At 39.5% G+C, this 86,941-nt stretch carries 81 protein-coding genes, 5 tRNA genes, 1 other RNA gene, 15 pseudogenes and 1 other annotated feature (1 of these 103 only partly in view); of the genes and pseudogenes, 88 read left to right on the top strand and 14 right to left on the bottom strand.

Features of this window, described 5'->3' with window-relative positions; genetic code table 11:
* The 3 genes from NDM98_RS22320 to NDM98_RS22310 form a co-directional block, all read left to right on the top strand.
* Positions 1–463 (top strand): deaminase (locus tag NDM98_RS22320; protein ID WP_251611664.1); only part of this gene is annotated, 463 nt, incomplete at its 5' end.
* A gap of 15 nt (positions 464–478) precedes the next feature.
* The gene (locus NDM98_RS22315) at positions 479–2,524 is read left to right on the top strand and encodes a DNA internalization-related competence protein ComEC/Rec2 (RefSeq protein WP_308807799.1); all 2,046 of its coding nucleotides are present in this window, start codon (positions 479–481) and stop codon (positions 2,522–2,524) included.
* A complete protein-coding gene (locus tag NDM98_RS22310) occupies positions 2,521–2,820 on the top strand; it encodes a ComEC/Rec2 family competence protein (protein ID WP_251611663.1) in 300 nt (99 codons plus the stop codon). The genes NDM98_RS22315 and NDM98_RS22310 overlap by 4 nt, the downstream gene beginning before the upstream one ends.
* 32 nt (positions 2,821–2,852) lie before the next feature.
* Here the strand turns inward: NDM98_RS22310 and NDM98_RS22305 are convergent, their stop codons facing one another.
* A complete protein-coding gene (locus NDM98_RS22305; RefSeq protein ID WP_251611674.1) occupies positions 2,853–2,990 on the bottom strand; it encodes a YqzM family protein in 138 nt (45 codons plus the stop codon).
* Positions 2,991–3,314: 324 nt separating this feature from the next.
* Between NDM98_RS22305 and holA the strand changes: the two genes are divergently transcribed.
* On the top strand, positions 3,315–4,355 hold the full coding sequence (gene holA / locus NDM98_RS22300) for a DNA polymerase III subunit delta (protein ID WP_251611662.1): 1,041 nt from the start codon (positions 3,315–3,317) through the stop codon (positions 4,353–4,355).
* A 581-nt stretch (positions 4,356–4,936) separates the two neighbouring features.
* Here holA and rpsT read toward each other — a convergent pair.
* Positions 4,937–5,203, bottom strand: a complete 267-nt coding sequence (gene rpsT / locus NDM98_RS22295; protein WP_251611661.1) for a 30S ribosomal protein S20 — start codon at positions 5,201–5,203, stop codon at positions 4,937–4,939.
* A 239-nt stretch (positions 5,204–5,442) separates the two neighbouring features.
* Between rpsT and gpr the strand changes: the two are divergent.
* The 14 genes and pseudogenes from gpr (at position 5,443) to deoC (ending at position 20,086) form a co-directional block, all read left to right on the top strand.
* Positions 5,443–6,547, top strand: a pseudogene (gene gpr / locus NDM98_RS22290) (GPR endopeptidase).
* A gap of 109 nt (positions 6,548–6,656) precedes the next feature.
* Positions 6,657–7,016 carry a hypothetical protein gene (locus tag NDM98_RS22285; RefSeq protein ID WP_251611660.1) on the top strand — a complete coding sequence of 120 codons (360 nt, stop codon included), beginning with the start codon at positions 6,657–6,659 and terminating at the stop codon, positions 7,014–7,016.
* A pseudogene (gene spoIIP, locus NDM98_RS22280) lies at positions 6,955–7,841 on the top strand (stage II sporulation protein P). Before NDM98_RS22285 ends, spoIIP begins: the two are co-directional and overlap by 62 nt.
* Complete coding sequence (locus NDM98_RS22270; protein WP_251611657.1) at positions 7,841–8,191, top strand: hypothetical protein; 351 nt, start codon at positions 7,841–7,843, stop codon at positions 8,189–8,191. The pseudogene spoIIP and the gene NDM98_RS22270 overlap by 1 nt, the downstream one beginning before the upstream one ends.
* Positions 8,192–8,298: 107 nt before the next feature.
* A complete protein-coding gene (gene lepA / locus NDM98_RS22265) occupies positions 8,299–10,119 on the top strand; it encodes a translation elongation factor 4 (RefSeq protein ID WP_251611656.1) in 1,821 nt (606 codons plus the stop codon).
* 65 nt (positions 10,120–10,184) lie between these two features.
* Positions 10,185–11,351 (top strand): radical SAM family heme chaperone HemW, encoded by a 1,167-nt coding sequence (hemW, locus tag NDM98_RS22260; RefSeq protein WP_251611655.1) that lies wholly within the window; start codon positions 10,185–10,187, stop codon positions 11,349–11,351.
* Between the two features lie 105 nt (positions 11,352–11,456).
* Positions 11,457–12,482: a heat-inducible transcriptional repressor HrcA gene (gene hrcA / locus NDM98_RS22255; RefSeq protein WP_251611654.1), complete on the top strand. Its 1,026-nt coding sequence runs from the start codon at positions 11,457–11,459 to the stop codon at positions 12,480–12,482.
* Between the two features lie 89 nt (positions 12,483–12,571).
* Complete coding sequence (grpE, locus tag NDM98_RS22250; RefSeq protein ID WP_251611653.1) at positions 12,572–13,138, top strand: nucleotide exchange factor GrpE; 567 nt, start codon at positions 12,572–12,574, stop codon at positions 13,136–13,138.
* A gap of 36 nt (positions 13,139–13,174) precedes the next feature.
* Positions 13,175–15,023, top strand: a pseudogene (gene dnaK, locus NDM98_RS22245) (molecular chaperone DnaK).
* Between the two features lie 157 nt (positions 15,024–15,180).
* A pseudogene (gene dnaJ, locus NDM98_RS22240) lies at positions 15,181–16,298 on the top strand (molecular chaperone DnaJ).
* A 36-nt stretch (positions 16,299–16,334) separates the two neighbouring features.
* Positions 16,335–17,285 carry a 50S ribosomal protein L11 methyltransferase gene (gene prmA, locus NDM98_RS22235; protein WP_251611652.1) on the top strand — a complete coding sequence of 317 codons (951 nt, stop codon included), beginning with the start codon at positions 16,335–16,337 and terminating at the stop codon, positions 17,283–17,285.
* A pseudogene (locus NDM98_RS22230) lies at positions 17,285–18,038 on the top strand (16S rRNA (uracil(1498)-N(3))-methyltransferase). The gene prmA and the pseudogene NDM98_RS22230 overlap by 1 nt, the downstream one beginning before the upstream one ends.
* 5 nt (positions 18,039–18,043) lie before the next feature.
* Positions 18,044–19,390 (top strand): tRNA (N(6)-L-threonylcarbamoyladenosine(37)-C(2))-methylthiotransferase MtaB, encoded by a 1,347-nt coding sequence (gene mtaB, locus NDM98_RS22225; protein ID WP_251611651.1) that lies wholly within the window; start codon positions 18,044–18,046, stop codon positions 19,388–19,390.
* 18 nt (positions 19,391–19,408) lie between these two features.
* The gene (gene deoC, locus NDM98_RS22220) at positions 19,409–20,086 is read left to right on the top strand and encodes a deoxyribose-phosphate aldolase (protein WP_251611650.1); all 678 of its coding nucleotides are present in this window, start codon (positions 19,409–19,411) and stop codon (positions 20,084–20,086) included.
* Between the two features lie 84 nt (positions 20,087–20,170).
* Here deoC and NDM98_RS22215 read toward each other — a convergent pair whose 3' ends face one another.
* Complete coding sequence (locus NDM98_RS22215; protein WP_251611649.1) at positions 20,171–21,103, bottom strand: Na/Pi symporter; 933 nt, start codon at positions 21,101–21,103, stop codon at positions 20,171–20,173.
* A 216-nt stretch (positions 21,104–21,319) separates the two neighbouring features.
* Here NDM98_RS22215 and rpsU point away from each other — a divergent pair, with 216 nt between their 5' ends.
* The 29 genes and pseudogenes from rpsU to NDM98_RS22075 all read left to right on the top strand — a co-directional run bounded on the left by rpsU (position 21,320) and on the right by NDM98_RS22075 (position 45,611).
* Positions 21,320–21,493, top strand: a complete 174-nt coding sequence (gene rpsU / locus NDM98_RS22210; protein WP_059102666.1) for a 30S ribosomal protein S21 — start codon at positions 21,320–21,322, stop codon at positions 21,491–21,493.
* 28 nt (positions 21,494–21,521) lie between these two features.
* Positions 21,522–21,965: a GatB/YqeY domain-containing protein gene (locus NDM98_RS22205; protein ID WP_251611673.1), complete on the top strand. Its 444-nt coding sequence runs from the start codon at positions 21,522–21,524 to the stop codon at positions 21,963–21,965.
* A 62-nt stretch (positions 21,966–22,027) separates the two neighbouring features.
* Positions 22,028–23,235 (top strand): annotated as a pseudogene (locus NDM98_RS24405) (NfeD family protein); the annotation flags it as partial.
* Positions 23,236–23,586, top strand: coding sequence for an NfeD family protein (locus NDM98_RS24400; protein WP_444546316.1), 351 nt, complete (start codon positions 23,236–23,238; stop codon positions 23,584–23,586).
* 3 nt (positions 23,587–23,589) lie between these two features.
* Positions 23,590–24,591, top strand: a complete 1,002-nt coding sequence (floA, locus tag NDM98_RS22195) for a flotillin-like protein FloA (RefSeq protein WP_251611648.1) — start codon at positions 23,590–23,592, stop codon at positions 24,589–24,591.
* 32 nt (positions 24,592–24,623) lie between these two features.
* Positions 24,624–25,157: a YqfB family membrane protein gene (locus tag NDM98_RS22190; protein ID WP_251611647.1), complete on the top strand. Its 534-nt coding sequence runs from the start codon at positions 24,624–24,626 to the stop codon at positions 25,155–25,157.
* Between the two features lie 687 nt (positions 25,158–25,844).
* Positions 25,845–26,141, top strand: coding sequence for a sporulation protein YqfC (gene yqfC, locus NDM98_RS22185; RefSeq protein ID WP_251611646.1), 297 nt, complete (start codon positions 25,845–25,847; stop codon positions 26,139–26,141).
* Positions 26,142–26,171: 30 nt separating this feature from the next.
* A pseudogene (gene yqfD / locus NDM98_RS22180) lies at positions 26,172–27,361 on the top strand (sporulation protein YqfD).
* Between the two features lie 6 nt (positions 27,362–27,367).
* Positions 27,368–28,333: a PhoH family protein gene (locus NDM98_RS22170; RefSeq protein WP_251611644.1), complete on the top strand. Its 966-nt coding sequence runs from the start codon at positions 27,368–27,370 to the stop codon at positions 28,331–28,333.
* Between the two features lie 125 nt (positions 28,334–28,458).
* The gene (locus tag NDM98_RS22165; RefSeq protein WP_251611643.1) at positions 28,459–30,654 is read left to right on the top strand and encodes an HD family phosphohydrolase; all 2,196 of its coding nucleotides are present in this window, start codon (positions 28,459–28,461) and stop codon (positions 30,652–30,654) included.
* A complete protein-coding gene (gene ybeY / locus NDM98_RS22160) occupies positions 30,620–31,087 on the top strand; it encodes an rRNA maturation RNase YbeY (RefSeq protein WP_251611642.1) in 468 nt (155 codons plus the stop codon). The genes NDM98_RS22165 and ybeY overlap by 35 nt, the downstream gene beginning before the upstream one ends.
* Positions 31,071–31,463 (top strand): diacylglycerol kinase family protein, encoded by a 393-nt coding sequence (locus NDM98_RS22155; protein ID WP_251611641.1) that lies wholly within the window; start codon positions 31,071–31,073, stop codon positions 31,461–31,463. Before ybeY ends, NDM98_RS22155 begins: the two co-directional genes overlap by 17 nt.
* A 15-nt stretch (positions 31,464–31,478) precedes the next feature.
* Positions 31,479–31,874: a cytidine deaminase gene (locus tag NDM98_RS22150; RefSeq protein ID WP_251611640.1), complete on the top strand. Its 396-nt coding sequence runs from the start codon at positions 31,479–31,481 to the stop codon at positions 31,872–31,874.
* A pseudogene (gene era / locus NDM98_RS22145) lies at positions 31,867–32,783 on the top strand (GTPase Era). The gene NDM98_RS22150 and the pseudogene era overlap by 8 nt, the downstream one beginning before the upstream one ends.
* Positions 32,784–33,007: 224 nt before the next feature.
* Positions 33,008–33,151: a YqzL family protein gene (locus tag NDM98_RS22140; protein ID WP_251611671.1), complete on the top strand. Its 144-nt coding sequence runs from the start codon at positions 33,008–33,010 to the stop codon at positions 33,149–33,151.
* Positions 33,152–33,171: 20 nt separating this feature from the next.
* On the top strand, positions 33,172–33,936 hold the full coding sequence (recO, locus tag NDM98_RS22135) for a DNA repair protein RecO (protein WP_251611639.1): 765 nt from the start codon (positions 33,172–33,174) through the stop codon (positions 33,934–33,936).
* 31 nt (positions 33,937–33,967) lie between these two features.
* Positions 33,968–34,147, top strand: a binding site (T-box leader).
* Between the two features lie 80 nt (positions 34,148–34,227).
* Entirely contained in the window at positions 34,228–35,118 is an 891-nt protein-coding gene (glyQ, locus tag NDM98_RS22130; protein WP_251611638.1) for a glycine--tRNA ligase subunit alpha, read from the top strand.
* Entirely contained in the window at positions 35,111–35,341 is a 231-nt protein-coding gene (locus tag NDM98_RS24800; RefSeq protein WP_373370437.1) for a glycine--tRNA ligase subunit beta, read from the top strand. Before glyQ ends, NDM98_RS24800 begins: the two co-directional genes overlap by 8 nt.
* Entirely contained in the window at positions 35,328–37,190 is a 1,863-nt protein-coding gene (glyS, locus tag NDM98_RS22125; RefSeq protein WP_373370436.1) for a glycine--tRNA ligase subunit beta, read from the top strand. The genes NDM98_RS24800 and glyS overlap by 14 nt, the downstream gene beginning before the upstream one ends.
* Positions 37,191–37,230: 40 nt before the next feature.
* Positions 37,231–37,866 carry a transcriptional regulator CcpN gene (gene ccpN, locus NDM98_RS22120; protein ID WP_251611670.1) on the top strand — a complete coding sequence of 212 codons (636 nt, stop codon included), beginning with the start codon at positions 37,231–37,233 and terminating at the stop codon, positions 37,864–37,866.
* A gap of 54 nt (positions 37,867–37,920) precedes the next feature.
* Positions 37,921–38,724, top strand: coding sequence for a pyruvate, water dikinase regulatory protein (locus tag NDM98_RS22115; protein WP_251611669.1), 804 nt, complete (start codon positions 37,921–37,923; stop codon positions 38,722–38,724).
* Between the two features lie 322 nt (positions 38,725–39,046).
* On the top strand, positions 39,047–39,523 hold the full coding sequence (locus tag NDM98_RS22110; protein ID WP_251611637.1) for a YaiI/YqxD family protein: 477 nt from the start codon (positions 39,047–39,049) through the stop codon (positions 39,521–39,523).
* Positions 39,524–39,586: 63 nt separating this feature from the next.
* Positions 39,587–40,597, top strand: a pseudogene (locus NDM98_RS24795) (toprim domain-containing protein); the annotation flags it as partial.
* An 8-nt stretch (positions 40,598–40,605) separates the two neighbouring features.
* The gene (locus tag NDM98_RS24790; protein ID WP_373370440.1) at positions 40,606–41,394 is read left to right on the top strand and encodes a DnaB-like helicase N-terminal domain-containing protein; all 789 of its coding nucleotides are present in this window, start codon (positions 40,606–40,608) and stop codon (positions 41,392–41,394) included.
* Between the two features lie 49 nt (positions 41,395–41,443).
* The gene (gene rpoD / locus NDM98_RS22095) at positions 41,444–42,559 is read left to right on the top strand and encodes an RNA polymerase sigma factor RpoD (protein ID WP_251611635.1); all 1,116 of its coding nucleotides are present in this window, start codon (positions 41,444–41,446) and stop codon (positions 42,557–42,559) included.
* A 65-nt stretch (positions 42,560–42,624) separates the two neighbouring features.
* Positions 42,625–43,152 (top strand): hypothetical protein, encoded by a 528-nt coding sequence (locus NDM98_RS22090; RefSeq protein WP_251611634.1) that lies wholly within the window; start codon positions 42,625–42,627, stop codon positions 43,150–43,152.
* Between the two features lie 132 nt (positions 43,153–43,284).
* The gene (locus NDM98_RS22085; RefSeq protein ID WP_251611633.1) at positions 43,285–43,662 is read left to right on the top strand and encodes a c-type cytochrome; all 378 of its coding nucleotides are present in this window, start codon (positions 43,285–43,287) and stop codon (positions 43,660–43,662) included.
* A 127-nt stretch (positions 43,663–43,789) separates the two neighbouring features.
* Positions 43,790–44,515 carry a tRNA (adenine(22)-N(1))-methyltransferase gene (locus NDM98_RS22080; RefSeq protein ID WP_251611632.1) on the top strand — a complete coding sequence of 242 codons (726 nt, stop codon included), beginning with the start codon at positions 43,790–43,792 and terminating at the stop codon, positions 44,513–44,515.
* Positions 44,496–45,611 (top strand): Nif3-like dinuclear metal center hexameric protein, encoded by a 1,116-nt coding sequence (locus tag NDM98_RS22075; RefSeq protein ID WP_251611631.1) that lies wholly within the window; start codon positions 44,496–44,498, stop codon positions 45,609–45,611. The genes NDM98_RS22080 and NDM98_RS22075 overlap by 20 nt, the downstream gene beginning before the upstream one ends.
* A 42-nt stretch (positions 45,612–45,653) precedes the next feature.
* Here NDM98_RS22075 and NDM98_RS22070 read toward each other — a convergent pair whose 3' ends face one another.
* The 3 genes from NDM98_RS22070 to vrrA all read right to left on the bottom strand — a co-directional run bounded on the left by NDM98_RS22070 (position 45,654) and on the right by vrrA (position 47,927).
* Positions 45,654–46,595, bottom strand: coding sequence for a 4-hydroxy-3-methylbut-2-enyl diphosphate reductase (locus tag NDM98_RS22070; RefSeq protein ID WP_251611630.1), 942 nt, complete (start codon positions 46,593–46,595; stop codon positions 45,654–45,656).
* A 108-nt stretch (positions 46,596–46,703) separates the two neighbouring features.
* Entirely contained in the window at positions 46,704–47,147 is a 444-nt protein-coding gene (locus tag NDM98_RS22065) for a CarD family transcriptional regulator (protein ID WP_251611629.1), read from the bottom strand.
* A 285-nt stretch (positions 47,148–47,432) separates the two neighbouring features.
* Positions 47,433–47,927 (bottom strand): VrrA/YqfQ family protein, encoded by a 495-nt coding sequence (gene vrrA / locus NDM98_RS22060; protein ID WP_251611628.1) that lies wholly within the window; start codon positions 47,925–47,927, stop codon positions 47,433–47,435.
* A gap of 165 nt (positions 47,928–48,092) precedes the next feature.
* Here vrrA and NDM98_RS22055 point away from each other — a divergent pair, with 165 nt between their 5' ends.
* Positions 48,093–49,412 carry a DEAD/DEAH box helicase gene (locus tag NDM98_RS22055; protein ID WP_251611627.1) on the top strand — a complete coding sequence of 440 codons (1,320 nt, stop codon included), beginning with the start codon at positions 48,093–48,095 and terminating at the stop codon, positions 49,410–49,412.
* A 23-nt stretch (positions 49,413–49,435) separates the two neighbouring features.
* Entirely contained in the window at positions 49,436–50,329 is an 894-nt protein-coding gene (locus NDM98_RS22050; protein ID WP_251611626.1) for a deoxyribonuclease IV, read from the top strand.
* A gap of 5 nt (positions 50,330–50,334) precedes the next feature.
* Here NDM98_RS22050 and NDM98_RS22045 read toward each other — a convergent pair whose 3' ends face one another.
* Entirely contained in the window at positions 50,335–50,601 is a 267-nt protein-coding gene (locus NDM98_RS22045; RefSeq protein ID WP_251611625.1) for a DUF2624 family protein, read from the bottom strand.
* Positions 50,602–50,782: 181 nt separating this feature from the next.
* On the opposite strand from NDM98_RS22045, the gene NDM98_RS22040 reads away from it, so the two are divergent.
* The 5 genes and pseudogenes from NDM98_RS22040 to NDM98_RS22020 all read left to right on the top strand — a co-directional run bounded on the left by NDM98_RS22040 (position 50,783) and on the right by NDM98_RS22020 (position 55,097).
* On the top strand, positions 50,783–51,916 hold the full coding sequence (locus tag NDM98_RS22040) for a two-component system sensor histidine kinase NtrB (RefSeq protein ID WP_251611624.1): 1,134 nt from the start codon (positions 50,783–50,785) through the stop codon (positions 51,914–51,916).
* Between the two features lie 164 nt (positions 51,917–52,080).
* Positions 52,081–52,773, top strand: coding sequence for a lytic transglycosylase domain-containing protein (locus tag NDM98_RS22035; protein WP_251611623.1), 693 nt, complete (start codon positions 52,081–52,083; stop codon positions 52,771–52,773).
* A gap of 166 nt (positions 52,774–52,939) precedes the next feature.
* On the top strand, positions 52,940–53,713 hold the full coding sequence (locus NDM98_RS22030; RefSeq protein ID WP_251611622.1) for a metal ABC transporter ATP-binding protein: 774 nt from the start codon (positions 52,940–52,942) through the stop codon (positions 53,711–53,713).
* Positions 53,710–54,589 (top strand): annotated as a pseudogene (locus tag NDM98_RS22025) (metal ABC transporter permease). Before NDM98_RS22030 ends, NDM98_RS22025 begins: the two are co-directional and overlap by 4 nt.
* A gap of 67 nt (positions 54,590–54,656) precedes the next feature.
* Entirely contained in the window at positions 54,657–55,097 is a 441-nt protein-coding gene (locus tag NDM98_RS22020; protein WP_251611621.1) for a Fur family transcriptional regulator, read from the top strand.
* Between the two features lie 159 nt (positions 55,098–55,256).
* On the opposite strand, the gene NDM98_RS22015 is transcribed toward NDM98_RS22020, so the two are convergent.
* Positions 55,257–55,682: a hypothetical protein gene (locus tag NDM98_RS22015; protein WP_307728936.1), complete on the bottom strand. Its 426-nt coding sequence runs from the start codon at positions 55,680–55,682 to the stop codon at positions 55,257–55,259.
* A 293-nt stretch (positions 55,683–55,975) separates the two neighbouring features.
* Here NDM98_RS22015 and NDM98_RS22010 point away from each other — a divergent pair, with 293 nt between their 5' ends.
* A complete protein-coding gene (locus tag NDM98_RS22010) occupies positions 55,976–56,137 on the top strand; it encodes a hypothetical protein (protein ID WP_251611620.1) in 162 nt (53 codons plus the stop codon).
* 314 nt (positions 56,138–56,451) lie between these two features.
* Here the strand turns inward: NDM98_RS22010 and ispG are convergent, their stop codons facing one another.
* Together ispG and yqfZ are read right to left on the bottom strand one after the other, a co-directional pair.
* A complete protein-coding gene (gene ispG / locus NDM98_RS22005; RefSeq protein WP_251611619.1) occupies positions 56,452–57,561 on the bottom strand; it encodes a flavodoxin-dependent (E)-4-hydroxy-3-methylbut-2-enyl-diphosphate synthase in 1,110 nt (369 codons plus the stop codon).
* A gap of 107 nt (positions 57,562–57,668) precedes the next feature.
* Complete coding sequence (gene yqfZ, locus NDM98_RS22000; protein WP_251611618.1) at positions 57,669–58,034, bottom strand: protein YqfZ; 366 nt, start codon at positions 58,032–58,034, stop codon at positions 57,669–57,671.
* 102 nt (positions 58,035–58,136) lie between these two features.
* Between yqfZ and NDM98_RS21995 the strand changes: the two genes are divergently transcribed.
* From NDM98_RS21995 to NDM98_RS21975, 5 genes are all read left to right on the top strand, one after another.
* Positions 58,137–58,349: a hypothetical protein gene (locus NDM98_RS21995; protein WP_251611617.1), complete on the top strand. Its 213-nt coding sequence runs from the start codon at positions 58,137–58,139 to the stop codon at positions 58,347–58,349.
* Positions 58,321–58,524 carry a hypothetical protein gene (locus NDM98_RS21990; protein WP_251611616.1) on the top strand — a complete coding sequence of 68 codons (204 nt, stop codon included), beginning with the start codon at positions 58,321–58,323 and terminating at the stop codon, positions 58,522–58,524. Before NDM98_RS21995 ends, NDM98_RS21990 begins: the two co-directional genes overlap by 29 nt.
* Complete coding sequence (locus NDM98_RS21985) at positions 58,514–59,317, top strand: MFS transporter (protein ID WP_251611615.1); 804 nt, start codon at positions 58,514–58,516, stop codon at positions 59,315–59,317. Before NDM98_RS21990 ends, NDM98_RS21985 begins: the two co-directional genes overlap by 11 nt.
* Positions 59,318–59,453: 136 nt before the next feature.
* Positions 59,454–60,329 (top strand): DUF1002 domain-containing protein, encoded by an 876-nt coding sequence (locus NDM98_RS21980; RefSeq protein WP_251611614.1) that lies wholly within the window; start codon positions 59,454–59,456, stop codon positions 60,327–60,329.
* Between the two features lie 129 nt (positions 60,330–60,458).
* Complete coding sequence (locus tag NDM98_RS21975; protein WP_251611613.1) at positions 60,459–61,103, top strand: NfeD family protein; 645 nt, start codon at positions 60,459–60,461, stop codon at positions 61,101–61,103.
* Positions 61,104–61,124: 21 nt separating this feature from the next.
* Here NDM98_RS21975 and NDM98_RS21970 read toward each other — a convergent pair whose 3' ends face one another.
* The gene (locus NDM98_RS21970; protein WP_251611612.1) at positions 61,125–61,883 is read right to left on the bottom strand and encodes a DUF1189 family protein; all 759 of its coding nucleotides are present in this window, start codon (positions 61,881–61,883) and stop codon (positions 61,125–61,127) included.
* 223 nt (positions 61,884–62,106) lie between these two features.
* Between NDM98_RS21970 and NDM98_RS21965 the strand changes: the two are divergent.
* From NDM98_RS21965 to NDM98_RS21905, 13 genes and pseudogenes are all read left to right on the top strand, one after another.
* Positions 62,107–63,728, top strand: a pseudogene (locus NDM98_RS21965) (Na/Pi cotransporter family protein).
* Between the two features lie 191 nt (positions 63,729–63,919).
* Positions 63,920–63,994: transfer RNA gene (locus tag NDM98_RS21960), tRNA-Asn, on the top strand.
* A 5-nt stretch (positions 63,995–63,999) separates the two neighbouring features.
* Positions 64,000–64,076 (top strand) — tRNA-Met (locus NDM98_RS21955).
* Between the two features lie 28 nt (positions 64,077–64,104).
* Positions 64,105–64,180 (top strand) — tRNA-His (locus tag NDM98_RS21950).
* Positions 64,181–64,184: 4 nt separating this feature from the next.
* A tRNA-Ile gene (locus NDM98_RS21945) sits at positions 64,185–64,258 on the top strand.
* 30 nt (positions 64,259–64,288) lie between these two features.
* A tRNA-Ser gene (locus tag NDM98_RS21940) sits at positions 64,289–64,378 on the top strand.
* A gap of 591 nt (positions 64,379–64,969) precedes the next feature.
* Positions 64,970–65,281, top strand: a complete 312-nt coding sequence (locus tag NDM98_RS21935; protein ID WP_251611611.1) for a nuclease-related domain-containing protein — start codon at positions 64,970–64,972, stop codon at positions 65,279–65,281.
* A gap of 85 nt (positions 65,282–65,366) precedes the next feature.
* Positions 65,367–65,576 (top strand): hypothetical protein, encoded by a 210-nt coding sequence (locus NDM98_RS21930; RefSeq protein WP_251611610.1) that lies wholly within the window; start codon positions 65,367–65,369, stop codon positions 65,574–65,576.
* A 552-nt stretch (positions 65,577–66,128) separates the two neighbouring features.
* Positions 66,129–66,738, top strand: a pseudogene (locus NDM98_RS21925) (superoxide dismutase).
* Positions 66,739–66,853: 115 nt separating this feature from the next.
* Positions 66,854–68,147 (top strand): annotated as a pseudogene (locus tag NDM98_RS21920) (MFS transporter).
* A 50-nt stretch (positions 68,148–68,197) separates the two neighbouring features.
* Positions 68,198–68,377, top strand: a non-coding RNA gene (ssrS, locus tag NDM98_RS21915) — 6S RNA.
* A gap of 107 nt (positions 68,378–68,484) precedes the next feature.
* Complete coding sequence (locus NDM98_RS21910; RefSeq protein WP_251611609.1) at positions 68,485–70,599, top strand: peptidoglycan D,D-transpeptidase FtsI family protein; 2,115 nt, start codon at positions 68,485–68,487, stop codon at positions 70,597–70,599.
* Positions 70,600–70,802: 203 nt separating this feature from the next.
* Positions 70,803–72,137, top strand: a complete 1,335-nt coding sequence (locus NDM98_RS21905; protein ID WP_251611608.1) for a CitMHS family transporter — start codon at positions 70,803–70,805, stop codon at positions 72,135–72,137.
* Positions 72,138–72,233: 96 nt separating this feature from the next.
* Here the strand turns inward: NDM98_RS21905 and NDM98_RS21900 are convergent, their stop codons facing one another.
* Positions 72,234–72,776: an endolytic transglycosylase MltG gene (locus NDM98_RS21900; protein WP_251611607.1), complete on the bottom strand. Its 543-nt coding sequence runs from the start codon at positions 72,774–72,776 to the stop codon at positions 72,234–72,236.
* Entirely contained in the window at positions 72,769–73,155 is a 387-nt protein-coding gene (locus NDM98_RS21895; protein WP_251611606.1) for a hypothetical protein, read from the bottom strand. Before NDM98_RS21895 ends, NDM98_RS21900 begins: the two co-directional genes overlap by 8 nt.
* A 302-nt stretch (positions 73,156–73,457) precedes the next feature.
* On the opposite strand from NDM98_RS21895, the gene NDM98_RS21890 reads away from it, so the two are divergent.
* From NDM98_RS21890 to NDM98_RS21840, 11 genes and pseudogenes are all read left to right on the top strand, one after another.
* Complete coding sequence (locus NDM98_RS21890) at positions 73,458–74,039, top strand: DUF4912 domain-containing protein (RefSeq protein ID WP_251611605.1); 582 nt, start codon at positions 73,458–73,460, stop codon at positions 74,037–74,039.
* Positions 74,040–74,059: 20 nt separating this feature from the next.
* Positions 74,060–75,742 (top strand): glycoside hydrolase family 57 protein, encoded by a 1,683-nt coding sequence (locus NDM98_RS21885; protein WP_251611604.1) that lies wholly within the window; start codon positions 74,060–74,062, stop codon positions 75,740–75,742.
* Positions 75,688–76,830, top strand: a complete 1,143-nt coding sequence (locus NDM98_RS21880) for a glycosyltransferase family 4 protein (RefSeq protein WP_251611603.1) — start codon at positions 75,688–75,690, stop codon at positions 76,828–76,830. The genes NDM98_RS21885 and NDM98_RS21880 overlap by 55 nt, the downstream gene beginning before the upstream one ends.
* A 26-nt stretch (positions 76,831–76,856) precedes the next feature.
* Entirely contained in the window at positions 76,857–77,615 is a 759-nt protein-coding gene (locus NDM98_RS21875; protein WP_251611602.1) for a hypothetical protein, read from the top strand.
* Positions 77,616–77,712: 97 nt separating this feature from the next.
* Positions 77,713–77,862, top strand: a complete 150-nt coding sequence (gene rpmG, locus NDM98_RS21870; protein ID WP_054712094.1) for a 50S ribosomal protein L33 — start codon at positions 77,713–77,715, stop codon at positions 77,860–77,862.
* 62 nt (positions 77,863–77,924) lie between these two features.
* Positions 77,925–78,614, top strand: a complete 690-nt coding sequence (locus NDM98_RS21865; RefSeq protein ID WP_251611601.1) for a 5-formyltetrahydrofolate cyclo-ligase — start codon at positions 77,925–77,927, stop codon at positions 78,612–78,614.
* The gene (locus NDM98_RS21860) at positions 78,538–79,272 is read left to right on the top strand and encodes a DUF92 domain-containing protein (RefSeq protein ID WP_251611667.1); all 735 of its coding nucleotides are present in this window, start codon (positions 78,538–78,540) and stop codon (positions 79,270–79,272) included. The genes NDM98_RS21865 and NDM98_RS21860 overlap by 77 nt, the downstream gene beginning before the upstream one ends.
* 15 nt (positions 79,273–79,287) lie before the next feature.
* Positions 79,288–80,307, top strand: coding sequence for a ThiF family adenylyltransferase (locus NDM98_RS21855; RefSeq protein ID WP_251611600.1), 1,020 nt, complete (start codon positions 79,288–79,290; stop codon positions 80,305–80,307).
* Between the two features lie 61 nt (positions 80,308–80,368).
* The gene (gene yqgO / locus NDM98_RS21850) at positions 80,369–80,575 is read left to right on the top strand and encodes a protein YqgO (protein WP_506324409.1); all 207 of its coding nucleotides are present in this window, start codon (positions 80,369–80,371) and stop codon (positions 80,573–80,575) included.
* A gap of 382 nt (positions 80,576–80,957) precedes the next feature.
* Entirely contained in the window at positions 80,958–82,253 is a 1,296-nt protein-coding gene (locus NDM98_RS21845) for a rhomboid family intramembrane serine protease (protein ID WP_251611598.1), read from the top strand.
* Between the two features lie 68 nt (positions 82,254–82,321).
* Positions 82,322–83,783: pseudogene (locus tag NDM98_RS21840) on the top strand (spore germination protein).
* Here NDM98_RS21840 and NDM98_RS21835 read toward each other — a convergent pair.
* On the bottom strand, positions 83,780–84,187 hold the full coding sequence (locus NDM98_RS21835) for a YueI family protein (protein WP_251611597.1): 408 nt from the start codon (positions 84,185–84,187) through the stop codon (positions 83,780–83,782). The pseudogene NDM98_RS21840 and the gene NDM98_RS21835 sit on opposite strands and share 4 nt — an antisense overlap.
* A 98-nt stretch (positions 84,188–84,285) precedes the next feature.
* Here NDM98_RS21835 and NDM98_RS21830 point away from each other — a divergent pair, with 98 nt between their 5' ends.
* The 4 genes and pseudogenes from NDM98_RS21830 to aspA all read left to right on the top strand — a co-directional run.
* Positions 84,286–84,798 carry a hypothetical protein gene (locus tag NDM98_RS21830; protein ID WP_251611596.1) on the top strand — a complete coding sequence of 171 codons (513 nt, stop codon included), beginning with the start codon at positions 84,286–84,288 and terminating at the stop codon, positions 84,796–84,798.
* Positions 84,799–84,815: 17 nt separating this feature from the next.
* Positions 84,816–85,007 carry a YqgQ family protein gene (locus tag NDM98_RS21825; RefSeq protein WP_251611595.1) on the top strand — a complete coding sequence of 64 codons (192 nt, stop codon included), beginning with the start codon at positions 84,816–84,818 and terminating at the stop codon, positions 85,005–85,007.
* A 4-nt stretch (positions 85,008–85,011) separates the two neighbouring features.
* Positions 85,012–85,990, top strand: a pseudogene (locus NDM98_RS21820) (ROK family glucokinase).
* Positions 85,991–86,054: 64 nt separating this feature from the next.
* Positions 86,055–86,941 carry the 5' portion of an aspartate ammonia-lyase gene (gene aspA, locus NDM98_RS21815; RefSeq protein WP_251611594.1) on the top strand. 526 nt of this gene lie beyond the right edge of the window, so 887 of the gene's 1,413 nt are visible here — the first part of the coding sequence; the start codon lies at positions 86,055–86,057; its stop codon lies beyond the right edge, outside the window.

Here is an 86,941-nt window from a genome sequence, read left to right as displayed (position 1 = left end):
TAAACGAATTATTGCTTGGGGTTATAATGGCTCTGTTAGTGGGGAGGCTCATTGCTTAGATGATGGATGTATGGTTGTTGATAATCATTGCATCCGGACAATTCATGCTGAAATCAATGCATTGTTGCAATGTTCGAAATTTGGAGTACCTACTGAAGGGGCAGAGCTTTACGTGACACATTTTCCGTGTGTACATTGCTCCAAATCGATTATACAAGCAGGCATTCAGCGGGTTTTTTATGCTAAGGAATATAAGAATGATCCATATGCTGAGCAAATTTTTAAGGCAGCAGGTGTTGAATTGATTGCTGTAGAGCTGGATGAAGCGGTTTTGGATCGACGTTATCAAGATAAGTTAAATCTAACAGTCTCCTTATTAAAAGAACTTGAAAAAGCCGAGGTATCAGAAGAAGTGCTTCAAGAAATGCTCCAACAAACTCGTTCGATTTATACAAAATCATAGTAGAGAGCAGGGGTTATAATAAGACTTTTAACCATTTGTCTTGTTTCATCCATCCTTGGGCTATGGGGTGCTATTCGTGGCTATGATTTAGCACTCTATCTACTAGTAGCCTTTTTACTGTTATATTGTTTACTGCAAAAAGAGCAATGGAAAAAGGCTCTTTTGCTCGCGATTCTCTTTTTTGTGATTTTTACAATACGGGGAGTCAGCGCTGAAAGAATAAATGTCACTACTTTACAGGAAGGTCATCTGGAAACAACGGGATCGGTCACGGGAATTCCGCGTATTAATGGTGATTCGATCCAGTTCCAGGTACACCTTGAGAATGGTGAACGATTGCAAACATCCGGTTTATTAAAAGACGAAGATCAACAACAAAAGTGGAGTGAGTTACGTCCTGGCGAGCGTTGTTTATTTTATGGAAAGTTATCTAAACCAAATGAGCCAACTAATTTCTTTCAATACAATTACGCCTCATATCTTTATGATCAAACGATTCACTGGGTATATCAAATAGAACCACAAAAAGTGGTTTGCAACGATGCAAATGGAACATGGACGGATCAATTTAATCGTTGGCGTATGGATCGAATGGCTCAAATCCGTGAAAGGTATCACGAAGAGACAGCGGGATTAATTATCGCCTTAACCTATGGAGATCGGTATTTTATAGATCAAGATATTCTTCAAGCCTATCAAAGGCTAGGAGTTATTCATTTGTTAGCTGTATCTGGATTGCATGTTGGCATGTTAACAGCTTGTGCCATGTACGTTTTAATAAGGTTTGGGATGACAAGAGAGCGCTCTATGGAGTTGTTAATGGTCGGTCTACCTTTTTATGCGATCATTGCTGGAGCAGCACCTCCCGTAATCAGGGCAGCAGCTATGAGCTTTGTTGTGCTTTTATGTCTAAGATTAAAGAAACGAATACACCCTATGATAGGTATATCTCTGACCTGTCTCATTTTTCTCCTGCTTAAACCCTATTCATTGTTTCAGTTGGGGTTTCAACTTTCCTTCCTTGTTTCCTTTGCATTAATTTTATCCGCACAAACGATTCAAACTCTCTACACTTCTTATTTACAAAAAACAATGGCTGTAACATTTATCGCTCAACTGGTTACCCTTCCTCTTATTTTGTTTCATTTCTTTGAATGGAATTTAATCAGCCTACCATTAAACCTCATTTATATTCCCTTTGTTACGATCGTTGTCCTACCTGCATCTTTTCTATCAAGTTTGTTTGATTTGATTCTTCCTGGTGTATTTAATTTGCCTTATTATTTCTTACAGTTGGTTGTTCCTCCTGTTCACAACGTGCTCCTTTTTATCAATCAGTACCCAGTAGGTGCTTATACGCCAGGCAAATTGTCAGGATGGCAGCTTGTTAGCTTGTATGCTGTGATCTTGATTGTGCTTCTCCTTTGGGAGTCTCAAATCAAAATTTGGTGGATACCTGCTATGATAAGTTTAGCGATCGTGCTTGGTGGAATCAAACTCTTGCCATACTTTCAAAAAGAAGCCGTGGTTACCATGCTTGACGTGGGACAGGGAGATAGTTTTGTCATTGAATTGCCAAGACGCGAGGCCGTTCTTGTCATTGATACTGGAGGGGTTATTCGTTTTTCTGACGAGCCCTGGCAAAAGCGGAGAAATCAATTTGATACGGGCAAGGATATTTTGGTTCCTTACTTAAAGGCAAAAGGAATTACCACAATTGATACGTTAATTCTGACTCACGGAGATCATGATCATATTGGAGGTGCCCAAGGTTTGCTTGGAAAAGTAGCCGTTCGTGAGCTTTTGTATGGAAAGGGACCAGTAGAAAAGAAAAATGAGAAACAAGTACTAGAGGCATATTTGCAGGCAGGAACAACAATTCATATGGTTGAAGCGGGGCAGAAACGGTCATACGGAAATAATGAACTTACCATCATTGCGCCAGTTGCATCAGACTTTGAACAAGATATTAACGAGCGATCTATTGTACTTGCTGCTTCTCTTGAAGGGATACACTGGTTGTTTACGGGGGATTTGGGGAGAAGGGTGAGCACAGGTTGATGGAGCGTTATCCTCATTTGTCTGTAGACATATTAAAAGCTGGGCATCATGGCAGTCTAACATCTTCATCTGAGCTGTTTCTAGATCATATTAAACCAAAAGCTGTTTTGATATCTGCTGGTAGGAACAATCGCTATGGTCATCCCCATCCAGACATCCTTAATCGCTTTGAAGAGAGACAAGTAGTCGTCATGCGAACAGACCTTAATGGGGCCGTTCAGTTTAAGCTAAAGGATAAGAAAATCCGTGTAGAGAGTGCAATTGAACAAAAAGAAACAGGACCTCAAAATGAATAAAGTCCTGTTAACTGTGTTGAACCCTATTCAGCTTAAAATTGACTGAAGACATCAACAAGGGAAGCAATAATAAAGAGGGTGGCAAAGAAACCAAAGGATGCGACAAACCCAATACCAGAGTCAATGGCATCATTTCGTTTGCTTTGAACTTCTTCTTCAAACTTATTCATCATAATCCTCCTCTCTCTCATTTTTTAGTATAAGCGAAAGCGCTCTATTTTACTATGCTTGTTTCATGATTTGTGCATAACTGTACGTTCACATAAAGCATTGGTTAAGCTGTTAAGAGTTGTCACCCATAATGCTTAGGTGCATAGGATATCTTATAAAGAGACCGGTCGTATATTACGTAAAGAAGCAATTTCCCGGGATTTGTTTCTTTGCGTTTATTATAAATGGAGGCGGCCATATTGGCTTGTCTCCTCTTTATCTTTCTTGTGTTCTTTAGTAAGATGTTTGGTACAGACGTTATTTAAAGGACGGGGTATTAAAGGATGGATTACATAAAGCAAATAAAAAAAATTCAAAAACAACAAATTGATCCTGTCTATTTTTTGCATGGAACACAGGCGTTTATCATCGAGGAGATGATAAACGAAGTCCTAGCAAACACGCTTAGTAAAGACGAGCAAGATATGAATGTTCAGCGTTTTCGTTTAGCGGATACACCGTTACAACTAATCATAGAGGAAGCGGAGACTTTACCGTTTTTTTCATCAAAGAAAGTCGTCATTATTCAGGATTTTTATTTGGCAACGAGTCAAAAAAATGATACAAGCATTGATCACCAAATAGAAAGCCTAGAACCTTACCTCAAGCAACCTCTTCCTGAAACAGTGCTAATTATCATTGCACCATATGAGAAGCTAGACGAGCGTAAAAAGGTGACAAAACAATTAAAAACAAATACGACAGTGGTTCATGCGGCCGAGTTATCTGAACACGAGACCATAAAATGGATCGGAGAGCAGGCGAATCAGTTAGGAATTGATGTCGCTGATCCTGTCAAGAAGCGACTTGTTGAATTAGCGGGAACTAATTTGTTGCAATTACGCTCAGAATTAACAAAATGCCAACTCTATTCTGGAGTAGGTGGAGAAGTGACGATGGAGGCTGTAAATCAACTGGTTGCTAAAACCCTTGAGCAGTCTATCTTTGACTTGATTGAATGGTCAATGAAGGGAGAGATTTCAGCTGCGGTAGCAAATTTTAAGGAAATGGTTAGAAGAAAAGAAGAACCCTTAATGATTCTCGCTATGCTTGTAAGGCAATTGCGTATCTATCTACATGTGAAAGAATTAAAACAGCGTTCGTATTCTGAAAAACAAATGGTTGGTATGCTTAAATTACATCCCTATGTTGTGAAACTTGCAGCGAAACAAGTTGTAAGCTTTGATGAAAAGAAATTAAAATCAAGCATAATGGCTGCCGCAGATACCGATTATGCCATCAAAACAGGCAAACAAGAAAAAGAATTTGCCGTAGAACTTTTTATCATAAAATTAGGTGCACTATCCACCCGAGAATATGCTTAATAAAAACAAAATGACTTGACCTGAAGTTTATGGTTTCAAGATATATCTGAGAGCAAGAGGGGATTTGCAAACATGCCGCTTGGAGCATGTGTGTGATTTCTTTTGGACTTTCTGGACATGTTTATACAAAAAAACCTCTGTTAAGATGGTATTGCAACACACACATCAAGGAAACTTACGATAATTCATACTCGGAATGATCGACTAGATCAAGTTCAATAAGACACATTGGTAATTGGTATTAATATCGCCAACGCCAAGCACAATGCGTGTGCCGTGGGGAAGAAAGCTAAATTATACGTCGTTTTAGGTACTCTACTTTTTATAAATCATTCATTAATTTTCGGCTCTTTTATAATTTATAGAAGTGTGCATTTTATTATAAATCCATAAAAAAATCTGACCCTCCTACATAGCGGGATCGACGAGACTGCTGATTACCCTTTTCTCACATCAGTCTCAAGGTGAAGTGTATGTCCGGAGCGGTGACACTACTCACTTAATTTTTGATAAACAAAAAACCGGACCATTATGTGAGTTAAACAACATAATGGTCCGGTTTTTGTAATTCTTCTGTGTTGTTAAGCTGAAAGTCCATTAAGCTGTTTAGCTAGACGAGACTTTGTGCGAGCAGCATTGTTTTTATGGATAAGACCTTTGCTTGAAGCTTTATCAATTTTCTTTGTTGCTTCAGCAAATGCAGTTTGAGCTCCCTCTGTTTCTCCAGCTTCAACTTTCTTCTCGAAGTTTTTGATGGCAGTACGTAGAGCTGACTTATAAGCAACGTTTTGAGCACGACGCTTGTCATTTGTTTTCACACGTTTGATTGCGGATTTAATATTTGCCATTTGTTTCACCTCCTGAGCAAACAGCCAATTCTCAATTTGTAACTAGTTTGTTCAAAGAAGAGCGTCCTTTTACATACCGTTATCAGCTATTGAAATGCTGTTTATAATCACTTGTATAACAACAAGCATTTTATCAAAATCACTATATAAAAGCAATAGCTCTATTTGGATTAAGTAGATGCATGAAAAAACTTGCCTAGAGGAAAGATAAAGAAATCAACGTTTACTGGAGGCAAATGATGGACAATCACTTGAACATGGAAGCTTTTGAGGTGCGGACAGACTTAGCTGTGGAGGCTCACGAAATATACCAAGAAAAGCAACCGGAAGCTAAACCCGCTACTGGCATTGATATCAAATCAGATGATATAGACGGGATAAAAGTAACAAGGGTCATCATTGATGAAGAAGCGGCACCGAAGATTGGTAAAAAACCAGGCAATTATTTAACATTTGAATCTCAAGGCATTCGTGCCAAAGACACAGATCTTCAAGCTAAACTCGAAAAAGTATTTGCCTCATCCTTTCATCAATTTTTAAAAGAGTCGGGTGTAAACGAGACAGATAGCTGCTTGGTTATTGGACTCGGCAACTGGAATGTCACTCCAGACGCTTTAGGCCCAATCGCTGTCGAGGAAATTTTAGTGACAAGGCATTTGTTTGAATTGGCTCCTGAGGAAGTTCAAGATGGATTCCGTTCAGTGAGTGCATTAACACCCGGTGTTATGGGCTTAACTGGAATTGAAACGAGTGATATTTTGTTTGGGGTGATTGATAAGGTAAAACCAGACTTTTTAGTTGTCATTGACGCATTGGCATCTAGGTCAGTGGAACGTGTTAATACAACCATTCAAATTACAGATACCGGAATCCACCCAGGCAGTGGAGTTGGAAACAAACGCAAAGAAATCAGCAAAGAAACACTTGGTATTCCGGTTATTGCAATAGGTATTCCGACCGTAGTTGATGCTGTGACGATAACAAGTGATACGATTGATTTTGTTTTAAAACACTTCGGAAGAGAGATGAAAACAGGAAACGCTCCGTCAAGGTCGCTTGCACCAGCCGGCATGACTTTTGGTGAAAAAAGAACGTTAACAGACGAGGATATGCCTGATGAGAAAAAACGAGAGACAGTACTTGGTATTGTAGGGAATTTACCCGATCAAGAAAAACGTCAGTTAATTTCAGAAGTACTTTCGCCAATTGGACATAATTTAATGGTTACTCCAAAAGAGATTGATGTATTTATTGAGGATATGGCTCATGTTTTGGCTTGGTGGTCTAAATGCGGCTCTTCACAATCAAGTTGATCAAATGAATACTGGTGCTTATACACGCTGATGAAAAAAACTGTTCCTTTTGTGACTTAGGGGCAGTTTTTTTGTGTTCTAGCCTGTCCTCATCTTGAATAGGATGGCAGTAGGTTGGTATTGGATGTAGGAGTGGTCAAATGAAACCAGCAGGATTTCGAGGCATGACAATAAAAGTGAACCGGACAAGCATCAAACAGATCATCATTACATCCGTGGTTGGTGTAATCAGTCTGTTTATTCTTATAAGTGTCTTAACATCTTTTGGCCAAGGACGAGGACTATCCTCAGAAAATATCCATGCATGGTCAGTTGGTTTAGCTGGAGAGCACCTTTTGCAAGTTATGGGCATGGAGAATAGCCATTTTACAGAACCACTGCCTGAAGGACGGAAAAACATCCAAGCTGGCTCCTTTTGCTTTTCAGCTGATTACAAGTTTGAATCCAGAAGATCCGCGAAGCTTTTTAGGAAGAGAACTTCCTGGATTCACATTCTTTGATTCGAAAATTTATATTGCAGGTGAGGGGACGGATTATACAACGTTATCTCATGAATCTAGTCCTCCTATTGATGTGCAGCTTGCTGAGCGCGATGCGAAAGAAGAAAGTCTCGAAAAAGTGATTCAGCTTGAAAAAGAAGCAGAGGAAGCCAAGCGAAAGCAAGCAGAATCCGAGCAAAACACAGGAGATAAAAATGTCGTTTACTTAATTAACACACATGACACAGAATCCTTTTTGCCGGAATTAACCTCAAAAGAAGCGTTTAATAGTAAAGTGAACATTACTCAGACAAGTGAAAAGCTAAAACAAGAACTCGAAAAACGTGGAATAGGTACAGTGAAAGAAGAACGCAGTGTACAAGAAAGCCTGCATCAAAAAGGATGGAATTATAATCGTTCGTATGAGGCCGCACGAATCTTTTTAGAAGAAGCGGTAGCAGGCCCGGAAGAATTTGAATTGTTTTTTGACTTACATCGTGACTCTGCAGGGAGAGATAACACAGCCGCTACGATTAATGGTGTAGAGTATGCAAGATTGTGGTTTGTAGTTGGGGGAAAAATCCAAACTCCGACATGAATGCAAAGATGGCCGAGGATATGCATGAATTACTTGAGAAAAAGTATCCAGGGTTAAGTCGTGGAGTAAAGATTGCCGAAGGACCAAGAACTAACGGAGTATTTAATCAGGATTTATCTCCTGAAATGATGTTAGTTGAGGTTGGAGGAGTTGAAAATACAATCGAGGAAACATATCGTGCGGCAGAAGCGTTGGCTGATGTGATTTCTGACTATTATTGGAGTTTACAAGAGGGAGAGGGTTCGTGATGAAAATGAGATGGTATATACAAACTGGACTACTTATCATTGCTTTGTTACTTGGGGCAATGGGAGGCATTCAATATATGAATGAACAGCTTGGAATCTCTGCTCCTGCACCCTTATCGAAGGAAGAGTTCGTGAAAAAAGAATCAATTACACAGCTACAACCAAATGTATTGGAGCTTACTGAAAAGCAACATACGAGCGAAAACGGGCGGCATGAAAACTTTTTCTCGGAGGCCGCGATTGCCAGTGCATCAGGTTTAGAAGAACTAACCAGGAATGTTCTTTCAGCTCTGGTGAATGCAATTGAAGGGCTAAATGGGAGAGAGAAAGAATCAGAAACCCAACTTTAAACCATATTGTGCAAAAACATTTCACTTCTCTGTATTGAACGTCTACCGGCAGCTTGCTATAATAGAGGATAGTGTATTTGTACGTAAGCTGTAGGAGTGATTGTAGAATGAACAATGAACAACGGATCGAAAGGCGATCGAGAATACGCAACTTCTCGATTATTGCCCATATTGACCACGGGAAGTCTACGCTTGCCGATCGAATCTTAGAATTAACTGGAGCTCTAACTCACCGTGAGATGAAAGAGCAGACACTTGATGCGATGGATTTGGAACGGGAACGTGGGATTACTATTAAGTTAAATGCTGTTCAATTGAAATATAAGGCCAAAGATGGAGTAGAGTATATCTTTCATTTAATTGATACGCCGGGACACGTCGATTTTACATACGAAGTATCTCGGAGCCTTGCAGCCTGTGAGGGAGCCCTTCTTATTGTTGATGCGGCTCAGGGTATTGAAGCGCAAACTTTAGCCAATGTGTATCTTGCGTTGGATAATGATCTTGAGATTCTACCTGTTATTAATAAAATTGATTTACCAAGTGCTGAGCCGGACCGCGTGAAACAAGAGGTAGAAGATGTCATTGGCCTTGATACGTCTGAGGCTGTACATGCTTCTGCAAAAAACGGAATCGGTATTGAAGAAATTCTAGAACAGGTAGTCGAAAAAGTTCCTGCACCAACTGGCGATCCTAATGCCCCATTTAAAGCGCTGATCTTTGATTCGTTGTATGATGCCTATCGGGGAGTTATTGCGTATATTCGAGTTGTTGAAGGAACAATCAAACCAGGCGATCGTATCCTTATGATGGCAACGGGGAAAGAATTTGAAGTAAGTGAAATTGGGGTGTTCACACCTAAAGCAACTAAACAGGATGAACTAACTGTTGGTGACGTGGGCTTTTTGACAGCTGCCATCAAAAATGTTGGTGACACTCGAGTAGGGGATACGATTACAAGCGCGGATAACCCTACAGGAGAGCCATTACCTGGTTATCGTAAAATGAACCCGATGGTATATTGCGGGTTGTATCCTGTTGATACAAATGAATACAATGATTTACGTGAAGCGTTAGAGCGTCTTGAGCTTAATGATGCGTCCCTTCAATACGAGCCAGAAACATCTCAAGCGCTTGGTTTTGGTTTCCGTTGTGGGTTCTTAGGACTTCTGCACATGGAAATTATTCAGGAACGCATTGAGCGTGAATTTGGCATTACATTAATTACAACGGCGCCAAGTGTTATTTATACCGTTTCTTTAACGAATGGTGATTCCCTGCAGATTGATAATCCATCCAACATGCCTGATGCTCAGAAAGTTGATCAGGTAGAAGAGCCATACGTTCGTGCTAGTGTTATGGTTCCTAATGATTACGTTGGTTCTGTGATGGAGCTGTGTCAAAAGAAACGTGGAAACTTTATTGATATGCAGTACCTAGATGCAAACCGTGTTCAAATTGTCTACGAGATTCCACTATCTGAAATTGTGTATGATTTCTTTGACCAATTAAAATCAAATACAAAAGGATATGCCTCATTTGATTATGAATTAATTGGTTACAAAGCGTCTAAGCTTGTGAAGATGGATATTCTGTTAAATGGTGAAACGGTAGATGCCTTATCTGTTATTGTGCATCGTGATTCAGCCTATGAACGTGGGAAAATCATCGTTGAAAAATTAAAAGAATTAATACCAAGACAACAGTTTGAAGTGCCGATCCAAGCTAGTATTGGGCAAAAGATTATCGCTCGTTCTACAATCAAAGCGATGCGTAAAAACGTTTTGGCAAAATGTTATGGTGGAGATATTTCACGTAAACGTAAGCTTTTAGAGAAACAAAAAGAAGGTAAAAAACGAATGAAATCTGTCGGGAATGTAGAAGTGCCTCAAGAGGCCTTTATGGCAGTCTTGCGTATGGATGAATAAACGGGAAAAGGCTTGGCTTCTGCCGGCTTTTTACCATGTTAAAAGGGATAAGGAGGTAGGGCTTTATGAATCATCAAGCAATATATGTCCACATTCCTTTTTGCGAACATATTTGTCATTACTGTGATTTTAATAAAGTATTTTTGAAGAACCAGCCCGTCCAGAGCTATTTGGATGCACTGCTTTTAGAAATGAAAAAAGATCAAGCTGAATATCCATCAAAAGATATTCAAACGATCTACATTGGTGGAGGAACACCAACGGCATTAACGGCAGATCAGCTTTCTTATTTACTTAAAGGAATGAAAGAAATCTTTTCGCTTGATCACGTCAAGGAATGGACGGTAGAGGTAAACCCTGATAGTGCGGAGGAGGACAAGCTTCAAGCGCTAATTGATGCAGGTGTAAACCGGTTGAGTATTGGTGTACAGACATTTGATACTCAGTTATTAGAAATGATTGGACGCACCCATCGTGCCGATAGTGTCATTGAAGCCGTAAAAACCGCCCGTAAAGTAGGCTTTCGAAATCTCTCCATTGATCTTATGTTTGGTCTACCTAAACAAACACCGGAGTCATTTCGCGATACATTAAAGCAGGCATTTGAATTAGATGTTGAACATATTTCTGCCTACTCGCTAAAAATTGAAGAGAAAACGGTCTTCTTTAACCGACAACGTAAAGGGACATTGCAGCTTCCTCCAGAGGAGCATGAGGTCCAAATGTATCAAGATCTCAGAGCCATGAGTAGTGAGGCTGGATATACACAATATGAGATCAGTAATTTTGCTAAAGACGGACTTGAGAGCAAACATAATATTGTTTATTGGGACAATGCTTCATATTTTGGTTTTGGAGCAGGAGCTTCCGGTTATATAAACGGAGTACGTTATCAGAATATCGGACCTGTTAATCAATATATTGCCGCTGTAGAATCGGGTAAGCCTCCTAGGTTGAACACTCATCAGGTTACGAAAGTTGAGCAGTTAGAGGAAGCCATGTTTCTTGGATTACGTAAACGGGAAGGATTAGATCCAGACACCTTCCACACTCAATATGGGGTTCGTTTTGAGGAAGTGTATCAAAAGCAGCTTGATGAACACCTCAAAAATGGACTGCTTGAATACCACCACGGATCACTTCGATTAACGAGTGAGGGACTTCTACTTGGCAATGAAGTATTTGAATCATTTTTAGCCGTTTTGGATGAAGTTGAAGTAGGGAATAATTAAGTTCTTTTTCTAGATGCATTCATATTGACAAACTCTGACCTATTTGATAACTTATCAATAGAATTAGCACTCGTAATTAGAGAGTGCTAACAGGGGTGATTCGGGATGCTGACAGAGAGACAGTTGTCCATTTTGAGTGCGATAGTTGATGAATATATTCGTTCTGCAGAGCCAGTTGGTTCACGCAGCATCTCAAAGCGCCATGACATTTCTTTTAGTCCTGCAACAATTCGAAATGACATGTCCGATCTTGAAGAGCTCGGTTTCTTAGAGAAGCCACATAGTTCTGCTGGTCGAATTCCGTCACAAAAAGGTTATCGATTTTATGTAGATCATTTGTTGATGCCACATCGTTTGACAGTGAAGGAAAAGGAAAGTATTCACACGGTCTTTTCATCTCAAGCGCAAGAGCTTGAAGAAATGTTTAGACAGTCAGCAAGAATTCTTTCAGAGATGACCAGTTACATTTCAATTGTTCTTGGGCCAGAAATGGAAGATGCTAGATTGAGAAGTGTGCAGATTGTTCCACTGTCGTCTGAAAAAGCTATTTTGATCCTAGTAAGCACTACAGGACATGTAGAGAATCAGATGCTTCATTTATCAGAAAGTGTTGGGCCAGCTGATTTGGAACGTGTCGTGAACATCATGAACAAGCGATTAATGGGCATTCCGCTTTATCAGCTCCAGTCTGCCATTCAAACTGAGATGGCTCATGTGATGCGAGAGCATGTAACAGCGTACGATTCCTTGTTAGAAAGTTTGCAGCTATCTTTTGCGATTGAGCGTCCGCACAAAGTGTTTTATAGCGGTAAAACCAACATCTTAAATCAACCTGAGTTTAGGGATTTGGATAAGGTGCGCTTACTATTTAATGTGTTAGAAGAAGATCAAAGCATGCATCAGCTTTTGCGAACACAGGAAACGGGTTTGCAAGTAAAAATTGGTCATGAGAACAACCTTGAAGCGTTTGATGACTGCAGTATGATTACCGCAGATTATTCAATCGGTAATCAGCATGTTGGGACAATTGGTATTATTGGCCCGACCCGTATGGAGTATCATCGGGCAATTAAAGTTGTTGACTATCTATCAAAGGATTTAACAAGGTTATTGACGAAGTTGTATCAATAACACTCTAATTGGTAATAGTGACTAGGGCGTACCTTTGTCCGTCCTAGTCATCAATACATAGTTAAGGTTTTATGGAGGTGAATGTAACAATGAGTAAAGAGAATGAACAACAAGAAAAAGCTGAACAAAAAGAGCAAGAACAAGAGCAGGAAATGGCTGATGTGATGGAAGGTCAGGTTATTGAAGAGCAAGAAGAAGCAGATGAAGTATCTGTTGAAGCTGCTCATCAGGCTGAAGTTGCTGAGCTGAACAACCGCTTATTACGTGTTCAAGCAGACTATGATAATTTCCGCAGACGTTCTCGTGAAGAAAAAGAATCAGCGGCTAAATACAGAGCACAAGGTTTTGTAGAAGAATTACTTCCGGCACTTGATAACTTTGAGCGTGCCCTTTCTGTGAATCCAGAAGGAGAGGAAGCTACATCACTAGCTCAAGGATTAAACATGGTGTACAACCAGCTTCAAGAAGCATTAAAAAAAGAAGGTGTCACTGTTATTGAAACAGTTGGCGAAACCTTTGATCCTCATTTACATCAAGCTGTTATGCAGGTTGAAGAGGAAGGATTTGAATCTAATCAAATCGTAGAAGAATTACAAAAAGGATATAAGCTAAAGGACCGTGTATTACGTCCTTCTATGGTGAAAGTAAACGCATAAGACTAAATACAATTTTTATTAGGAGGAAGATCCGTCATGAGTAAGATTATCGGAATTGACTTAGGAACAACCAATTCATGTGTGGCAGTAATGGAAGGTGGGGAAGCAACTGTTATCCCTAACCCAGAAGGTAACCGTACAACTCCATCTGTTATCGCATTTAAAGACGGTGAGAGATTAGTTGGGGAAGTTGCCAAGCGTCAAGCTGTAACAAATCCAAACACTGTTATCTCTATCAAGCGTCATATGGGAACAGACTACAAAGAAACAATTGAAGGAAATGAGTTTACGCCACAAGAGCTTTCTGCAATTATTCTTCAGAAGCTTAAATCAGATGCTGAAGCATATCTTGGTGAAACTGTAACAAATGCAGTTATTACCGTTCCGGCTTATTTTAATGATTCTCAGCGTCAAGCAACAAAGGATGCTGAAAAAATTGCTGGACTTCAAGTTGATCGTATTGTGAACGAGCCAACAGCGGCTGCACTTGCATATGGTCTTGAAAAAGAAGAAGATCAAACGATCCTTGTTTATGACCTTGGTGGTGGTACATTTGACGTTTCGATTCTTGAACTTGGAGAAGGATTCTTTGAAGTTAAAGCAACATCTGGAGACAACAAGCTAGGTGGAGATGACTTTGATGAAGTGATCATTAACTATCTAGTTGAGCAGTTTAAAAAAGATAATGGTATTGACCTTTCTCAAGATAAGATGGCTATGCAACGTCTTAAAGATGCTGCTGAAAAAGCGAAAAAAGACTTGTCTGGTGTGACTCAATCACAAATCTCACTTCCATTTATCACAGCTGATTCTACTGGACCAAAACACTTAGAAATCAGCCTGAGCCGTGCGAAGTTTGAAGAGCTTTCTGCTGATCTTGTTGAGCGTACGCTTGCACCAACTCGCCGTGCTATGCAGGATGCTTGGTCTTTCTGCTGGTGAGATCGATAAAGTTGTACTAGTTGGTGGGTCTACTCGTATCCCGGCTGTACAAGAAGAGATCAAAAAGCTTACTGGAAAAGACCCTCACAAAGGTGTTAACCCAGATGAAGTAGTAGCTCTTGGTGCTGCAATTCAAGCAGGTGTATTAACTGGAGATGTTAAAGACGTTGTACTTCTTGACGTAACACCACTATCTCTTGGAATTGAAACAATGGGCGGAGTGTTCACAAAGCTAATTGATCGTAACACAACCATTCCTACATCTAAATCACAAGTATTCTCTACAGCTGCTGATAACCAACCATCTGTTGATATTCATGTACTTCAAGGTGAGCGTGAAATGGCTGCTCACAATAAGACATTGGGACGTTTCCAATTAGCTGATATTCCACCAGCACAACGTGGTGTTCCACAAATCGAAGTAACATTTGATCTTGATGCTAACGGAATTGTGAATGTTAAAGCGAAGGATCTTGGAACAAACAAAGAGCAGTCAATTACAATTACATCATCTTCAGGTCTTTCTGATGAAGAAGTTGAACAAATGGTAAAAGACGCTGAAGCAAACGCTGAAGAAGATAAAAAGCGTCGTGAAGAAGTAGAACTTCGTAACGAAGCAGATCAACTTGTATTCTCAACGGATAAAACACTTAAAGACTTAGGTGATAATGTTGAGCAAGAAGAAAAAGACAAAGCTGAAGCGGCTAAAGAGAAGTTAAAGGCAGCAATCGAAGCAGATAACATTGAAGAAATCCGTACAGCTAAGGATGAGCTTCAAGAAATCGTGATGGCTTTAACGACTAAAATGTATGAGCAGGCTGCTCAAGCAGCTCAAAGCCAGCAAGAGGGCGGAGCAGAACAAGCTCAGTCTGAAGATAATACTGTTGTTGATGCTGAGTACGAAGATGTTACTGATGAAGATCAAGACAAAAAAGACAACTAAGATTTAGAAATGAAGACTCTTATTGAAAAAGTCAAAGTCAGCATGTATGGCTTTGGCTTTTTCTATGAGTGAAGCGCATCTTGCGCCTTTTAGCATAGAGATGATATGATGAACGTTATGAGTATTTAGCGTATTTTAAGAAGCGGGAGTGGATGACGTGAGTAAACGAGATTACTATGAGGTACTCGGGGTAGACCAAAACGCATCTGTTGATGAGGTTAAAAAAGCCTATAGAAAGCTAGCACGTACGTATCACCCAGACGTGAACAAAGCTGACGATGCTGAAGCGAAATTTAAAGAAGTAAAAGAAGCGTATGATATATTAAGTGACCCACAGAAGAAATCTCAATATGATCAATTTGGACATACTGATCCTAACCAAGGCTTTGGCGGCGGTGGAGCAGGTGGAGATTTTGGTGGATTTAATGATATTTTTGATATGTTCTTTGGTGGCGGTGGTGGCCGACGTAACCCGAATGGTCCACGTCAAGGAGCGGACTTACAATATACAATGACATTAGAATTTAAAGAGGCAGTGTTTGGTAAAGACACTGAAATTGAAATTCCTCGTGAAGAAAATTGTAATACATGTTCTGGTTCCGGTGCTAAGCCTGGAACAAAACCTGAGACATGTTCACACTGTGGAGGATCTGGTCAATTAAATGTTGAACAAAACACTCCATTTGGTCGAGTTGTAAACCGCAGAGTGTGTAATCACTGTGAAGGTACAGGTAAGATGATAAAGGACAAATGTTCAACATGTGCCGGTAAAGGGAAAGTACGCAAACGCAAGAAGATCAGTGTGAAAGTTCCAGCTGTATCGATCATGGTCAACAAATGCGTGTGTCTGGTCAAGGGGAAGCAGGAGCAAACGGCGGACCGGCAGGCGATCTATATGTTGTCTTCAACGTGAAATCACATGAGTTCTTTGAGCGAGATGGTGAAGACATTCATTGCGAAATGCCATTAACATTTACACAGGTAGCTTTAGGTGATGAAATTGAAGTGCCAACTTTAAATGGAAAAATTAAATTAAAAATACCTGCAGGAACACAAACAGGTACAAACTTCAGACTTCGTGGCAAAGGTGTTCCAAATGTCCATGGTCGTGGGCAAGGAGATCAACATGTGATTGTACGTGTTGTTACACCTAAAAACCTTAGTGAAAAAGAAAAAGACATCATGAGAGAGTTTGCTGAAACAAACGGTAGTCATACGATTGAAGAGCAGGATTCATTTTTTGCGAAAGTGAAACGAGCTTTTAAAGGCGAGTAATGAGTGTATTAAACGAAATTCGGGAGTGATTTAAGCTTGAAATGGGCAGAGTTCAGTATTCATACAACACAATCAGCTGTAGAACCGGTTTGTCATATTCTTCATCAGTCTGGTGCAAGTGGTGTCGTCATTGAGGATCCAAGTGACTTAGTGAAAGATTGGGATTTAGAATATGGGAAGATCTATGAACTTTCACCTGATGATTATCCCAAAGAAGGGGTTATTGTTAAGGCCTACTTTCCTGTAAATAGTTTTCTAAATGAAACGATTGAGGAAACAAAGGGAGAGATTAATGGACTTGTTGCTCATCAGATTGATCTCGGTAAAAATGCGGTTACAGTTTCGGAAGTGGATGAAGAAGATTGGGCAACTGCCTGGAAAAAGTATTATCATCCCATTAAAATTTCAAACCAAATAACCATTATTCCAACTTGGGAAGAGTACTCGCCGAATGAAGGTGAAATGATTATTGAATTGGATCCTGGTATGGCGTTTGGAACGGGTACTCACCCAACAACTATTCTGTCTATTCAAGCATTAGAAAAAACAATTACCCCAGATGACCGTGTCTTAGATGTAGGCACGGGTTCTGGTGTGCTTGCGATTGCTGCCGCGAAACTCTCAGCATCTAAGGTAGATGCGTTTGATCTTGATGATGTGGCCGTTACAAGTGCACGAAGTAACGTCGAGCTAAATCAAGCTTCTTCAGTTATATCTGTAAAGCAAAATGATTTGGTAAAAGGTGTTGAACCTCATTCATATGATCTTGTTGTTGCAAATATCTTAGCTGAGATTATTACATCATTTACAACGGATGTATACAAAATCTTGCGTGCAGGTGGTACATATGTCACCTCAGGTATTATCAAGCGTAAAAAGCAAGAAGTAAAAGACGCGTTGATAGAAGCGGGTTTTGAAATAAGAGAAGTAACTGAAATGGATGATTGGGTAGCAATTACCGCAGTAAAACCAGAGGAATTAGCCTAATGCAACGTTATTTTGTATCAAATGAACAGATGACGGACAAGCAAGTAACGATAATTGGGGATGATGCAGCGCATATTAGCAAGGTGATGCGTATGCAACCTGGTCATACGATTGTTTGCATTAACCAAGAGCAGCGAGTCGTTGTATGCTCGTTGGATTCAGTTGCAACAACTGAGGTAACAGCCTCTATATCTGAGGAGCTACTTACTCAGACAGAGCTTCCAATATCGGTTACTATCGCTCAAGGTCTACCAAAAGGGGATAAGCTTGGATCTGATCATTCAAAAAGGGACAGAACTCGGCGCATCTCGATTTTTGCCTTTTTCTGCAGCTCGTTCAATTGTGAAATGGGATGCGAAAAAGAGCGCAAAAAAGATTGAGCGACTGGAGAAAATTGCAAAAGAAGCGGCTGAGCAGTCTTACCGCTTATCAATTCCTGTTATTTATCCGAGTGCTTCTACTAAACAAGTCATTGAGCGATTTAGTGAGTATTCAGCGTGTCTTGTGCTCGCTGAAGAGCAAGCTAAAGTAGGTGAGAGATCTGTTTTAGTTGACCAATTACAAAGGTTAGATCCAGGGGATTCTTTGTTGATTTTAATTGGGCCTGAAGGTGGATTTAGTGAAGAAGAGATTGTAATGTTTGAACAAGCAGGTGCGTTAGCATGTGGTCTTGGACCAAGAATCCTACGTACAGAAACAGCGTCGCTAGCCGTGTTAGCGGCAATTTCGTACCATTTTGAATTAATGAGGTGAAGAGTATGGCAACGGTTGCGTTTCATACCTTAGGATGTAAAGTGAATCATTATGAAACAGAAGCCATCTGGCAATTATTTAAAAGCGAAAGCTATGAAAAAGTAGAGTTCGAACAAGCATCGGATGTCTATGTGATTAATACCTGTACAGTGACCAACACGGGTGACAAAAAAAGCAGACAAGTAATACGAAGAGCCATTCGTAAAAACCCTGACGCCGTAATCTGTGTGACGGGATGTTATGCACAAACGTCACCAGCTGAAATTATGGCGATCCCTGGTGTGGATATTGTTGTTGGGACTCAAGACCGAACTAAAATGATTGGCTATATCGAAGAGTTTAAAAAAGAACGTAAACCGATTAATGGTGTCGGTAACATCATGAAATCTCGTGTCTACGAGGAATTAGATGTTCCTGCTTTTACGGATCGTACCCGTGCCTCTTTGAAGATACAAGAGGGCTGTAATAACTTTTGTACCTTCTGTATTATTCCTTGGGCAAGAGGTCTAATGAGATCTAGACAACCAGAGGATGTTATTAAGCAAGCAAATCAATTAGTTGAAGCAGGTTACAAAGAAATTGTACTTACAGGCATTCATACAGGTGGATATGGGGAAGATTTGAAGGACTATAGCCTAGCACGTTTATTACGTGATTTAGAACAGGTTAAAGGACTTAAACGAATTCGTATATCTTCGATTGAGGCAAGTCAATTGACTGATGAAGTGATTGCAGTAATCAATGATTCGCAGAAAGTTGTTCGTCACCTGCATATACCGTTACAATCGGGTTCCGATACGGTTCTAAAGCGGATGAGACGTAAGTACACTATGAGCTTTTTTGCTGAGCGCTTAGAGCGTTTAAAAGAAGCGTTGCCTGGTCTTGCTGTAACATCTGATGTTATTGTTGGCTTTCCTGGTGAAACAGAAGAAGAGTTTCAAGAGACGTATGATTTTATTGCCAAACATAAGTTTAGTGAGCTTCATGTTTTTCCATATTCAAAACGAACAGGTACACCTGCAGCTAGAATGGATGATCAGGTGGATGAAGCAATCAAAAATACGCGTGTTCATCAATTAATTGAATTGTCGGATCAACTTGCAAAAGAGTATGCTTCAAGGTTTCACAATGAAGTGCTTGAAATGATTCCAGAGGAAGTGGACCAAGAGCACTCGGATATGCTTGTTGGGTATACAGATAACTATCTACGAGTGCGTGTGCAATTAGATGAAGCATATATTGGTCAAATAGTGAAGGTGAAGCTAACAGAGCCGGGCTATCCAGTTAATAAAGCGGATTTTGTTCGTGTACTTCAAGATGATCAAGTAAAACAAACTGCAGCAAACTATTAATTGTAAAGGGGTCATTTTATGGCACAGCTAAACTTAGCAAACATGATTGATCATACAGCACTAAAACCTGATACAACGGAGGAACAAATTCGTACACTTTGCGAAGAAGCTTTAACTCATACGTTTGCATCTGTATGTGTGAACCCAACATGGGTACCGCTCGCTTCTGAGCTTTTAAAAGAGTCTGAAGAAGTAAAAGTTTGCACGGTGATTGGCTTTCCTTTGGGCGCATCGTCAACAGCAACAAAAGCCTTTGAAACCACTCAGGCGATTAAAGACGGAGCAAAAGAAGTTGATATGGTTATTAATATCGCTGCCTTAAAAGCAGGCAATCAACAGGCACTAGAAGAAGATATACATGCTGTTGTTCAAGCTGCAGAAGGTCACGCGTTGGTTAAGGTGATTATTGAATCATGCTTACTGACGGATGAAGAGAAAAAAGTGGCTTGTGAAATCTCCGTTAAAGCAGGAGCTGACTTTGTTAAAACATCGACTGGTTTTTCAACTGGTGGAGCGACTGTAGCAGATATTCAATTAATGCGCGAAACAGTCGGACCTAACATTGGTGTAAAAGCCTCTGGTGGCGTAAGAAGCCTAGAAGATGCAGAACAAATGATTCAAGCTGGTGCTAATCGAATAGGTGCAAGCTCTGGTGTGGCCATAATGAACGGTCAGCAAGGCGGGAGCAGTTATTAAGTAAGACGGACAAACATATGTAAAGGAGTAGCAGACATTTTATCTTGTCAGCTACTCCTTTTTTATGACTTATAGGAGGAGTTCTTACAGTCTATTGCCATGCAAAGCGCTAACAAACCACGTAAACGGTCTTACAAGTGGGAGAAGTAGAATTGAGCAGATTACATTAAACAATACACTTGAATGCGCCAATTGAGTCGCAGGGTCTGATGATAACATCATGGAAATTGAAGCCAGTCCATTAATAAACGGCAGAAATAAAATAGCTCCTAGTGCATTTAGCCAAATGTTTGCATAGGCTACCTGTCGTGCAGATGGCCCAGCACCAATGCTCGCCAAAAGAGCAGTTAAACATGTGCCAATATTAGAACCAATCATAATTGCGATGGCTGTAGGTAGCGTCATACTTTGGTCTGCTAAAAAACCCATTGCAATCGCGATACATGCCGTACTCGATTGAACAATAGCTGCTAAAATGGCACCAAGAATGGCTCCATATGCAGAATGCGAAGCTGCCCACTGGAAAAGGTCTTGTGTAAATGAAAAAGTGGAGACTGGTTCGGCCAATGATGATAATCCACTCATCGACAAAAATAAACAAGCTAGACCAACGCAGAGACAGCCCATTGAATAGCAGATTGCATAACGAAATAGTAATAAGAGCATGCCAACAGCTAACAGCCACAAAGCATGAGAACCAATTTGGAAAGTGATGAGTTCAGCTGTGACGGTTGTTCCAATGTTGGCTCCAAGTATCACTCCAATTGTATGAGTAAAAGGGATTAAGCGGGCAGCAACTAATCCTACAAGCATCACCATAACGGCTGAACTACTTTGTAGAAGAGCAGTAATGAAAATACCAGCTAACATTCCTTTCCATGCTGAATTCGTTATTTCTGTAAGTAATACTTGCAATTTTGCCTGAGCAAGCTGAAACAAACCGTGTCTCATTACAATAAGGCCAAATAAAAATATCGCTAAATATGCGATGAATCGGGTACTAATCTCTGTGAACATGCCTTCACCTCTTTATCATATCTATGGACAAGAGCTGAGTTTCATGTATAGTGTTTAAATTGAAAAGAAAAGATGATGAAAACGCACAAATTAAAGGTTTAGGGTTGCCGAATTAGTGTTGACCGATTATAATCATATATATTATAATAGTTAAAGACGTGTATTAGGTAACGAATGCGTCTTGAGCTTGGTTGTTTTCGGAGGGAGGGAAATATCATGGCAGAAACTCGCGTTCGCAAAAACGAATCGATTGATGCTGCACTTCGTCGCTTTAAGAAGTCTATCTCTAAAGAGGGAACGATGGCTGAGGTTAAAAAGCGTAAGCACTATGAAAAGCCTAGTGTGAAACGTAAAAAGAAATCAGAAGCCGCTAGAAAACGTAAATTCTAAGTAGTTTCTTTTGAGAGGGTGGATTCACCTGATTCTTCTTGATTGGTTAAACCAGGATATGAAGTTGGCGATGAAGAGTAAAAACAAACTAGAACTTTCTGTAATACGTATGGTTAAAGCTTCTATTCAGAATGAGCAGATTAAATTGGGACATGATTTATCTGAAGAAGATAGCCTAACGGTGCTGAATCGTGAGCTTAAACAGCGCAAGGATTCCCTCCATGAGTTTGAGCAGGCAGGTCGTGAAGATCTGGCGATACGGCAACGTGAGGAAATTGCTATTCTTCATAAATATTTGCCCGAGCAGCTTACTGAGGAAGAAGTACGACAAATTGTTACAGAAACGATTGCCGAAACCGGTGCTTCGCAAAAATCGGACATGGGTAAGGTAATGGGCGCCATTATGCCTAAGGTTAAAGGTAAGGCAGATGGATCTGTTATTAATCGTCTTGTTCTAGAATCATTATCATAATTAAATGTTATTCAAAGTCGGTCTCCTTGTGAGGCCGGCTTTTTGTCGTTTGTTAAACTGTCATGAAAGCGTCACCTCACAAAAGTGGAATCGATTGCTTTATCCGTGCTACACTTAGAAGGAGTAGAAAAAGGTGGAACCAGTGTATTTACACATTTATTATTATAAATAAAATATTTGTGAATAATAAGTTGAAACCAAACGCTTGCTCATACGTACATACTATTATCATACGACTGGAGAGGGGGGAGAAGGTGAATTGGAGTAGTAAGGCAATATTGTCCTTGTCACTTGCTGCTATTTTCCTTGGTTTTTTACTTGTTCCTGTTCAACTCTTTATGGTGGCAGATACAGAAGATGATCAATCAACTGTTTTTGTGATTCCGATAGAGCAGACGGTTGAACGAGGGCTTGAAAAATTTCTTGAGCGTGCTCTCTCTGATGCTGAAAGTAATGGGGCTGACCATATTATCCTTGATATTGATACCCCAGGTGGTGCTGTTGATGCTGCAGGAAATATTGCTCAACTATTAAATCAGACAGAAACAGAGATTACTGCTTACGTAAACCCGGATGCAATCTCAGCTGGCGCGTATATTGCTTTGAATGCAGATCGTATTGTCATGCACCCTCAAGGTAGTATGGGTGCAGCTGGTGTGATTGATGGTTCAGGGAATGCGGCTGAGGATAAGGCACAATCGTACTGGTTAAATCAAATGAAAAATGCCGCAGAAAAAAATGGTCGTAATCCTGCTTTTGCATTAGCCATGGCTAGCACGAATCATGATCTTCCTAAGTATAACTCTCCAGAAGGTACATTCTTAACTTTAGGTGCAGCAGATGCAATTGAAGTTGGCTACTCAGAAGGAACAGCAAGTTCAATTGAAGAATTGCTTGCCTTGGATGATGTTGGATTAGAAGGTGCAGCTATCGAGTATTCAGAGGTAAGCTTTGCTGAAAAAATTGCTCGATTTGTAACAAATCCAATTGTAATTCCTATTCTTTTGACACTAGGGAGTCTTGGATTAGTGCTTGAGTTATATACTCCGGGATTTGGTATACCAGGAATGGTAGGACTTTCAGCTCTTGGGCTCTTTTTCTTCGGCCATTTATTTGCTGTTTTGCAGGATGGGAAGCCATTATTCTCTTTGCTGTTGGTGTCGTTCTCATTGTGATTGAGATTTTTGTTCCAGGTTTTGGGGTTTTTGGGGTGCTTGGTGTAGCTGCAATGATTGGTGGCATGTTCCTAGCATCCTTCTCGACGGCTACTATGCTCTTAGCAATTGGGGTAGCATTAGCTGTATCAATCGTAGCGGCTGTTACCTTGTTTAGGTATCTTGGTAACCGAGGTCCTTGGAAGAAGATGGTTTTAGATGCAGCAACAACAACCGAAGAAGGATATATTTCAAATGAAACACAAAGTGAGCTAATCTCTATGCATGGCAGGGCTTTGACTATACTGAGACCAGGTGGTTCGGCTCAGTTTGGTGAAGAACGTCTTGACGTTGTATCAGAGGGTGGATATATTGAACAAGGTAGCTTACTAAAGGTTGTCTACACTTCTGGATCACGCATTGTGGTTCGTGAAGTGAAGCCTGACCAAAATCATAAGGAGGAATAAAGGATGCCATTTGATGAAGGAACAATATTTATTCTCATCGCTATAGCAGTTGTAATCATACTTCTTGCTGTACTATTCACTTTTGTTCCTGTTGCACTATGGATTTCAGCCATTGCAGCAGGAGTAAAAATCAGTATCTTTGAACTAATTGGAATGAGGCTTCGTCGGGTTGTACCTGCACGAGTAGTAAATCCATTAATCAAAGCAGTTAAAGCAGGTATTGATTTGGATACCTCAAGACTTGAGGGTCACTATTTAGCAGGTGGTAACGTTGACCGTGTTGTTAACGCACTAATTGCTGCACAACGTGCGAACATTGAATTACCATTTGAGCGTGCGGCAGCGATTGATTTAGCTGGACGTGACGTTTTAGAGGCAGTACAAATGAGTGTAAATCCAAAAGTAATTGAAACACCATTTATTGCTGGTGTGGCTATGGACGGGATTGAAATCAAAGCTAAATCAAGAATTACCGTTCGTGCAAACATTGATCGTCTAGTTGGGGGTGCTTGTGAAGATACAGTTATCGCCCGTGTTGGTGAGGGAATCGTATCAACAATTGGTTCTCAACATAATCACAAAAAAGTCCTTGAAAATCCAGACATGATCTCACAAACTGTTCTTTCAAAAGGCTTAGATTCCGGTACAGCATTTGAAATCCTATCAATTGATATTGCTGATATTGATATCGGTAAGAACATCGGTGCGGAACTACAAACAGACCAAGCTGAAGCAGATAAAAACATTGCACAGGCAAAAGCAGAAGAACGTCGTGCGATGGCTGTTGCACAAGAGCAAGAAATGAGAGCCCGTGTAGAAGAAATGCGTGCGAAAGTTGTGGAGGCAGAGGCAGAAGTACCATTAGCCTTGTCAGAAGCATTACGTTCAGGACGTATGGGTGTCATGGATTACATGAATTATCAAAATGTCATGGCCGATACGGATATGAGAGATTCAATCAGTAAATCAACAGATGACAATGACACAAATAAAGACAACAACTAAATTGCCTTTCCTTTGCAAAGGAGGGATTATCATTGGAACAGCTGATTTCATTATTGTTTTCTAACCCACTTTATTTAGTGATAGCTATATTTGGTCTAGTTAGTTTATTAGGTCGAATGGCTAAAGGTGGACAGCAAACCAACCAAAGACAAAACCAACAAGGGCAGCATCAGCCCACTTCTGCTAAAGAAGAACCAGGCAAAATTGACTGGCGCGACATCTTTAATCAAGAAGAAGTGAAGACTGAACCAACTCGAGTTGAACCTAAGGAGCAAAATCAAGAAACTTATGCACCGTCACAGCATAGAGAGCCAGATGCTCGTGATGAGATGTATCAACGCTTAGAAGAAATGAAGAAAAAGAAACAGGAAGCTCAACAAAAAGCTTCAAAGCAATTAAGCGTAAGTGCTGCAAACCAGGATTTGACGAGATCGTCGGAGCTTGATTTAAACTTTAAGAATATCTCAAGCAAAGAAGCAATGAAAGCTGTTGTGTGGGCAGAGGTACTAGGGAAACCACGTTCCAGAAACCCACATCAATCATTTGCACCGCCTCGTCAAAAATAAAACTGAAATGTTCTAGCTATTTAAGAACCGAAGCATTATGTTGGTTAACTCACAACATGATGCTTCGGTTTTTTTTATTATCAAAAATAAGAGCCAACCATGTTTTTTGTGATTTTTAAGTAGGGTTGAGTTACTTGTGAAATTTCCGGAGAGTGAAAGTGGGGCGATGGAAAGTAAAGTGAAACGATAGCCCCCTGAATTGAAACGATGGAGCCCAAAGTGAAACGATAGCCCCCTGAATTGAAACGATGAAGCCCAAAGTGAAACGATAGCCCCCTGAATTGAAACGATGGAGCCCAAAGTGAAACGATAGCCCCCTGAATTGAAACGATGGAGCCCAAAGTGAAACGATAGCCTCCCGAATTAAAACGATGGAGCCCAAAGTGAAACAATAGATCTCCAAATCAAAATGATGGAGAGTAGTTGAAACAAGAATTTTCATCTCATCCTTCTCTCAATTCCCAGCATGTCCTCAGCAAAAAGTAATTTATATTAGTTAGTTCAACGCACTCCCGACGAGACTTCCCCACATCCAGTGAGCATAGTAATTAACAATTCTCCTTCCTTGACTCTAGAGTTATCCTCATACATCTCAGTATATTTTTCTGTTCCCATAATTTCTGTATCGAAAATCAGGTGATATCCACCTTTCTTATGACATAAGCATACATGGAGGGGGAATGGTGCATGGGAAAACTGATGGGACCTGTACGGAAATGGATGATGCAGCATATGCAGCTTCCCGCAGATGTCATGATGGACCTGCCCAGAATTACAATGATTGGTCAATTGCATATCTATATTGAGAACCATAAAGGAGTGTTACGTTTTTCGAAAACGGAACTAAGACTATTGCTGAAGCAAGGCCAAGTACTGATAAAAGGAGATCAATTTGTTATTAAAACAATCTTCCCCGAAGAGCTTTTACTAGAAGGAAGGATAGATCAAGTTATTTATGTCAATGAGACAAATAAAGACTCCTAACTATAGACGAGGATATACAAGGAGGAAAATATGATAAATCAATGGATGAAGCATATTAAAGGATTCGTATTTGTTGAAATAACAGGCGTTTATACGGAACGTCTGTTAAATGCATGCTTAAATAAAGGACTAGCTATTTGGTCAATTAGAAAAATGGATGAAAATCGATTAGGTTTTTATTTGGCGCTTGAAGATGTTCCTATGATGAGGTCTTTATTAAAAAAATTTGAATGCAAAATGTTCTTTAAAAAAAGAAGAGGTGGACCATTTTTAATAGCAAAAATGAAAAAACGTACTGGTTTTACCTTAGGTGTAGTAAGCTTCTTCATTCTGATACTGGTATGTTCTCAGATGGTCTGGGGTATACAGGTAAAAGGAGGGTCACCTAAAATAGCTAATGAAGTAGAGAATGCTGCATTAGAACTTGGGATCAAACGTGGCACATTTCAAATGACACTTCCTCCTGTGGAAAAAATTCAACAGGAAATGCAACAAAGAGTAACTGACGCTACCTGGATTGGAGTCAGGCAAAAAGGCACCATTTATGAATTTGAAATTGTTGAACATCAACTGCCTGAAGAAGCTGAGTTATTAAGTCCACGCCATTTAGTAGCTAAGAAAAAAGCAGTTATTTACAAAATGTTTGTGGAACATGGTCATGCAGAAGTGAAAGTGAATGACTTTGTTCAGCCAGGAGATCTTTTAGTCTCAGGTATAATTGGCACAAATAAAAAAAGTCAACAAACCGTGCCAACAAAAGGACAAGTATTAGGAGAAATATGGTACACTTCTAATGTAACCGTTCCATTAGAGGCTTCGTTTACCACATTAACTGGCAAGCACTCATCGCGTTATTTTGTTTCTTTTAATGACTTTAACGTGCCGATTTGGGGTTTTGGCAAGCCGAAATACCAGAATGTTCAAGAATTTGAAGAGGTTAAAACCTTAAATGTATTTGGCTGGAAGTTCCTGTTGCGCTAAAACATAGAGAAATTCATGAAACCCACTCCTATAAACGTACGTATACGGAGGATGAGGCTAAGCAAATCGGAATGAAACAAGCTGAACAAGAACTAATGAATCAGATCCCTTTAGATGCTGAGATCAAAAGCGGAAAACTTTTGCACGAATCCATTGACAATGGTAAAGTGAAGCTAACGATACACTATCAAGTTATAGAAGATATTACGAAGGAAAAACCGATTATCCAAGGAGATTGAGGCGATTTGTCAGAAACCAAGATGCTCCATCTAGAGCCAAAAAACACAAATGAAACACAATTATTATTTGGTCCAAACGATTCACATATAAAGAAGGTAGAAGAAGCTTTAGCTGTTCAAATAGTCACTAGAGGTGAAGAGGTGACTGTAACAGGAAGCGAAGAAGGCATCAAACAGACGGCAGATGTGTTTCAAACGCTGCTACACCTTTTAAGAAAAGGTTTAAGTGTATCTGAACGAGATGTTGTCTATGCTTGCGGACTAGCCAAAAAAGGCCAATTGGATGAGCTATACGAGCTATATGATGAAAAAATAGCGACTTCTGTAAAAGGTAAGGTTATTCGTGCCAAAACGCTTGGACAAAAACATTATGTAACACAGATCCGTAAAAAAGATATGACGTTTGGAATTGGTCCCGCCGGAACGGGGAAAACCTACTTAGCTGTAGTGATGGCAGTTAACGCTTTAAAAGACGGTGCCGTACAAAGGATTGTCCTGACAAGGCCAACGGTTGAAGCAGGTGAAAGTCTGGGGTTCTTGCCAGGTGACTTAAAGGAAAAGGTTGATCCTTACTTAAGACCTTTGTATGATGCGTTGCATGATGTTCTTGGAGTTGAGCAAACAACAAGATTAATGGAACGTGGAACCATTGAAGTAGCACCACTTGCGTATATGCGTGGCAGGACACTCGACGATGCATTTGTGATCTTGGATGAGGCGCAGAATACAACAAGAGAGCAAATGAAGATGTTTATAACAAGACTAGGCTTCGGCTCAAAAATGGTGATAAATGGTGACTTAACTCAGATTGATCTTCCGAAAGGCAAACAATCTGGTCTTGAAACAGCTTGTGGGATCTTAAAGAATGTGAAAGGTATTGGCATGATATACCTGCAGCAATCTGATGTGGTCCGTCATACATTAGTGCAACAAATTATTCAAGCCTACGATACTTCAGGGCAGAATTCCTAACTGACCCTGAAGAACTACATACATATGGATAACAAACAGTAAGCAGACCAATTCGTTTGGTCTGCTTCTCTTAAAGGGTACTATATATTTTGATTACATGTAAAACGAAAGCTGAGGTGAACTATGTGGCAGAACAACCAAAATCGTTAAAACAATGGTGGAAAGAAATAAAGCAACATCGATACATTAAAACCATTCTTGTTCTTTTAACAGCCATTTTTCTTTATTTAATGATGTTAAGCAATGTAATTCCAGAGCAACTGGACATCCATTTGTCTGATGTGGCTGATGAGGACATTCGCTCTCCCATTACGATTGAAAATAGTCAGGCTACTGATGAACTTCAAGCTGAAGCCGTACGGAATGTAGAACCAAACTATGTGCTAAAGCAAGGTTATGCCGAAACACAGGGTGGGCGCGTAAATGATATCTTTGAACTCATCATGCAGGTGAAAAAGGATCAGCCCACAGTGGATGACGCAGATGAAGAGGATGAGTTTGACGAAGAAGGCGTGTTAGAGGAGAGTTTAACGAGTGTAAAGGATGCCCTTTCTTCAGGCACAAGTAATCAGTTGTCAGATGCAACTATTCTTACCCTGTTAGAGACCTCGGATTCTCAACTCGTATTAGCTAAAGAAGCAACATCAAACACTGTTTTTGAGGTAATGAGTGAGCGAATTGAAGCGAATAATCTAGAAGAGGCAAAGGATCAAGTGGACGAGCTCATCAATATTTCAACTGTTAGTAATAAACTTCGAGATGCGATGGTGGAAGTAGCTCAGTTCGCCATTATTCCAAACTACGTTTATGATCGGGATTCAACAGAGCGTCTCAGAGAAGAAGCTGCTGAAAATGTTGAGCCAGTTATGATTAGAGAGGGTCAACTTCTTGTTCAACAAGGAGATGTCATTAATAATGAAGCATACGCTCAGCTGAGGTTAGTCGGGTTATTAGATGAATCTCTTAATTTCTACCCTTATATTGGCTTGGGCTTATTCGTATTGATTTTAATGGGTATGATGCTTTATTTCATCCAAGAATCGAATACCACCGTACGAAATAATAACTCTCATTTTCTAATGTATATCCTTGTTTTTGTGATTGTTACTTGTTTGATGAAAGTGACAAGCTATACGGAACTGCTAGGAGTTGTTGGCATCGGTTATGTTGTGCCAGTAGCTGCTGGAACCATGCTTTTGACGCTACTTTTAAATACAAGGATCGCCTTGTTTACAAGTGTATTATTTGCAACGGTTGGTACAGTGCTCTATAGCCAAGAAGGCGCATCTTCGTTTAATGTGACCTTTGGTTTCTATTTATTAATTAGTTCATTGGCAGGTGCGTTATTTCTAAACACTTCAAATCGAATCACAAGGCTTCTTAGAGCAGGTTTTCTAGTAGCTTGTATCAATGTCATTGCCGTATTAACATTACTATTCATCAAAGGCATGCAGAATAATTGGATTGAAGTAGGCTTCCATCTTGGAAGTGCAGCTTTTTCAGGAGTGGCGGCTGCCGTTTTGACAATTGGGTTACTTCCTTTTTTTGAAACTGGATTCTCGATTTTATCCGTCTCAAAATTAATTGAGTTATCAAATCCAAATCATCCATTGCTCCGAAAAATATTGACAGAAGCACCAGGTACATATCATCATAGTGTAGTTGTCGGTAATCTCGCGGAAGCAGCCTGTGAACGACTTGGTGAAAATGGACTATTAGCACGAGTCGGTGCTTATTATCATGATGTTGGAAAAACAAAGCGACCACATTTCTTTATTGAAAATCAATTGAGGCATGATAATCCTCATGATAAAATTTCACCTCAGTTAAGTAAAACCATTATTATCTCACATCCTTATGATGGCGCAGATTTGTTGCGTGAGCACAAAATGCCAAAAGAGATTGTAGAAATTGCTGAGCAGCATCATGGTACAAGCTTGCTTAAGTACTTTTATCATAAAGCTAACCAGGAAGTTGAGCAGCCATTGCCGGAATCTCAGTTCCGCTACCCTGGACCAAAACCTCAAAATAAGGTAGCATGTATTGTTGCTATTGCTGATAGCGTAGAAGCGGCAGTCCGATCAATGCCAAAACCTACACCTGACAAAATTGAAACATTGGTTAATAAAATTATTAAAGATAAGCTTGAAGATGGGCAATTTGACGAATCCGAAATCACATTAAGAGAGTTAAATGATATTGCCCTATCCATGCTTGAGACTTTAAAAGGGACATTCCATCAGCGAATTGAATATCCGGATGAAATAAAAAAAGGTGGGAAAGAACATGGCGATACTCGTGGAAACAATGGACGAGACTGACACGTTAACAGATAAACAACTTGAGCTTATCACAGCAGTACTCACACATGCTTCTGAATTAGAAAAGCTAGAAGGAGAAATTGAAGTCTCAGTTAGTTTTGTAAATGATGAAGAGATAAGGCAACTGAATAATGAACATCGGGGGATTGATCGAGGAACCGATGTGCTTTCTTTTGCATTAAATGAAGGAGAGGAAGATTCAGTTGAGTTAATAGAAGGCATGCCTAATTTACTCGGTGATATTATTATTTCAACTCCAAGAATAACGATGCAGGCAGAAGAATACGGTCATTCATTTGAACGGGAGCTTGGATTTTTAGTCGTTCATGGCTTTCTTCATTTGCTAGGGTATGATCATCTAAATGAACAAGACGAGAAGATTATGTTCGGCCGCCAGGAGGAGATCCTAACAAGTTATGGGCTTGTCAGATAGGAATCAGAGGGGATTTAGACGTCTACTACGTTCTTTTGTATTTGCAGCACATGGCCTTAAGCATGTGATAAAATATGAACAAAATATGCAAATACATCTTATATGTTCTATTGTTGTATTTGCAGTGGCCTGGTGGTTAACATTGCCTCTTGAGCATTGGTTAGTCTTATTACTTGTCATCGGAGGTATGTTCTCCTTAGAAATTATGAACACAGCTGTAGAACGTACGGTTGATTTATATACAGAGGAGTTTCATCCACTAGCCAAACGAGCAAAGGATGTGGCAGCAGCTGCTGTGTTTGTTTATGGCGTGTTTGCTGTTATTATAGGAATACTAATCTTTGGCCCACCATTTATACAAATACTATTTTATTAAAAAGGGGTTACATCTATGCATGATCATTTAATGGAAGAAGCAGCTAATGCGAGGAAGCAAGCGTATGTGCCTTACTCCTCTTTCCCAGTAGGAGCTGCTCTTCTTATGAAAGATGGTACGATTTTTCATGGGGCAAATATTGAAAATGCTTCATTTGGGTTAACAAACTGTGCGGAAAGAACAGCACTGTATAAAGCCTACTCAGAAGGAAATAGAGAGGTACAAGCAGTTGCTGTTATTGCAAATACCGATGAGCCAGTTTCACCTTGTGGAGCCTGTCGTCAAGTGATGATGGAATTATGCGGACCAAATGTTCCAGTATATTTAGGAAGTACAAATGGAAAAATAGTTACAACTACAGTGGCAGATTTACTGCCTGGTGCATTTAAAGCGGGGGATATGAATGAGTAATCAACACGAGAATGAGCATAAATCAGGTTTTGTCAGTTTGATTGGCCGACCAAATGTCGGTAAATCAACGTTATTAAATCGAGTAATTGGTCAAAAAGTTGCGATCATGTCGGACAAACCACAAACAACACGTAATAAAATCCAAGGTGTATTTACTGATAATGATGCACAGATTGTTTTTATTGATACACCAGGTATTCATAAACCGAAGCATAAGCTTGGTGATTTTATGATGAAGGTAGCAAAAGACACATTAAAAGAAGTCGATATCATTCTCTATTTGGTTGAAGCGAATGAGGCATTTGGACCAGGTGAACAATACATTATTAATCGCTTAAAAGAAACATCTACTCCTGCATTTTTGATTATTAATAAAATTGACTTGGTGCATCCAGATGAGCTGTTTGCGTTAATTGATACATATAGACAAAAACATGAGTTCAAGGAAATTATCCCGATCTCTGCATTAAGCGGAAATAACGTGCCAGTCCTTCTTGATCAAATCAAAGATAAACTGGAAGAAGGACCGCAGTATTATCCTGCTGATCAAGTAACAGATCACCCGGAACGATTTATTGTTGCTGAATTAATTCGAGAGAAGGTCCTTCAGTTAACACATGAGGAGATCCCACATTCAATTGCCGTGGGCATCGAACGGATGAAAAAGCGAGAACACAAAGATATGGTCGATATTCAGGCGACGATTGTGGTAGAGCGATCTTCACAAAAAGGAATTGTTATTGGTAAACAGGGATCACTTCTAAAAGAAGTAGGAAAACTTGCTAGAGCCGATATTGAAGCCTTACTTGGTTCAAAGGTATTTCTAGAACTTTGGGTCAAAGTCGAGAAAGATTGGCGGAATAAACAGCTCAGCTACGAGACTTTGGTTTTCGCTCGGATGAATACTAAAAATAGGACAATACTTTTAACAATGGTTGGGTTACTAGCCATTGTTTTTTTGTAGGGAAAGCCTTATCATAAAAAGAAAGACCCGAGAAAAAATGTCAATTTAAACGTGTGAGTGTTTGTCAAGGTTTATGATTTAGTAATATTTCCTTAACATGTTCTAACTTAATCAGGTGAAACTAGGAGTACAGGTGGAACGATTTCTTGACAAAGGAGTGAATTCTGACATGCTCGATTTATCTTGGAAAGTTTTTACTAATACTGGAAATCTAGATACGTATTTATTAATCAAGGAGCTTGAGCGCGATTCAGAAGCAAGCATTGAGTCAGAAAATACAACTGATATAACGCTTGATTCATCCTCTCAGTAACAAACAGCTAGGTGGTTACGATGTTAGATAGAGTAGAAGCAATTGTCATTCGAACCGTAGATTACGGAGAAACCAATAAAATTATCACACTTTATACAAAAGAACGAGGAAAAATAGGTGTAATGGCAAGAGGGGCTAAAAAACCGAGAAGTCAGCTCTCAGCTGTTTCTCAGCCGTTTATATACGGCTCTTTTGTCATTTATAAAGGTAGTGGATTAGGTACGTTAAACCAAGGGGACACCATTAGTTCTTTCCGCAAAATCAGAGAGGATCTCACCTTGGCCGCTTACGCGATGTATATCGCTGAAATGGTAGATAAGCTTACTGAAGAGAATCAACGTTATCTATGGCTATTTGATTGGCTTTACCTAAGCCTTGAGAAGATGGCTAGTGGGGCAGACCCAGAGGTTATTACCCGAATCTTTGAAATGAAAATGCTTGATGTTGCAGGTATTAGCCCGCAACTTGATCAATGTGTGTGTTGTGGATCAACGGAAACACCTGTTGCGTTTTCCATTCGCTTTGGCGGATTTATATGTAGGTCCTGTTTGCATCGGGATGAGCATGCATTTCCATGTTCATCTCAGACGGTTCGATTGCTACGTCTTTTCTATGAAATGAATTTGCATCGACTCGGAAATATTTCATTAAAAAAAGAAACCAAACAGGAACTTAAGCAGATCATTCGTGCTTATTATGATGAATACTCTGGTGTTACCTTAAAGTCTAGACGGTTTTTGGATCAACTTGAACGTATGGATTTAGGTCCGAATATTGACACGTAGTATGATCTTATGTATGATTTTACTAATATGAATACGTGCATTGATGAAAAGAAGTACCTGCAATAATCTGATTTAAGCGACTTAGGGATGGTGTAAGCCTAAGATTCAGATAGCAGCGAAAGGCATTTCTGAGCACAACTAACGAAAGTGGTTCGTACAAATGAGTACGGATAAGTAGGGTGGAACCGCGGGAAAAGCTCCCGTCCCTACGCTGATTACAGCGTAGGGACGGGAGCTTTTTGCTTTTGCTGCCGCCTTTATGCGAGTGAACTAATGACAGGAGGCTGTACGATGAACGTACAACAAATGATTTTAACATTACAGCAATATTGGGCAAAGCAAAATTGTATTATTATGCAAGCATATGACACGGAAAAAGGTGCAGGTACAATGAGCCCTTTTACGTTACTCAAAACGATTGGCCCAGAGCCATGGAATGTGGCGTACGTTGAACCTTCAAGACGCCCGGCTGATGGACGTTATGGGGAAAACCCCAATCGCCTGTATCAGCATCACCAATTTCAAGTTGTGATGAAGCCGTCACCACTTAATATTCAAGAATTGTATCTTGATAGCTTAAAGGAAATTGGAATAAATCCGTTAGAGCATGATATTCGATTTGTCGAGGATAATTGGGAGAATCCAACACTTGGTTGTGCAGGACTTGGTTGGGAAGTATGGCTTGATGGTATGGAAATTACCCAGTTTACGTACTTTCAACAAGTTGGTGGACTGGAAGCAAGTCCGGTATCGGCAGAAATTACGTATGGCTTAGAACGACTTGCTTCTTATATTCAAGATAAAGAAAACGTGTTTGATTTAGAATGGGTTGAGGGATTTACGTACGGCGACATTTTCAGTCAAGCCGAATACGAGCATTCTAAGTACACGTTTGAAGTATCGGATACAACGATGCTCTTTTCATTGTTCCAAACGTACGAAAAAGAAGCGGGCAGAGCATTAGATGAACAGCTTGTTTTACCGGCATACGATTATATCTTGAAATGTTCACATAGCTTTAACCTGTTAGATGCACGAGGAGCCATTTCTGTAACCGAACGTACAGGATATATTGGTCGCGTGCGTACACTTGCGCGACGTGCTGCTAGACTTTATTACGAAGAACGGGAACGCCTTGGCTTCCCTCTGTTAAAAGCAAAGGAGGAGTCGAACCATGAGTAAGCATGATTTTTTACTAGAGATTGGACTGGAGGAGCTTCCGGCTCGATTTGTCACTTCATCCATTAAACAGTTAAAACAACTGGTTGAAGAGTGGTTAAAAGAGCAGCGACTGGAGTACGTGGCAGTTGAAGGCTACTCGACGCCAAGACGTTTGGCTATATTAGTGCGAGACTTAGAAGACAGTCAACCAAATCTGGAAAGCGAATCACGTGGACCAAGCTAAAAAAATTGCAGTAGCAGAGGATGGTAGCTGGTCTAAGGCGGCTCAGGGCTTTGCTCGTGGTCAGGGTGTCTCACCTGATGAGTTATTTACAAGTGAAGTTAAGGGAACGGAGTATGTGTTCGCGAAGACTTTCCAAGAAGGGAAAAAAACGCTTGAGTTGCTGCCTGCATTAAAGGATTTAATTACGTCGATGCATTTCCCTAAAAACATGAGATGGCACGATTACAGTCTTCGTTTTGCTCGTCCAATTCAGTGGTTAGTAGCATTGTACGGCAAAGAAGTGATTCCATTTTCGATCACGTCCATTCATTCAGGTGACAGTAGTCGCGGACATCGTTTTTTAGGTGAAGACGTGAAAATAACGAATCCAAATGAGTACAAAGAGCTTATGCGAAAGCAGTTTGTGTTAGTTGATGCTGAGGAACGAAAACAAACGATTCGCTTGCAGCTAGAAGAGCTAGCTGAGCAGGCTGGATGGGTTATTCCTGTAAATGAAGAATTGCTTGAAGAGGTAAATAACTTAGTGGAGTGGCCAACTGCTTTAAGCGGGAAATTTGAAGAAGAATTTCTTAGCTTACCAAAAGACGTTTTATTAACAACAATGAAGGAACATCAGCGTTATTTCCCAGTAGAGAATATGGAAGGCAAGCTGTTGCCTCACTTTATAACTGTACGTAATGGCGATTCTAGTCACATAGAAAACGTTGCTAGAGGAAATGAAAAAGTGTTACGCGCTCGCTTTTCGGATTCAGCGTTTTTCTATAAAGAAGATCAAAAGATGGATATTGATGCAGCTGTTAGACAGCTTGATGCCATCGTGTATCACGAAGAATTAGGTTCCCTTGGAGATAAAGTAAAACGAATCAAGGATGTTGCTGCCAAACTTTCCACTCATCTGGACCTTTCTCAGAGCAATCAAGAATTTGTACAACGTGCAGCTTCTATTAGTAAATTCGATCTTGTTTCTCAAATGGTCGGAGAATTTCCTGAACTTCAAGGTTTAATGGGTGAAGAATATGCGCTCTATTTGGGAGAAAAAGCAGAAGTTGCAACAGCTATTAGAGAGCATTATTATCCACGCTTTGCGGGTGACAGTCTGCCTGAGACTAAGATTGGTTTGGTTATAAGTATGGCGGACAAACTTGATACGATTGTATCGTGTTTTGCAATTGGTTTAATCCCAACCGGTTCTCAGGACCCTTATGCCCTAAGACGTCAAGCGTTAGGACTAGTACAAATGGCTGTAGAGAAACAATTGGACATCCAGCTAGATACTCTACTTAATCTTGCAGTGGAAACGGCAGAAGATCATGGATTGAAGATAGAAAATAAAGAAGAATTGCTTCAGCAGTTGAACGAATTTTTCACGTTAAGAATGAAATATGCTCTTTCTGATAAAGGCATAGAGTACGATGTTGTTGATGCTGTTTTAACAGATGAACAGGCGACGATTACGTGGACGTTTTCAAAGGCGGCGTTACTTTCAGAAGCTCGTAAGCACGAGAACTTCAAGAAAGTGGTGGAAGCGTTAAGCCGTGTCACAAATATCGCCAAAAAAGCAGAAGCGACTGTTGAGATAAACCCATCCTTGTTTGAAAAAGATGAAGAGCGTTTATTATATGATCGTTACAAAACCTTATCATCAACATTGAAACAATATAAGGATCAAGGACAAGTAACGGAGGCTTACAAAGCATTAGAAGAGAGTGTGCCACTTGTTCATCAATATTTTGAACATATTATGGTTATGTCAGATCAGAAAGAAGTAAAAGAAAATCGTCTTCAACTGATGAAGCAGCTGGCTGCCGAAATCGAAGCCTTTGCTCTGTTTCAAAAGATTGTGTTTTAAAAGGTTGGATATTTGTTATTGAAAAGGGCGGTGAGTTCCTATCGAGCTATCTAGTAGGCAAGAACAAATTCTTACCATTGTAAAAGAAAACGCTCCGATTACTGGGGAACATATTGCGGAAAAGCTCTCGTTAACGAGAGCTACACTGCGACCGGATCTAGCGATCTTAACAATGTCTGGTTACCTAGATGCAAGACCACGGGTAGGCTATTTCTATACAGGAAAATCAAATACTCAAATTCTGTCAGACAAAGTAAAAACCATCACTGTGGACCATTACAAATCTAGACCTGTTGTTGTGAATGAGTCCTCATCTGTATACGAAGCCATTACGACGATGTTCCTCGAGGATGTGGGCACACTTTTTGTAGTAGATAAACTCGCCACTCTTTCAGGAGTTGTTTCAAGAAAAGATTTATTGCGAGCAAGTCTTGGTCAGCAATCACTTGAAACAATCCCTGTTGGTGTCATTATGACTAGAATGCCTAACATAACCGTTTGTCATGGTGATGACTTTATTATAGATATCGCTAAAAAGCTCATTACAAAACAAATTGATGGTCTGCCGATTGTCAAAAAGGTCACTCATGGAAGTGGATATGAAGTAACAGGTCGTATTACCAAAACAAATATCACAAGTTTACTTGTTGACTTGGCTAATAATGAATCCATTTAAGCGAATGAAAAACAAATGCTTATTTTACAAGGAGATGTTCTGATGGAGGAAACGATTTATCGTCCAATTGTTTATGTAGTATCTGACTCTGTAGGGGAAACAGCGGAACTTGTTGTTAAAGCAGCCGTAAGCCAATTTAGTGGATCTGGAGTAGAACTTAGACGTATTCCCTATGTCGAGGATAAAGGAACGATTGAAGAAGTCGTTTGTTTAGCAGCTCAGGCTAAAGCGTTAATTGCGTTTACACTTGTTGTTCCTGAGATGAAGGATTATTTACTTATTCGAGCAGCAGAGGAAAATGTGGAAACCGTTGATATAATCGGGCCAATGCTGCAAAAAGTATCTGAGCTGACGAACAAAAAGCCCCGATACGAGCCTGGTGTCATTTATCGCTTAGATGAAGATTACTTTCGTAAAGTCGAAGCAATTGAGTTCGCTGTAAAATATGATGATGGACGAGACCCTAGAGGTATTATACGAGCTGACGTTGTACTAATTGGTGTCTCTCGTACTTCTAAAACACCGTTATCACAATATCTGGCTCATAAACGACTAAAGGTTGCGAATGTGCCTTTAGTGCCAGAAGTAGAGCCACCAGCAGAACTTTTTAAGATTTCTCCGCAAAAATGTATTGGACTTAAAATTAGTCCTGAGAAATTAAATAGTATTCGTACTGAGCGGCTTAAAGCATTAGGCTTAAAATCGGAAGCGAACTACGCTAATATTAATCGTATTAAAGAAGAACTTGCTTATTCTGAAAAAGTAATGAGTCGCATAGGATGTCCTGTAGTGGATGTTTCAAATAAAGCTGTGGAAGAAACGGCAAACTTAATTTCAAATATGTTTCAACGCAAATAAGAGATTATATCGAAGCTCTTAGTGTTTAAATGGACACTAAGAGCTTCCTTTATCATTCATTTTACGAGTTCTAAGATAAAACTCTGTTCAAATGGACAATTATTACGTATAATAAAGAATTGTGATTTCATGTCTATTTCACATTTAAATGGTCTATTTTTTAATGAGAACAAATAAATTTGAAAAGTCAAGACTTTTTCCAGTTTTTTTGGTAATGATAGTAAGGAATACTTTGAGTAAAAAGAAGATAAATCAGCTATTACCTTACATTTTTCGACGAAATTCAACTTTTTCTGCTTTTTAGCAGGATTTTTTTAAGGGAGTGTGGAATCAACTAAAGACAATGAATGAGACTAAAACGATCACACACCTTTTTGTTGACGCAGATTCCTGTCCTGTAAAAGAAGAAATTCTTGCTTACCGCTTCGAACCTGATTTGAGAATTGTGTTTGTGATGTCTTATGCACATATGATGACTCTTCCTCCTGAAGTTGGCCAAGTCATGGTCGATTCGGATAAAGAAGCTGTGGACCTCTATATTATGAATAAGATTAGAGCTAGTGATATCTGTGTGACACAAGATCACGCCTTGGCATCACTGCTTCTTAGAAAAAAGGTAACAGCTATTTCTCCCAGGGGTGAAAGGTACCTAGAAGAGACAATTGAACAGTTACTCGAGGTTCGATATAAGTCTGCTCAAAAACGCAGAAGAGGTATTCGCACAAAAGGACCAAAACCTTTTACAATGGAGGATCGAAATCGATTTGTGAAAGAATTAAAGATTATTTTGCAAAAATAGAAGGAATACAGAAAAAAAACTCGAATCTTATTGTCTTGTGGTAGATTTTATTTATGAACGGTGATGTATATGAGTTCCCGAATTCCTGAGGAAAAGATAGAAGAAGTTCGTAAATCAAGTGATATTGTGGAAGTCATTAGCCAATATGTACAACTTAAAAAGCAAGGTAAACAGTATACAGGTCTGTGTCCGTTCCACGGAGAGAAATCACCCTCTTTTTCAGTCTCACCAGAAAAGCAGGTCTATCACTGTTTTGGCTGTGGTGCAGGAGGCAATGTATTTACCTTTCTGAGGGAGCATGAAGGATTTTCGTTTACAGACTCGGTTAAATATCTAGCGAATAAAGGAAGCATCTCACTACCTGAAGAAGTGTATCAAACTAACGAGTCGCAATCGACAGAGCGCTTTCGTGACCTTTTTAAAGGACACGATGCAGCCGCAACCTTTTATCAGCGTGTTTTTGCGCTAACTGACGAAGGAAAAGCCGGTCGTGAATATGCGGACAGTCGTGGATTCACAAATGAACAGTTGAATCACTTCCAAGTTGGATTTGCTCCAGTAGGCTGGAGAACCTTTCCACATTTTTGCTTAAAAAAGAATTTCAATCAACTACAATGGTTGAGGCTGGCCTATTGGCGGAAAGAGAGAAATCTGAAGGGGTGTATGATCGGTTTCGAAGTAGATTAATGTTCCCGATCTGGGATGTTCAAGGTAGAGTTGTTGGATTCAGCGGAAGAATTGTTGGAGAAGGTAAACCGAAATACTTAAACAGCCCTGAAACGCCTATTTTTCAAAAAAATAAGCTCTTGTACGGTTTACACTTGGCTAAATCGGCCATTCGAAAGTCGAATGTTGCCGTATTGTTTGAAGGAGCAGCGGATGTTGTTGCTGCTTGGGGAGCAGGTGTTGAAAACGGCGTAGCAACGTTAGGCACGGCTCTAACCGAGGAACACGCAAAACGGCTGCGTCGTAATGCTGAGACGGTACTTATCTGCTATGACTCTGACCAAGCTGGGCAAAGCGCTGCCTTCCGATCAGCAAGTGTACTAGAGCAGGCTGGCTGTATGGTTAGTATAGCCCATATGCCGGAAGGACTTGATCCCGATGACTACATTAGAACATACGGACCAGAACGATTCCAATCTGATGTTATAGGGGCAAGTCAAACGGTTATGGCCTTTAAGATGAGATATCTTCGTCAGGAGAAAAATCTCCAAGATGAAGGAGAAAGAATGGTCTATATTGAAGAAGTATTACAAGAGCTTGCTAAACTTCCGCGAGCAATTGAACGTGACCATTATCTCAGGCAGCTTGCTGATGAATTTTCTTTATCGTTGGAGGTTCTTAAACAAGAGCAATACCGAATGTATAAGGAATCAAAGAAAACGTATACTGCTAATGAAACATTGGAAAAGAAAGCAGTTAGCACAACTCGACAATTTAGACAGAAGCGACTTTTGCCTGCATTCCAAAATGCTGAACGGATTTTATTAGTTTTGATGATGAATGATGAAGATCTTGCTTGGCGGATACAGGAACGCCTTGGAGCCGCTTTTAATGTTGATGAACATCAAGCACTATTTGCGTATTTACTCGCTTATTATGGAAAAGGCAATGAGGCAAACCCTAGAGAGTTTCTTCAAAGTATTGAGGATCACTCACTTGTTCGCTTAGCTTCAGAGCTTTCTACGATGACGGTTAATGCAGATTGTTCTGAAGAAGAACTAGAGGATTATGTCAAGCAGATTGAAAACTACCCAAAAAGGGTATTGATAGAGAAGAAAGAAGTTGAATCCAAGCTTGAACAGGATCCACTGACTCAAGCAAAATTATTAATTGAAATACAGCAGCTAAAGAGAGAGCTTTCCTAGAAAGCCAACTTAAGATGATACGTTTTGAACAATGGAAGGAGGGGATCGCATGGCAGATAAACCATTACGTCCTGTTACGGAAGGTGAATTATCCATCGATCAAGTGAAAGAACAATTAGTGGAGGTAGGCAAAAAACGCGGAGTTTTAAGTTATGCCGAGATCACAGAGAAGATGGCAAGCTTTGAGCAAGACTCCGAGCAAATGGATGAATTTTTCGAGTATCTTGGAGAACAAGGTATTGATTTGCAGAACGAATCTGATGAAGGTCCTGCTTCTCCTGAAGCGGCTAAAGAAGAAGAGTTTGACTTAAACGACCTAAGTGTGCCTCCAGGTATTAAAATAAATGACCCGGTTCGTATGTATCTAAAAGAGATTGGTCGAGTACAACTTTTATCAGCTGCTGAAGAAATTGAACTTGCTAAACGAATTGAGCAGGGTGATGAAGAAGCCAAACGCCGTCTTGCTGAAGCCAATCTTCGTTTAGTTGTATCAATTGCCAAACGTTACGTTGGGCGTGGAATGCTGTTCTTAGATTTAATTCAAGAAGGTAATATGGGTCTAATTAAAGCAGTAGAGAAGTTCGACTTCCAAAAAGGCTTTAAATTTAGTACGTATGCAACTTGGTGGATTCGTCAAGCCATTACTCGTGCTATTGCTGACCAAGCTCGTACGATTCGAATTCCTGTTCATATGGTTGAAACCATCAATAAACTAATTCGTGTTCAACGTCAGTTATTACAAGATTTTGGTCGCGAACCAACTCCTGAAGAAGTAGCGGAAGAGATGGAGTTAACACCAGAAAAAGTACGCGAGATTCTTAAGATTGCTCAAGAGCCTGTTTCTTTAGAGACACCTATTGGTGAAGAAGATGATTCTCATTTAGGAGATTTCATTGAAGACCAAGAAGCATTAGCTCCTTCAGATGCAGCAGCATACGAGCTACTAAAAGAACAGCTGGAAGACGTGCTTGACACATTAACAGACCGAGAAGAAAATGTACTTCGCCTTCGTTTTGGTCTTGATGATGGTCGCACTAGAACTCTTGAAGAGGTTGGTAAGGTATTTGGTGTTACACGTGAGCGTATTCGTCAGATTGAAGCAAAAGCCCTGCGTAAGCTTCGTCACCCAAGTAGAAGCAAACGTCTTAAGGACTTTTTAGAATAGGTTTCATCTAAAAAGGGTTTACTCCAAACGGGGTAAGCTCTTTTTAATCATTGATGGAGGCGAAAATGGACAAGCAGCGAAGAGAAATCATTATAAATGAAATTCACTATTGGAAACAGACAAAACTTTTACCAGAACAGCAATGTCATTATCTACTCGCCTTATATAGTGAAGGGGAGGATGAGCTTGCTGATAAGTCAGACAAAAAGTTGGGTAGCATGATCCTATGGGTATTGTTAACACAGCTTTGTTTTTTTCTTTCCGTCTTTATTCTATATTTTACTGATTTTGTGAGTGGTTTGCAAATGGGCTTGGTAATAAGTTTGCTTTTACTTACGGCCATAACGGGTTATGCTAGAAGAAAACATGTTTTTGAATCATCTTTACACGTATTGATGACTTCGATGATATTATTTATTTGGGGTTTGTATGGTTCACTAACGTATTGGCAAAGCTTACATGCATCTGTCATCATTCTTATCTTTATTGCAATCTGGCTAAGTGTAGGTTGGTTTTGGAAGCAAAAAATATATTATATTATAGCTGGGTTTATGGTGATTTTTTTAGTAGGCGTTGTCTTTTTTTATCAGTAACTTTCTAGTTTTTAAAACTTGTCCTTTTCAGATATACGCTTTTCAAGTAAACTATAGAAGACGCATGCTTAATGGAAGTACATAGATTGAAATGAAAAATTGTAAACGTCATCTTTTGGGAGGGTATGTATAATGAAAGGTAGTCCGCTTATACCATTTGCACTTATTGCTTTAATCGGTATCGTACTTATGGCTGTTATGTCAGCTTATGGAGTAAATGAAAGAAATGCGCAAGAAGCAGAAGAAAACGGAGCAGGGGAAGAAGAACCAGTTGAGATTGATGATCCTATTGTTGCTGGTGAAGAGCTTTCACAACAATCCTGTATTAATTGCCATGGCGGTGATTTAGCTGGTGGATCTGTAGGACCTGCTATTAACGGTCTAGATTTATCAGTAGAAGAAATTTCAGATATCATTCAAAACGGATATGGTTCTATGCCTGCGCAGACTCAATATAGCGCAGAAGAAGCAGATGCCATTTCTGAATATCTATTATCCATTTCTGAATAGTTACTTTTGAAGTGAGCTTCTTTTATCAGCGTGATTGCTGGTAAAGGAAGTTTTTTTGTGAATGTGGTCGTTTATGAAATATGGTATGATGAAACACGGAAATTACAACGTATAAAGGTGATAATAGATGAATGAGCACAAACTTTCTGATCGATTAACAGCAGTAGCAAGCTATATTGACCACGTAACCACGGTAGCAGACATTGGGTCAGACCATGCGTACCTTCCAAGTTACTTATGCCTTAACCATCCATCTATGCGCGCGATTGCAGGTGAGGTGAGTGACGGACCACTGCAAGCAGCAAAAACACAAGTGGAGGAATTAGAGCTAGGGAATCGTATTGATGTACGAAAGGGCTCTGGATTGGCTGTAATCGCACCTGGTGAAGTAGAAGGTATAACGATTGCCGGAATGGGTGGAGCGCTTATTACGTCCATTCTAGAGGATGGAAAAAGTAAGCTTAAGGGTGTTTCTCGCTTAGTCCTTCAACCAAATAACGCAGCTAGGGCTATTCGCATGTGGCTTCTAGAGAATAACTGGAGCCTGATTAAAGAAGACATCCTTATAGAAAATGAGAAATTTTACGAGATATTGGTGGCTGAGCCAGGGCATGATTCAGAACGGTATGATCAAGAACGTGAAAAGAAACTGTTATTTGGACCACACTTGATGCAAAAGTCTAATGAAGCGTTTTTGGAAAAATGGCATGGAGAAATGCAGAACTGGCAACGAGTGTTGTCAGCGTTAAAACAGGGTAAAGAACAAGAATCGATGGAAAGACGAAAACAACAAATTGAGAAGAAGATTCAATTGGTACAGGAGGTTATTGGAGATGGAAACAACTGGAACTGAGATCGTCCGAATGTTTGAAACGTGGTCGCCGCAATCTCTTGCTGTTGAAGGTGACCGCATAGGGCTTATGGTAGGAACATTAGAAAAAAATGTGCAGCATGTTATGACAGCTCTCGATGTAACGGAAGAAGTCATCGATGAGGCCATAGCAAATAAGGTGGATCTTATCCTTGCACACCACCCCTTATTATTCCGTCCATTAAAGAAAATTGATACAGATTCACCACAAGGCAGAATGATTCAAAAGGCGTTAAAGCATGAAATTGCAATCTATGCCGCACATACAAATTTAGATATCGCAGTCGGTGGAGTGAATGACATGCTTTCTGATGCCCTTTCACTTACAGAAGTAGAGGTGTTATCACCGACATCGTACATTGCTTTAAAAAAACTAGTTGTGTTTGTTCCGCGTACACATGCAGATGGACTTCGTGAGGCGATAGGTGAAGCAGGAGCTGGCCATATTGGAGCCTATAGTCATTGCTCCTATTCATCCGTTGGGATCGGAACTTTTAAGCCAGGAAGTGAAGCAATCCCCTTTATAGGTGAATCAGGTAAGCAGGAATTTGTTGAAGAGATACGAATTGAAACCATTGTTCCGCAAGCGATTCTACCTGCCGTTTTAGAGGCAATGCAACAATCTCACCCGTACGAGGAGATTGCGTATGATCTATATGCGCTAGAACAACAAGGACAAGCTTTAGGGCTCGGTCGAATAGGAGAGCTAGAGCATCCCTTAAGTCTACTAGAACTAGCAGAGAAAGTTAAACAAGCCTTTCAAGTTGATACGCTACGATTAATAGGGGATTCAAAGAAAACGGTTAAGCGAATTGCATTATTAGGTGGGGATGGGAACAAGTATGTGCAAACAGCCATCGATCGAGGAGCTGATGTCTTTATAACTGGAGATATTTATTACCATACGGCTGTTGATGCAATCGAGGACGGTTTTGCATTGTTAGATCCTGGCCACAATATTGAGAAAATCATGAAAAAAGGTGTTGCTCAGAAGTTGAGTAAGTTAGTGCAGGATGCAGGTCATGACATCAAGATAACAGCTTCAGAGATTGATACAGACCCATATCAATATGTTTAATCATCAAAAAAACGATCTCCCCAAACTGGAGAGATCGTTTTTTTATTTTGCTTTTACTTTTGGTAGTAATTTTTCGAGGTTAATTGTTCGCTTAATTGGCCATGTGGATGGATCGTTTTGGTCAAACTGATTCAAGTACGTGATAACCTCTTTAGTGATTAATGTAGGGGTAGAAGCACCGGATGTTACGCCTACAACCTCAACACCTTTTAACCATTCAAGATCAAGCTCGGAAATATCACCAATTCGGTAAGCGGTTGTGCCTGCAATTTGTTCAGATACTTGTGCTAGACGATTCGAGTTATTACTTTTTGGATCACCAACAACAACAACGAGGTCGCATTCTTTAGCTTGCTCAGCTACAGCTTCCTGACGAACCTGAGTAGCTAGACAAATTTCATTATGAACTTCTGCATGAGGATAGAGCTCCATCGCTTTTTTCATAATATCTGATACGTCCCACTGACTCATAGTTGTTTGGTTAGTAATAATAATCTTATCTGTAGTCAAACCAAGACTCACAACATCTTCAACAGATTCAACTAGATGCACTGCATCTGGAGCTACACCAATTGCACCTTCAGGCTCAGGATGTCCTTTTTTACCTGCATAGATAAATTCATAGCCTTCACTTTGCTTATCTCTAATTAGATCGTGTGTTCTTGTGACATCAGGGCAAGTTGCATCTACAACAGTTAAGCCCTTTTCTTTGGCAAGTACACGAACCTCTGGTGAAACACCGTGTGCAGTAAAAATAACCGTCCCTTTTTCAATCTCTTTTAGAATCTCAAGACGATTAGGACCGTCAAGCGAAATAATGCCATCAGTTTCAAACGCATCCGTCACATGTTGATTATGAACAATTTGTCCAAGTATATAAATGGGACGCGGTAGGTCTAGGTTTTGGGCAGCCTGTCTAGCTAAAACCATTGCGTCTACTACGCCATAGCAATAACCACGTGGTGAGATCTTTTTTACATTCATGTAAGTTGTCCTCCTATAGAAAAGCTTCCCATCCATAAGAAAAAGGTGGGGGAAGCAGTCTTATACCATTATTGTAATGGAGATGGAGGTCGTTGACAATCGTTGTGCTTATGACAATTCAAGCAAATTGCTATCAATAAACTCATATGCCTGTTCTTCGGACATATCATTTACGAGAACAAGTTCACTTGCAATCATCTGTTTTGCTTTCTGAAGATGATTACGATCTTGTATATGAAGACCGTTTGATCTTCCAGCTTGTTTCTTTGAAAGAGAAGAGATAAGATGAGCTGCATCAAAAATACTTCCGCTTTTCAGGAGGTTTTCCGTTTCCTTTGAGAAATGGCTAGTAGAAGGGGGAAGCTCTGGTCCGTTTTTTAATGCTTCAATTACATTGTCCAATTCGTCTTGTTCAATCACTTTACGTAGACCAGAATTGTCAATTTTGCTTTCAGGAAGCATTAATTTCACATCTACTAGTGGGAAATGTAGAACAAAATAAGAGTGGGTTTCACCTAAAACGTCTTTCTTCAATGTCTCTAATTGTTCCAAGCCCCATGGTAAGGATAAACAACGTGGTCACCGACTTTAAACATGAGCATTCCTCCATTCGAGTTGTCAGTATTTAGTATAACACAAATTGATCAAAATTTGAAATTATACTATTCCTGTATAAAGCTTGTCAACTATTTAATAAAAAACACGAGAAAATTTATCTCGTGATTTTTTTAAACATAAAGTTTAGGGGCAGGAGGGCCACTAGCAGGTGTTGCTATAGGTGTTATAGCTGTTAGCTGAAATTGCTTAGGACTCTCTAAAGAGCCGAGTTCAGGTGAATCAGATGAAATAGCTTGGACTTGACTCTTGTTGTGATGTGGGCTGAATATTTTCCACAACGGATTCTTCTGGATCAGCTGAGGGTTGACTACGCATGATTTTCCAAAGCGTTGGAGCATTACGAATGATGGGACCATACTGTTGAACCATCGGCATGACCTGTTGAGTGATTCCCATTATTCTTTGAGCATTTTGCAACAACGAAGTGAAATTAATTCCACTTAAAAAGCTCCCCCCGCTAGCTGTTGCAGTTGGAAAGGCTGAAGCTTGTAATGCGCTACTTGCCCCTCCACCACCAAAAAGCCTTGCGAGTAATCCCACTCTACTCCCGGCTCCAGCTCCTTGCATCAGACCAGGGGCCATTTGTGAGCCCTGTCCAAAGAAGGCCGCTTGTGGAGCCATTCCTGGACCTGGACCAGGACCAAACATAAAGGGGCTTCTTGCAAGCGGTTGTATGGGTGTTGGACAAGCAGGAGGTCCGAATATTCGTTGCATATGAGGTCTCCTTTCAATTTATGTCCATTTACTTGTATATATGCTGAATTTATGCGGGATGTGAGCCCGTATTCAGGCGAATAAGAAGAGACATCGTGTTTGGTGTCATTCTGTGGTAAAATAAGCTATTGTAAATACCTAAAGTTTAGAGAGTAGGAAATAATAATGATTTCAGAGAATTTCAAACGGTTTGGACTCCATCCGTTTTTACTAGAAGCACTTGATTCACAAGGTTTTTCGAAGCCAACAGAAATCCAGGAGCGTCTCATTCCAGCCATTATTAATGGCAAAGATGTGATTGGACAATCTCAAACTGGAACAGGAAAAACATTATCCTTTTTTCTGCCAATTCTGCATGTGATAGAACCAGAACGCAAGGAAGTACAAGCAATCGTAACGGCGCCAACTAGAGAGCTAGCAACGCAGCTTTTTAATGAGCTTAAACGAATAACTGACCATACAGAAGAAGGTAAATCGATTGTTAGCCAACTACTTGTTGGTGGAACGGATAAAACCCGCTCCATTGAAAAGCTGAAAAATCAACCGCATATTGTTGTTGGAACAGCTGGCCGTATTGCTGATTTGATTAACGAAAAGGCTCTTAAAGCGTATAGTGCAAACATTTTAGTTGTTGATGAAGCAGATCAAATGCTTGATATGGGCTTTATCGATGATGTTGATCGCACGGCTTCACATATGGCACAGGAACTACAAATGCTAGTATTTTCAGCGACTATTCCTGAGAAGCTTCAGCCATTCCTCAAAAAATATATGAACGATCCTAGACACGTGAAGGTTGAGCCAGAGAAGGCGACAGCAGAATTAATTGAACACAAATTATTACCACTTCGTCACCGTGATCGACTAAAAATGGTTGTGGAAACGGCACAAGCCATTAACCCGTTTTTAGCTGTTATTTTTACAAACACAAAAGATCAGGCTGAAGAGGTTACTCAATCATTACTTGATGCAGGCTTAAATGCAGAACGAATTCATGGTGGGTTACAGCCGCGTGAACGTAAGCAGATTATGAAAAAAGTTCGAGAGATGAAAATTCAATATCTTGTAGCGACAGATTTGGCGGCAAGAGGTATTGATATTAAAGGGATCACACATGTTATCAATTTTGATCTTCCAAAAGATCTTGATTTTTATGTTCATCGTACAGGTCGAACAGCGCGGGCGGGTATGAGTGGAGAAGCGATTACATTCTACGCACAAACGGACCAACAAGCGATTGAACGTTTGGTTAAAAAGGGAATTTCGTTTAAATATGTAGATCTTAAAAAAAATGAGTGGGTAACGTTGGACAAAGCCCCAGTCGGATTAGGACGGTCACCAGTGCGTAAAACAGAAACATCAGGAAATAAAAAAGCAGTGGCAAAACCCAAAAAAGTAAAACCTGCTTATAAGAAAAAAGCCAGATATCGTCAAGCGAAAGAAGAACAAAGACAGCGTAGAATTAAGGGCCGATCAAAAGGGTAATAAATGAACAATGAGGTGATAAGATGACGTTGAAAATTGGTTCGCATGTTTCTATGAATGGGAAAAAAATGCTGCTTGGTGCAAGTGAGGAAGCAGCTGGTTACGTTGCCAATACGTTTATGATTTATACAGGAGCTCCGCAAAATACTCGGCGTAAAGCGATTGAAGAGTTGAATATCGAAGCGGGTCTTGAACATATGAAGGCAAATGGAATGCAAGATATAGTTGTACATGCTCCCTACATCATTAATATTGGAAATACTGAGAAGCCAGCAACTTTTCGGCTTGGTGTCGACTTTTTGCAATCAGAGATCGCGAGAACTGAAGCGTTGGGTTCAAAGCAAATTGTGTTGCATCCAGGTGCTCATATTGGTGCAGGAGCAGAAAAAGGTATACAGCAAATTATTTCAGGATTAAATGAAGTGCTTGAAACCAAAAACGATGTACAAATTGCTTTAGAGACAATGGCTGGAAAAGGAACAGAGTGTGGTCGAAGCTTTGAAGAACTTGCAGCTATTATTGATGGTGTAACTCATAATGAGCGTTTATCTATCTGTTTTGATACGTGCCATACGCACGATGCAGGGTACGATATCATCAATGATTTTGATGGTGTGCTTAACCACTTCGATAAAGTCATTGGTCTTGACCGCTTAAAGGTGCTTCATATTAATGACAGTAAAAATATCACCGGTGCTAAAAAAGATAGGCACGCTAATATCGGATTTGGTCATATTGGTTTTGATGCCCTTCATTATATTGTGAAGCATGATCAACTGAAAGAAATTCCAAAAATCTTAGAAACACCGTATGTTGGTGAAGATAAGAAAAATAAAAAACCTCCTTATAAGCACGAAATTTCCATGCTAAAAGAAGGGCAATTTGATGAAGAACTGTTAGATAAAATCATGCAATAAGCTTTTTAAGGTAGCAGATGGCTGTATTGTTGGAGCAAATATTGAATAGTGCTGGCAACATGGCTATCTGTTTCTGTTTGTAATTTTTGAAGGAGTCTTTCTACTTGTTCTGCATTCCCCACATCGATCTTCTCCGTTTTAAGAATAGAGACGACTTGCTGGGCTTGACTACTGCTAATCTGAATTTGATTTTTTTCGGCTTGTTTAATTAGTTCAGGCGCCGTAATTGAATTAATTTTTTGATTAATTAATTGTTGGATAAATACATTCATTTTTAACCCTCCTCAGACTTTTGCCTATACTTTTATTACTATGAAATGCTGAAGATTTTGTGCGAAAAAAAGGAAATAGGTAGCAAAGAACGAATACATTTAATAAAAGTAAGTCGTGTGTAATAGTCAATTTGACCGGATTCTTTGTTAGAATACGGATAAATAAAAAGGAGGGGCTACCATGTGGGACAAGCATCTAGACAGCGAAGCAGCCTCTAAAAAAGGGAGCCGAAGTATGATGACCAATTCTAGTTCAGCGCTTCATTCGTCATTCACCTTGCCATCAACACAGTATTCATCCTATCAACCACAAAGACCTTATATCGAAGATCTAGGATTTCCTTTCCTTAAGATGGATTGTCATTACAAAATTTCGGGATGGAACCAAGCTTTTTTGAAAACGTGTCAAATTGATGAAAAAGAACTTGAAAACGCCTCCTTTTTAGATATGTGTGAACAGAACGAGATGTTTAAGCTAGCTAAAGAATTAATGATGTTATCAACTTTAACCTTAAAGGTTGAAGAGAGGTTATATGAAGATGATGATACGTTAGTACGTGTGTGTGTCTTTCCATTTTCGTATTTCAATTGCCAATATATTATGTTTGAAGACCTTTCATACCAAAAAAAATTCGAGCATTTATTAACCTTTCATCATCAGATGGAAGCCGTATCACATATTGCGGCAGGAGTAGCCCATGAATTACGGAACCCATTGTCTGTCATAAAAGGTTTTCTTCAATTAGCAAAGCTGACTGATGATTTTCATAAATATTACGATACAATCCTATCCGAACTAAACAGAATGAACTTAATCATTGAGGATTTTTTATCTATTTCAAGAAAAAAAATGACCCGAAGCTGGCAATCGCCAAATGTCATCATTGAATCACTAGTGCAAATCCTTAAATCAGAATGTTTGCTTCACGACGTTAATCTTCAACTTGATCTTACAGCAACAAAACATAATGTAAGCGTACATGTGAACGAATCAATGATTAAGCAGGTCATCCTCAATTTATTGCGAAATTCTATTGAAGCTTATGGAACGTCGAATACAAACCGACTCTTTCTTGTCAAAACCGAAATTGAAGATGAGACCTTTTTAATTACAATTAAGGATAATGGAAAAGGGATGTCAGATGAGGTATTGAATCAGTTAGGTAAACCTTTTTTTACAACAAAAGAAAAGGGAAATGGTATAGGTATTCCTTTATGTAAGAAGATTATAGAGGATCATGGAGGGAAGTTTTTAATCTCAAGTGAGTACAATGTTGGTACTCAAGTGAAGATATTCATTCCGCTTATTGAATAACCTATTGGTTGAATATGACTGCACAGGAAATAAGTTTTTTGATTATCTGGTAGTTGTTTTAAATACTTAATGGTACACTCGTTAGCGCAAAAGCGTTTATAAAAAATGATGGAGGGTATCCACTATGTGGTGACCGAGTTATTTTGAAGGAGTGAAAATAAAACATGTTACAACGATTTGTCTTTGCAAGTTTAATAGCACTTATTATGCTGTCTAGTTATTTTGCGTTTGATTCTTACAAATTAAATCAGACAGTGAAAGATACAGAAAAAGAACTAACACGACTTACTCTTGAGAAAGATGAACTGGAGCTTAAAACAAGCACAGAACTATCTGAATCGACTGTACCTAGCTACACGCAGTGGTTACAATCTAGTGAGTTGGCTGAACAATTATTCAAAGAAAGTGATGGCCGATTTAAAAGGGAGTGGGGTCTATTCCTGGGTGAACTAACCCAAGAAAAAGGTATGGATCCTTATATCGTGTATGAGTTGCTAAAAGTTGAAACGGGCGGTAGCTTTGATCCCACTGTTGAGGGGCCGCAGACAAGGTTTGGTGTTGCATACGGAATGGGTCAGTTTATGACCAACACAGCGCCCTGGATTGCGGACAGAGCAAATCTTGAATACAAGAAAGAATATTTATTTGAGCCTCTGTATTCAATCCAGTTATCTGTAGAGTATCTAGATTATCTTTATAATGAATATGAAGACTGGGATTATGCCTTAACAGCTTATAATCGTGGTATGACTGGTCTTGAAAAATATATAGAGAATAATGGTCATGCTAAAAGTGAATATGCGGTAACCATTCAGCAAGGTGTAATGCAGCATGATGCGATTGCATTTAATAAGTAATGAAAAAAAGACTCATTCACAAGTAAAAAAGTGAAAGAGTCTTTTTTTTTGATTAATTAAGGCTCGCGGGTGGACAGAATAACAAAAAGCTTTATAATAGGGAAGGTCAAGTAAATCGTAATCATTCTTAAAGAAACTATATTTATATAAAAAGGAGAGGACGTCCATGACTAATCAGACGATACTAGCAGAGATTAAGGATGTACACTTTTATTATGAAGATCGTCATGTTTTGGAAAATGTGTCCCTTCAACTTAAAAAGGGTTCTTTTTTAGGTTTGGTTGGACCAAACGGTTCGGGTAAATCTACACTTATTCGATTATTACTCGGGTTGATTAAACCAGTTGGTGGGCAAGTTGAGATTTTTGGAGAACGTGTGTCTCAGTTTCAAAGATGGCATAAGGTTGGATTTGTTTCTCAGAAAGCAAGTAGCTTTAATTCAGGATTTCCGGCAACTGTCTATGAAGTTGTTTCTATGGGTTTGTATGGAAAAGTAGGACTCTTTCGTTTTTTGACAAAAAAAGATAAACAAAAAGTTCATGATGCGATTGCACAAGTAGGCATGGAGGAATATACAAAGCAAAACATCGGAGAGTTATCAGGTGGGCAACAACAGCGTGTATTTATTGCACGTGCTTTAGTTAGTGAACCGGAGCTTCTTATTTTAGATGAACCGACAGTTGGTGTAGATGTTGCTAGCGTCAAAACATTTTATGAACTTTTAAAAAATCTAAATGAACAAAAAGGATTAACATTATTACTAATCACTCACGATACAGGTGTTATGACAAAGTATGTGACAGAAGTAGCTTGTTTGAATAAAACGATTCATTTTCATGAACCAAAAGAATTCGAGAAAAACCAAGATATGCTCCACGTTTATCGAAATAACGAAAGTACTTTAAAACAAAGTAATAGATATGAGGAAGTGCAAGTATGATTGAAACCTTTTTAAGATTTGATTTCCTGCAATATGCGCTATTTACAGGAATGATGATCGGGTTATTGGCTCCGATTCTTGGAGTGTTTTTAGTGGTCAGAAGAATGTCTCTAATTGCAGATGCCCTATCTCATATCACTTTATCAGGTATTGCATTTAGTTTATTACTTGGTAAATATGTCGGTTTTTTTGCTTGGACTAAACCCTTTATACATGGGGATGTTTTTTTCAGTAGGCGGTTCATTATTAATTGAACAGTTACGACGTGTGTATACATTTTACAAAGAGATTGCCATTCCAATCATTCTTTCTGCTGGAATAGGTATTGGTGTCATTTTTATCTCACTCGCAAATGGATTTAATAATGATTTATTTAATTATCTGTTTGGAAGTGTTATTGCCGTAACCAGGTCTGATTTTATAACCATTAGCAGCATCACAGTTTTAGTGATGATTGTTCTTATTTTGTTTTATAAAGAGTTGTTTTTTCTCTCTTTTGATGAGGAGCAAGCGGTTATTTCTGGAGTGAACAGAAAATTAGTCAATATGGTATTTGTTGTTTTGGTCGCATTAGTTATTGCTGCTTCCATGAGAGTGGTAGGAATATTGTTGGTTTCTGCTTTAATGACATTACCTGTTGCGAGTGCTATGCGGTTTGCAAAAGGCTTTAAGCAGCTTTTTATCTACTCGGTTATACTAGGAGAAATAGCGGTAATAGGTGGATTAATCGCAGCATTTCAGCTTGACTTGGCTCCAGGTGGAACAATTGTAATGATATCAGTGGTTCTGCTTCTACTATCTATTGTCTTTGGACGAAATAAAAAAGTGAGATGGTTAAGAAAACCACGTCCGGACACTACTATAGGGCAGTTGTAGATGACTCAGAGAATTAATTCCTCTATAATATAAGGAACAGCTAAGCTAGAAAGAAGGTGTGCAACAGATGAAGGTATCTGATGCTTTAGATAGTTTAAAGAAACAAGGCTATAAATATACTGGTAAGCGCGAAAAGATGATTCAACTTTTTTCGGATGAAGATCGATATATCTCTGCAAAAGAAGTACTTGAGCATATGCAAAGTGATTACCCTGGTTTAAGTTTTGATACCATCTACAGAAATCTTTCTCTGTTCCAAGAGCTAGATATTTTGGAGGAGACAGAGCTTGAAGGGGAGAAAAGATATCGTATTACGTGTCAAACTCATTCTCATCATCACCATCTTATCTGCTTGACCTGTGGTCGCACTGAGCACTTTCATACTTGTCCTGTAAGTGAAGAAACTATTGCTCAGCAATTTCCTGCTTTTCAAGTGGAAGGGCATAAATTTGAAGTGTATGGAACATGTGGTTCATGTACAAAACAATCAATATCACAAAAAGCGTGAGCAGCTGCTCACGCTTTTTTCATTGCTCGCCTTTCAGCATATTCAAGACATTTTTCGCAAACCCTTACTCGGTCACCTTGATCTGTCAGGTAGTTCCTCATGAAAGGTGTTTTTTTATGACAGAAGATACATGTTCTTTTTTTGAACAGTGTGTTCCATTTAATCATGCGCTGAATCACCCTCAATACTCGCTGACCACTGCGCAACCCATTGTTCGGCTTCTAGCCAGTTTTTTACGCGAATAACCCCGTGTGGGTCATCTCCTTGATTATAAGGTGTATCAATCAAAATAACAGGGATCGAGCACTCAGTTGCTATGTCAACAGCATTATCATGTTTATCTTCTAGAAATAGTTGAATGCGATGTTTTTTAATGGCTTCAATTTTATTATGCTGTCCAAGAAGCTCAAGATGGTGAAATGGCAATTGATTCACTTTAAACCACTTTCTGGTGATCTCTTCAAGGTAGGAGCCTCTGGCAGTGACGTAAAAAAGCTCAAATTGATGTTGCCATTTTTCGATGACTGTTTGTGCATGCAAAGCAAGGTCTGCCTGAGCATAAATATCTGCTTCATGATCTTTCATCCATTGTGTAAACTCTTCACGACTAATGCCTAAGACACCTGTTAAATCAAATGAAGTCAGATCTTCAAGTGTTAGTTCTTTATTAAATGACTTATTTAATGCGGGAATAAAAACCGCTTGGATCTGTTACAGTTCCATCAATATCTAATCCAATTCGAACGTTATTCATTTTGATCATCCTTCCAACGCTATTGTACCATTTTAGCAAGTAATGCCAACAACGTGAAGGGTGAAGCTCTTTATTAATGGTTACACTAAGGGTGCTCCCTGCATACGGAGAGGAAGGGATAATAATGGCATTAGATAAACATCCAAATCAAGAACCAATTCGATTAGTGGACCCAGAGGATAAATCACTAACACTTCTCCATACTGAAAAGATGGGTCATGAGGCACATTATAACGAAGAATCAGCAGCGGAATTTCCAGCCCTCAAGATCCTTCTTATGCTATAAAAGATGAAGAGGAAGAGGAATCTGTTGAAAAATTGATGAACGGGAAAGCGATGGGAATCTTCTCGCTTGTTTTATCAATTCTTTCATTATTTTTTCTGCCACTTCTTTTAGGAGCAGCTGTATTATCGTTGGTTTTGTAGCGATAAGAGGCGGTTCAAAAACAATCGGAAGCTTGGGCAATTGGTTTAGGTATTGTTTCAATTACTGCTTCGTTGTTTTTCTCTACAGTAATTTAACCTTGGATTAATTGTTTGCAGGGAGCGGAATCAAAAAAAGATCCCTTGGTCTAGTTACTAGACCAAGAGGATCTCTTTTTAAACACTACCTTCAAGCTCTGCAGCTTGTTTTCTATAATGTTCTTCAGCAATGATATCAATCTCTTTTTTGAGTTCTTCTACCATTGTTTCTTCAGGGACCTTCCGCACAATTTCACCATGGCGGAAAAGTAATCCTTCTCCACGAGCTCCGGCAATCCCGATATCTGCTTCACGAGCTTCACCAGGTCCGTTTACGGCGCATCCAAGCACCGCAACTTTGATTGGGGCTTTAATGGTTGCGATGTACTCCTCAACCTCGTTTGCGATACTAATTAAATCAATCTCAATTCGACCGCAAGTTGGGCAAGAAATCAGTGTAGCGGCATTTGCTGCAAGACCAAATGATTTTAACAACTCACGTGCTACTTTCACTTCCTCAACAGGATCGGCACTTAATGAAATACGTAAAGTGTTACCAATACCCATATTAAGAATGGCACCGAGTCCAGCAGCACTCTTAACGGTTCCGGCAAATAGAGTTCCAGACTCTGTAATACCTAAGTGAAGAGGGTAGTCAAACGCTTTGGCTGCTTTTTCATAAGCTTCGATCGCTAAATGAACATCAGATGCTTTCATCGATACGATAATATCGTGAAAATCAAGGTCTTCAAGGATCTTAATGTGATGTAGAGCACTTTCGACCATACCATCAGCGGTTGGATATCCATATTTCTCTAAGATCTTACGTTCAAGTGATCCAGCATTAACCCCGATACGAATAGGAATACCTTTTGCTTTGGCTGCTTTTACAACGGCCTCAACCTTCTCGCGGCGACCAATATTACCTGGGTTGATTCGGATTTTGTCTGCTCCACCTTCAATGGCTTTTAATGCCAGCTTATAATCAAAATGAATATCAACAACCAAAGGAATAGAGATTTGAGCTTTAATATCTTTAATCGCTTCAGCAGCTTTCATATCTGGACAAGCTACTCGAACAATCTGACATCCTGCTTCCGCAAGTCGATTAATCTCAGCAACTGTTGCTTCGACATCATGCGTTTTTGTTGTTGCCATACTTTGAATGACGACCTCATCATTGCCGCCAATTGTTAAATTGCCGACCTTAACGGGACGGGTTTTTGTACGATGAGTAATTTCGGTCATTGACCAATCGCTCCTTTATTCAACAAGTAACGTTCACAAGTTGTCTAGTCTCTTTAAAGAGATACGACTTCATTTTATCAATGACCTGTTCAATTTGGCAAGGAAATTCACTCTTTCTCATAAATCGGAAACAAATACGTTTTGCCTATTTGTATTTCATCTGGTTCAAGTGAGCCATTTAACTCTTTAAAATCATCAATGATTTGCTGAATGCTAACAGGAACGGGACCTTGGTGTAGGTGCTCGATCACCGACAATACTGTATGCCCAGGCTCAACAATGACTTCCTGAGAGGTCTCTTCAGTTGTTGTTTCTTCAACTACTTCGGTTTCGATCGCTTTTTGTCCTGATGAGGTTTGTACTGGTCGAGTTGAATTCTTTACTGATTGATCAGGTAATGAACCAGTTCGTAGATCAGCCACAACACCAGCTAAAACAATGAATAGTGCAATACAAATAAACAAGCGCTTCACAGCTTGTCCTCCTCAATAAAATCACAGTTATTAAAAGTCTATGCAGATAGGGTGCGTATTATGACTACTATTTACAAACCCTATATCAAAGAGGTGAGATAAATGAAGCTAGAAGTCATAGCAACCAAAGTGGGACTGGCATCTTTCACAATTATTATGGTAGTAGGAAATGGATTGTTTATACCGATTATGCCTTCTATTCAGGATGAACTTTATTTAACCGCGGGACAGACAAGCTTTTTGTTAAGTGTGTTTTCTTATGCTGGAGCCTTAATGATTCCTGTAAGTGGCTTGGTTAGCATCTTATATTGGTAGAAGGAACGTAGTGATTTTTAGCTTAGTGGGTTTGGTGCTGGGTTGTGTAGTTGCTTCTTTAGCAGGCTTTACGAATAATCCTGACTATGCTTATGCAGCCATACTTATAGGACGGATTCTACAAGGTCTTGGAGCTTGGAGCAGCGGCACCTATGGGGTTTATTTTGGCTTCTGAGTTGTATCAAAAAACAGAGCAAGGTAAGATGTTCAGTTTTTTAGAGGTTATTAATGGATTGAGTAAGGCGCTAAGTCCAGTTCTCGGTGGATTCATCGTTGCTTATTACTGGCAACTAGGTTTTGTATGGTATATGGCCATTGCATTGATTGCACTGGTAGCTGCGATCACCTTACTTCCCAATCAATTAGAAAAGGGTTCCACTCATTCATATATGAAAATCAGGTTTTATTGGAGGGGTTTGTTACCGATCCTAACTACTGGCTTTTTGATTATGTTTTTATTATATGGCTTGTTATTTGTGCTTTCCTCGATGATAAGTCACGCAGCAAATCGCTCATTGTTCATTTCTTTGCCACTTGCTATTCTGGTTATTATGTCCTATCTTTATGGCAGAACACCATTACTCTCGTTTAAACAGCTACAACACATTCTTAGGGGTGGAATGATTGTATTGCTTATAGCTGTGGGCATTGCTAGTTTTGGTTACATAAGTATTGTGTATGTTGCTACCTCGGCTTGTTTAATCGGATTGGCAGCAGGTGTTATGCTACCGGCTTCAACTAGTGCTCTTTTACACGTTGTGCCAGATGAACTTCGTGATAAAGCACTCTCATGGTTATCGATGATTCGTTTTTTAGGAGTGGCAAGTGGACCAATTGTGTTTGCAATATGGAGTAGTGAGTGGAAGGAAAATGTTGTTTATTTACTTGGGATAACCGGGAGTGCAGGGATCATTCTCTTTATTTCTAATCAAGAGAAGAAGGATTTCTATACAACAAAAGGAACATAAAAACACTTGAAATAGGACTAAAGTCACTTTTCTTTTGTGCTTAAAAAAGGTTACCTAATGTGAAGGGTATCATTATTAAAGATACTTTTTACAGGATCAATTAGTTCTGTAACCAAAAAGGGGTCGATATTAAGACATGATAAAAAAATTACAAAAATGTACAATTGTTACGTTGCTATTAGTACTACTTGTGCCAGCTGTTGCAGAGGCAGATGCTGTTCCAGGCGATATTATTGTGACATTAGGTGCTGACTTGTCGCCAGGACAGAGAGAAGACCTATTAGAAGAAATGGAAGTTCCGGATGATGTGGAAATAATAGAAGTAACAAATGAAGAGGAACATGTTTATTTAGGTGATTATATAAGTAGTACTAATATCGGAAGTCGTGCTCTGTCTTCCTCGAAGATTACAATGACAGGGGCAGGGGAAGGGATTGACGTAGAAAGTAACAATATTACGTGGGTCTCGGATAAAATGTACGCAAATGCGTTAGTTACGGCGGGTGTTGAGGATGCTGATGTTTATGTCACAGCACCATTTGATGTTTCCGGTACAGCTGGTTTAACGGGCTTGATAAAAGCATACGAAGTGGCTGCAGGTATTGATATTCCTGAAGAACAAAAACAGGTAGCAAATGAAGAAATGGTTAAAACAGCAGAACTTGGTGAATCAATTGGGCTTGAAGAAGCTACTGAACTTATAAACCGAGTAAAAGAAGAAATCGGGAATCAAGACATCGAGTCTGAAGATGATATCCGAGCGCTTATTGAAAGAGTCGCTAATGAGCTAGGTATTACATTAACGGATGAAGAGCTGAATGGACTAGTTTCATTGTTTATGAGAATGAAGGATTTAGACATTAACTGGGATCAGGTGCAAGATCAAATTTCAAAAGTACGTGATAACCTAGGTGAATTTTTAAATAAAGATGAAACGCAATCTTTCTTCAGCAGCTTTTTAGATTTCATTAATCAAATTATTGATTCAATTAAAGGTTTCTTTAAATCATGATAAGATAGAGAGGGAACACCATATTCCTTCTCTCCATATTTGTTTGAAATGAGAACGTTTTATTTAGAAAAAGCTGAAACTTTTTGGAGAGATCACCGTATATAGAAAATAAAAGGGGGAGATGACCAATTGGAATGGCTTAATATAGCAAGTGTTGGCTTTATTGTAATCTTTTTAGGCACGTTGTTCCTGTTTGGTGAATTATTAGTTAAAGCACGTGGTTTATTTGCATTACTTGGTGTCGGAATGACAGCTACGTACTTTCTTCATCACCTAACGGGAGATACAGGTTTTTGGGTAGTGATTCTTTATCTTATTGGGATTGTCCTAATTATTCTAGATGGTAAGCTGTTTTCAGATGGTACGGTTGCGTTAATTGGTGTAATCCTAATGGTTGTTGGATTGGCTATTCCTGCACCAACTCTCGTATATGGTATTTTAGTTGGTATGGCCTTTATTTTAGGTGCCTTAAGCTCTTTATTCTTCATAAAGGTATTCACACGTAGACAAATGTGGTCAAAGCTTACCTTTAAAGATCGCTTAACAAGTGAGCGAGGTTATAACTCAATTAATATGGAGTACAAAGAGCTAGTAGGTAAAAAAGGAAAAACAATGAATTCACTTAGACCAACTGGTACAGTGAATATTGAAGGACAGCCTTATAGTGCAACAAGTGGCGGTCAATGGATTGAAGCGGAACAAGAAGTTGAAGTGACATCTGTTGACGGAACCAGAATTTTAGTTTCACGTGCTGTTGAATCTAAAGAAGAGTAGAAAAAACGCTAAGACGTTTTTCTACTCTTTTTTTCGTGGAAGTTTAGTTAGGAGATACATATATAGCCCGATTAGAGCAAATACCAAGAGTAATATCGATAAATCATTCATCCATACAACGAGCCATGCGTATGTAATGACAGGTAAAGGCATAACGTGGGCGGCGATTTTCCACAAATGAATATATTGTATATTGGGATACTGACGGAAGAATAATGACGCTATTAGAGCCATCATACTTGTGGCTAAGAACGCAGAACCAATCATTACTGAAACAATGATGACTGATAAAATAATAAACAAAATGGGAAGAAAAGATTTGATACTTACGATTTGATTTAGAATATCTGTCTTAGTCTGAATGTCGTTACCTAGAAGGGTATAAGGCAGACTCTGTTCAAAATGATCTGTTTGTAAAAAGGCCTCTCGACCTTGAAGCAGCAGTCCATTTTGCCTCATCTCTTCAGCGGATAACTGATTAGTAGGGTCAATGAAAAGGGCGAAAGTAGGATCTACTTCATCCGTATATGGAATGGAATGAACGTCTGTGTGTAATTCCCCATTTTTAATAGTGAAATCAACTTCAGTATTTGATAATCCATTTTCAATATGGGTAAATCCTGACCAAATGGTAACACTTAAAACAAGACAATATGGAAGTAATGCAAACAAGATAGTGAAGCACACATGACCTAAAACATGGATTGTGGGACGAAGTCTTGAAGCGAGAATAGTCTGCTGATGATACAAACTTTTTAAAAACCATGTAAAGAAACGCATAAAGCCACTCCTGAATCGTATTTTATTTTTAATGATAGCGGAAGCGTATACATACGGCAATAGCAAGGAGAAAAGTGAACAGATCGTCACTTGTGAAATAGATAACTTATATTCTTTTGTAAATAGTGGTTTACAAATAATAAATAAATGTTTAATAATAGACTCGTATGTGCGTGATAAATGTCGAACAAACGTATTTTTGTAGATGAAGGGATGAGATTGTGTGGATGTTCAATCGCTCGTATTTACGTTTCTTGGAGGCATAGGGATCTTTCTATTTGCTGTAAAGTTTATGGGAGATGGTCTTCAAAAAGCGGCAGGCGACCGTTTGCGGGATATGTTAGATAAATTTACAACAAATCCTTTTATGGGTGTTTTAACTGGTATTGTAGTTACAGCCCTAATCCAAAGTAGTACAGGGACAACTGTCCTCACGATTGGACTTGTAAATGCTGGTTTTATGACGCTTAGACAAGCTATTGGTGTAATTATGGGAGCCAATATTGGAACAACAACTACTGCATTTATTATTAGTATTAACTTATCAGAGTATGCTTTACCGGTGATAGCTTTAGGCGCATTTATGATATTCTTTTTAAATCTCCAAAAGTTGCCAATTTTGGACAGGTCATCTTTGGCTTAGGAGCTTTATTTTATGGATTGAAATTAATGGGACAAGGATTAGCTCCTTTAAGTGATCTTCCTGCCTTTACAGAATGGACAGTGACCTTAAGTGAAAACCCTCTTTTAGGCGTTTTAATTGGAACTGTTTTAACGGTAGTAATTCAGAGTTCGTCTGCAGCGATTGGGATTATACAACAGCTTTATGCACAAGGTGCAATTGACCTGCAAGCAGCCCTCCCGGTGTTATTTGGAGATAACATTGGTACAACGATTACTGCAGTTATTTCAGCTATTGGCGCAACTGTAGCGGCAAGACGAGCAGCATTAACACATGTCATGTTTAATTTAATTGGAACAACAATTGTTTTATTGATTTTACCTTTATTCACGCGGTTCATTGAATTTCTTTCAATAACATTTAATTTGAGTCCTATGACGCAAATAGCTACAGCTCATGGAGTCTTTAACGTAACGAACATGCTCATTTTGTTCCCATGCATTGGTATATTGGCATGGATCGTGACTAAACTTATTCCTGGTGAAGATGCAGAAGTTGAATTTACCTCAAAGCATCTTGATGCAAGATTTATTGGAAGTTCACCATCCATTGCGCTAGGACAAGCTCAGCAAGAAGTTCTTCGAATGGCAGAGTATTCATATGAAGGACTTGTGAACGCGGCAAAATATTTAGTATCTGGAGAAAAGAAATTAGCTGAAAAAACGGTTCAATATGAACAAGCTATTAATAACTTAGACAGAGAGATTACTGATTATCTAATTCAGGTTTCTTCTCAATCGTTATCAGATTTAGATTCTAAGAAACACTCCACACTCTTAGACTCCATACGTGATATTGAGCGTATTGGTGATCACATGGAGAACATCGTTGAATTAAAGGATTACCAAAAATCTAATAAAGTGACGATGTCAGAAACAGCCATCTCCGACTTAAATGAAATGTTCGACTTAACAAAAGAAACGTTACAAGCAGCTATATCTGCCCTTGAACACCATGATGTTGAAAAAGCAAAGGGTGTTTTAGAGAAAGAAGAATTAATTGATAAGATGGAACGCCGCTTAAGAAAGCAGCATATCGCACGCATGAATGACGGTAGCTGTACAGGTGGTTCTGGAATTGTATTTGTTGATATCGTTAGTAACCTTGAGAGAATTGGTGACCACAGTGTGAATATCGCTGAGGCCGTTATCGGTGAATATTAATTCATTTCGTCTACTGGGATGAGGGTAACCTTGTCCCAGTTCTCTTTTGTACGAATTACCTTGTCTCATACATGTGCATATGGTAAAGTATTTATGCAGATGAGAAACATTTTAAAAACTTTTTTTGAAAAAGGTATTGCACAGTTTTTCTTATCATGGTATTATAGTTCTTGTCTTGATAAACACATTGTTCCACAGTAGCTCAGTGGTAGAGCAATCGGCTGTTAACCGATCGGTCGTAGGTTCGAGTCCTACCTGTGGAGCCAAATATGGCGGTGTAGCTCAGCTGGCTAGAGCGTACGGTTCATACCCGTGAGGTCGGGGGTTCGATCCCCTCCGCCGCTACCATATATACATAGTTTGGATGAATGACATGGCGGTTGTGGCGAAGTGGTTAACGCACCGGATTGTGATTCCGGCATTCGTGGGTTCAATTCCCATCAGCCGCCCCATTTTGGACCCTTAGCTCAGTTGGTTAGAGCACTCGGCTCATAACCGATCGGTCGTAGGTTCGAGTCCTACAGGGTCCACTCTTACAGAGCTTTTGCTCATTATACTTTGGAGGAATACCCAAGTCTGGCTGAAGGGATCGGTCTTGAAAACCGACAGGCGGGTCAAACCGCGCGGGGGTTCGAATCCCTCTTCCTCCTTCCGAATGAAAAAACCTGAACGCATATGCGTTCAGGTTTTTTGTTGTGTTGGGAAGGGATTTGGGGAGAGGAAGACTGGTCTTGCATGCGAGAAGAGGCTCCCGCGTGTAGAGAAGGGGATCTTGCGTGTAAGGAGAGGCTCTAGCATGTATGGAGAAGCTCTCGCATGTAGAAACATGGATCTTGCATGTGAGGAGAAGCTCTTGCGTGTAGAGGAGGGGATCTTGCATGTGAGGAGAGGCTCTTGCGTGTAGAGGAGGGGATCTTGCATGTGAGAAGAGGCCCTCGCATGTAGAAACATGGATCTTGCATGTGAGGAGAGGCTCTTGCGTGTAGAGAAGGGGGTCTTGCATGTAAGGAGAAGCCCTCGTATGTAAAAACATGGACCTTGCATGTGAGGAGAGGCTCTCGCAAGTAGAAACATGGATCTTGCATGCGCGAAAGTCCTCCCGCATGTCTCGAGGAACACTCGTAATAAAAAAAACTCTATAATCACAAACCATTTTCGTCATAATAGAATATGTTTTGCAGGTTTATAGGATTTGAAATCGAATAAGATAATCTAGAAATGTTTAAAGGAGGACCTTTTATTTGATTATAAAAAAGCGTAGCGAACCAATTCGACTTTTGCAGCTTAGATCTCTAAAAAGAAGGATAGTTAAAAATCATCCTTCTTATCCGAAGATATTAGAAGAACTTTCTTTGAGAGAAGCTGGTTACAGGGGAGAGCGAAGTTTAGACTATCATTTACGTTTCTTAAATGGACGTAATTTTAAGTTCCTTCACGATGTTCACTTAAAATCAAAAGAAGGTCATGTGTTTCAAATGGATTCTATTGTTTTATGCCCTCAATTTATTGCAATCCTAGAGATAAAAAATATAGCTTGGAACTATTTATTTTAACGAAATGACTAAGCAGATGGTGCGGACGTTAAAAGATACGAAAGAGGTCTTTCCTAATCCGGTTATACAACTTCGGAGGCAGCGTATGCAGCTAACAGATTGGCTGCTTGAACATGCCGAACCTTTAAAACCAATTGTTGATCTTGTTATTTTTACTAATCCATCCGTTGTGATTAAATCAAATCATAATAACAATCAAATGTTAAGTCGAGTGACCATTTCAGAACATTTGCCTGAAAAATTAGAACAACTTCAAGCTAGCTATTCTGTTGAAAAGCTAACTAAAATGACTTAAATCGAATTTCCACTATGTTAACTACAGAGCAATACTCCGAAAAACCACCTCCACTTAGTTCACATCAACTCACTATTCAAGATATCCAAACAGGAATTAACTGCGCTAGCTGTAATCAATTTTCTATGAAACGCATTGTGGGTAAGTGGAAATGCAATGTTTGTCATTTTTATTCTAAAGATGCACATTATGAAGCTCTAGAGGATTATTTTTTATTAATAAAACCAACAATTACGAATCAAGAATTAAGGTCATTTCTCCAGGTAACATCTCCAACAGTTTCTCACCACTTACTTACTCAACTAAAGGTTCCGCGTGTCAGAAAAAATAAATATACATTCTATACATTAACCCTTCCTATTCCACATTAAAAAATTCCATGTTTAATCCACCCACCATCGTGGAAACCATACTATAGAACTTGGATTAGCAGAGTCGTTTCATTTGCAAATCCTGTTATTGTTTGGTAACTTAAAAAGGCAGACTTATGAAACGTTTTTGTTTCGAAAGTTCGCAAAAAACGGGAACTCATTCAAGGAGGAGAATATTAACATGGCTTACGAATTACCACCACTACCTTATGCAGCAAATGCACTAGAACCTCATATCGATGAGCAAACAATGAACATTCACCATGACAAGCACCATAATACTTATGTAACAAAACTAAATGCAGCACTTGAAGGTCATTCAGATCTTGCGAGCAAATCAGTGGACGAGCTAATCAGCAATATTGATGCTCTACCTGAATCTGTACGTACACCAGTGCGCAATAACGGTGGCGGACACGCTAACCACACATTCTTCTGGGAGCTTCTTACTCCAGGCGGAAGCACGGCTCCAACTGGCGAGCTTGCTGATGCAATTACTAAAGAATTTGGTAGCTTTGATGCATTCAAAGAAGAGTTTGCAGCAGCAGCGGCAAATCGCTTTGGATCTGGCTTGGGCATGGCTAATTGTTGATGGCGGAAAATTGGCTATCACTAGCACACCGAACCAAGATACTCCAGTGATGGAAGGTAAAACTCCTGTTGTTGGTTTAGATGTTTGGGAGCATGCTTATTACCTAAATTATCAAAACCGTCGTCCTGACTACATCAACGCATTTTGGAGTGTAGTAAACTGGGATGTTGCAGCTAAGAACTACGCAGCAGCAAAATAATATATACAAAAATAGTCGGCATACACATTTGTGTATGTCGGTTTTTTTATGTGTTAAAAAACTACCTGTATAACCGACCACGAGAGTGACAAACTACTTTCGAGGGGGTGACTTCATGCAGAGAAAAACCCTGGATCGTGTTTTTGGTCATATTGATATTACTCGCGACCTAGTCATGCTTCTGGTTATTGGAGGTTTATATGCACTTAGCATAGCTCTGTCTAACACGTTTGTGAATGTCTACTTATGGAAGCAGTCAGGTGAATTTCTCAATTTGGCTTTGTATAATTTAGCTGCTGTCATTTGTCAGCCAATAGCTTTTTTACTCGCAGGAAGGCTTTCAAAAAAAATTGATCGTGTGTATGTGCTGCGTATTGGCGTAGCCATTCTTTCCTTATTTTATTTCTCTGTCCTGTTTATCGGTGGTGGGTCCATTGCTGCCATCCTGATATTGGGTGCACTAGTTGGGCTAGGTTTGGGGTGTTATTGGCTGGCCTTTAATGTATTAACGTTTGAGGTAACTGAACCTGATACACGAGATTTTTTTAACGGGTTTCTTGGATTGTTAACATCGTTTGCAGGGATGATCGGACCGCTTGCAGCGGGGGTTATTATCACTGTAATGGAAAAATCAACGGGCTACACAGTAATTTTTACTGCCTCATTACTTATTTTTATTGTGGCTGTGTTTTTAAGTATGACATTAAAAAAACGACATGCAAAAGGTCGATTTTTAGTTAAACGTATTCTAAAAGAAAAAAAGGTAAACCGAGCTTGGAGTCGAATTTTGTATGCTCATTTTTTTCAAGGGCTACGCGAAGGTACATTTGTATTTGTGATTGTTGTTTGGGTGTATACGGTCACAAATAGTGAGTTAGCGCTTGGAACGTATGGTTTGGTGACTTCAGCAACGCAATTGATTGTTTATTATGCAGCTTGGTAGGTTGATCAAAACAAAGCTACGGAAAAAAGCAATTTTACTTGGGGGATTAATTTTGTATGGAGCGATATTCCTGATCATATTTAATCTTACGTTTCCAAAGCTAATCCTTTATGGCATTTTGATTTCCATTGCTTATCCAATGTTGTTAGTTCCATATATTTCATTAACGTATGATGTAATTGGTAAGGCTTGGAACGCAGGAGAAATGCGTGTTGAGTACATGGTTGTTCGTGAGCTGTATTTAAACAGTGGTCGGATTGTATCGGTTCTTGCTTTTATTGCTGCCATTCATTTCTTTCCAGAGGCAACGTCTATTCCTGTACTTCTATTAGTTCTTGGAGCAGGGCACACTTGTATCTACTGGTTTGTCCGACCCATACACTTTGATGTTCGTTCAGCTGCTTCTGAAAATGGTTTAACCGCACAAACCGAGGAAGAAGGGGGAACGGGAGGATCAAACGCATAAAAGAGTACATCACTCTTTTATAGTAAGGTTAATTATGCTATAATTTATCTATTCACCTGCCATGTCCGTGAGCTTCATTTTTGTTTTGAACCTTAATCAAGAAAAGGGAGCCTCAAATCGATCTTTGGACAGTATGCCACTATATGTGGACACTGAAAAAAGCTCTGCGGGCACCCACCTGCGAAAGTAGGTTCTTGAACGATGGGAGTAACGGCATATGCGGGGAATTGATTTTTCAAAAATGAATGTGACAAAGAAGTGAATGCAGACACCCTTCGTGAGGTGTCTATTGGTGTGTATATACATATAGAACGTTACAAATAAAGGAGAGAAATAAATGGGGAAAAAGAACAAAAAACGTAAGCACGTACCGGTTCGTTTAAATGTTTTATTTTTAATTGTTTTTCTTTTATTTTCAGCCTTAATCCTGCGTCTAGGTGTTGTGCAAATTGTTCAAGGTGAAGAATATGAAAAAGAATTAACTCAGACTGCCAATCAAACTGCACGAATTGATGCACCACGTGGCGTTATGTACGATAAATATGGCCATACCGTTGTTGATAACGAGATGGAGCTTTCAATAACATATACGAATCCAAGTGAACAATCGTCTACGGATAAAACAAAAGAAATGCTGCGTATTGCCAATGAACTAGTCACAATGATTGATGTAGAAACAGAGAAAGTGACGGAACGTGATAAAAAAGATTATTGGTATGAAACAACTCCGGAAGAAGATCGACAAAAGCTCCTTGATGGTATTGATACTTCAGACATGAGTGGTGCAGAACAATACCAAACCATTATTGATCAAATCGGAGACGAGCAAATTAATTACAATGAAGACGACTTAAAAGTAATCGCAATTTATCGAGAAATGATTCGAGGGTATGCCGGATCGCCACAACGTATCAAACGTGCTGTGACTGAAAATGAAGCTCATAAAGTGTCTGAACATCTAGATAAGATGCCTGGTGTCGATATTTTACGTGATTCGCGCCGCAGCTATACGTATGGTGACACGTTCCGTAGTATCCTAGGAAACACAAGTACCATTCAAGCTGAGAAAATTGACGCTTATTTAGCAAAGGGCTACGATCGCTCTGATTTAGTCGGGAATAGTTACCTAGAAGCACAGTATGAAGACCTCCTACGTGGGCAAAAAGCAGAAATCAATCGTAGTACAACGAGAAGTGGTTCAGTGACTGAAAACACAGTCGATGAAAAACTTGGTAGCCGCGGGAATGACCTCGTATTAACGATTGATATGGAAATGCAGCAGAAGTTAGAAGAAACACTTGAAACAGCAGTTAAATCTAGTTTTGGAGCTTATTTAAAGAATAGGGAAGCCTACGCCATAATGATGAATCCGCAAACTGGAGAGATTATTTCTATGGCGGGTTACAATGATGATCCAGCAAGACCTGACGCAGTTAAAGTGAATGATACTGGCGTTCTGAATAATCAATTTGAAATGGGTTCATCAGTAAAAGCAGCATCTGTACTCACTGGATTTCACACCGGAGTGATGTCACCAAACACGGTTATTCAAGATAAACGTTTGGAATTACCAGGAGGAATCGAAAAGAGTTCGGTGGGTCCTGGAATGGGACCAGTAACCTATTTATCGGCACTTGAACGTTCATCAAACGTTTATATGTTTTATATTGCAATGAGAATGGCAAATTATGAGTATGCACCTAAAAAATCGTTTAGTAATTTAACAGATTTGAATAATGCATATGACGAAGCTCGTTACTATTTTGGTCAATTTGGCTTGGGAGCTAGCCCAGGAATTGACCTGCCAAGTGTTGCTACTGGATATGAAGGGAAAAATGGTGACCCTGGTAATTTACTGGATTTGTTTATTGGGCAATATGACACGTATACACCGCTTCAAATGGTTCAATATATATCAACCATTGCTAATGACGGTGCGCGCATGCGACCACATCTAGTTTCAGAAATTCGTGAGCCTTCAACAAATGGCGAGGAAGGCAGTATAGTTACACAGATAACTCCTGAGGTGTTAAATCAAGTTGATATGAGCAAGGAAGATATTCAACTGGTTAAAAATGGTTTAAGACGTGTGGTTTATGGTGAGAGAGGTACAGCAGCTAGAATGAGAAAAGGAAGCGATGGAGTTGAGAAAGTAAACTTTAATGAGCAATTCCCTGACATGGCTGCAAAAACTGGAACAGCACAGGTAAGTATTTATTCAACAAATGACGGGAATAACCAAACTCTTGTAGGCTACATGCCTGCAGACAACCCACAGGTTGCATTTACGGTTGTGGTACCAGGTATTTCAAAGACATATAAACCTAACGTAGCACAACAAATCGGTTCAAAAATGCTGAATGCTTACATCGATATTGATGAAAATCGCGAAGGACCTGAAGATGTAGAAACAGTCCTTGAAGATGTAGATACAGATCCAGAAGTTGAATAGTTAGATGAAGCGAATCTTATGAAAGAAGCAGACATCCCGTCTGCTTTTTTTTGTTTCTTACTATTTTTTCCTAACGTTTATTATTTTTATGGTTTTTATCGGCGTAAATTGTAATGTAATTATGAAATCGGTTACAGTGATAAAAAGATTAATTAAAGCGCTTCCAGTTAGTGTTAGATTGAGTAGAGCAGGGGGATTTTGAGATGTTAACAGTTATTGGACTTCTTATTATTATTACAATTGTTGGTCTTTTGATGTGGGGGAAAATCAGTCCGGTTGTAGGTATGGTTTTGATTCCGGTGCTAGGTGCATTTGCTGCTGGTTTTGGTCCAACGGAGATTGCCACTTTTTTTGAATCAGGTATCGGTACAGTAATGAATGTTGTTATTATGTTTATTTTTGCGATTCTCTTTTTTGGGATCATGCAAGATACGGGGTTATTTAATCCTTTAATTTCTGGCTTGATTAAAGTTTCCAAAGGTAATGTCGTAACCGTTGCAACCTGTACAGCGGTCGTTGGTGCCATAGCGCATTTAGATGGAGCTGGTGCAACGACGTTCCTTTTTACAATTCCGGCACTTCTGCCGCTTTATAAGCAGCTGCACATGAGTCGTTACTTATTGCTTTTGATTGTGGCTACTAGTGCATCTGTTATGAATATGGTTCCTTGGGCCGGTCCAACTGGTCGTGTTGCATCCATATTAGGTGAAAGTCCTGCGGATGTTTGGCGTCCATTGATCCCAATTCAAATCATTGGGTTAGTGATGGTGATTATTTTAGCCTTCTTCCTTGGAATTAGAGAAAAACGTCGAATTGCTCGTAAGTTTGCAAATGGAGAAATAAAAGAATCTGATCAACATTATTCTGGAAGTTTAGCTATGCAAGAACAGGCTGCAACCGCGAGTGAAGAAGAAAAGAGTTTACTTCGACCAAAATTAATGATTGTCAACCTTGTGATTATGCTATTAACTGTAGCTGCGTTACTAGAAGCAACGTGGGATCCTGGTCTTATTTTTATGATTGCTTTAAGTGTAGCTTTGATTGTGAACTATCCAAATGTAAATACTCAGATGGAGCGTATTAAAGTACATGCGCCAAGTGCACTTTCAATGGCATCAGTTATTCTAGCAGCCGGTGTCTTCTTAGGAGTCATAAGAGAGACTGGGATGTTAGAAGCCATTGCTTTATCATTAGTTGATATATTGCCCGGAATGGTTGTACCGTATTTGCACATTATCATTGGGTTATTAGGTGTACCACTCGACTTATTAACAAGTACAGATGCTTATTATTTTGCGCTTCTTCCGATAGTGGATGGTATTACATCGCAATTTGGCATTTCTACAGCATCAGCGTCTTACGCAATGTTAATTGGGAATGTTATTGGGACGTTCGTGAGCCCTTTCTCTCCTGCATTATGGCTTGGAATTGGACTTGCTGGCGCAGAGATGGGCAAACATATTCGTTATTCGTTTTTATGGATGTGGGCTTTCAGTATCGTCTTACTCTTAATCGCCATAGTAATAGGCGTGGTCTAACCCAGAAAAAACCAGTGGAAAAAATTCCCGCTGGTTTTTTTAAAATTATAAAAGGATTTTATAAGTATTTGACGAATTATAAGGTAAAGGCACTAATTATGTAATTAAAGCAAAGATGTCTGCCGTCGTCATGCCACTTGTAATTTCGTAAGCGCCAGGCTTTAAAAATCCCGCAAGGTTCTGTTGCTCAGCTTGAACGACAAATTCTCGCTTATTATCAATAATGTTACCGCGAATCAGTTCGTCAGCTACATCAAAGCTAGTCATGCCATTACGAATGATTAATAAGAACACTTCTTCACTTTCATTTTCTGCTTCTTGTTCTTCCTGCTCTTCCTCATTCTCTTCTTCTTCTGGTTCATCTTCTGTTGCTTCTTCTTCCTCTACTTCAGCAAATTCAGCTTCGACCTCTTGACGAGTTGTGTCGATAACCGTATTAACCTCGGCTTCCCACTCTTCGGAATTGCGCACTAGATATCCGTTATCCTCAAGCTGCAAGATCATCTCATCGTCCGTCAAAGGTGCTTCGGCCTCCGCCTGATCTGTTAGTTGATCATTGCTGCTCGTGTAGTAGACAACGCCACACGCAACAGACGCCACGATTAATCCAACTGAAAAACTTCTCAGAGAATTAGCCATGTGTATACACCTTCTTCCCTTCTTCAGGGCGATCTAAGAACGGGGCAAGTACTTGATCAACTTCCATTGAATTTAAACCCGTTTCTGCAGCAATTCCATCTGTTGCATACCCTCTCTTATGCAAATCAAGAACATCTCTCATAATTTGAATCTGAGTTTCTGAGCGAGTGGCAAGCGGTGTATGCTGTGCAACAATTTCAGCATCTAATTCTAATGTCCGTATCTGTTTCTTTAACTGATAGATCTCCTGCATAAATGAGATCGACATGTTTTCAATCTGCTGTTCATACTTAGAATTTCTTTCTTTACGAAAGAAGGATAGTAGTATAAGCAACACAGCTACTCCAAGTAGGATTGCTAGTGTCCATTCCATCATCATCGTAACGCCTCCTTACATTAATTGAATCGTTTTTATTATACATGTGTTTTCGAGACATTTCGATCGAATCAACGATTTTTTTAAGGAAAAGAGTGATATTTAGTTGAAATGTCACATATCGATGCCTTAATACGCCTTTTGAAAACTCTAAAATGATTTTTTTCATAGAACCTATATGGCTTAGTCGCCTTAAGACAAATTAAGACAATTTACCCTTCTTGTTCCGAACGAGCGCAAGCGATATGATTTAATAACCACCAAAACGATCGATATTTATTAAATAAAGGAAGGGGATGAGTAGGTTGTCAGGTCAACTAAAGCGTACTTTTGCTTTCACTCTTAATACCGTATCAAGGACTCATCCACTCGGCAGACCGTTCTTGTTCAAAAAAACTCTTGAAACAAAACGAGTTTCTAAATGGACACCGCTAAAAAAGTGGGTAGCCATCGATCAAGCTTTTTTGCTTGTTCAAGGTCCATCTAGCCTTACTATGAATTGGATAATTCAAAAAGAAACAAGAGATATGGTTGCTTTGCATTTTGGAACGTCGTGGCGCCAACTAATTAAAAAAATTAGACTTCATGATGTCACAGACCTTATTTTTACTAGTGGTTATTCACACAAGTTTCTTGAAGTGGAGATTCCGGAAATGACGGACAATTGGCATTTTCATCAATTAGAATCAAATCGCTCTTATATCGCTGAGTATGGGGTTGGGTTGGTTGATGATCAGTTTCTGCCGCTGTTTCGTACAAATTCAATTATTACACCAGTTTCATTGGACACCAAAAATGAACATAATCAAGCATTAGAATGGAAGGAAATAGAAAAGGTTTCTGAACATTGGCATAAACAGTTTAGTGCATACACCATGTATGATTAAATCAGAAAAGGAGAGTTGAGATGAAGCAAGGATATTATTCGCTTGTTCTTCATGCCCATTTGCCATATGTACGACATGAAGAAGATCATCGGCTAGAGCAAAACTGGCTGTTTGAAGCAATGACGGAATCGTATATTCCACTCATTGATGCCATTGACCGTGCAAATGTATCTCAAGCCATTACCATTTCTCTCTCACCTCCATTAATGGAAATGCTTGCAGATCCACTATTAAAAAAACGATATTCTCACTACTTAAAAAATGTAGAACGACTATTAAAAAAAGAGATGCGATTTCAAAAACAACATGAAGTTCCAGATCATATCCTGACGTTCTATAAAAATAGATATAATTTCATCAGGGAGTTCTTAAAAAAATGGCGAGGTAATCTACTTGAGGCATTTCGAGATTTAAATAGTCGAGAGTTAATTACATGTATCACCTCATCTGCAACACATACGTTTCTTCCATATCTCTTAACAGAAGAGGGAGTACGACTTCAAATCCAAGAAGGTATTAAGTGTTTTGAAAAACACTTTCAATTTCGTCCTCGTGGGTTTTGGGTTCCAGAGTGTGCATTTAATGAAACGGTGGACAAGGTACTGGCTGAAGAAGGTATTCGATATACCTTTGTTGATGAGCATGCGATCTTAACAGCGGACCCTATTCCGCAGAAGGGTAGTGGAGCCCCTGTATACAGTAAGCATGGTGTGGCACTCTTCCCGAGAAATACATCTTTATCTGCACAAGTATGGAGTTCAACGGACGGCTACCCTGGTGATGAGTGGTACAGAGAGTTTTATCGAGATATCGCCTATGATCGAGATTGGTCATACATAAAACCTCATATGCATCCAGAGGAGATCCGAATTGACAGCGGGCTCAAGTTTAATCGAATAACCGGAGCCGTCGAAAATAAGGAACTTTATCATCCGCAAGTAGCAGACCAACGGGCACAAGAACACGCCAGACATTTTATCCAGGCAATTAAGGAGCAAATCGAGCAATTTGGTGAACAGTGTTTTCCACCTTATCTAATGATGACTCCTTTTGATGCTGAATTATTTGGTCATTGGTGGTTTGAAGGACCTAAATGGCTTGAGTACGTACTTAATGATTCAACTAACAATGTACTTTGCATTACACCAGAGTCATTCTTAGAGAATCATCAATTGGATCTAGAATCTGTTTCCGTATCCTTTACAACATGGGGCAGAGAAGGATATGGCAGTGTCTGGTTAAATGAACGGAATTCTTGGGTTTACCCGGTCTTTCAGAGAATGGAAGATACCTTACGTACACTGTCTTCTCGTTATAAAGATGATGCTACTGATTTTGAGAAGCGGGTTTTAATCCAACTCATGCGTGATTGGATGTTAGCTACGAGTAGTGATTGGGCATTTATTATCGACGGAGATACAACCTCTCAGTATGCTGTCTCGCGTTTGCGCGAACATGAGCAACGATTTGATCAGTTACTAACCGATTTTATAGCAGGAACATTAACCCCGACCGAGCTTAATAAAATGGAACAATTCTACCCTTTTTTAATGGATTTAAAAGGGGAGGCATTTATAAAGTCAAACGATCCTAACAACACTTTACCTGTGAGACAGCAAGAGCATCATCCTGTGATTCTAATGTTGAGTTGGGAATACCCCCCTGTCATTGCTGCGGGCTTTCTATTCATGTATCCCATTTAGCTCATGAGTTAGCCAAAAAATCGTATGAAGTCCATGTCTTAACAAGTTATGTCGATGGCCTTCCATCTCATCAAGAAGAGAATGGGGTTCATGTTCATCGGGTTCAGGGCCTTAATCCTCATGCAGCTAGTTTTAACGATTGGATTGGCGGTTTGAATTTTGCGATGGTTAAAGCAGGGGAAGAATTAGCAAAAACACAAAAGATAGACCTTATTCACGCACACGATTGGTTAGTCAGTGTAGCTGCGATTGGTTTAAAGCAAAAGCTTCAACTGCCTCTACTTGCAACGATTCATGCAACTGAGAGTGGGCGGATAAATGGAAGTCTAAACAGCAGGCAAGAGATGATTCGTTTAAAAGAAGAACGATTAATGCATGAAGCGAAACAAATTATTGTTTGTAGTCAGTCGATGAAAAGAGAGTTAACTCATGATTATCGCATGTCTAAAAACAAAATTTCGATTATTCCGAATGCTTCAAGAGTTTCCCAAAGTACCAATAGTGACTCATTAAGCCAAACACAAATAAACTCGATTTATTGTTTTGGTCGATTAGTTCCTGAAAAAGGTTTTCAAATTTTGCTGCAAGCTCTCCATCTATTAAAAGACCGCAACAAAAGCGTACACGTGACCATTGCGGGAGAAGGGCCTTATAAAGAGAGTCTCGAACGAATGGCAAAAGAGTTAGATGTTTCAAACAGAGTTTCATTTGTTGGCTTTTTGGAACCAGAAGAATGTCTGAGGCAATTAGAAAAAGCGGATATCGTGGTTATACCAAGCCTCTATGAACCATTTGGTTTAGCTGCATTAGAAGCGATGAGTTCAGCAAAAGCAGTGATTGCTTCAAAGGTAGGAGGCTTAGTGGAATTAGTCACACATAATCAAACAGGCTTACTTGTAGAACCTGGAGATGCTCGTGACTTGGCAACGCAACTAGAGCGACTAGTAGACAATTCGGATGAAGTGAAAAAGCTTGGTCAGGAGGCAGCTACCCACGTTTTTGAAACATACAGCTTGGAGAAAACAGCGCAACTCACAATCGAACAAATGAATCGAATGATAAAAGAACGAACCGTTTCTATAAATTAAATTGAGAAAAAAAGGAGAGATACATCATGAACCCTATTCGATCGGAGCATTTTTTGTGGACAGAAGAAAAAAGACTTTTATCGCGAATTCCATTTTCCAAACAAACGGTACGTTCAACTTTTAGCATTGATAGACAACTGAAAATTGGTTCAAATCGACAGACAATGCTTACTCATAAGGAAGATCTCACAGCTCCAAAAACAAGACTTGGTATTTGGACGGAGCTTGGAACATCTTGGTTCTCAGCAAGTGAATGGGATTTGTTCCCTGGCTATTATCAAAAAAATTCATTACTTGTTAGTCATGCGTATCATCGTCAAATGCATTTGTTGATTACTGCATTTGACCGACCTAACCGATTGAACAATGGATTTATTCGTACATTAACGATTAAGAATCAATCTGAATCTAGTCTGTCGTTTAAACTACTTTTACATCAGCAATCATTGATGCCAGATTCTGATGATCACATGACTTTTTATGTGCCTGAAGAGCGTGCACTTATCCATCATCAACAACATTTAAGTACATTAGTTGCGGCACGCTTTGATGATGATATTCATATTCGTTATGAAGCTGGTTCATTTGAACGAAACTGGAATGAGTTGCAGGGCACGATATTATTCTCTCCATTAGCGGCGGGTTCAGCAGAGAGTATGATTGTGATTGACCTTAACTTGAAGCCGAATCAGGAGTTAAAGGGGACAATGTGGGTAGTCCATAATCAAAGTCTTGCAGAGCTTGAAGAAGCCCATAATGTAGTCCAAAATGAGCTAACCAATTAAAAAGCATGTTCTGTAAAGAAAAAACACTTGATTAGTTCCCTGTGATTTGCTATCATAATCAAGTATGAAAGTTAGGAATGTTTGGAGGGATAAATTTATGCGTGTACAAGTTACTCTTGCTTGCACGGAAACTGGTGATCGTACGTACATCACTTCTAAAAACAAGCGAACAAACCCTGAACGTATTGAGCTTAAAAAGTATAGCCCGCGCCTTAAGCGCCACACACTTCACCGCGAGACAAAATAAGCAGGCGATTTTCGCCGCTTATTTTTTTTTGGACTCTAGAAGGAAAGAGGGCATGGTAATCAATGAAAATGGAAAAGCGTCTGATCCGCGAAACGGTTTTAAATGAACTTACTTTACTTACACCTACTACCTATCGAATTCAATCAGAACGTATCGCCGAACAGTTATACCAGCAGTCTTATTGGCAAAAAGCCAAAACTGTTGCGTTAACAGTTTCGAGATTTCCTGAAGTTGATACTGAGCCAATGATTGCTAAAGCGTGGGAAGAAGGAAAAAAAGTTGCGCTTCCTCGGATAAATACACAGACTAAACAAATGGAATTTTTTATAATAGAAACGTATCAGCAGTTAGAAGAAACTGTGTTTAAATTAAAGGAACCTATTCCTAGCCAATCGACTCTGCAATCAGCTAATGATATTGATCTTATGATTGTGCCTGGCGTTGCTTTTACCAAACAAGGTTATAGACTTGGACTTGGCGGAGGTTACTATGACCGTTATTTACCAAAATTCAAAGGGATCACCGTCTCACTGCTTTTTTCTGCTCAATTAGTTGATACTATACCTCTAGAAGAGCATGATCACATAATTGATTACCTTCTATCTCAAGGGGTAGGATTAAATGAATGTCCTGTTATACATAGGTGTTATTTTTCTAGCCATCATTGCTTACAGATTGAGGAAGCTTACAAAATCAGGAGCTGTGACTGCTGTTGGAGTTGGTTTTGCGATTACACTCGGTATGGGTCTTAGTGGTTTAGTTGTTTTAGCGGTATTTTTTATAAGTTCTTCTGCGTTGAGCTCTATTTTCCGAAAAAAGGCGGAAACGTCGATTGAAGTGAAGGGTAGTCAACGTGATGCATGGCAGGTATTAGCGAATGGTGGAGCAGCCGCTGTTATTGCTTTATTACATGCCGTACATCCATCCGCGATTTATCAAGCGGCTTTTATTGCAAGTCTTGCAGCAGCAAACTCCGATACATGGGCATCTGAAATTGGTAAGCTTAGCAAATCGAGACCTTTTCATGTTTTAAGCTTTAAACGAGTCTTGCCTGGAACCTCTGGTGCTGTGACTCTTTTAGGGACTTTTGCAGCATTAGCAGGCAGTACTATCATTGCTGCTAGTGCGTTGTTATTTGACTGGCAGGCATTTGTTTGGCAATTGCCTTTAATCTGTGGGATTATAGTGGCAGGATTTGTAGGAAATATGGCAGACACCATTTTTGGAGCAACGATACAGGTAACATTTACATGTGTTAATTGTGGAGCAACAACCGAACAACATATGCATTGCCAAGAGCCAACCATTCATAAAAATGGATTACTTTGGGTAACCAATGATACGGTTAACGCATTGTGTACCATAATGGGAGCTATTACGGGTGCAGGGTTTGCTTATATGATATTGTAAGGTGGAGTGAGGCAATTGGATAATATCAATGAACGGTATTCAAGGCAAATGCTATTTTCAGGAATTGGGAACGAAGGTCAATTAAAGTTAGCTGAAGCTTCTATTTTGATAGTTGGAATGGGAGCACTTGGTACAGCGATTGCAAACCATCTTGTTCGAGCTGGTATAGGGCGCGTCAGGATTGTTGATCGAGATTATGTGGAAATGAGTAACTTGCAAAGACAGATGCTGTATGATGAAGAGGATGTCCGCGATCATCTTCCAAAGGCTGAGGCTGCAAAATATAAACTCGAAAAAATAAATTCTACTATCCAAATTGAGTCGATTGTAGCGGATGTGAATCCAACTAATGTGATGGAATTACTGGATGACATAGATGTTGTTCTTGATGGCACTGACAATTTTCAAACACGTTTTCTGATGAATGACGCGTGCTTTAAACTGGGCATTCCTTTTGCATACGGTGGTGTAGTTGGAGCAACTGGATTAACGAGTTTGTTTATTCCTGGAGAGACGGCTTGCTTATCATGTTTAATAGGCTCTAATGCCTCGTCAGGAGCTACTTGTGATACGGTTGGAGTTATTAGTCCTGTTGTAGATATTGTTGCCTCTATGCAATGTGTAGAGGTCTTAAAGTACTTAACAGGAAATCATGGTTCGCTCCGCCATGCTTTATTATCAATTGATGTCTGGCATAATAGGCAGCACCAAGTTTCCATTACAAAACCGAAAGCAACTTGTCCAACGTGTCAGAAGGGTGAGTTTAACCATTTAAACAAATCAACGGACGAGGCCACAATGATGTGTGGAAGAGAAACCGTTCAGATTAATCGAGGTATGCCATTTGAACTTGATGAATGGAGTGAACGTTTAACACCTTTAGCCACTGAAGTGAAAAAAACACCGTTTCTTATTCGAGTGCAACTGCATGAGGGTGAAAGATTAGTCCTATTTCCTGATGGCCGTGTTCTTGTTCAAGGAACAGAGGAAATTAGCAGAGCGAAAAGTCTATTTAGTCGATACATTGGTAACTAATACATTCAAATTAAATGGATAAAAACTAGGCTTTTTTCACAACGTAACGGAAAAGGAGGGGATTTCTATCCGTAATCTTCTAACAGCCGTTGCATTAGTTGTGGGCATTTATGTCATGATCAAGTACAGATACCGGATGGTTAACAGTATTTTTAAGTATCAGCTTCTTCGTAGAGTGGCTGTTCATCTTGCGCTTAAAATTCCTTTTATCCGTGATAAGTTATCTGGAGTGGTATTTCAAAAAGAACAAGTACCTTCAATGGAATAAGACGTGTAGTCCGGTTATGAGTTAATAAAGCTCGTAGATACCGGACTTCTTTTTTTGAACAGGTGTTATTGCTATTAAGTAAAGTTAGAATCTTGTTATACTTTAGTACATAAAGGGTTAGGATTCTGACTGGGGAGTGCGGTTATGAACGTGAGAAAACATGATGCTTATTTTTGGAGACTCGTCTATACATTAGTCATAAAACGGCAATATCGGGTATTGTCTTTGCAAACGGATGAAGTGTGGCTAACAGATGGGAAGTCCAAAAAAATAATAAGGCTTGGTCCGAACAGATCTTGATTGGGCTAACCAGTTAAAACAAAATATAGATTTGACCTTTCGTAAACTTGATCCACTTAGAGCGCAATTAAAGTGGAGAAGTATGGATGTTGATAATGTTTACGTAGCTGTGCTTCCTCCGGTTGATGATTGGCAATATGTACTGAACAAGCCGGTTCAACATACAAATGGCAAGATACAGATGCGTACATTTTTGTTAGAAGAAAATCAACTAAAGCAAGCCGAGCTATTGCAAGGTGAGTTAGCGGGTTATCAATTACCTGAGGATTTAGAAACGCTATCCGATGAAGAATATGAAGAACAAATATCCGGTTACAAACAAGCAGTTAGACAGACATTGCAAGACAAGCAAAAGGAAGAGCACAAAACATTTACTCGAGGCAAACCAATTGTATCGTATGTGATGCTTACAGCGATTATTTTGATGTATATCTGGATGGAGTATGTAGTAGGTGGAAGTACCTCAACCATTCATTTGATTGAATGGGGGGCAAAATATAATCCACTCATTGTTGATGGCGAGTGGTGGCGTCTATTTACGTCAATGTTTTTGCATGTTGGCTTCTTACATTTGTTTATGAATTCACTAGCTCTCTATTTTTTAGGGACGTTGGTCGAACGAATTTATGGTTCAGTTCGTTTTATTGTAGTATATATTGTGGCTGGACTAACGGGTTCACTCGCTAGTTTTGCGTTTATGGATGCTGTTTCTGCGGGTGCTTCGGGAGCCATTTTTGGTTGTTTTGGGGCATTACTCTATTTTGGAGTAATTCATCGTGAACTCTTTTTTCGTACGATGGGTTCAAATGTCATCCTAATCCTTGTCATTAATCTGGTATTTGGTTTTATGGTTCAAGGAATTGATATGGGGGCACATCTTGGTGGATTAGCAGGTGGTTTCTTAGCGGCTGCAGTCGTTGGGCTTCCTGAACAAAAAGGGTACTGGAAGCGATATGCTGCACTTTTTGCAGTTGTAATTGGTGCGAGTATTTTGTGGCAGGTTGGCATGAACCAGGATTCTTATCAAGCAGAAACAGATCTACAGATTGCTGCAGAACGAATTGAACAAGGCCAGCTGCAAGAGGCTATTCCATATCTTGAACGCGCTATGGAAAATGACACGGAACTTCCTGAAGTGCCGTTTTACTTGGCTTATATTTATTTAAATGAAGAACGAAATGCAGAAGCGATTCCTCTACTTGAAGAGGCAATTGACATTCGGCCAGAATTTCATGAGGCACTTTACAATCTTGCTCTTGCATATGCTATGGAGGGTGAGGAAGATAGAGCCCGAACATATGTCGATCGAGCAATTGAATTGCAGCCAGATGAACAGTTATATCTTGATTTAAAAGATCAGCTCGACGGGAATCAATAGTTTTCACTCCACCTTATACATGTTTGCAGCTGAATCTGCAAATAATGTGTAAGGATAGGGGTGATGGGATGGAACGGACAGGCACAAAAGTTTCAACTGATTTCCAAGAGAACCTAGCTTATCTAAAAAAAGAACTTGCTGTAGATGAAAGCTTTGACTTGATTTGTCTTGAGCTAAAGCATGGTGGACGAAAGATGGCTCTGTTTCTTGTAGATGGATTTGGCAAAGATGCCGCGATTACCGAGATTCAAAAGCAGCTTCGTTATTTGGATAAAGATGAGCTCGTGGAGCATGAATTTGAAGCGTATTTAAGTGAGCAGGTTATTCCTTATGTGGAGCTTTCAAAGGCTACGGATCTAGATCAAGTCATTGATGAAGTGCTTGCTTGGTCCGTGTGCATTGATTGTTGAAGGTCTGAGTCACGTTATTATAATGGATACTCGTGAATATCCAGTTCGTTCACCGGAAGAACCGGATACTGAACAAGTCATCAGAGGTTCAAAAGACGGATTTGTTGAAACCATTGTTATGAATGCAGCCCTCATTAGGAGGCGAGTAAGGGATCGGACTTTACGAGTTAAATATGTGAAGGTCGGTCGTCGCTCAAAATCGGATCTTGCTATCATTTATATTGAAGATATTGCTGATTCATCGTACGTCGAACATATTCATACCGCCCTACAAAATATCAAAACAGATGGGCTTCCCATGGCAGACAAATCTATTGAGGAATTTGTATTTGGGCAGCACTATAACCCATATCCCCTTGTTAGGTATACGGAACGTCCAGATGTGAGCGCAACTCATTTATATGAAGGGCATCTGCTCGTATTAGTTGACGGCTCACCAAGTGCAGTGATTACGCCGATTACCTTTTGGCATCACTTACAACACGCTGAAGAGTACCGACAAAAGCCAATTGTTGGTGCCGTACAGCGTATTGTAAGATTTGCTGCTGTGTGGGCTTCATTGTTTCTATTGCCATTGTGGTACCTTCTGGCTGTTCATCCTGATATGCTTCCTGCTGCACTTTCATTTGTAGGTGCAGAAACAACGGGTCAAATACCCTTAATTGTTCAATTTCTAATAGCGGAGATGGGTATCGAGATGCTAAGAATGGCATCTATACACACGCCGACAGCACTTGCAACAGCACTTGGCTTAGTTGCTGCTTTGTTGATTGGACAAGTGGCAATCGACGTTGGTCTTTTTTCGCCAGAAGTTGTCTTATATCTATCTATGGCGGCAATTGGAACGTTTGCGACACCAAGCTATGAGCTTAGTCTGGCAAATCGGATCATACGTGTTGTGTTTTTACTGATAGCTGCTCTATTTGGAGCGGGTGGTTACATAGTAGGCATTACGTTGTGGTTGATGCTTTTGAGCAGTATGTCCGTCATGAACGTTCCGTACTTATGGCCACTTATACCATTTGATTATCGTGCGATGCGAGATGTTTTATTACGCGCACCTATGCCACTAAAAAACAGACGCCCAACGGTTTTACATCCAAAAGACCCTGATCGTTAATCCTTGTTAAATGCAGCCATGTCTTTTTCATATAATGTATCCTCAACAAAAACAGAGTTGATTGCAGGAGAAAGAGCATGGTGCGCATCCGCAAGCACTAGGCCAACTGGAATCGATTCCGTTGGTGTCACAATTGTGAAGGGTACATTTGCTTTTGTAGCAAGCTTTGTATAACGAGAATAGAACTGATAAGAAAGATGTCCATTTATATAAAGGTGGAGGTCTTTTTTTGTGTTGATAATGGTTGAAACTTGATCATAAACACTTCCAGATACAACTTGTTTTACGGTTAAAGCTACATAAACTCTTTCTAATATTGTGGAAAGGAATAGCTTACGTTCCTGTGGTCTAATTTCAGGCTTTCCGTAGATTGCTTCTTCTAAAATGTCATTAACTTTTTTCATGTTGTTTCGCCTCCGTTGAGATTGATTGTCCTGTTTTCATCGTTGTCTTCATAAACATACCATATACATCTGTACTTTGTGAAAGGAGACACATAGTTATGTTGATATTTTTAACGATCTTTTTATTTGTATTTTCTATTGGTTTTGCTATTGGAAGTTTACTGGCTTGTCCAAGAGTTCTACCTCCTTTTATGCAATTACTCATTCTGACGGGATTATTTTTATTTTTCTCCTATGCAGGTATGTTTATCGGAGTTGTGTTCCCTCCATTTATAAGTTTTGGATTCGTTGATTTTTTTCTCGCTATTTGTTGTATATTAGTTGTCATATCAATCATCACTCGGTTTCATCCTATTTATGGTTTTTTCCCACCTCATGAGAAAGTCATCGTGTTTTTATTTTGTACCTTGTTTTTTTTAATTGGATTTCAGTGGGGCATTATTGGCTTTAGGACATTTTTTACGCTGTGTATGACGGTTGTATTTTTTGTTGCCATGGTTAGTGGACTTATTATTCAGATACAGATTCGTCAAAAGCTGTGGCGCTTTGCATATATTTCTTTTATTCCGTTAGTTTGGCTACTATTCGTTACCCTCTTTAAGCTGTTATAATAGAGTCGAGGTGGCTTATGAACACTTATTATGATTTGTTACAGCAAATCAAACAGTATGGAACGTTTATTTATACAGGAAATCGAGAATATGATCTTGCTTTGCTAATGGAGGAGGTAAGGTCGCTTAAATCAAACGGCTTGTTTTCTGCAAAAGAATATAGCCAAGCGATGGCCATTATTCTTAAAGAAAAAAACCAATTAAACTAGGGGGATGACTGTGAGTAGAGAGAAGTGGCTAGCGGGAATTGATATTGGTGGAACAACCATTAAGCTTGCATTTTTAACAGAGGCTGGTGAAGTGAAAACGAAGTGGGAAATTCCAACTGCTATTAACGAGGGTGGTACAAAGGTAGTGAAAGATATCGGTCAGACAATCCATGAAAAGTTATCTGAGCTTGGACAAGAATCAGATACTGTGATTGCTGCTGGAGTTGGAGCACCTGGCTTCTTAGAGATTGAGACGGGTTTTGTTTATGAAGCGATTAATTTAGGCTTGGAAAGACTTTGCTTTAAAAGATGAATTAGAACACGAGCTAGGGGTATCTGTTTCGGTTGATAATGATGCGAATATCGCTGCGCTTGGAGAGATGTGGCTAGGTGCAGGTGATGGTGCACAGGACGTTCTATTTATTACGCTTGGCACAGGTGTAGGTGGTGGAGTGATTGCCAATGGCCAAATTTTGCATGGAGCAAATGGCATGGCAGGAGAGCTCGGTCATATTACATCCGTTCCTGAAGGTGGTAGGCAGTGTAATTGTGGGAAGACGGGTTGTTTAGAGACGGTTTCTTCAGCAACAGGCATTGTTCAACTTGCTAGTGACTTATTACCTGAATATCCAGATAGTACACTTTTACCTCTTCACAATGACGGAAAGCTTACAGCTCGTGATGTGATCGTTGCAGCAGAAGATGACGATACATGTGCAAAAGCAGTCGTAGCGAAAAGTATGTTTTATCTAGGGTTTGCTTTAGCCAATTTAGCAAATACTTTAAACCCAAGTCGAATTGTTATTGGTGGGGGTGTATCTAAGGGTGGGCAAACCTTACTTGATCCATTAAATGATACATATTCTAAATTTGTCTTAAAACGAGTAAAAGAAGCGGCCGATATTAAAATTGCCGAGCTAGGAAATGATGCGGGTATTGTTGGTGCCGCATGGATTGCCAAAGAGGCTAAACGGAAAGCATAGACATTTATTACACATAAGATATAAAAGATAAGGTTATCGCAAAATAAAGGAGAACTGTACGAATATGGAGTATCGCATTGAACGAGATTTATTAGGTGAGAAAGAAGTTCCAAAAACCGCTTATTATGGAATTCAATCTATGAGAGCAAAAGAGAACTTTCCTATTACGGGTTACCCGCCACATCCAGAATTGATACGTGCGTTTGGGTATGTAAAAAAAGCAGCAGCTATGGCGAACCGAGATGTAGGCGTGCTTCAACCTAAGATAGCAGAAGCCATTATCCAGGCATCTGATGAAATTATTGATGGACAATGGGTGGATCAATTTATTGTAGACTCCATTCAAGGTGGTGCGGGTACTTCTTTTAACATGAATGCCAATGAAGTCATTGCTAATCGGGCCATTGAAATCTTAGGAGGAGAGAAAGGTGAATACTTGAGAGTGAGCCCAAATACTCATGTTAATATGGCTCAATCTACCAATGACGCCTTTCCAACAGCTATACACATCGCTAGTTTGCATCTTGCCCATCAATTACAGGACTCACTATCCCGTTTAATTCAAGCGATGGAAACAAAGGAAAAAGAATTTGATTCGGTGTTGAAAATGGGAAGAACTCATTTACAGGATGCGGTTCCGATTCGTTTAGGACAAGAATTTGGCGCATATAAACGAGTGCTGATGAGGGACTTAGATCGTATCAAACGATCTGTAGGTCACTTGTATGAAGTTAACATGGGGGCAACAGCTGTTGGTACTGGATTAAATGCACTTCCAGAGTATATTGAAAAAGTCTCGAAATATCTTGCAGAAATTACAGGTCATCCTTTTAGTCAGGCTGAGAACTTAGTGGATGCTACTCAAAATACAGATGCTTATACAGAAGTTTCAAGTGCACTTAAAATCCTTGCGATTAACCTATCGAAAATGGCAAACGATATTCGATTAAT

This window comes from Alkalicoccobacillus plakortidis (genome assembly GCF_023703085.1).
Classification (GTDB): Bacteria; Bacillota; Bacilli; order Bacillales; family Bacillaceae_D; genus Alkalicoccobacillus; species Alkalicoccobacillus plakortidis.
Note: the sequence above shows the minus strand (reverse complement) of the source record. Positions and strands in the feature narration are given on the sequence as shown.

What these genes read in the sequence shown, in the direction of transcription:
- NDM98_RS21895 (WP_251611606.1), bottom strand. Translation starts at nt 73,155, where the DNA reads ATGATGATGGAATGGACACTAGCAATCCTACTTGGAGTAGCTGTGTTG.
- NDM98_RS22305 (WP_251611674.1), bottom strand. Translation starts at nt 2,990, where the DNA reads ATGAATAAGTTTGAAGAAGAAGTTCAAAGCAAACGAAATGATGCCATT.
- NDM98_RS22140 (WP_251611671.1), top strand. Translation starts at nt 33,008, where the DNA reads ATGCTCGATTTATCTTGGAAAGTTTTTACTAATACTGGAAATCTAGAT.
- deoC (WP_251611650.1), top strand. Translation starts at nt 19,409, where the DNA reads ATGGCACAGCTAAACTTAGCAAACATGATTGATCATACAGCACTAAAA.
- lepA (WP_251611656.1), top strand. Translation starts at nt 8,299, where the DNA reads ATGAACAATGAACAACGGATCGAAAGGCGATCGAGAATACGCAACTTC.
- NDM98_RS24790 (WP_373370440.1), top strand. Translation starts at nt 40,606, where the DNA reads ATGCCGGAAGGACTTGATCCCGATGACTACATTAGAACATACGGACCA.
- NDM98_RS21865 (WP_251611601.1), top strand. Translation starts at nt 77,925, where the DNA reads ATGAAAATGGAAAAGCGTCTGATCCGCGAAACGGTTTTAAATGAACTT.
- mtaB (WP_251611651.1), top strand. Translation starts at nt 18,044, where the DNA reads ATGGCAACGGTTGCGTTTCATACCTTAGGATGTAAAGTGAATCATTAT.
- ispG (WP_251611619.1), bottom strand. Translation starts at nt 57,561, where the DNA reads ATGACCGAAATTACTCATCGTACAAAAACCCGTCCCGTTAAGGTCGGC.
- NDM98_RS21995 (WP_251611617.1), top strand. Translation starts at nt 58,137, where the DNA reads ATGAAGCTAGAAGTCATAGCAACCAAAGTGGGACTGGCATCTTTCACA.
- holA (WP_251611662.1), top strand. Translation starts at nt 3,315, where the DNA reads ATGGATTACATAAAGCAAATAAAAAAAATTCAAAAACAACAAATTGAT.
- rpoD (WP_251611635.1), top strand. Translation starts at nt 41,444, where the DNA reads ATGGCAGATAAACCATTACGTCCTGTTACGGAAGGTGAATTATCCATC.
- NDM98_RS22270 (WP_251611657.1), top strand. Translation starts at nt 7,841, where the DNA reads ATGAAAATGAGATGGTATATACAAACTGGACTACTTATCATTGCTTTG.
- NDM98_RS22030 (WP_251611622.1), top strand. Translation starts at nt 52,940, where the DNA reads ATGACTAATCAGACGATACTAGCAGAGATTAAGGATGTACACTTTTAT.
- NDM98_RS22045 (WP_251611625.1), bottom strand. Translation starts at nt 50,601, where the DNA reads ATGAATGTATTTATCCAACAATTAATTAATCAAAAAATTAATTCAATT.
- NDM98_RS24800 (WP_373370437.1), top strand. Translation starts at nt 35,111, where the DNA reads ATGAGTAAGCATGATTTTTTACTAGAGATTGGACTGGAGGAGCTTCCG.
- NDM98_RS22075 (WP_251611631.1), top strand. Translation starts at nt 44,496, where the DNA reads ATGGAAACAACTGGAACTGAGATCGTCCGAATGTTTGAAACGTGGTCG.
- NDM98_RS22040 (WP_251611624.1), top strand. Translation starts at nt 50,783, where the DNA reads ATGTGGGACAAGCATCTAGACAGCGAAGCAGCCTCTAAAAAAGGGAGC.
- NDM98_RS22080 (WP_251611632.1), top strand. Translation starts at nt 43,790, where the DNA reads ATGAATGAGCACAAACTTTCTGATCGATTAACAGCAGTAGCAAGCTAT.
- hrcA (WP_251611654.1), top strand. Translation starts at nt 11,457, where the DNA reads ATGCTGACAGAGAGACAGTTGTCCATTTTGAGTGCGATAGTTGATGAA.
- rpsT (WP_251611661.1), bottom strand. Translation starts at nt 5,203, where the DNA reads ATGGCAAATATTAAATCCGCAATCAAACGTGTGAAAACAAATGACAAG.
- NDM98_RS21830 (WP_251611596.1), top strand. Translation starts at nt 84,286, where the DNA reads ATGTTGATATTTTTAACGATCTTTTTATTTGTATTTTCTATTGGTTTT.
- NDM98_RS24400 (WP_444546316.1), top strand. Translation starts at nt 23,236, where the DNA reads ATGCTCTTAGCAATTGGGGTAGCATTAGCTGTATCAATCGTAGCGGCT.
- NDM98_RS22215 (WP_251611649.1), bottom strand. Translation starts at nt 21,103, where the DNA reads ATGTTCACAGAGATTAGTACCCGATTCATCGCATATTTAGCGATATTT.
- NDM98_RS21845 (WP_251611598.1), top strand. Translation starts at nt 80,958, where the DNA reads ATGGATGTTGATAATGTTTACGTAGCTGTGCTTCCTCCGGTTGATGAT.
- NDM98_RS21825 (WP_251611595.1), top strand. Translation starts at nt 84,816, where the DNA reads ATGAACACTTATTATGATTTGTTACAGCAAATCAAACAGTATGGAACG.
- NDM98_RS21930 (WP_251611610.1), top strand. Translation starts at nt 65,367, where the DNA reads ATGCAGCTAACAGATTGGCTGCTTGAACATGCCGAACCTTTAAAACCA.
- yqfC (WP_251611646.1), top strand. Translation starts at nt 25,845, where the DNA reads ATGGGAAAACTGATGGGACCTGTACGGAAATGGATGATGCAGCATATG.
- NDM98_RS21980 (WP_251611614.1), top strand. Translation starts at nt 59,454, where the DNA reads ATGATAAAAAAATTACAAAAATGTACAATTGTTACGTTGCTATTAGTA.
- NDM98_RS21885 (WP_251611604.1), top strand. Translation starts at nt 74,060, where the DNA reads ATGAAGCAAGGATATTATTCGCTTGTTCTTCATGCCCATTTGCCATAT.
- grpE (WP_251611653.1), top strand. Translation starts at nt 12,572, where the DNA reads ATGAGTAAAGAGAATGAACAACAAGAAAAAGCTGAACAAAAAGAGCAA.
- glyQ (WP_251611638.1), top strand. Translation starts at nt 34,228, where the DNA reads ATGAACGTACAACAAATGATTTTAACATTACAGCAATATTGGGCAAAG.
- NDM98_RS22010 (WP_251611620.1), top strand. Translation starts at nt 55,976, where the DNA reads ATGGCATTAGATAAACATCCAAATCAAGAACCAATTCGATTAGTGGAC.
- NDM98_RS22070 (WP_251611630.1), bottom strand. Translation starts at nt 46,595, where the DNA reads ATGAATGTAAAAAAGATCTCACCACGTGGTTATTGCTATGGCGTAGTA.
- NDM98_RS22050 (WP_251611626.1), top strand. Translation starts at nt 49,436, where the DNA reads ATGACGTTGAAAATTGGTTCGCATGTTTCTATGAATGGGAAAAAAATG.
- NDM98_RS22015 (WP_307728936.1), bottom strand. Translation starts at nt 55,682, where the DNA reads ATGAAAGATCATGAAGCAGATATTTATGCTCAGGCAGACCTTGCTTTG.
- NDM98_RS22055 (WP_251611627.1), top strand. Translation starts at nt 48,093, where the DNA reads ATGATTTCAGAGAATTTCAAACGGTTTGGACTCCATCCGTTTTTACTA.
- NDM98_RS22150 (WP_251611640.1), top strand. Translation starts at nt 31,479, where the DNA reads ATGCATGATCATTTAATGGAAGAAGCAGCTAATGCGAGGAAGCAAGCG.
- hemW (WP_251611655.1), top strand. Translation starts at nt 10,185, where the DNA reads ATGAATCATCAAGCAATATATGTCCACATTCCTTTTTGCGAACATATT.
- NDM98_RS21910 (WP_251611609.1), top strand. Translation starts at nt 68,485, where the DNA reads ATGGGGAAAAAGAACAAAAAACGTAAGCACGTACCGGTTCGTTTAAAT.
- ybeY (WP_251611642.1), top strand. Translation starts at nt 30,620, where the DNA reads ATGGCGATACTCGTGGAAACAATGGACGAGACTGACACGTTAACAGAT.
- NDM98_RS22155 (WP_251611641.1), top strand. Translation starts at nt 31,071, where the DNA reads ATGGGCTTGTCAGATAGGAATCAGAGGGGATTTAGACGTCTACTACGT.
- NDM98_RS22285 (WP_251611660.1), top strand. Translation starts at nt 6,657, where the DNA reads ATGAAACCAGCAGGATTTCGAGGCATGACAATAAAAGTGAACCGGACA.
- rpsU (WP_059102666.1), top strand. Translation starts at nt 21,320, where the DNA reads ATGGCAGAAACTCGCGTTCGCAAAAACGAATCGATTGATGCTGCACTT.
- NDM98_RS21875 (WP_251611602.1), top strand. Translation starts at nt 76,857, where the DNA reads ATGAACCCTATTCGATCGGAGCATTTTTTGTGGACAGAAGAAAAAAGA.
- NDM98_RS21905 (WP_251611608.1), top strand. Translation starts at nt 70,803, where the DNA reads ATGTTAACAGTTATTGGACTTCTTATTATTATTACAATTGTTGGTCTT.
- NDM98_RS21970 (WP_251611612.1), bottom strand. Translation starts at nt 61,883, where the DNA reads ATGCGTTTCTTTACATGGTTTTTAAAAAGTTTGTATCATCAGCAGACT.
- NDM98_RS22020 (WP_251611621.1), top strand. Translation starts at nt 54,657, where the DNA reads ATGAAGGTATCTGATGCTTTAGATAGTTTAAAGAAACAAGGCTATAAA.
- recO (WP_251611639.1), top strand. Translation starts at nt 33,172, where the DNA reads ATGTTAGATAGAGTAGAAGCAATTGTCATTCGAACCGTAGATTACGGA.
- NDM98_RS22035 (WP_251611623.1), top strand. Translation starts at nt 52,081, where the DNA reads ATGTTACAACGATTTGTCTTTGCAAGTTTAATAGCACTTATTATGCTG.
- NDM98_RS22090 (WP_251611634.1), top strand. Translation starts at nt 42,625, where the DNA reads ATGGACAAGCAGCGAAGAGAAATCATTATAAATGAAATTCACTATTGG.
- vrrA (WP_251611628.1), bottom strand. Translation starts at nt 47,927, where the DNA reads ATGCAACGAATATTCGGACCTCCTGCTTGTCCAACACCCATACAACCG.
- NDM98_RS21835 (WP_251611597.1), bottom strand. Translation starts at nt 84,187, where the DNA reads ATGAAAAAAGTTAATGACATTTTAGAAGAAGCAATCTACGGAAAGCCT.
- NDM98_RS22085 (WP_251611633.1), top strand. Translation starts at nt 43,285, where the DNA reads ATGAAAGGTAGTCCGCTTATACCATTTGCACTTATTGCTTTAATCGGT.
- floA (WP_251611648.1), top strand. Translation starts at nt 23,590, where the DNA reads ATGCCATTTGATGAAGGAACAATATTTATTCTCATCGCTATAGCAGTT.
- rpmG (WP_054712094.1), top strand. Translation starts at nt 77,713, where the DNA reads ATGCGTGTACAAGTTACTCTTGCTTGCACGGAAACTGGTGATCGTACG.
- NDM98_RS21900 (WP_251611607.1), bottom strand. Translation starts at nt 72,776, where the DNA reads ATGGCTAATTCTCTGAGAAGTTTTTCAGTTGGATTAATCGTGGCGTCT.